This is a genomic window from Curtobacterium sp. YR515, from assembly GCF_900113095.1.
GTDB lineage: Bacteria > Actinomycetota > Actinomycetes > Actinomycetales > Microbacteriaceae > Curtobacterium.
In genome coordinates this window covers 62,277-175,261 of record NZ_FOOD01000003.1, presented here as the reverse complement: position 1 = coordinate 175,261, position 112,985 = coordinate 62,277, and the positions used below count along the sequence as shown (strand labels likewise).

The window sequence follows — 112,985 nt, the reverse complement described above, 5'->3', positions numbered from 1 at the left end:
CGGGATGCGGTCGCTCGACTCGGCGCAGAGCCGGGCGAGGGTGTCGCGGACCTCGGGGTTCTGGAAGCGCTCGATGAGGGTGGACTTGTAGTCCTCGAGGTCGATGCCGGGCACCGGGTGCAGGGTCGGCGTGCCCTCCTCGTCCATGTACCGGCGCAGGAAGGTCGCGATCGCCGGGTCCTGCGTGGCCTCGTGCGCGTAGCGGTACCCGGACAGGTACCCGAAGTAGCACAGGCCCTGGTGCGAGGCGTTCAACAGCCGCAACTTCATGAGCTCGTACGGCTCGACGTCGTCGACGATCTGGACGTCGGCCTGCTCGTACGGCGGGCGGCCCGCGGGGTGGTCGTCCTCGAGCACCCACTGGAAGAACGGTTCGGCGACGACCGGCCAGGCGTCCTCGATGCCGAGCTCGTCCCGGACCCAGGCGCGGTCCTCGTCGGCGGTGACCGGGGTGATCCGGTCGACCATCGAGTTCGGGAACGAGACGTGCTCGTCCATCCAGTCGGCGAACGCCGGGTCCTGCAGCCGGGCGTAGGCGGTGAACATCTCGCGGGCGACGTGCCCGTTCCCCTGGATGTTGTCGCAGGACATCACGGTGAAGGGCTCCAGCCCACGGTCCCGCCGGCGCCGCAGGGCCTCGACGACGAGTCCGAACACGGTGTGCGGCGGGCCGTCGCCGCGCAGGTCGGCCGCAACGCCCGGCTCGTCGGCGACGAACTCGCCGGTGACGTGGTCGAAGTTGTAGCCACCCTCGGTGATGGTCAGGCTGACGATCCGGGTGTCCGGGTGCGCCATCTTCTCGACGACGGCGTCGGGGTCGTCGACGGCGAGCAGGTAGTCGACGATGCTGCCGATCACGCGGGACTCGCGGGTGCCGTCGGGGTGCTTGAGGACGAGCGTGTACAGCCCGCCCTGCTCGGCCATCGCCGTGGCCATCCGACGGTCCTGCTCGAGCACGCCGACGCCGCAGATGCCGTACTCGCGGGCCTCGCCCTGCTGGAGCAGCCGGTCGATCACCATCGCCTGGTGCGCCCGGTGGAAGCCGCCGACGCCGAAGTGCACGATGCCGGCGGTGATCCCGTCGCGGTCGTAGGTCGGGACGGCGACACCGCTCGCGGCGATCTCGTCGAGGTGCTGCGGGGACAGACGGACGGGCATCGGGTACTCCTTCGTACGGCGGACGTGCTCACCCAGTCAACCACGTGCACATCTGTTCAGAACCACGGTTCCCGCCGGGGTACGTACCTGAAGATACTCTCCACGTCGTTGCACCGAGTGCATCGATGCACCTAGTGTCGTGGCCGTGACCCTGTCGATCGACCGCCGTGCTGCCCTCAAGGCGAAGCACCGTGCGGCGATCCTGCAGGCCGCCCGCGACCTCGTCGAGGAGCGCGGGGGCCGCGGGTTCAGCGTCGAGGACCTCGCCTCACGGGCCGACATCGCCCGCCGGACCGTGTTCAACCACTTCGGGTCGCTCGACGAGGTCCTGCTGGCCGTCTGCGAGCAGGAGCTCTCGGTCATCATCGACCGCTTCCTCGCCGACATGGCGAAGACCCCGGTCGGCGACGGTAGCCGGTCGTCGATGTTCGACGAGCTCGAGTCCGCCGCCCGCGGTGCCGACCTGGCGCCCGCGATCGCCGGGATGTACCGGATCCTCGGCGACCCCGGCAAGGACGACCCGAAGGCCGCGGTGCTCACCCAGACCGCCTTCGCACGGGTCACCGAACGCCTCCGCGACGAGGTCGCCCGACGCCACCCGGCCGCCGACGCCCTCGACGCCGCACTCCTCGTCGAGTCCCTGATGAGCGGGATCGTCGTGATCGCCGAGCACTGGCTCACGACGACCGGACCCCGCCTCGACCAGGACGCGCTCGACGACTGGGACGCCCTGCTCGCACGACTCGTGCACAGCGTCCGCAGCGGCTACATGGCCGACGACTGACACTTCCCTCCCAGGGGTCCACCGGCGCACCCCGCTCCACAGCAGCTGACAACGAAAGGATCGGGGCAACCGCATGGCCGGTCTCCTCTACCGTCTCGGACGGTTCTCCGCACGACGCCACTGGCTCGTGATCATCGCGTGGGTGGTGATCATGGGCATCGCGGGTGTCACGTACTCGCTCTTCGCCGGCACCATCTCGTCGTCGATCACGATCCCGAACACCAAGACGAGCCAGGTGCAGGACGAGCTCGCCGACAAGTTCCCGTCCGCGAACGGCGGCACCGGCACGATCGTCTTCGAGACGACGAACGGCAAGGCCTTCAGCGACGCCCAGAAGTCCGACGTCGCCGACTTCCTGCAGAAGGTCGAGAAGCTCGACGGCGTCAAGGGCGCCACGAGCGGGTTCGACACCCAGCAGCAGCTCGACGACCAGCGGCAGAAGATCGTCGACGGCCGCGAGCAGATCACCGACGGCCGTGCGCAGATCGAGAGCGGTCAGGAGGAGCTCGACGCGCAGAAGTCGCAGTTGGCATCCGGCAAGGAGCAGATCGCCAGCGCGCAGGCCCAGCTGAACGCGCAGAAGACCCAGGCCGAGGCAGCGGGAGGTGCCGCGGCGGCGGCCGCCCAGGCCCAGCTCGCCCAGGCACAGGCACAGATCGACGCGCAGCAGCAGCAGATCACCTCGGGCGAGCAGCAGATCGAGGCCGCACAGCAGAAGATCGACGACACCACGAAGAAGCTCGACGACAGCGAACAGGAGCTCGAGCAGGGCTCCAAGCTCCTCGACCTGTCGAAGGACATCCGCTTCGTGTCGTCGAACGGCAGCGCCGTCATCGGCACCGTGCAGTTCACGAAGTCGACCTACGAGGTCCCGGCCGACACGAAGACCCAGATCGCGGACGACGCCGAGGCGGCCGACATCAGCGGCGTCGACGTGTACGTCTCGAACGACATCGCCCAGGGCGTCCCGTCGATCCTCGGCCCCGGTGAGATCGGCGGCGTGATCATCGCCGCGATCGTGCTGTTCCTCATGCTCCGCACGATCATCGGCGCCGCCGTCCCGCTCGTCTCCGCCGTGCTCGGCGTCGGCGTGGCGTCCCTCGCGGCCCTGTCGTTCTCGAGCCTCGTCGAGTTCATCTCGGTCACGCCGGTGCTGGGGGTGATGCTGGGCCTGGCGGTCGGCATCGACTACTCGCTCTTCATCCTCAACCGACACCGGACCCAGCTGAAGCAGGGCATGGGCGTGCACGAGTCCATCGGGCTCGCGAACGGCACCTCCGGCAACGCCGTGGTCTTCGCGGGCGCGACCGTCATCGTCGCGCTGCTCGCCCTGAACATCACGGGCATCCCGTTCCTCGGCCTGATGGGCACGGTCGGTGCCGTCGCCGTGTTCTTCGCGATCCTCATCGCGACGTCCTTCACCCCGGCGCTGCTGTCGCTCATCGGCATGCGGATCCTCCGGAAGAAGGAGCGCGCGAAGATCGGCAACACCGACTCGACCCGCGTCCCGAACAAGCCGATGTCGACCTGGCGCGCGGTCATCACGCTCGTCGCCGGCGTCGCGGTGCTCGGCACCATCGCCCTCCCCGCCACGCAGATGCGCCTCGGCCTGCCGACGGGTGCGTCCGAGTCCGTGGAGTCCAGCCAGTACAAGGCGTACAAGGCCCTCGACGACGAGTTCGGTGCCGGCCAGAACGGGCCGCTCCTCGTCGTCGCCACCCTGCCGGACTCGGTCAGCGAGGACGACGTCACCGCGACCGAGGTCACCATCGGTGAAGCGATCGCGAAGAACGACGACGTCAAGGCCGTCCTGCCGATCGGCGCCTCGAAGGACCGCGACATCATCGCGTTCCAGGTGAAGCCCGCCGGTGGCCCGGACAGCGTCTCGACCGAGACCCTCGTGAAGGACCTCCGCGAGCAGACCGTCTCCACCGACGACGGGAAGGTCACGCTCGGGGTCGCCGGCAACGCGTCCGCCAACATCGACGTGTCCGAGAAGCTCTCGAACGTGCTGCCGCTCTACCTCGTGGTGGTCGTCGGCCTGTCGCTGATCATCCTCATCATCGTGTTCCGGTCGTTCCTCGTGCCGATCACCGCGACGGCCGGCTTCATCCTGTCCGTCCTGGCGTCGTTCGGTGGCCTGACCGCGATCTACCAGTGGGGCTGGCTCGGCAGCGTCTTCGGGGTGCACGACCCCGCACCGATCCTGAGCTTCCTGCCCATCATCGAGATCGGCATCCTGTTCGGGCTCGCGATGGACTACCAGCTCTTCCTGGTGTCGGGCATGCGCGAGGCGTACGCCCACGGAGCCTCGGCGAAGGTCGCGGTCCAGCGGGGCCTGCACGCCGGTCGCGCAGTGGTCACGGCGGCCGCGATCATCATGATCTCGGTGTTCGCGGGCTTCATCTTCTCGGACTCCTCCACCATCAAGCCGATCGGCTTCGGCCTGGCGTTCGGTGTGCTGGTCGACGCGTTCGTCGTCCGGATGCTGCTCATCCCGGCCGCGATGCACCTGCTCGGCGAGAGCGCGTGGTGGTTCCCGAAGTGGCTCGACCGGATCGTGCCGGACGTCGACGTCGAGGGCGCCAAGCTCGAGCGCTCGCACCCGGCCGGTGGGCACGAGAGCACCCACACCGGCTCGCACGCGCTCCCCGTGGAGCCGGACGCGAACGCGCACGAGTCGGGGCACCCGCCGGCGCACCGCGCGTAGGCACGACGCGACCACCCAGGAGGCGCGGGTCGACCCACACGGGTCGGCCCGCGCCTCCAGTGCGTGCGTCTCGCACCGTGGATTCGACACTCCGCCAGTCGATCGACACGCGTGTTGTCGCATTGTGCCCGCGCATCCTCTGCGTGCGCATGTTCCGACACTCCGCCAGTCGATCGACTCGCGGGTTGTCGCAACCCCGCGCCCGCAACCACTCGACCGAGCACCGCGCGCGCAGACCCCGCCCGCTCGTTCGTACACGAACGGTAGAGTGGGCGGATGACCGAGACCGACGTCGACCCGCTCGCCCTCGACCGACAGCTCTGCTTCGCGCTCGCGGCGACGAGCCGGAGCGTCATCGGGCTCTACCGCGACCTGCTCGAACCCATGGGCCTGACGCACCCCCAGTACCTCGTCATGCTCGCCCTCTGGGAGCAGGACCCTCGCTCCGTCCGCGAGATCGCCCGCGAACTCCGGCTCGACTCGGCCACCCTCAGCCCGCTGCTCAAGCGCCTCGAGGCCTCCGGCTACGTCCGCCGCACCCGGAGCACCACGGACGAACGTCAGCTCGAGGTCTCCCTCACCGTGGCCGGGCGCTCCCTGCGCGAACAGGCCCGGGCGGTCCCGCTCGCCGTCGCCGACCGCCTCGGCTGGCCGCTGGCACGCCTCGAAGCACTGAAGGACGAACTCACCGAGCTGCTCGAACGCGTCGACACCGTGTGATCGGCCGTGTGCTGCGAAGCCGTTCGTGGCACAATGGTTCGTGTACGAACGAAAGGACGGACCGTGGGTCGCTTCGGACAGTGGTACGAACGGTGGAACAGCACGCTCATCGCCAAGATGGGCCCGTCGCAGATCGGCGCCGGCCACCCCGAGGGCATCGACGACCGCACGATCGACCGCGGCTGCCCGATCTGCGGCCAACCCCTCTCCCAGCACCAGGTGATCCGCCCCGAGGGGCAGGTGCGCTCCTCGACGCTCGTGTGCCCCCGAGCCTGACGATCCGCCCCGAGCGGGAATTGCACCCGGCAACCCGTCGTTCCACCCGGGCGTGAAGCTCTTCGAACCCGCCGACTTCGGCGCACTCCCCCTGTCGAACCGCATCGTGATGGCGCCCCTCACCCGCACGCGCGCCGGTGAGCACGGCATCCCGAACGATCTGCTCGTCGAGCACTACGCCCAGCGCGCCGGCCTCGGGCTCATCGTCACCGAGGGCACGTGGCCCGTACAGGAAGGCCGCTCGTACCCCGGGCAGCCCGGCATCGAGACCGACGAGCAGATCGCCGGGTGGCGCCGCGTCGCCGACGCCGTGCACGCCGAGGGCGGTCGCATCGTGATGCAGCTCATGCACGGTGGCCGGGTGTCCCACACCGCGATCTCCGGCACGCCGCGCATCGTCGCCCCGTCCGCGATCGCCGCGCCAGGGCAGACCCACCTCCCCGACGGCTCGAAGGCGGACATGCCCGTCCCCCACGCCCTGACCACCGACGAGGTGCGCGAGGCCGTCCAGGGCTTCGTCCGCGCCGCCCGCAACGCGATCGCCGCCGGACTCGACGGCGTCGAGGTGCACGGGGCGAACGGCTACCTCGTGCACGAGTTCATGTCGGCAGCGTCGAACACGCGCACCGACGAGTACGGCGGGTCGCCCGAGAACCGCGCCCGCTTCGCGATCGAGGTCACCACGGCCGTCGCCGAGGCCATCGGCGCCGACCGCACCGGCATCCGCCTCTCCCCCGAGCACGGCATCCAGGGTGTCCTCGAGAGCGACCCGGCGGACGTCCACGCGGTCTACACCGCCGTCGCCGAGGGCCTCGCGCCGCTCGGCCTCGCCTTCGTCGACATCCTGCACGCCGAGCCGACCGGCGACCTCGTGCAGCACATCCGCCGGACCGCGGGCGCCCCGTTCATCGCCAACTCCGGCTTCAGCGCGCTGACCACCCGTGACGAGGCCATCGCCCTCGTCACGCAGGGCCACGCGGACGCCGTGGGCGTCGGTCGCGCGGCGATCGCGAACCCGGACCTCGCGTACCGCTGGGAGCAGGACACCGAGCTGAACGAGCCGCGCCCGGAGCTGTTCTACGGCAACGGCGCCGAGGGCTACACCGACTACCCGACGCTGGCCGAGGTGCGCGCGCAGGTCGCGTAGTCGACGCGACCGGGTCACGGACGGGAGGCGCGGTGCCAGCTGGCACCGCGCCTCCCGTCCGTCTGCCCACCCGGTAGGGTCGGGAGGTCACGAACCGGGGGGAACCGTGCAGGCACTGCGCACACCGATCGACACCACCGCCCTCACCGAGCCGGTCCGACGCCGCGACGCGCGACGGACCTGGAAGGCCCTCGTCGCCGAGCACCCCGAGGCGCGCGACCTGGTCGGACTCGTCCGACGGATCGTCCTCGGCGCCGGAGCACTCTGCCTGCCGATCGGCCTGCTCGCGTTCACCCTCGTCATCACCGCCACCATCGCCGAGGGCGGCGAGGACGTGGCGACCGCCGTGCTCGTGCAGAGCGTGATCGGCGCCTTCCTCGGCCTGGCCGGGGTCCTCTGCACCTGGGCGTGGATCCGGGTGCGGCGCCGACGCCCGCGGAAGCGGGTCCACCACCGCCTCGCCCGGTTCGCGGCGGCCAACGGCATGACCTACAGCCCGGGGCCGACCGGGACCCGTCGTGACGCCCCGCTCCGTCGACGCGGCGCGCTGAACTGCTATCGGGTGCTCCGGACCCCCGGGCCCCGAGGCCTGGAGTTCGCGAACCACGAGCTCGTCCGGTCGATCATGACGAACACCTCGCCGGCGTTCGGCGGGTACTGCGCGATGCGTCTGCCGGTGGCGTTGCCGAACATCCTGCTGCGGTCCGAGGAGGGCCCTCGACGCCCGCTGCACACCTCGTCGGTCGTTCGTGGCTCGCAGGTGCTGTCCTTGGAGGGCGACTTCGACCGGTACTTCCGTCTGTACTGCCCCGCCGGGTACGAACGCGACGCGCTGTACCTGTTCACGCCGGACGTGATGGCGCGGCTCGTCGACCACGTGCGGGGGCTCGACGTCGAGATCGTGGACGACTGGATGTACCTGATCAGCGCCCGTGACCTGATCACGGACCGGCCCGAGCGGTGGGAGGCCCTCGCGGCGGCGGTCGACGCCCTCGACGACCGGGTCGAGCGCTGGGCGCGGTGGCGGGACGAGCGCTCGGAGGCAGCGGTCTCCGCCGATGACGGCCCGGTCGTGCGGGTGCGGGAGGTCGCGAAGCCCGGACGGCGGCTCCGGACGACCTGGGGTGCCGGGACGGTGCTCATCGTCGGGACGGTGACGCTCGGGTTCGTCGCGCTGATCGTGGCGATCAACCTGCCCTGACCGGGCTGCTCGGCGTCTGCGGCGTTCCTGTGCGAACGCTCCGGTACGGTGGTCCCGTGAACAACGGGTGGCGCGACGGTCTCTTGGTCGTGTGGATCATCTCCCTGCTGGCGGCGATCGGGCTCTGGGTCTCGGCGATCGTCATCTTCGGCAAGGGACCGGACTCGGTCGAGCTCGTGCCGCTCGCGGCGTCGCTCGCCGGCGCTGCTGCCGTGGTGAGCTTCTGGTGGTTCGTGTCGCTGCTCCTGTGGCTCGCGGTGAGCGCGGTGGTGCGGGAGCACGAGAAGGACCGGCAGCAGGCGGCGCGCCTGCGCTGACGCGGCTCCGGCCCGGGCCAGGCCAGGCCAGGCCAGGCCAGGAACGACGAAGGCCCCGTCGCAGTGCGACGGGGCCTTCGATCGGTTCGGTGGTGCAGTGCGCTCGAAGGGACTCGAACCCCCAACCTTCTGATCCGTAGTCAGATGCTCTATCCATTGAGCTACGAGCGCGTGGCCTTGCGGCCGTGGAAGACTCTACAACAGCTGCGGCCCCGAACGCCAATCGAGGCCGCCCCGAGCCCGCCCTCGGCGTGTCGGCCCTCAGAGCGCGGCGAGCTCCTCGTCGAAGACCTCGGCGAGGAACACCTCGAGTGCCCGCCACGACCGACGGTCGGCGCGCTCCTGGTACTGCGCACCGTGGTCCGGTGCGTCCGTCCCGGGCACTGCGAAGGCGTGCATCGCGCCCGCGTAGGTCACGACCTGCCAGTCGACCGCCGGCGCCGCTCGCATCTCGTCCTGCCACGCGTGGACCTTCTCGTCCGGCACGACCGGGTCCGCGGCGCCGGTCAGGACGAGCAGCTTCGCCCGGACGTCGGCCGCGTCGGAGGGGTCGTGCGTGAGCAGCCCACCGTGGAACGAGACCGCGCCGACGAGGTCGGCCCCGGTGCGCGCGAGTTCGAGCGCGGCGGATCCGCCGAAGCAGTAGCCCATCACGACGACCCGGGCGGGGTCGACGTCGGGGTCCTCGAGCAGGCGGTCGAGGCCGGCGCGGACCCGGGCCCGCATGAGCGCGAGGTCCTGGTAGAACGACCCGGCGACCTGGGCGGCGGTGTCGTCGCCCGGTCGGACGCCCTCGCCGTAGACGTCGGCGCCGAAGCCCACGTACCCGAGGCGGGCGAGCATCGTGACGCGCGCCTCGACGTGCTCGTTGACACCGTGCCAGTCGTGGACGACGAGCACGGCCGGGCGACGACCGGCGATCGCCGCGTCCTTCGCCAGCACGCCGAGCAGCGGGGTGCCCTCGTGGTCGTAGCGGACGGGATCGACGCGCACGTCGGCTCCGGCGGGTTCGGGAACGGTCTGCAGGACGTCGTCGATCGTGGTCACGCGTCGGAACCTACGCCGCGCGGTCCGTCAGCAGTCGATGTTGTCCCAGGAACCGGGTCCCTCGGAACCTGCCGGGTACTCGTCGAGCGGGGCCTTCCCGCTGCGCCAGGCCTGCAGGAACGGCTCGACGACCTTCCAGCCCTGCACGGCACTGTCCCCGCGGACGGACAGGGTGGCGTCGCCCTCGAGCACCCCGGCGAGCACCTCGCCGTAGGCACTGAGGCGTCCGGGGTTGAACGTGACGTCCAGGCTCGTGTGGTCGATCGTGTACGGGTCGCCGGCGCCGTTGACGTTGAGCTCGAGCTGCATCTCGTCCGGTGCGATCCAGATCCGGAGCCGATCGGGCAGTTCCGCACCGTGCAGGCCGACCGGCACGTGCGGCGAGTCCTTGAAGGTGATCACGATCTCGCGGCGCTGCTCGGCGAGGGCCTTGCCGGACCGCAGCGTGAAGGGCACCCCGGCCCAGCGCCAGTTCGCGATCTCGAGGGTGAGCTGCGCGAGCGTCTCGGTCCCGAGGGACGGGTCCACGCCCTCCTCGTCGGCGTACGACGGCAGCGAGCGGTCGCCGATCGTGCCCGCGGTGTACCGGGCGCGCTTGCCCGCCGCGACGACGTCGCCACCCCACGGCCGGACGGCACGGAGCACGAGCTCCTTCTGGGTGCGCAGGTCGTCCGCGTCGATCGACGCCGGCGCCTCCATCGCGACCACGGCCATCACCTGGAGCAGGTGGCTCTGGATCATGTCGACGAGCGCGCCCGCCTTGTCGTAGTAGCGCGCACGGCCCTCGAGTCCGAGCGTCTCGTCGTAGACGATGTCGACGCGGGCGACGTGCGCGGACGACAGCAACGGCTCGATGATGCGGTTCGCGAAGCGGAGGCCGAGCAGGTTCAGCACGGTGGACCGGCCGAGGAAGTGGTCGACCCGGTGGATGCGCTCCTCGGGGAGGAACGAGTGCAGCACGTCGTTGAGGTGCTCGGCACTCTCGGCGTCGGTGCCGAACGGCTTCTCCAGCGCCAGGCGCGTCCCGGACGGCAGGTCCAGGTCCTTGAGCACCTCGCAGCTCTTCTCGGTGACGGCGGGCGGCAGGGCGAAGTAGATCGCGGGGTCGTACCGGCAGTCGCCGAGCAGGGTCCGGAGGTCGTCGGCGTCGGTGACGTCGGCCTTGCGGTAGCTCGAGGCGTCGATGACACCGAGGAGCCGCTCGCTGAGGCGCTCACCGCCGTCGGCAGCCCCCTCGTCCTCCTCGTTCTTCGACGCCTGCGCGTTCTCGAAGGACTCGCGGACCTGCGCCTTCCAGTCGGCGTCCGAGATGTCCTCCACGCCGGCTCCGACGAGCTGGACGTCCCAGTCGTCCTTCACCTCGAGGAGGGTGGCCAGGCCCGGCAGCAGGAGCCGCTTGGACAGGTCGCCGCTGGCACCGAGGATGAGCAGGGAGGTCTGGAGGCTCGACATGCCCCAGAACGTACTCATGCGTTCCGGCGTGTGGCCGGGAGACGTCGGTACGGTGGGGTCCAGTCCGGCGCGAGGGAGCACCATGAGCAGTGGGTACGGAGGGCGACGCCTGCGCGTCGCCGTGGTCGGGACCGGCATGATCGCCGGTGTGCACGCGCGGGCCGCCCGCGCGGCTGGCGCCGAGGTCCTCGGGGTGCTCGGCCGGAGTCCGTCCCGTTCCGAGCAGGTCGCCGCCCAGCTCGACCTCCCCCGCGGGTACGCCTCGCTCGACGAGGTGATCGCGGACGCCCCCGACGTCGTGCACGTCTGCACGCCGAACGACCAGCACCACCCGCAGGCCCTCGCGGTCATCCGCGCCGGGATCAACGTCGTGTGCGAGAAGCCGCTCGCCATCGACGCCACCGAGGCCGACGAGCTGGTCGAGGCCGCACGGCTGGCCGGCGTCGTGGCCACCGTGCCGTTCGTGTACCGGTACCACCCGATCATCCGGGAGATCCGCGGACGCATCGCCGACGGCGACCTGGGGCGCGTGCTCGCCGTCCACGGCCACTACCTGCAGGACTGGATGCTCGACGAGGACGCCTCGTCGTGGCGGGTCGACGCGGGCTCTGGGGGCCTCTCGCGGGCGTTCGCCGACATCGGCTCGCACTGGTGCGACCTGGTCGAGTTCGTCACGGGCGAGCGCTTCGCCTCGGTCTCGGCCGCGACCGACATCGTCTACCCGACGCGTCCGGCGGCGTCCGGCCCGTCGTTCTCCGGCTCCCCCGACCCCGACCCGGTGGCCGACGCCTCGCAGCGCGCCGAGGTCACCACCGAGGACACCGCGGTCGCGACCTTCCGGACCGGCACCGGTCGCATCGGCAACGTGGTCATCTCGCAGGTGGCCTCCGGGCGGAAGAACCGGCTGTGGTTCGAGGTCGACGGCACCCGCGGATCTGCCGCCTTCGACCAGGAGCAGCCCGAGTCGGCGTGGTTCGGGAACGAACGCGGCGCGCAGATCGTCGTCCGCGACCCGTCGCTCGGCGTGCCGGACCAGCGGCGCCTGGCCGTGGTGCCGTCGGGGCACCCCCAGGGCTACCTCGACGCGTTCGCCGCGTTCGTCGCCGACACCTACGACGCGGTCCGGAGCGGACCCGACCCGGACGGGTGGCCCGAGGGACTCCCGACCTTCGCGGACGGCGCCCGGTCGGCCCACATCATCGACGCCGTGGTCGGGAGCGCAGCCGACGGCACGTGGGGGGAGATCCGGTGAAGCTCGGGATGCTGACGGCCTGCCTGCCCGGGTGGTCGCTCGACCGCATCGCCGCGTTCGCCCAGCAGCAGGGGTACGAGCGCCTCGAGGTCGGCGTCTGGCCCGGCACCGGCGGGCGTGACTTCGAGGCCGCGCACCTGCCCGTGGCCACCTTCACGGACGACGACGCCCAGGCCACGCGGGAGCTGCTGGACCGCACCGGGCTCGAGATCTCGGCCTTCGCCTACTACGAGAACAACCTGCACCAGGACCTCGACCGCCGGGCCGAGGTCAAGGAGCACCTGTTCCACGCGATCGACGCCGCCCAGGTGCTCGGGGTGCCGTACGTCGGCACGTTCATCGGCCGCGACAACAGCAAGTCGGTGCGCGAGAACATGCGCCTGGGTGACCAGGTGCTGCCGGAGCTCGTCGACCACGCCGGCGAACGCGGTGTGCGGTTGATCATCGAGAACTGCGTGATGGAGGGCTGGCACCCGGACGGGTACCCGGGCAACCTCGCCTACTCCCCCGAGCTCTGGGACTGGGTCACCGGGCTCGGCTTCGGCCTGAACTGGGACCCCTCGCACCTGACCTGGATCGGCATCGACCCGCTCGAGACGATCCTGCCGTTCGCCGAGCACATCGTGCACGCGCAGGCGAAGGACGTCGAGCTCTTCCCACGCAAGCGCGACGAGTACGGGTTCTTCGGCAAGGTCGACAAGGGCGACGACCCGTGGGACATGGGTTGGTGGCGCTTCCGGGTCCCGGGTCGCGGGGTGGTGGACTGGCCGCACGTGGTCGACCGGCTGTACGAGGCCGGCTTCGACGGCACCCTGAGCGTCGAGCACGAGGACCCGCTGTGGGGCGGGACCGACGAGAAGGTCCTCGAAGGGCTCCGGATCGCCCACCGCACGCTGCGGCCCCTCATCGCCGTCGACTGAGGCGTGCGTGCCCGTGTTGCGTGTGTGAACAACACGTGACGTGTTGCGGCACACCCTGGCGCGTCGGCTGTACGACTTCATAGGTTCTTGGGCGATGAACGCTCACACCTCCCCGCGCCGACGACGGCGCCTCGTCGGCGGCGCAGCACTCGCCACCGCCGGCGTGCTCGTCGCCCTGTCCGTCCCGTCCGCTGCGATCGCCGCCGACGGGGACACCACGATCGACCTCTACGACGTCAACGACTTCCACGGCCGCATCGCACAGTCGATCTCGCAGACCGACGGCAAGCCGACCCCGCGCGACGGCGACGCCGCCGGTGCCGCGACCCTGGCGGGTGCGCTCGAGCAGCTCCGCGGGCCGGACCCGACGACGTCCGCGTTCGTCAGCTCCGGCGACAACATCGGCGGATCGACGTTCGAGTCCTTCATCCAGGACGACCAGCCGACGATCGACGTCCTGAACCAGATGGACCTCGCCGTCAGTGCGATCGGGAACCACGAGCTCGACAAGGGCCAAGACGACCTGCGCGACCGCGTCATCGGACCCCAGGGTGACCGGAACGCGCAGTGGGACTACGTCTCGGCGAACATCCTCGACACCGCGACGGGTGAGCCCGCGTTCGACCCGTACGCGATCGAGGAGATCAGCGGCAAGCGCGTCGGGTTCATCGGCGCCACGGTCGACCTCGTCGGACAGGGCCTCGTGAGCCCGGCCGGCATCGAGGGCCTCGAGATGGGCGACATCACGACCGAGGTGAACAAGGTCGCAGCGGACCTCACCGACGGCGTCGAGGGCAACGGCGAGGCCGACGTCCTCGTCCTGCTCGTGCACGACGGTGCCGAGTCCGCTGCTGCGACGGACCTCGACGGCGACTCCGACTTCGCCCGTGCCGTCCGCGACGTGGACCCCCGTGTCTCGGCGATCCTCTCCGCGCACACCCACCAGACGTACGTGCACCAGGCGAAGGTCGGCGACGGTCCGGCCACCCGCCCGGTGATCCAGACCGGCTCGTACGGCTTCAACCTCGGACACGTGCAGCTCACCGTCGCGGCGGACGGCACCGTCACGTCGACCGTCGCGGAGAACATCCGGCTCGTCGACGGGACCTTCACGCCCGACGCCGACGTGCAGGCCACCGTCGACGACGCGGTTGCCGAGGCCGAGGTCCTCGGTGCGGTCGAGCTCGGCACGGTCGACCGCGACCTGGGCCGTGCGAAGCAGCGCAACGGTTCCGAGAACCGCGGCGGCGAGTCCACGCTGGGGAACTTCGTCGCCGAGGTGCAGCGCGCCGCGACGACCCGCCAGGGCTCGCAGATCGCGTTCATGAACCCCGGCGGGCTCCGGGCCGACATCGCGTCGGGCACGGTCACCTACAAGGAGGCCGCGGTCGTCCAGCCCTTCGCCAACACGCTCGTCGTCCTCGACCTGACCGGCGCGCAGATCCGGCAGGCGCTCGAACAGCAGTGGCAGCCCTCCGGGTCGAGCCGGCCGTTCCTCAAGCTCGGCGCCTCGGACGGCTTCGGGTACACCTACGACCCGGGTGCCCCGGCCGGCTCGCGCATCACCACGATGACCCTCGACGGAACGGCCATCGACGCGGACACGACCTACAAGGTCACCGTCAACTCGTTCCTCGCGGGCGGCGGCGACAACTTCGCCGCGTTCAAGCAGGCGGCGGCGAAGCAGGACAGCGGCAAGGTCGACCTCGAGGCGCAGGTCGAGTACTTCCGCGCGGACCCCACGGTGACGGTCGCCCACGACCAGCGCTCCACCGGCATCCGCACGACGGCGACCCCGGACGGCGGGTTCCAGCCCGGTGACCGGGTCACCATCGAGCTCTCCTCGCTGACGTTCAGCAACGAACCCGACCAGGGCGGCACGGTCACCGTCAGCGCCGGCGGGAAGGAACTCGACCGCGCGACGGTCGACACGACGATCGTCGACACGACGGACGAGCAGGGACAGGCGACGCTGTCGTTCCTCGTCCCCGGCGGGACCACGGACCCCGCGACCGCACGCGGCCGGGCAGCCGGCACGACGACCCTCGCGGCAGCCGTGGCCCCGGCCGCCACGACCGACGAGCCCCTCGTCGTCACGCTGCCGAACGGGCAGACGATCACGCTCGCGGTGACGATCCCCGTCGCCGCGGCCGTGGACCCGACCGACCCCGCTGACCCCACGGACCCGACCGACCCCGGCACGCCGGGTACCCCGGGCGCCGGCGGCGGTGACGACGGTGCGGTCGGTGTCGACACCGACGGTGACGGCGTCGTCGACGGCACGGTCCCGGCGAACGCCGGCGGAGCGCTCGCGTACACCGGTGCCGACATCGCGGCCCCGGCCGTCGCAGCCGGCCTCCTGCTCCTCGCGGGCCTCGTGGCGCTGGTGCTCGCGCGTCGGAAGCGCGCCGAGCGCGAGGCGACGGACCTGACGGACTGACGACTCGCCTCCAGGCAGGAGAACGGGCCGTCCCACCCAGGTGGGACGGCCCGTTCTCGTGGGTCCAGGAGGCGCGGTGCCGGTCCGCAGCGTCGGCGCCCGTCCGCGGGTGGCCCGCGACGCTTGTCCCATCACGGTACTTCCCTGCTGTACCGGCGATCGGCGGGGTACGCTCAGCCCTGTCGCATCGCGACGCGTCGCGCTGGGTCGCCTCTCATCCCGGACGGTGGTTCCGCCCGGGGGACTCCGCGACGCGGGTGCTCTCCGTCTCCAGGGAAACGACGGAGGGCACCCATCTCACTTCCTCAGCGGAAGAGCTGCTCGCCGATGTACGAGCCCTTGCGCGGCGCCGGCGGGACGGCGAACACGCCGCTCCCGATGTGCGAGACGTACTCGTTGAGCCGGTCGGAGGCGCCGAGCTTCCGCTGGAGCGTCGTGAAGTGGCCCGGGTCGTTCATGTACGCCGCGAAGAGCAGCCCCGCGTCGAGCTGACCGTACTGGTTGAGCCCGTCGGTGTAGTTGTACGGCCGCCGCAGGATCTTCACGCCGCCGTTCACCTCGTGGGCCGCGAGCGCGATGTGCGACGTCGGGTCGATCTTCGTCGTGCCGTCCGACGCCGTCGCGTGGAAGTCGGGCGTGGTGTGCTCCGAGCCGCCGGAGAGCGGTGCGCCCTCGATCTTCGTGCGGCCGAACACCCGCTGCTGGTCGCTGACGACGTCCGCGTCCCAGATCTCGATGTTCATCCGGATCTTCCGCACGACCTGGTACGTGCCGCCGCGCATCCAGCCGGCCCCGGACCCCGGTTCGTCGACCCAGACGAAGCGGTCGTAGTCCTCGTCGGTGGTGATGTTCCGGGTGCCGTCCTTGAACCCCATGAGGTTGCGGGGCGTGGACTGGTCGGGCCCGGCCGAGGCGCGACCGAAGCCGAGCACCGTCCACCGCACGGTCGCGGTGCCGCGGGCCATCCGGGCGAGGTCGCGGACCGCGTGGTACGCCACCTGCGGGTCGTCCGCACACGCTTGCAGGGACAGGTCTCCCCCGGTGAGGGCACGGTCGAGGTTGTCGCTCGGCAGCGTCGGGATCGCGGCGAGGTGCGCCGGCTTCTTCGACGCGAGGCCGAAGCGCTCGTCGAAGAGCCCCGGGCCGAGGCCGACGGTGACCGTCAGGGACGCGGGACCGAGGTCGAGCGCCTCCCCCGTGTCCGCACCGACGCCGTCGCCGTGGGCGGGTTCGACGCTGCCGACGGTCTTCCCGGCCTGCAGCTGCGCGATCGACGCCGACCAGCGGGCGAGGAGCACCTGCAGGTCGGTCCGGACCGTCGAGGACATGTCGAACGTCATGAACACGCAGTAGCGCTGCGGAGCGGTCTGCACCCCGCCCTGCGGCTGCCGGGCGGCGGTCGCGTAGAACGGGTGGCTCCGCGAGAGGTCGATCGACTCGTCGCCGTTCGTCGCCGCGGTGAACGGGTTCACCCCGGTCGCGGCCGTGGCACCGGCGACCCCGGCGGCGGCGCCGAGGCCGGCTCCGGCCGCAGCGACACCGGCGGTCACGCCGGCGCCGAGGAGCCCGCGGCGGGAGAGGGGCGCGGGGCCCGTCCCGTCGCGGGCCGGCTCGTCGTGCGGGGTCGTCACGCGGTGGCGACCTTCTCGGCGAGGCGGGACAGCGGGTCCTGCAGCGCCTGGACCTGCTGCGAGATCGTGTTCGCGTCCGAGGCCTTGGTCGCGGCGTCCCACGTGTCGAAGCCGCCGAGGTCGTCGGCGTTGCGGTAGCCGTCCATGAGCGTGTTCGTGCGGTCGAACTGCGTCGCGATCTGCTTCGTCAGCGTCGGGTCGAGCTTCGTCAGGCCCGGCTTGAGGTACGCGAAGGCCTGGCGGGCGCCCTCCACGTTCGCGGCGAGGTCGACGAGGTCGATGTGGCTGTACGCCTCCTCCTCGCCGGTGATCTTGTTCGACTGGACCTCCTCGAGCAGGCCGGCGGCACCGTTGGCGAGGTCCTCGGGCTTGTAGTCGAGGGTCGGCACGAGCTTCGCGAGCAGCTGCACGTTCTCGGTCAGGTCGGCGGCGGTCTGCTTGGTCGACGCGGTGATCGCCCCTGCCTCGAACAGGTCCTTCTCGACCGCGTGGAACCCGCTCCAGCCGACGGCCGGGTCGAGGTTCGAGGCGCGCATGTCGATGAGGTAGTCGAGGTTGCCGGCGTTGTCGGTCGCCTTGAAGCCCTTCTTCACGAAGCCGTCGACGTCGCTCTCGACGTGCTCGTAGAACGGACGGGCGTTCGCGTAGTCGGTCTTCGCGGCGGCGAGGTCACCCGCGTCGACGTCCTTCTGCAGCTGCTCGACCGCGGCGACCATGTCGGTGACCTGGCCGTCGACGTACTCGGCGTAGCCCTTCGTGCCCTCGTCGAGGAGGGTCGCGGCGCTGCTGTTCGCCGTCGAGGTCACCTTGCCGGTGACGGTGAAGTCGGTGAGCTCCTGGTCGGCGCCGGGGCAGTACACCTGGTACTTGCCGCCGGTGAGCGTGGCGGTGAACGTGACGGCGGCCAGCCCGGGCGCGAGGTTCTCCTTCTCGCCGAGGATGCGCTGGTCCTGCAGCAGCTCGACCTCGGTGATCGCGGTCGACGACTCGTTCTTCACCGTGAACGTGACCGGACCGGCGGGGACCTTCGTGGTCGACACGGCGCACTTGTCGGAGCCGTCGTTCGTCAGTGTGACCGAGACGCGGGAGACCTTGCCGGAGCTGCTCGCGGTGTCACCCGCCGACGTGGACGAGTCCGCGCAGCCGGTCAGGGCGAGGGCGGTGACGACGCCGAGGGCGCCGAGGGTGGTCAGGGGGCGGGCAGTCCTACCGAACGGCATACTCAGGGCTCCTCGTGGGGTCGTCCGCGGGTGGGCCGCGTGACGGGTCGGTTTCGGGGGTGGTGGTCGTGGGCTCCGGCCGCCGACGGCGGTCGCGGAGGGCGAGCAACGCCTGGGCAGCGGCGGCGATGCCCAGAGCGACCGGCAGCCAGGCCTTCCAGAGCAGCAGCTCGGCGGAGCGGGTGTCCGCGGCCGCCACCGCGGTGGCGGCCTGCTGGACGCGGGCGTCCGGCACGGACCAGACGGTGCGGTCCAGGGTCGTGGTCCGAGCGGACGGGAGGCCCCCACCGCTCAGCGTGAGCACGGTGCGTTCCGCGCGGCTCGCGTCCAGGACCCCACCCCGGACGGTCCAGAGGCTGACGGTGTCGCGGACGGCCCAGCGCGCCGAGAACGGCCCGGGGTTCGTGCTCGGTGAGATGCCGACGGGGACGCGGCCGAACAGGTCGACGAGGTCGTCGAGCGTCAGGCTCGACGGCCGCTGCGCGGCCGACCCGTCCTCGGTCCGCCGCCAGCGGTCGGCGGTCACGCCCGCGCGGGTGACGCTCCGGTGGGTCGACGCCGGGAAGGCGACCCGCGCCTCCTGGCCCGTGCCGCTGGTGCGCATGCTCGCGGCCGTCCCGTCGACGGACGCGGTGACGGAGCCGCCGCCGGTCACGGCGGCCGTGGACGGGAGGTCGACGCCCCCGGTCGGGACCGCGATCGCCAGGGTCGCAGCCGCGACGGCGAGGACACCGGCGATGCCGAGCCGCACGGCGGGGACCCGTTCGCGGGACGGGCGCCAGGCACGCGGCCACAGGGAGATCGCGAGGACGGGGACGACGTAGAGCACCCAACCGAGCACCTCGATGACCCGGGGGTCCGGCGGGATGCCGAGGACGCCGGTGACGAGGGCGCCCTGCACGGAGCCGTTCGGCGCGAGCCAGCTGAGGTCGACCGTGCGCTGCTGCCCGATCACGATCCACCCGGCCTCGTGCGCGCGGCGGAGCACGGTCAGCACGAGGCCGCCGGCGACGAACACGAGGAAGATCCCCGTGCCGGTGAAGAACTTCGACAGGTTCAGCCGGACGCCGCCGGTGTAGATGCCGTACCCGACGACCACGGCGCCCGCGATGCCGATGACCGCACCGAGCGCCGCGAGCCCGGTGTCCGACGACGCCTGGAACGTGGCGAGCAGGAAGACCGCGGTCTCGAAGCCCTCCTTGAGGACGGCGAGGAAGGCCATGCCGGCGAGGGCCCAGGCGGTGCCGCGGCCGAGGGCCTCGGTCGCGCTCGCCTCGAGCTCGGTCGTGAGCGTCCGCGCGTGGGTGCGCATCCAGACGATCATGCCCGTCACGAACACGACGGCGACGATGCCGATGATCGCCTCCATGCCCTCCTGCTGGGCCTGCGGGAGCGCCTGCTCGACGACCTGCAGGCCGAAGCCCACGGCGACGCTGAGCACCACGGCGACCCCGACGCCGAACCACATGGGGGCGAGGGGGACGCGGTTGCGACGGAGGAACGCGGCGATGATGCCGACGATGAGCGTCGCTTCGAGGCCTTCACGGAGGCCGATGACGAGGGTGGCGAGCATGGCAAAGGTGAGGCTAACCTAACCAGCACGCGACCCGCCACCTCCCGCCGGTGATGTTTGATGGTTCTCATGAACCTGCTGTCCGTCGATGGCCTGGCGTCGGTCACGAACGTGCTCGACCTGGCCGGGGTGTTCGCGTCGGCGCTGCTCGGCGGATCGCTCGCGCGGACGATGGACTTCGACCTCTTCGGGTTCCTCGTCGTCGGGTTCGTGTCCGGCCTCGGCGGCGGCATGCTGCGCGACACGCTGTTGCAGAACGGGCCGCCCGTCGCGCTCGTCGACCCGCTGTACGTGCCGGTCGCGATCGCCGGTGCGCTCATCGCCTTCTTCGTGTCGTTCTCCGAGCTGACCTGGGACCGGCTGTTCACCGTGCTCGACGCCGCGGTGATCGGCTTCTGGTCGGTGGTCGGGGTGCAGCGGACGTTCGACGCCGGGCTGGACTGGCCGGCCGCGATCATCATGGGCACGATCACGGCGGTCGGCGGTGGTGCGATGCGGGACCTGCTGCTCCGCCGGGTCCCCGCGGTGTTCGGCGGCAACGCGCTCTACGCCACGGTCGCCGTCGCCGCGTCCGCCGTGATGGTCGTCGCGTCGCACCTCGGGTCACCCTCGATCGGCATCGTCGCCGCGATCGTGCTCTCCCTCGGGCTGCGGTGGGGCGCGGTCCGGCGCGGCTGGGGGCTGCCGAACGGTCGTGAGTGGCAGCCGAAGTCCACGCTCGGATCCCTGCTCCAGCGCGGCCGGAAGCTCCGACCGGACGCGATCCGGTTGCTGCGACGGCCGGGGCGACGGTCCGGCGCGGGAAGCGTGCACCACGAGAACGAGTCGGGGCCCGCGGACGCGTCGGACAGCTGAATCCGCGAAGGGGCTGTCATCTGTCGGTGCTCGGTCGTACAATCAGTACCGCCGGGTATCGACCCGGCATCCATGGTCCGCTGGTGCACCGACGCGACCCGAACGCGCCGGTTCCGTACGGACCTGTGGTTGGGGGCTTCGCTGATGCCGCGCGGGATCAGACGCGCGGCGCGGCAGGTCTCCCGACGCACCCTGCCTCCAGCACAATGGTCGTGACCCACCACCACGCCAGCCCGACGAAGCCGGACCCGACGGATCACGGCGGGCCCGTCGAATCAGGAACCATGAGCGACGACGCCTCCGACCCCAGCCCCTCCGTCACCGGCTCGCCCACGCCCCGGACCCCGCGGGCCGAGGTGCGGGAACGACTCCTCACCGCCGGGGCCCAGGTCTTCGCCGAGCAGGGCGTGCACGAAGCTCGGCTCGACGAGGTCGCCGCCCGCGCCGGGTTCAGCAAGGGCGCCGTCTACTCGAACTTCTCGTCGAAGGAAGACCTCGTCGCGCAGGTCATGCAGCGCGCGACGAACCTGGTGCTCGGGTCGCTGCGAGAACTCGTCCGCGCCGACATCGCCGCGGTGGACATCGGCGACGTCGTCCGGGCAGCGTTCGGGCGGCACGACCAGAGCGGCCAGTTCGCCCTGCTGTCGGAGTTCCGCGGGTACGCCACGCGCCACCCCGAGTTCCTGCCCGAGTTCGTGCGGCAGCGGCGGGAGCTGCAGGACGGCGTGTTCGAGCTCGTGGAGCTGTGGTTCGGGGCGCACCCGGAGATCGATGCGGGGATGTCGCTCGAGGACTTCTCCCGGGTGCTCATCGGAGCGAACGTGGGGATCGTGTTCGACGCGGCGGCGCTGCCCGGGGTGAACCCGGGCGAGGTCGTCGCGGCCCTCGTCGAGGCGGTCATCCGCCGGCGCTGACGCGCTGCGGCGGGTGACGCAGTGTGCGAGGTTCCGCGCGCGGTGGGACCCTGCGGGCCCCGCACCAGGCGCGGAACCTCGCACGCTACGAGCGCGCGGCGCGCGGCGCGCGGCGCGCGGCGCTACGCCGGGCTGCGGCGCGCGCGCCGCCCCTCGTGCGACCACGCGGACGACGGCAGCAGGCTCGGCGGCACGAGGCGCGACCGGAGCACCCGCGCACCGGAGGCCGAGGCGTCCAGGGCGACCCGCGCCTCCTGGACCGCCGCGAGCAACGCCGCAGCGTCCACCGATGCTGCACCGCCCGCGGCGAACCGCTCCCGGTCGACCGCGTCGACGATCGTCTCGAGGTGCGGCAGCACCGTCGCCGGCACCGACGGCCGGAGCCGCCCGAGCACCGCACGTGCCGTCCGCGCTGCGGCGGCGGCGTCACCCGGCGGCGCGAGGCCCGGCGCGTAGCCGTGGTCGGCGACGTCGTCGAGCGCCTCACGCCAGGCGTTCACCGCTGGTGACCTGCCCGATCGCACCGCGCCGAGTCGTGTCCGACGGCGGAGTGCCCGGACGAGCGCCGGGGACACCAGCAGCGCCACGGCGATCACCAGACCCACCGCGAGCCCGAGCGGTCCGTTGCCCCCACCACCGGTCGACCCGGCGGCTCCCGGTACGGCGGACGCGCTCGGCGTCGGCGTCTCGGACGCGGCGGGAGCGGATTCGCCCGGGGCGGGCAGCGGTGTCTCCGGGGCGGCGGCCGAGGGGGTGGAGGTGGCCTCGGTCGAGGGCGTCGCGGCGGCGTCGGAGTCGGGCGTCGGCTCGAACGCGACCCAGCCGGCGCCCTTGATGTAGAGCTCCGGCCACGAGTGCAGCTGCCGGTTCGACACCGTGTACTCACCGTCGGCCTGCGTGGAGCCCGCCCGGTAGCCGACCGCGATGCGCGACGGGATGCCGAGCGTGCGGGCCATCACCGCCATCGCCGAGGAGAAGTGGACGCAGTAGCCCTCGCGGACCTGCAGGAACTTCGCGACGACGTCCATGCTGTCGCCGTCGTAGCCCTGCTCGACCGGCGCCGTCTCGGAGTACGTGAACAGGTCGCTGCGGAACCACTGCTCGAGCGCGCGGCCCTTCTCGTAGTCGGTGGCCGCGCCGCCCGCGACGCGCTGCGCCGTCCGCGCGATGCTGACCGGCAGCTTGTCGGGGAGTTCGCGGTCGGTCCGGAGCTGGTTCGCCGACGGCGTGGCGAACCCGCGGCCGTCGGCGCGTCCGAGCAGGCCTGAGCTCGCGATCGCGTCGAGGTACTCGCCGGACCACGTCGAGGCGCCGTACACCTCGTAGGTGGCACCGCGCGGGGTGGCCGGGCCGGTGGAACGCACCGTGCTCGACTCCCCCATCCAGCGCCACTGCGACAGGTCGAGGTTCGTCGAGCGGGACTCGATCGAGACCGCGCCGGCGGGGACGGGCAGGTAGTTGCTCGACAGCCCGGTGACCCGGATCGTGACGTCGCCGCGGCTGGAGAGCCGCGGGTTGATGCCGACCGCCCACTGCTGCTGGTCGGCGGTCTCGGACTTCGCGGCGTCGGTGGTGGTCGGCACCCAGTCGCCGGTGCCGAACTCGTCGAGGTTCGCGAGCTTCAGGTACTCCGGCCGACCGTCGGACGAGCGGTAGCGGAACACCTCGAGCTCGTTCGGCTGCCGGAGGTCCTGCCCGAGGTTGAGCAGCGTGCCGGGGCGCCCGGGCTGCACGGGCGACTGGATCGCCCCGGTGACGCCGGACAACCAGCTGGCGTTGAGCGGCACGATCGCGGGCAGTCCCACCGCGACGACGAGTCCGATCGCCCCGACGACGGCGGCGGGGAACGCCCGTTGGACCGGCCGCACCGAGAGCCAGAGCAGGACGAGGAAGGCGATGCCGGTGGCGATCACGAGCCCGGGTGCCGCGGGGGCTCCGGTGACGACGCCCGGCACGATGAGGATCACGAGCGCGGGGACGGCGGCGAGTGCGGCGGTCGGGGCGACGGCCGCGAGGAACAGCGAGACGCCGGCGACCCAGCCGATCGCGACCGTGACGATGAGCCGGATCGCGTCGGACTGCGGCAGCGGTGCGGGGTTCAGTCGGATCGCCGCGAGCGTCTCGCCGAGCGCGCCGTTCCGGTCGAGCCACCCGAGTGGCTGGACGTCGTTCACGACCGCAGCGGCGCACGAGCAGACCACGAGCGCCGCGACGAGTGCCACGAACCGCACCCCGGGCGCCCGACGACGGACCGCGAGCATCGTGCCGACGAGGACGGCGGCGACGAGGACGCCGGACACCCACCACGCGACGCCCTGCACGAGTGGACGCATGGCGAGGGCGGCGATGAGCACGGGCACCGGTGCGAGTGCGACGACCCACGGGCTCGGCGAGTCCGGTCGGTCGACCCGTCGGTCGGGTTCACGCCGCGCCTCGCCCCGGGGCGGGGCCGGACGGGTGGCGACGCCGCTCACCGGATGCTCCCGGGCGCGTGGGCACCGGCGACCGGGACCACCAGGGTCCGCCACCCGCCGCGATCGAGGATGCCGCGCACCACCGGGTCCGGCGGGACGATGGTCGCGAGGATCCCCCGGCTCGACCCGGTCGTCGCGGAGACGAGTTCGGCGGCCTGCTCGGCGGTGCAGTTGCCGGTGACGACGGCGGTCATGCCGTGCACGTCGCGGCCGCGGACGTCCGGGAGGACCTCGGTGACCTCGCGGGCGTCGGAGCGGACCCGGACGTCGGCCAGCCCCACGAGCACGTCGGTCAGTCCGCCGGCGTCCCCCGCGTGCCGGGTGCTGCCGGACGGTCCGTCGCTGACGAGCACGACGCGCGAGGTCCGTGCGGCCAGTGCCCGTGCGACGCTCGCGGCGACGACGACCGCGTGCTCGAACGCGGCGTCGCCGCCGAGGTCCGAGAGCTCGGCCAGGTCGTCGCGGCCGAGGCGCTGGTAGGACTCGCGTCGGACGTCGAGGGCGATGACGGCCTCCGGCGGCTGCGCCTGTGTGGTCTGACGGACGTGGAGTTCCCCGCGGCGGGCGCTCTGGGCCCAGTGCACACGGCGGATCGGGTCACCCGGGCGGTAGGGGCGGAGCTCGCTGTCGTCCGCCGACCCGCCCTGCCCCACCCGGCCTTCGTCGGCGGAGACGGCTCCGGCGAGCGCACCCGCGTCGAGCGACGCGAGCGGGGTCGATGCCGGGACGACGACGACCTCTTCCGCGGCGACCACCGGTCGGTCGATGCGGAGCAGGCCGAACGGGTCCTCGACGCGGATCGTCACCGGGCCGACCACGCTGCGCCCGCGGTGCATCGCCAGGGCCTCGACGTCGAGCACCGCCGGCGGGAGGTTCGGCCCGACGGCGGCGTAGGTCTCGGCGGTGGACATGCTGACGAGGGCGTCGTCGAGCTGTTCGCGCACGAGGAGCATCGACCGCGGGCCGATCGGCAGGCTCGTCCCGCCGAGGGTGATCCGCTCGCGGTACACCTCGCCGACCTGGACGATCGCCCGCGCCGTGCTCCGGCTGCCGCGCAGCGGTGCGGCGACGACGAACGCCATGACGATGCCGAGCACCACGAGCACGAGGAGCAGCAGCCCCGCGGACACCGCGACGCTCGTCGTCCCCACGAGCCCGCCGCCGATCAGCCCGATGCCGACCGCGATCACGGTCCAGCCGCGCACGGTCGGTCGGGGGAACGGCGTGCGACGCAACAGCGCGAGGCCACGCCGCCCGTACCGGAGCGCCCCGGAGCGCAGGGCGCCGGCACGCAGCGCGAGCGACGTCGGCGCCGGGGACCCGGACATCAGGAGCGGACGGGGGTCGCCGTGAACGGCACGGCCGTGTCGGACACGATGCGCACGACGATGTCGCGGACGGTGTCGTCGCCCGTGCCTCCGAGGCCGCGGGCGACCGGCACGAGCCGGTGCGCGAGGATGACCGGCGCCAGCGTGGCGACGTCGTCCGGCGTGACGAAGGGACGACCGAGCAGCGCGGCGTGGGCACGGGCGGCCGAGGCGAGGTGCAGCGTGGCCCGCGGGCTGGCACCGAGCACGATGTCGGGGTGGCTGCGGGTGGCCCGGACGATCGCGACGATGTACGCCTCGACGTCGGGCGCGACGTGGACCGTGCGCACCGACTGGATGAGGTCGCGGAGGGTGTCCACGTCGACGATCGGTCGGAGGTGCGCCAGCGGGTCGCCCCCACCGCGGTTGGTCAGCATCTGCCGTTCGGCGTCGGCGCTCGGGTATCCCATCGTCAGGCGGGCCATGAAGCGGTCACGCTGGGCCTCGGGCAGCGGGTACGTGCCCTCCATGTCGATCGGGTTCTGCGTCGCGACGATCATGAACGGGCTGTCCAGCTTGCGCGTCACGCCGTCCACGGTCACCTGCGCCTCGGCCATCGCCTCGAGCAGCGCCGACTGGGTCTTCGGGCTCGTGCGGTTGATCTCGTCGCCGATCACGACGTTCGCGAACACCGGCCCCGGCGAGAACCGGAACGTGCCGGAGGACTGGTCGAAGATGTTCACGCCGGTGACGTCCGACGGCAGCATGTCCGAGGTGAACTGGATGCGGTTCACGGACCCGCCGACCGATGCGCCGAGCGCCTTGGCCAGCACCGTCTTGCCGACGCCGGGGACGTCCTCGACGAGCAGGTGTCCCTCGGCCAGCATCACCGTCAGGGCGGTGCGGATGGCCTCGGTCTTGCCGTCGACGACGGTGGAGACGGCGGCGGTGATGTCGTCACCGACGTCCCGGATGCGCTCGATCGGGAAGGCGGGGTCGGTCGGTTCCGGCACGCAGGCCTCCTCGGCTCAGGACAGGTGTCGTGCATGCTACAACGGCCCGGTGACAGGGACCGGGGGATGCGTCACCGACCGGGCCGCCGGACACACGGCGACGGACTGGAGGCGCGGGTCGCGTGCGCCGATCAGCGCACGCGATCCGCGCCTCCAGTCCGGATCCCGCTGCGCGTCAGGCGCGAGCCGCCAGCGACGCGTCGGCGGCCAGCAGGACCTGCGCCGCCACGGCGACGCCCTCCTCGCGCCCGAGCTCGGTGTCCTCGTGCTCGATGTTCACCCACATGTCCGGGTCCACCTCGCGCAGGGCCTCGAGGAACGCCGACCAGTACGCCTCGTCGTGCCCCTTGCCGAGCGCGACGAAGTCCCACGCGGACGGCTTCGGCCACTCGTTCGCCCACTCGTCCCCGCCGAGGTTCGTGCGCGGCTCGTCCGGTGACAGCCGACGGAACGAGTTGTCGAGCACGCCGTTGATCGCGGCCTGCGGGTTGATCCGGACGTCCTTCGCGGCGGCGTGGAACACGAGCGGCCCGAGGTCGCAGACGACCGCCACCGGGTCCATCTGCTGCCAGAACAGGTGCGACGCGTCGAGCTCGACGCCCACGTTGGTCAGCCCGCCGCGCTCGACGAGCTCGCGGATCGTGGCCGGGTTGAAGACGACGTTCTGCGGGTGCAGCTCGAGCGCGACCTTGACCCCGTGCTCGCGGGCGAGGGCGTCGATCTCCTGCCAGAACGGCACCGCGACGCTCCACTGGTACTCGATCACGTCGAGCGCGGCGGAGTTCCAGGCGTTCACGATCCAGTTCGGCCGGGTGCCGCCGGGTTCCCCCGCGGGGAGACCCGACATCGTCACGACCCGGTCCTGGCCGAGACGGGCCGCGAGCCGGATGCTGCGGCGGACGTCCTCCGCGTGCTTCGGCCCGATCTCCGGGTCCGGGTGCAGCGGGTTGCCGTTGCAGTTCAGGCCGGCGATCGAGACGCCGGTCCCGTCGAACTGCGCGAGGAAGGCGTCGCGCGCCGCGTCGTCGTCGAGGATCTCGTCGACGTTCGGCACGTGCACCGGCGGCAGGAACCCGCCGGTGTTCAGCTCGATGCCGGTGAGGCCGTTGCCCGCGATGGCCTCGAGCGCCGCGGCGAGCGGGCGGTCGTGGAAGATCGCGTTGTAGAGACCGAGCTTCATGCGTGTGCTCCTCCGGTGACGGACGCTGCGGTGAGGTCGACGGTTGCTCCTCCGTCGGCGGCGGACCGGGCCACCGCGTCGAGGATCTCCATGTTGTGGACGCCGTCGTCGAACGTGGCGTTCGCCGGCAGCGGGTCGGCCGTGTTGCCCACGACCTCGTCGAGGAAGGCACGCGCCTGGTACTCGAACATCTGGTTCTGCCCCCAGCCGACACCGGGAGCGTCCATCGCCATGCCGCCGGCGACGTAGGGGTGGTCCGGGCCGAGGACGACCTGACGGTAGCCGCCGAGACGGGAGCCGTCGGACTGCAGCGCGAGTCCGATCTCGGATGCGCGCTCCTGGTCCCAGCGTGCGGCGCCGCGCTCGCAGAACACCTCGACGACGAGGCCGTTCGGGTGTGAGGTCGCGACCCGGGAGACCTCGAGCGAACCGACCACCGAGCCGTCGCCGAAGCGCGCGTTGAACGTGGCGTAGTCGTCGTTCTCGACGTCGGCGAACTCCCCGGTCAACGGCACGGCCTGGCCACGGAGGGCGAACCCGGCGGCGATCGGCCGCTTGGTGATCGCCGTGGTGAACATGCCGCCGTTGACGCTCTGCACCTCGCCGGCCAGGAACTCGGCGACGTACGCGAGGTGCGACCCGACGTCGGCGAGTGCACCGGTCCCCGGGGCCCCCGCGAAGCGCCACGAGAACGGGACGTCGGGCGAGGAGCCGTAGTCGGTCCAGTACCGCGCGGAGACGTGCAGGACGCGACCGAGGGTGCCGTCCTCGACGAGCTGCTTGATCGCCGCGAGGCCGGGAGCGCGTCGGTAGGTGAAACCGACGCGAGCGGTGAGACCACGACCGGCCGCGAGCGAGGCGGCGGACGCCATCGCGCGGGCATCGTCGAGCGAGTCCGAGAGCGGCTTCTCGCACAGCACGTGCTTGCCGGCCGCGAGGAGCCCCTCGACGATCTCGCGGTGCAGCGTGTTCGCGACGACGACGCTCACCACGTCGATGTCGTCGGCCTCGGCGATCGCTCGCCAGTCGGTGTCGTGCCGGTCGTACCCGAAGCGCGTCGCAGCCTCGGCCGCGAGCGGTTCGTAGACGTCGCCGACCGACACGAGCCGGATGGGCGGCAGCGTGTGACCGAACAGGGACGGTGCGTTCCGCCACGCGGCCATGTGGGCCTTGCCGGCCATGCCGGCGCCGATGACGGCGACGCCGATGCTGTCGCTCATGTTCTCTCCCTCGAGAAGTCGGTGATGGCTCTGGAACGTTCCAGAGAGCGTCGGTAGACTGTAGACGCACCCACCCATGTCCTGTCAAGGAGCCGCGTGTCCCGACCACCGACGATCATCGACGTCGCGACCCGTGCCGGTGTCTCGAAGTCGCTCGTCTCGATGGTGATGCGCGACGACCCCGGCGTCTCGGACACCCGCCGGGCGGCCGTCCTCGACGCGGCCGCCGAGCTCGGCTACCGCCCCAACCGTGCCGCTGCGATCCTCGCCGGCACGCGGACGCGCACGATCGGCGTCGTCGTCGACGACTTCCGGAACCCCTGGTACGTCCCGATGCTCGACGGCATCCGCGACGCGCTCGCCCCGCACGGCCTGCGCCTCACGCTCGCGGACACCCGCGCGAACGCCCACCTCGACTCCTCCCCGTTCGACGACCTCGTCTCGCTCCGTGTCGACGGTGTCGTGCTCGCCGCCGAGGGCTTCCCCGACCTCGTCGTCCCCGCGGACACCCCGGTCGTCATCGCCGGCGCACGCGCCGACGTCCCGGGAGGACTCGACGTCGTCGCCTCCGACGAAGCCGCCGGCGGACGTCTGGCCGCGGATCACTTGGTCGGCCTGGGTCACCGCCGCATCGCCCACGTCACCGGCTCGGGAGGCCCAGCTGCCGTCCGCCGCGAGGCCGCCGTCGCCCGGATGGTCGCCTCCGGCATCGAGCCACTGGTGTACGGCGAGGGACCGACCTCGGAGCAGACCGGCTACCGGGGCACCGTCCGCGCACTGGAGGACCACCCGGACCTGACCGCGGTGTTCGCGGCGAACGACGTCATGGCGATGGGCGCGATCGCCGCCGTGCACGAGGCCGGGCTCCGGGTACCGCAGGACGTGTCGGTCATGGGCAACGACGAGACCCCGCTCGCCGCGTCACCCCTGCTGCGCCTGACGACGGTGGACCCGCACAACGACGAGGTCGGGCGACTCGCGGCGGACCGGCTCGTCGAGCTGATCGGTGCAGCCGAGCGGCCGGAGCCGACCCGGGTCCTCGTGCCGCCGTCGCTCGTCGTCCGGTCGACGACCGCTCCCCCGCGCGCCCGCTGACCGGCGTCCGCCGGTCGCCCGCTGACCGGCGTCCGCCGGTCGGTGCCGATCCCGTCACGGCGCGAGCTGCACCCAGCGCCCCTCGGAGACGACCCGGACCGAGCCACCGTCGACCGCCACGGCGGTCTGCTCGTCGATGGCGTAGGCGGTCGGAACGCCGATCTCGGCCGCCCACCGCTCGGCGTTCTCGAGGGTGTTCTCCGGGAACGCGTCGAGGTGCGGGAAGATCGAGAAGTCGACGACCCCCAACGTCACGTCGTCGATCGCTGACGGCCACGCGACGAAGGACGCGCCGATGCGCGGCGTCATGACCATGCTGCCGGCGCTCACGCCCACCCACACCGTGTCGGGCAACGAGGGCAGCAGGTCCGCGAGCCCGGATGTCCGCATCCAGTGGGCGAGGTAGGTGGCGTCCCCGCCGTCGACCAGCAGGACGTCGGCTCCCGTGACCCACCGCCGCCACCGCTCGGGGTCGATCGTCGGCAGCGCCGTGAGCTCCAGCACGCCGATCGACGCCCAGCCGAGGCCGGTGAAGGCGCGGGAGTCGGGACCGCCGGCCACGAGGTCCCGGACCGAGGCCGGTCCGCACATCGGATGCCCCCACTGCGCCGTGGGGACGACGAGGGCGTTGGCCTCCTCGACCGGCTTGCCGAGCATCGACACGAGCGCGGCGTGGATCGTCGGGTTGGTGACGCCTCCCGAGGTCAGCAAGAGCTTCACGTCGCCTCCGATCCAGGCAGTTCCAGCGTGTTCAGGGACCACAGTGCCACGCCGTGCAGCCCGAGGTCCTCGGCGAGCGCGACCCGCGCCCGGTAGGAACGTGCGTCGGACCAGTGCAGCTCGCGGCCGTCGTCCAGCGTCGCCGACCACTCGCCGGTCCGGGCCGACCACCGGGCATCGTCGCCCGCGAGCTCCCGCGCCCGCGCCGGGCTCACCTGCGCGTCACCCGAGCCACTCCACACGTACCCGTACCCCGCGATGCCGAGGTCGATCCGGTCGGCCGGGACGCCCGAGCGTTCGGCCGCATCGACCACCCGCTCCGCCCACGGCAGGGACCCGATGGTGCCGGCACCGCTCCAGGGCCCGTGCTGGTCGTACGTCATCAGGACGAACCGGTCGACGTGGTCCGCGAGCGCGCCGAGGTCGTACCCGGTGTCGCGGTAGCCCCGCTCGTCCGTCGAGGCCATGACCGCCATCGACACCTCGGCGTCCGACCCGAGCCGCTCGTGCACGGCGACCTCGAGCGTCGCGGCGAACGCCACGAGCCCGGCACGGTCGCGGCTCCGGAGCGACTCGAGGTCGATCTGCACGCCGCGCATGTGCGCATCCGACGCGAGTTCCGCCAGGCGCTCGGCGACCCGCGAGCGGTTCCCGGCGTCCGACAACAGCGCGGTGCCGACCTCGGGTGAGAAGTCCCCGATCGACTCGGAGAAGTTGCTGACGAGCAGTTCGGGTGCGGCTCCACCGGTACGCGCCGTGCGGGCGAGTGCCGCCACGCCGTCGGGCAGGTCGTTCAGCCCGGCACCGTCGTCCGCCACCGTGACGCCGTCGATCCCGATCGTCGCCGCACGACGGGACGCGTCCGAGACCGTCGCCGCCGATCCGTCACCCGGCTCGACGTACGCCTCGACAGCGAGGTCGGCGTCGGCACCCTGCGTGGCGACGCAGCCACCGAGGGCCAGCGCGACCACGACCGCGAAACCGACCACGAGTCCTGTCCGCCGCACCACCCGCTCACCGTAGCGTGCGGGGCGGGGTCGAGCCGCGCCTCCTGGACCTCAGACGGTGGCACCCTCGAGCCGGTCGACCGCGACGGCGAGCTCCTCGAGCTCGGGGACCTCCCGCGCCTCGGCGAGCGCTTCCTCGAGCGCGGCAGCGTGCACGGGCGTGGCCTCGTCGAGCAGCCGTTGGCCCGCGTGCGTGAGCTCCGTGTAGAGCCCGCGGCGGTCGTCGGCGCAGAGTACGCGGGTGAGGAGGGCGCGCTCCTCGAGGCGGTTCACGAGCCGGGTCGTCGCACTCGGGCTGAGCGCTGCCGCCCGGGCGAGCTGCTGCATGCGCATGTGGAAGCCGTCCTGGCGGCGGAGGGCGTCGAGCACCGTGAACTCGACGACCGACAGGTCGACCGCGCGCAGCGCCCGCTCGAGCCGCGTCTCGATGAGGCCGTGCAGGGCCGCGAGCGTGCGCCAGCCGTGGGCGCGGACGGCGACGGAGGAGTCGTCGACGGACATGAGGGGCCTCCTGGTGTGCTTCCGGGCAGGATTGGTTGCTTGCGCGGATACCCCGCGTGTGCAACTATCGATATCCCGCGTCTGCAACAACCAGCGTACGCGGCCCAGCTGCACCGCACAACGGAAGGACATCCATGCCCGCGGGACTCATCGCCCTCGCACTCGGCGGATTCGGCATCGGCCTGACCGAGTTCGTCATCACCGGGCTCCTGCCCGAGGTCGCCGCCGACTTCGGCGTGACCGAGACCACCGCCGGGTGGCTCGTGACCGGGTACGCCCTCGCGGTCATCGTCGGCGCGCTCGGACTCACCGCCGCGACCACCAGGCTCCCCCGCAAGCCGGTGCTCATCGGGTTGCTCGTGCTGTTCGTGATCGGCAACACCCTGTCCGCCCTCGCGCCGGTGTACGGCGTGATGATGCTCGGCCGGGTGATCGCGGCCCTCTGCCACGGGGCGTTCTTCGGCATCGGCTCCGTGGTCGCGTCGAACATGGTCGCGAAGGAGAAGCGGGCGTCCGCGGTCGCCCTGATGTTCACCGGGCTCACGGCGTCGAACGTGCTCGGCGTCCCGTTCGGCACCTTCCTCGGCCAGGCGCTCGGCTGGCGCGCAACGTTCTGGACCATCGCGGCGATCGGTCTCGTCGCCCTCGTCGGGGTCGCCCTGCTCGTCCCCACCGTCCGCTCGGCCGACGCCGCGGTCCCCTCGCTCCGCCGAGAGCTCGGCGCCTTCCGCTCCGGCCAGGTGTGGCTCTCGCTCGGCATCACCGTGCTCGGCTACGGCGGGATGTTCGGCGCCTTCACCTACATCGCGTACACGCTGACCTCGGTGTCCGGGTTCTCGTCGGGCGCCGTGCCGTGGCTGCTCATCGTGTTCGGCATCGGTCTGTTCGTCGGCAACTTCGCGGGCGGCAAGCTCGCGTCCCGGTCGATCGACGGCACGCTCCTCGTGGTGCTCGTCGTCCTCACGGTGGTGCTCGCCGTGTTCGCGGCAGTGGCGGCCTCGCCCGTGCTCACCGTGATCGCGCTCGTGCTCATGGGGGCGTTCGGGTTCGCCACCGTGCCGGCGCTGCAGACGCGGGTGATGCAGTACGCGGACCACGCGCCGACCCTGGCGAGCGGGGCGAACATCGCGGCGTTCAACCTCGGGAACGCGCTCGGCGCCTGGATCGGTGGGCTCACGATCGCGGCGGGGCTCGGGTACACCTCGCCGATCTGGGCGGGGGCCGGGATCACGGCGGCGGCCGTGGTGCTGACGTCCGTCGCGGCGGGCGCGGCGCGGCGCGCGCGCTCGCGCGGTGCGGTGCCGACGGGCAGCGTCGCGACGGTCTGACGCGCGGGGCGCGGGGCGCGGGGCGCGCGGCGCCCCGCGAGGTTTCGTGAGCAGAAATGGTCGGGTCACGTGCGCAGACCCGACCACTTCTGCTCACGAGGTGCGCGGCAGTCACGGCGCCTACGCGCGGACGGGAGGCGCGGTGCGGGCTGGCACCGTGCCTCCCGTCCGGCGGTGGTCGCGCCGCGCACTCGATGCGCCCGGTGCTCCCGGTGTTCCTCGGGAACGACGAAACCCCGGTCCTGGAGGACCGGGGTTTCGTGTGCCGCGGAGACGGAGGGATTTGAACCCTCGGTCCCCTCAAAGGGGACTCCACCTTAGCAGGGTGGTGCACTCGGCCGGACTATGCGACGTCTCCAAGCACTCTCGCGAGCGCTCCCACCACCATACAGGAGGTCGAGCACTGTCTCGACACCGACCCTGCGTCGGGCGCTCGGCAGGGTCCCCCGAAGTGGGGACAGTCGGGGGTTGTCCACCCGTACCCCGGTCAATAGCATCGTCGAGGCGCGGCCATCACATTCCGGGGTCTCACCCCGTCGCCGCGACACAGCACCGATGTCGCTCCTGGGCGGCGAGCCCGACGCGCGCCCGATCGCGCGAGGCTCAGACCGAGGAGTGACCAGGGGGCGCGGCCCACCACCGCGCCCCCGCTCTCGGTGGTTCGGGTGCGCTGGCGCTTCTTCGCGCTGGGCGACATCTCACGGGCCGGGGAGCGCGTGGAGTGTCGGTGGGCGCGAAACCTCGGGGACGGGGGTCAGGAGCCGAAGGCCTTCGAGCAGGTCTGCTCGTCGGCGGACTGCCCCTGCAAGCCGTCGAGGGTCTCGGCCGGAGCCGTCGCCGCGGGGCTGCTCGCGGGCGCGGAGGCTCCACCGGCGCTCGCACCATCCGTACCAAGACCCGCACCATCCGTACCGAGGTCCGCACCCGAACCGGCAGCCGCGCCCGCGCCGCTCGCACCGGCACCCGTCCCCGTGCCCGATCCCGCGCCGGCAGCCGCGCCCGCGCCGCTCGCACCCGTGCCCGATCCCGCGCCGGCAGCCGAGCCGCCGGCAGCCGAAGCCGACCCCGCGCCCGCGGCCGTGCCCGCAGAGGCTCCCGCGGCCGACGAACCCGCAGCGGATCCCGCGGCCGACGTCCCCGCGGCGGACCCCGCGCCCGCCGCGCGCTCCGCCCCGATCCCGGTGCTGTCCGCGCCGAGCGAGAACGACTGGTCCGCCCGGATCTTCGCGAACAACTGCGCCGCGAGCTCCGCCGACGGCTGCACCTTCCCCGAGTACACCCCCGCGCCCCCGGTCGTCCCCGGGTACTGCACGAAGTTGACCTGCGCGAGCGGGAGGTCCTGGAGCGCCCGCCCCATCTCCACCATCGTGCCGGCGTCGTTGAGGCTCTGCGACAGCTGCATGTTCGAGGCCGCTGCCCGGGCCAGCTTGTACAGGGTGGGCGGCGAGGTGAGGGTGTCGTTCGACTTCACCGTGCGCAGCAGCGAGGACAGGAAGGCCTGCTGGCTGGAGATCCGCCCGAGGTCCGAGCCGTCGCCCACACCGTGCCGGGAGCGGAGGAACGCCAGCGCTTGGTCACCCTGCAGCGTCGAGGTGCCCTGCGGCAGGTCGAGCCCCGTGTAGCGGTCGTGGATCGGCTGCGCGACGCACACCGGCACGCCGCCGATCGCGTTCGACATCTCGATGACGCCCTGGAACGACACCGCCGCCGAGTACTGCACGTCGAGGCCGGTCAGTCCCTGCACGGTCTGCACGACACAGTTCAGCCCGCCCTCGCCCCACGCGCTGTTGATCGGCTGCGCAGCCATGGCGGGTGTCGTCCCGGAGCCGTCTTGCTTGCGGCACGCGGGGATCGGCGTGACGAGGTCGCGCGGGATGCTCACCGCGGTGGCGTTGGTGTGGTCGGCCGAGACGTGCAGCAGGATGTTGACGTCGTTCAACGTGGCATCGCGTTCGCCGTACGCCGTGCCCTGCTCGGGGTCGTTGTCCGTGCCGACGACCAGCATGTTGAAGCCGCCCTGGTACGAACTCAGCGCTGCCGGTCCCTTCGCCGGCTGCGCTGGCTGCCCCTGGATCGCAACGCCGTCGCCGAAGTCGTCGGTGACCTGCTTGGCGGCGATCGCGGCGACCGACGCCGTGCTCACGAGGGCGACCGCGGCCACGCCGGAAAGCACCTTCATCGCGGTGCCGACGGGGTTGCGGTGCCGGAGACGTCCGTGCCGTGCGATCCCGGTCGCTCGGTTCAGCCGGTGGGATCGGTCGCGGACGTCGTTCACGGGCACTCCTGTCGTGTGCGGACACGGTGCGTGCTCGAGCGGACGAGCACGCGGGCAGTGCCCTCCCTGTCGGGCACCGAGGGGTCCCGCGCTGGCCCGGTCGGTCCCGGTGCCGCGGGGACGGCAACCGGACCACCCTGCCATGCGCCCGCCTGTCGATTCAGTGCGAGCGGCCCCGGAATCCGCAGTGAGTGCTCAGGCGGCCGCCCGGAACCGTTCGGGCAGGCCGATCAGGGCATCGGCGAGCTCGACCAGCGCCACCGCGCACTCGTCGAGCGCGTCCCGCTCGGCCGCGGTGGTCGCGCGTTCGGCGATCTTCCGGCGTTCCCGACGAGCGACCACGGCGTCGATCCCGTTCGCCAGCGCCACGTCGTCCGTGAAGAACGCGTCGAGCACGGCACGCTGCGACAGGAGCCAGTCGGCGCTGACGGCCGCACCGCTCCGGCGGAGCCACCACGAACCGAGCTCGACGAAGACCCCGCCCTCGGTCACGCACTCGCGGAGCCAGGCGACGTCGAAGCGATCCGCGCACCGCACCGCGCCCGCCGAGGGCTCGGTGATCATCGTCCGCGCGATCCGGATCCGTTCGATCATGTGGTCGACGGTCCAGTGCGCGACGACCACCCCGACGTACCGCTGCACCGAGACGAGCCGCAGGTTCTCGAGCGGCACGAGCGCTTCGCGCACCGGCGTCCGGGACACCCGCATGTCCGCCGCGATCGTGTCGAGCCGGATCCGCTGGCCACGGCGGTAGACCCCGCGCAGCACGTTGTCGAGCAGCCGCGCGAAGACCGCGTCCCGCAGCAGACTGCGTCGGATGCCGTGCGGGTCGTCGTCGTCGCGACCCGGCCGGTGCTGTGCTCGCTCCATGCCGCCAGGATCACGCACGGCCCACGCCGCCGGCTTCGCGAGTGGTCGGCCCGTGGACCGTGCAGGACACTGTCGTGCTGTGGAGGACTGCCATGCGAGGACGATGACAGACCCCGGAGCGCGGCGCTAAACACTCCGCATACGGAATACTACTTCCGCGCCGCGTCCGCCTCCTTGGTCAGGACCGACAGGGGTTGTGTGACGTCCTCGAGCCCCTTCCGGGCCGCGTCGACGCCGAAGATCAGCGCCACGACACCGCCCGCGATCATCACCGCGGACCCGAGCAGGTACCCCCAGAACAGCGGCTCGCGGGAGGACCCGTCGCCGATGAGCGCACCGTAGATGAGCGGCGCGACGGCACCGAAGATCTGCGCCAGCGCGAAGAAGTACGAGATCGCCTGCGACCGGAGCTCGAGCGGGAAGATCTCGCTCACGGTCAGGTATGCGCTGGACGCACCCGCCGAGGCGAAGAAGAACGAGATGCACCAGAAGACGACCTGCACCGGCGCGCTGATCGCGTCCGCCTGGAACAGGAACGCCGAGGTGGCGAGCACGAGCCCGGACACCAGGTACGTCGAGAAGATCATCTGCCGACGACCCCAGGTGTCGAAGAACCGACCGAGGATGATCGGTCCGAGCAGGTTGCCGATCGCGAACGGGAAGAAGTACACGCTCGTCTCGGCGGTCTTCAGGCCGAAGAAGTTCGTGAGCACCAGGGCGTAGGTGAAGAAGATCGCGTTGTAGAGGAACGCCTGCGTGATCATCATCGTCGCGCCGACCAGGGTGCGGGTCGGGTACTGCCGGAACAGCACCTTCACGATCGTCCGGAACTTCACGTTGTCCATCGGCGTGACGGTCATGGCCTTGGACTCGTCGACCTCCGGCAGCCGGTGTCCGGTGGACTTCTCGACCGACTCCTCGATCTGCGTGACCGTCGCCTCGGCTTCCTCTTCGCGTCCGTGCGTCATGAGCCACCGCGGACTCTCCGGGATGTGCCGCCGCAGGAAGATGATCGCGATGCCGAGCACCGGGCCGAGGAAGAAGCCGATGCGCCAGCCGATGTTCTCGGCGAAGTTGGCCGTGTCGAGCAGGTAGATGTTCGCGAACGCGCCGAGTGCCGCGCCGCCCCAGTAGGTGCCGTTGATCGCGATGTCGACGTGCCCGCGGTACTTCGCGGGGATGAGCTCGTCGATCGCCGAGTTGATCGCGGCGTACTCGCCGCCGATGCCGAGCCCGGCGACGAACCGGAAGGCTGCGAGGAACCAGAAGTCCTGCGCGAGCCCCGCGATGCCGGAGCCGATCAGGTAGATGGCCAGGGTGAGGATGAAGAGCTTCCGACGACCCAGCCGGTCGGACATCCGACCGAAGACGATCGCGCCGACGACCTGCCCGACGAGGTAGATGGTGCCGAGCGAGGTCACCTGCTGCGTCGACAGGTCCAGGTCGGCCTGGAACCCGGCGTTCGACACGATCTGGATCTCGAGGCCGTCGAGGACCCACGAGACACCGAGTCCCACCACGACACTCCAGTGGAACCGTGTCCACGGCAGTCTGTCCATCCTGGCGGGGACCAGGCTCTTGATCGCCCCGTTCGTCGTGCTGCTCACGAGAGGGGAACGTACGCCCAGATCGACGAGATGGTTCAGATCCGGAAACGAACGGGTTCCGGGCTCGGAGCCGGATCCCCCTAATCGAATCCGGCTCCGATGCCGGAACACCAATCATTGCAATTGCTATGAAAACTCACAAGCAGGTGGCCTGGAGGCGCGGTGCCAGCCCGCACCGCGCCTCCAGGCCCGAACGGCGTAACGTCGAAGAGGTGACCCGACCCGACATCCGAACGGTCGGCGAGCTCCGCACCTCTGGCCACCTCCAGAAGACGGTCCGCGCCGAGATCCGCGACAACCTGCTCAGCGCCCTCCGCGAGGGCCGCGACCCCTGGCCCGGCCTCCACGGCTTCGCCACCACCGTCGTCCCGCAGCTCGAACGCGCCCTGATCGCCGGGCACGACGTCGTCCTGCTCGGCGAACGCGGACAGGGCAAGACCCGACTCCTCCGCACCCTGCAGGGCCTGCTCGACGAGTGGACGCCCGTCATCACCGGCTCCGAACTCGGCGAGCACCCCTACGAACCGATCACGACGGCGAGCATCCGCCGGGCCGCGGACCTCGGCGACGCCCTGCCCATCAGCTGGCGGCACCGCGACGACCGCTACGTCGAGAAGCTCGCGACGCCGGACACGAGCGTCGCGGACCTCATCGGCGACGTCGACCCGATGAAGGTCGCCGAGGGCCGCAGCCTGGGCGACCCCGAGACGATCCACTTCGGTCTCGTCCCCCGGGGTCACCGCGGCATCGTCGCCATCAACGAGCTCCCCGACCTCGCCGAGCGCATCCAGGTCGCGATGCTCAACGTGATGGAGGAGCGCGACGTCCAGATCCGCGGCTACGTCCTGCGACTGCCGCTCGACGTGCTCGTGGTCGCCAGCGCGAACCCCGAGGACTACACGAACCGCGGTCGGATCATCACCCCGTTGAAGGACCGCTTCGGCGCCGAGATCCGCACCCACTACCCGATCGAGCTCGAGGACGAGATCGCCGTGATCCGCCAGGAGGCGCGGCTCACCGCCGACGTGCCGGACGCGCTGGTCGAGATCCTCGCCCGGTTCACGCGTGCCCTGCGCGGATCGAGTGCGGTCGACCAGCGCAGCGGCGTCAGCGCCCGCTTCGCGATCGCCGGCGCGGAGACGATCTCCGCCGCCGCGGTGCACCGCGCTGCGCGGCAGGGCGAGGAGCACGCGGTCGCGCGGCCGATCGACCTCGAGACCGCGATCGACGTCCTCGGCGGGAAGATCGAGTTCGAGAACGGCGAGGAGGACCGCGCCGACGAGGTGCTCGAGCACCTGCTCCGGACCGCGACCGCCGAGACCGTCCGGGCGCGCTTCCGCGGGCTCGACTTCGCGGTCCTCGTCGAGGCGCTCGACGGGGGCACGATGGTGACCACGGGTGAGCAGGTCAGCGCCCGGGCATTCCTCGAGGGCCTGCCGTCGATCGGCGAGTCCGACCTGTACGACCAGATCTGCGAACGGCTCGGAGCGACCGACGACGGCGAGCGTGCCGGCGCCATCGAACTCGCGCTCGAGGGGCTCTTCCTCGCCCGGCGGATCAGCAAGGAGTCCGGCGGGGGCGAAGCCGTCTATGGCTAGGGCGAACCGACGCCTGGCGCGGGACGCGCGCTACGGGAAGTACGAGGACGGCCCGGACCCGCTCGCTCCCCCGGTCGACCTGGCCGAGGCGCTCGACGCCATCGGCGAGGACGTCATGGGCGGCACCTCGCCCGAGCGCGCCATCCGGGAGTACCTGCGCCGCGGCGGTCAGGACCAGCGCGGCCTCGACGACCTGGCCCGCCGCGTGGCCGAGCGACGTCGCGAGCTGACGGCGAAGAACAACCTCGACGGCACCCTGCAGCAGGTCAAGCAGCTGCTCGACGAGGCCGTGCTCGCGGAACGCGGACAACTCGCCCGCGACACCGAGATCGACGACGGCGACCGAGCCCTCGCCGAGATGCAGCTCGACAGCCTGTCGCCGTCGCCCGCCACCGCGGTGCAGGAACTGAGCGGCTACGACTGGACGAGCCCGTCCGCGCGCCAGAAGTACGAGGAGATCAAGGACCTGCTCGGCCGCGAGGTGCTCGACCAGCGCTTCGCGGGCATGAAGCAGGCGCTCGAGGGCGCCACCGACCAGGACCGCGAGGACGTCGCCGCGATGATGCGCGACCTCAACACCCTGCTCGAGGACCACCGTGCGGGCACGGACACGCAGGAGCAGTTCGACGCGTTCATGGCCGAGCACGGGCAGTACTTCCCGTCGGACCCGCAGAACGTCGAGGAACTGCTCGACGACCTCGCTGCCCGGGCGGCCGCGGCACAGCGCATGCGCAACTCGATGACCCAGGAGCAGCGCGACGAGCTCGACGCCCTCGCCCAGCAGGCGTTCGGCTCCCCCGACCTGATGGGACAGCTCGCCCAGCTCGACGACACCCTCCGCTCGCTCCGGCCGGGCGAGGACTGGGGCGGCTCCGAGCGGATGGAGGGCGAGCAGGGCCTCGGCCTCGGCGACGGGACCGGGGTGTTCCAGGACATCGCCGACCTCGATGCCCTGGCCGACCAGATCGCGCAGGCCGGACCGGGCTCCGACCTCGACGACCTCGACCTCGACGCCCTCGGCCGCCAGCTCGGGAACGACGCCGTCGTCGACGCGAGGACCCTGCAGCAGCTCGAGAAGGCCCTGCGCAACTCCGGTGCGATGCGCCGCGGTGCCGACGGGCAGCTCCGGCTCACCCCGAAGGCGATGCGGCAGCTCGGGAAGAGCCTGCTCCGGGACGTCGCCGAGCGCATGTCCGGCCGCCAGGGAGCCCGAGACCTCCGCCGCTCCGGTGCGTCCGGCGAACCCTCCGGTGCGACCCGGCAGTGGCAGTACGGCGACACCGAGCCGTGGGACGTCACCCGGTCGATCACGAACGCGCTCACCCGCACGGCTGCCTCGGGACGGATGGGCCCCGGCGTCCGCCTGGAGATCGACGACGTCGAGGTGCAGGAGACCGAGGCACGGACGCAGGCCTGTGTCGCCCTGCTCGTCGACACCTCGTTCTCGATGGCGATGGAGGACCGGTGGGTGCCGATGAAGCGCACCGCGCTGGCACTCCACACCCTCGTTTCCACACGGTTCCGCGGCGACGACCTGCAGCTCATCGCCTTCGGCCGCGAAGCCGAGGTGATGGAGATCGAGCAACTCGTCGGCCTCGACGCGATGTGGGACAAGGGCACCAACCTCCACCACGCCCTGCTGCTCGCGAACCGGCACTTCCGGAAGCACCCGACCGCCCAGCCCGTGCTGCTCATCGTCACCGACGGCGAGCCCACCTCCCACCTCGAACCGAACGGCCAGGTGTGGTTCGGGTACCCGCCGGACCCGATCACGATCGCGCTGTCCGTCCGGGAGCTCGAGAACGCCGGACGGCTCGGCGCGCAGACGACGTTCTTCCGGCTCGGCGACGACCCGGGGCTGGCGCGCTTCATCGACGCGATGGCGAAGCGGGTGGACGGCAAGGTCGTCGCGCCCGAGAACGACGACCTCGGCGTCGCGGTGGTCGGGTCGTACCTGGGATCGCGCCGCGGTGGAGCGCTCTTCCGGGACGACTGGACAATCTGACGGCAGGGTCTGTTCCTCGGGCGATCTCGGTCGTATGCTGACGCCACAGCTGCCCCAGACCCCGGCCGCGATCACCGCTCCACCTGACCGACCTCGTCGGTGAACCGACCTCGTCGGTGAACCGACCACGTCGGTGAACCGATGCTGTCGGTACACCGACAGCATCGGTGAGGTGGTGATGACCGACCGATGGCACCTGATCCGTCCTCGGCCGGTCGACCCCCGTGGGGTCCCGGAGGGCAACGGCGCGCTCCGTCCGACCGCCACGGGTCACCGCGCCCCGGCAGGCGGGACGCGGTACGGGTCGGTGGGTTCCGCACCCGACGGAACCCGCCGACCCGATCTCTGCATCGACGGCCGAGCGGTTCGCTAGAAGAGCGGCCAGGGCACGGCGGGCCCGTGTCCCGGTGGCGGCGGGAACAGCCCGACCGCCCGCAGCGCCGCGCACCGGGCGCGCAGGGTGTCGACCTCCGCCACCGTGAGGTGCTCGTCGAGTGCGGCACCGAGATCGCCGTGCAGCGCGTCGGTCACCCGGTCGATGCCCTCGAGCTCGTCCGCGTCGAGCGGTTCGCCGATCCACCCCCACAGCACCGAGCGCAGCTTGTGCTCGACGTGGAAGGTCAGCCCGTGGTCGACGCCGAAGCGGTGACCGTCCGGCATCGCGAGGACGTGCCCGCCCTTGCGGTCGGCGTTGTTCACCACGACGTCGAACACCGCCATCCGCCGCAGTGCGGTCGTGTCCTCGTGCACGAGGGTCACCGGACGGTCCGCTTCGTCGATCGCCTCGAGCACCGGCCGCCAGCGGGGTGCTCCGTCGACGGACAGCTCGGCCTCGGCGTCCTCGGTGGGGACGAGGTCGACCGCGTCCTGCTCGGGATCGACGTCCTGCCACCGCTGGACCATGCCGCGGCCGAACGGCCCCTCGCCCATCCACGTCGGGGGGACGACGTCCCAGCCGAACGCCTCGGACACGAGGTACGCCGCGACCTCTCGATCGGCGAGGGTGCCGTCCGGGAAGTCCCAGAGCGGTCGCTCCCCCTCGATCGGCTTGTAGACGACCGCCTCGCCGTCGAGGTCGGCGAGGAAGGTGGCGTTCGAGGCTTCCCGGATGCGTGCCCGGATGGACAGCGACCCGTCGCTCATGCGGCCCCTGGGGGACGGCCGGCGGCCACGATCTCCCGCGTGCGCTCGACGAACGCGCGAGCGGTGCCGACCGGGATCTTCACCTGGAACAGCTCGGCGGGCTCGGGGATCTCGACCACGGCCTCGATCTCCTCGCCGTCCTCGGTCGTCTCGGCGACGATCTCGAGCTCGTCGTCGATGGGGTACGCCTCGATCACCACCTGGGCGGTGGCGGGGTCGAACCCGAGGCTCAGGGCGCCGGCACGGAACTCGGCCTCGACCGGCTGGTCGAGCGGTTCACCGTCACGGAGTTCTGCGGGCGCGGACGGCGGGACGCTGAACCGGTTGTCCTCGACGGTCGCGACCTCGTCCAGGAGCTCGTCGATCTTGTCCGCGAGGACGGCTGACTGCTCCTTCTCGAGCGCGACGCTCGTGACACGGCGGCCGTCACGCGCCTGGATGTAGAAGGACCGCTCGCCCGGACGGCCGACGGTCCCGACGACGAGACGGTCCGGCCAGTCGAAGCCGTGCACGATGGTGGGCATACCCCGCATTGTAGGAGCGCCGGGCGACAGTCGTTCAGGCTCCGGCAGGAGCCGGCCCGGTGGCGGGGTCGTCGTGGCCGGCGCCGCCCCCGACCGCGGCGTCCGCGCTCGGCGCCGGTGCGGCCGCGAGCCACGTCAGGTCGCCCGACTCGGTGTTCGACGCGACGACCTCGGGACGGTGCTCGCCGTAGCGCACGATGGACACCGACGCCGGTCCGACCGCGATGCGCTGGAACAGGTCGAGGTGCATGCCGAGGGCGTCGGCGAGCACGGACTTGATCACGTCGCCGTGGCTCACCGCGACCCAGACGGCGCCCGGACCGTGGGCGGCCTCGACCTCGGCGTCGATCCGGCGGACGGCGGCGACGGCGCGCGACTGCATCCCCTGCATGGACTCCCCGCCGGGGAACACGACGGCGCTCGGGTTCGCCTGGACCGTCCGCCAGAGCGGCTCCTTCGCGAGGTCCGCGAGCTTCCGGCCCTGCCAGTCGCCGTAGTCGCACTCCGTGATCGCCCGCTCGATGCGGGTCTCCGGCTCACCGGCCTGGCGTCCGAGCAGCGCGCGGGCGGTCTGCCGACACCGTTCGAGCGGGCTGGACACGACCGCGGCGAGCGGGACCGCGGCGAGTCGTCCGGCCGTCCGTGCGGCCTGTTCGCGACCGACGGCGTCGAGCGCCACCCCTGCCGTCCGTCCGGCGAGGACGCCGGTCGCGTTCGCGGTGGTGCGTCCGTGCCGGACGAGGAGGACGGTCGCCATGTGCCCGATCCTAGGCCGCGATGCGCCCGTCGCCCGTCGCCGCGTCGGACACCACCCGTCCGTCGACGACGGTCACGAGCGAGTCGAGCGCGCCCCGGTGCACGAGGTCGTGCGTCACGAGCATCGTCGCGGTGCCGCGCTCGTGGGTCAGCTGCGCGATGAGCGACATGATCGCCGCGCCGCGCTCCTGGTCGAGGGCGCTCGTGGGTTCGTCGACGAGCAGGACCTCCGGCTCGTGCACGAGTGCGCGGGCGATCGCGATCCGCTGCCGTTGCCCACCGGACAGCTGGGCCGGTCGCTTGTCGGCGTGCCCGGACAGCCCGACCGCGTCGATCAGGTCGTCGGCCCGATCGCGGACCGCCGCACCCCGCCGCCCGGCCCGCGGGCCCCCGAGGTGCGCCATGACGAGGAGCTGCTCGCGGGCGGTCAACGCTGGCAGCAGGTTCGACTGCTGGAACACGATGCCGATGCGTTCCCGTCGGAGCGCGGTGGCCTCGTCCCGCGACAGCGCGGCGGCGTCGACCGCGTCGCCCCGCGCACCGGTGATGACGACGCGGCCGGAGTCCGGCCGGATGAGCGTCGCCGCGACGGCCAGGATCGAGGACTTGCCGGAGCCGGAGGGGCCGGTGATCCCGGTGACCTCGCCGGTGCGGGCCGTCAGCGAGACGTGGTCGACCGCGGTGACAAGGCGGTCGCCGTCGGGGAAGGTGAGGGTGACGTCGTCGAGGGTGATCATCGGTTGCTCCCGAGTGCGGTGAGGGGGTCGGCGGCGGTGACGGTGCGGAGGGCGACCGCGGCTCCGGCGAGCCCGAGGGCCGCCATCGCGATCGCCGGGACCAGCGTGGTGAGCGGGCTGAGCAGGAACGGCAGCGCACCGCCGGCGAGCGCCCCGAGTCCCACGACCGCGGCGGTCCCGACGCCGATGCCGACGACGAGCACGACGAGCGCCTGGCCGAGGGCGTCCCGGACGAGCGACCGGGTGCTCGCACCGAGTGCCTTCAGGACGGCGACGTCGCCCGCGCGCTGCATGGTCCACACCGTGAAGAAGGCGCCGACGACGAGGGCGGAGACGCCGAACAGCATCGCGATCATCAGGGCGAGCGAACCGACCTCCGACCGGAACGTCTCGAGGGCGGCGAGCGAGCCGAGGTGCGACGAGGCCGACGTGTGGGTCGCGGTGGCGACGGCGTCCCAGTCGGGCGACCCGCTCACCGCGAGGACGGTGGGGTCGCCGTCGCCCCCGAGCCGCCGATCGGCCGCGGACCAGGCGTCCGGGGTCATCGCGAGGACCGGCGTGTGGCTGTACCAGGCGTCGCCGCCGACGGAGGCGACCCGGTAGGTGGTGCCCGTGATCGTCACGTGGTCGCCGACGTCGACCCCGAGGTCGGCGGCCGCGCCGGCGGAAAGGCCGACCTGGTCGTCCCGCGTCGGCGCGAGCGAGGCGACCGAGCCACGCGCGTCGGCCGAGCCGCCGTGGTCGGCGGCCAGCCCGAACAGGGCGACCCCGACCGCCGACCCGTCGTCGCGACCCGACGTCGCCCGCCCCTGGACGATCCCGACCGGGACCACCTCGTCGACGCCGACCGCCGTCTGCCAGCCGACCCGCGCCTCCTGGCCGATGGTCGACTCGCCGAAGGACGGCTGCCCGTCGGACGGTTGCTGCAGGACCAGTCGGTCACCCGGCAGGTCGAGCACGGCAGAGACGTTCTGGGCGGCGAGTCCGCCGGTGAGGCCCGCGAGGAACCCCACGAGCAGGGTGATGAGCGCGACGACGGAGCCGATGAGCACGAAGCGTCCGCGAGCGAACCGGAGGTCGCGCCAGGCGACGAACACGATGGTCCCTTCCCGGGTCACGGACCCTCCGCGACCACGCCTCCAGCCTCGCCGCGCCGGTCCCAGCGGACATCGTCGACCGGACTGGTCCCCCGATCGAACTTTCGGTTGATCCGGTCCCGCACCCGGCTCCGTACGCTGGGACCGTCATGGCGCACAGCACGCTCACCCCGGTCTTCGTCGGTCTCCGGACCGGCCTGCACGTGCTGTCCGCCGCGCTCCTGGCCCTCGTCGTCATCCGTGTGCTGGTCAGCGACGGCCCGCGGCCATGGGTGCCCCTCGGGCTGAGCGTCGTCTTCGCCGGCGTCTACCTGCTCGGAGCCGTCGCCGCCCGCACCGCCGCGCGCCGTCGTGCAATGGCCGGCGGGGTCTGGCTCGTCGCGCTGAGCCTCGTCTGGATCGCCCTGCTGGTGCTCGTGCCCGAGGCCGCGTACCTCGTCTTCCCGCTGTTCTTCCTGTACCTGCACGTCCTCCCCCGCGTGGTCGGTCCGGTCGCCGTGGTGGTCGCCACCCTCGTCGCGGTCGTCGCGCTCGGGCTGCACGGCGGGTTCACGGTCGGCGGGGTCGTCGGCCCGCTCGTCGGCGCCGGCGTGGCGTTGCTCATCGGACTCGGGTACCGCGCCCTCGCGCGCGAGGCCACGGAGCGCGAGGCGCTCGTCGCCGAACTCATCGCGACCCGTGACCGCCTGGCCGCGACCGAGCGTGAACAGGGCGTCCTCGCCGAGCGGGCTCGCCTCGCCCGCGAGATCCACGACACCGTCGCGCAGGGCCTGTCGAGCATCCAGATGCTCCTGCACGCCGCGGAACGCGCGGACGGCGACCGCCCCGGGCTGGAGCACATCCGGCTCGCACGTGACACCGCGGCGGACGGACTCGCCGACACCCGGCGGTTCATCCGTGAGCTCACGCCGCCGTCGCTCGACCAGGGGCTCCCGGCGGCGCTCGGGCGGCTCGCCGAGCAGCAGTGGTCCGGCGACGGCCTGACCGTGACCGTCGACGTGCCCGACGTGGTGCTCCCGATGGACGTCCAGACGGCGCTCCTGCGCATCGCCCAGGGCGCGGTCGCGAACGTGGTGCAGCACGCGCACGCCACGCACGTCGCGCTGTCGCTCGCGGTCGACGGCCAGGAGGCGCGACTGACGGTCTCGGACGACGGCGTCGGTTTCGACCCGGTCACCGCCCTGTCGCGGGCGGTCGCGTCCGACTCGTTCGGCCTGCGCGCGGCCCGGGACCGCGTCGGCCAGTTCGGCGGACGGCTGGAGATCGACTCGGCGCCCGGACGCGGCACCACCCTCGTCGCCGTCCTGGAGGTGCCGTGATCCGGATCCTGATCGCCGACGACCACCCGGTCGTGCGTGCCGGCCTGCGCGCGCTGCTCGACGCGGAGGACGACCTCGAGGTCGTCGGCGAGGCGGCGACACCGGGGACCGCGGTCGAGCTCGCCGCCGATCTCTCGCCGGAACTCGTCCTGATGGACCTGCAGTTCGGCCAGGACACCTCCGGTGCCGAAGCCACCCGGCGGATCCGTGCGCTCGACGCCGCGCCGTACGTCCTCGTGCTCACGAACTACGACTCCGACGGCGACATCCTCGGCGCCGTGGAGGCCGGCGCGAGCGGGTACCTGCTCAAGGACGCGCCGCCGCACGACCTGATCGCGGCCGTCCGGGCGGCGGCGTCCGGCCAGAGCGCGCTCGCGCCCGCGATCGCCGGCCGGCTGATGGCCCGGATGCGGACCCCGCAGGTGTCGCTCTCGGCGCGGGAGATCGAGGTCCTCGAGCTCGTCGCCGCCGGCGCTGCGAACGGCGAGGTCGCGGCGCGGCTCCACATCAGCGAGGCGACGGTCAAGTCGCACCTCGTGCACGTGTTCTCGAAGCTCGGGGTCGCCTCGCGGACGGCTGCGGTGTCCACGGCGCGCTCGCTCGGCATGCTGCGCTGACCTCGCACCGGCGGTCTGCGCCGTTCCCTTGACTCGACCACGGTGGGACGTTCTGATGGACCCATGATCGAGCGCCACCGCGCGGCACTCTTCGCCACGTCGACGATGACCGGGTTCGGGATCGCCTCGTGGATCACGCGCACGCCCGCGATCCGCGACGCGCTCGGGGCCTCGATCGAGGCGATGGGCATCGTCATCCTCGGGCTCTCGATCGGCTCGATGATCGGGATCCTCGGCGCCGGTGTGCTCGTCCGGCGCCTCGGGACCCGGCCGCTCATCGTCCTCGGCGGGGTCCTGCCCGTCGTCGGCATGCTCCTCGTCGCCCTGTCCGCCCCCGCGCAGCTCGCCGCCGGGGTGTGGGGCGGGCTGTTCCTCATCGGCTTCGGGTCCGGCGTCGCCGAGATCGGCCTGAACGTCGAGGCGGCCGCGGTCGAACGGCGGATCGGTCGGCCGGTCGTCCCGCTGCTCCACGCCTGCTTCAGTCTCGGCACGGTCCTCGGCGGGGTGGCGGGCATCGCGGTGACCGCTGCCCGGACGCCGGTCCTCGCGCACCTGCTCGGCGCCACCGTCGTCATGGCCGCACTCGCCGCGTTCGCCGCCGTGAACCTCCGTCCGGTCCCCCGCGTTGCGCCCGAGGCGTCGTCCGCGGCCGCACCGGCTCCGCAGCTCCGGGCCGTGCTCACGGTGCAGGTGCTGCTCATCGCCGTGATCACCCTGGCGATGGCGTTCGCCGAGGGTGCCGCGAGCGACTGGCTCCCGCTGCTCATGACGACCGACCACGGCGCCCCCGAGGCCGTCGGGTCCCTCGTCTTCACCGGCTTCGCCCTCGCGATGTTCGTCGGGCGGACGGCCGGCACGCCCCTCGTCGCCCGGTTCGGTCGCGCCCCGGTCGTCCGGGTGTGCGCGGCGGTCGGCACCGTCGGCGTGCTGCTCGTCGTGGTGTCGCCGAGCCCCGTGCTGACCGCGGCCGCCGCCGGCGTGTGGGGTCTCGGCATCGCCCTCGGCTTCCCGCTCGCGATCTCGGCCGCCGGCGACCACCCGACCGATGGCGACCGACGGGTGTCCGTCGTCGCGACCGCGGGCTACATCGCGTTCCTGGCCGGTCCTCCGGCACTCGGGTTCCTCGGCGAGCACCTCGGCCTGCAGGCGGCGATGCTCGTCCCCGCCGCACTCCTCGTCGTGGCGCTGCTCGCCGCCCCGGCGACCCGGAACCGCACCACGCTCGACGTGCGGGAGCCGCCGGTCGGCGCACCGGCTCCGACCGCGGACTGACGGGACTACGTCTAGCGGACACCATTTCGTGTCGACGGCGGCCCGCGCCAAGATGGAGCCGTGCTCGTCTCCATCGTCTACATGAGCCGGGCGGCCACCCCCTTCGACGACGCCGCCCTGACCGAACTCCTGCGTGGGTCGCGGCTCCGGAACGAGGCGCTGGGGGTCTCCGGCATCCTGTTGGCGAAGGACGGCCGCTTCATGCAGCTGCTCGAGGGCCCGGCGTGGAGCGTGGACGACCGGTTCGCCGCGATCGCGCGCGACCCCCGCCACGGCGAGGTGAAGTCGCTCGTGCGCGAGGACATCGAACGCCGTCGGTTCGACGGCTGGTCGATGGCCTACCGGTCGCTCGACGACTCCGAGATCGCCGCCGAGGAGGGCTTCAGCCCGTTCCTCACCGACGGCGTCGACTTCCCGCGATCCTTCGACCGCACGAGCGCGGCCTGGCTGCTGAAGTGGTTCCGCGACCGCGAGCTCCACGACCGCTGACCCGCAGCAGCCCGGCCCCCGTGCCGTCCCGCGTCAGTGCGCTCGTCGGCGCCGGACACGGGTGACCGCGGCCGCACTGCCCGCAGCGGCGAGCACGACCAGCCCGAGCGCACCGACGCCCAGGCCGAACACCCCGAGGATCCCGGCGCCGATGTTCGCGCCGCCACCGTCGTCGACCGTGACGAACAGGGACCAGAGCGTCACCGCGACGGCGACGAACCCGACCGCGAGCAGCACGGTCGCGACGACGTGCAGCGCGACGACGCTCGCGGACCACCCCACCCGCTCGACCCCGGACGTCGCGAGCGCCGGGTCGCCGTGAGGAGAAGTGTCGTGCTCGCTGGTGTCCACGGCGTCAGTCTGCCGTGCCGAACGCGTCCGCCACGACCCCCAGCAAGCGGGGCCGGTGCCGAGGGTCCGCGACGGCGGTGAGCACCATCCGCCACATCGTCGCGACCGCGGGGAAGAGGTCCTGCCGGCCGGTCCGCACCGCCGAGACGAGCTGGACCCCGGTGAACATCGGGACGACGGTCGCGCCGAGCTGCTCGGGGGTGAGGTCCGTCCGGAGTTCGCCGCTCGCGATCGCGAGGCGGAACAGGTCGCTGATCCCACCGATCCACTGGTCGTAGAAGGCGGCGGTCGCGGCACCGAACTCGCCGCGTTCGAGCGAGAGCCGGATGCCGGCGCTCACGACGGGGTCGGTCAGCAGCATGCCGGCGATGCCCCGGGAGGCCCGGACGAGCGCCTCGGCGGGCGACGCGTCGTGGTGGCTCACGACGTCGAACGTCCGCACGTTCTGCTCGTCGATGACCCCGAGCGCGAGGGACAGCTTGGTGGGGAAGTGGAAGTGCAGAGCGCCCTGCGAGACGCCCGCCTCGCGGGCGACGGCCGCGATCGTCGTGGCGGCGAAGCCGACACGCTCGAACTGACGGGCGGCGGCCTCCAGGATCAGTGCGCGTCGTTCCACGCTTCCAGTGTCACGGACTGGAGGCGCGGTGCGGGCCCGCACCGCGCCTCCAGTCCGAGGGGGGGTCACCGTCGGACCGCTCGCTCACCCGTGCAGCGAGTCGGTTCGTTCCTGCCGCTCCTCCGGACGTAGCCAGACCTTCACGACCGGGCCGGAATCGGGATCGGTGCCGGTCGGCACCACCACCTCGAGCGCCGTGGCGGTCTGCGTCCACTGCGGCTCGCCGTCGGCGCCGAGCACCTCGACGCTGCGGATCGGCCGTCCGAGCAGGTTCGTCCCGCTGCCGAACGAGCGGATGCGCGCGACACCGTCCGCCGGGTCGGCGAGCAGGACCGCGTAGACGTACTCGCCGGTGACGTCGTGGCGGGTGGTGAACCGGACGTCCTCGGACGTGTAGGCCGGAGCGGCGCCGTCGACGAACGACCCCGCCTGCACGTGGGTCGGACCCTCGCCGAAGACGCGCCAGGGACGGGTGCCGTAGATCGCCTCGCCGTTGGCGGTCAACCACCGGCCGATGCCCTCCAGCAGCCGCTGCTCGGGCTCGGCGATCGTGCCGTCCGGCTTCGGGCCGACGTTGAGCAGGAGGACGCCGTTCTTCGCGACGACGTCGACGAGCTCGGCGACGAGGTCGCGCGCGGTCTTGTAGTCGTGCCCCTCGATCCAGCACCAGGCGGACTTGGACACCGAGGTGTCGTTCTGCCAGACGACCGGCGGGATGTCCCCCATCGCACCGCGCTCGATGTCGTAGACCGCGGAGCCGTCCGCGAACGCCTGCCACTTGTAGTTGATGACGACCTCGCGCCCCCACTCGGCGGCACGGTTGTAGTAGTACGCGGCGAGGGTGCGCAGCCACGGCTCGAACGCTGGCTGCTCGATCCACCAGTCGAACCAGAGCACCTGCGGCCGGTACTTGTCGATGACCTCGACGGTCCGGAGCAGCCAGTCCTCGAGGTGTCGCTCGTTCGGCGCGGTCTCCTCGCGCTGGGCCGGGCCGTAGAAGTCGATGAACCGCGGGTCGAGCACGTCCGAGTCGAACCGGGCGCCCCCGTTCATGAAGAACCAGTGCTCGGCCCGGTGCGAGGAAGCGCCGCGGACCATGAACGCGTCGTCGACCGCCTGGAGCAGGTCGCCGAACACGTCGCGCTCGGGCCCCATCCGCGCCGCGCTCCACCGGGAGCGGTCGGTGTCGTACATCGCGAAGCCGTCGTGGTGCTCGGCGACGGGGACGACGAACTGCGCCCCCGCGCGACGGAACAGGGTCGCCCAGTCCTGCGGGTCGAAGTGCTCCATCGTGAACGACGGGATGAAGTCCTTGTAGCCGAACTCCGACTGCGGTCCGTAGGTGGCCACGTGGTGCTCGAACTCGGGGGTGCCCGCGCGGTACATGTCCCGCGAGTACCACTCGTTCCGGAAGGCCGGCACCGAGTAGACGCCCCAGTGCAGGAAGACCCCGAACTTGGCGTCCTCGTACCAGCGCGGCGGCGTGTACCCGCGGAGCGACTCCCAGGTCGCCTCGTACGGGCCGGCAGCGACGACCGCGGCGACGGCGGCGAGCGCCACCGAGGTGTCGCTGACGTCGACCGGCTCCGGCAGCGCCGCCGGGTCGATCCGTGGCAGGTCGTGGGGTTCGGGCATGACTCCTCCTCGAGTCGAGCGAAACGTTTCGTCCTGGAGACGGTTCTACGGTAGCGTGCATTGCACCCGCATGGGTGAAACGTTGAGTGATGCGCGACGACGCGCAGGAAGCAGGCCACCGTGGACGTCCCGACGAGCCGACCCCTGCGGACCGGCGCACGCATCCCGACGATCGGGCTCGGCACGTTCGGCTCCGACCGGTACGGCCCGGACGAGGTGGCGGCGGCGGTCCGCGGCGGCCTCGACGCCGGCTACCGGTTGGTCGACTGCGCCTCGGTCTACGGCAACGAGCCCGAGGTCGGCGCAGCGATCGCGGCGAGCGGTGTCCCGCGCGAGGACCTCTTCGTGATGTCGAAGGTCTGGAACGACGCGCACGACCCGGCCGATGCGGTCGCGTCGGTCGAGCGATCGCTCCGGGACCTGCGGGTCGACCACCTCGACGCGGTGTTCGTGCACTGGCCGTTCCCGAACCACCACGCGCCGCACGCCTCGGTCGAGGACCGCGACCGGTCGGCCCGCCCCTACGACCACGCCGCGTACCTCGCGCTCTGGCGGTCGCTCGAGGGGCTCGTCGACGCTGGACTGGTCCGGCACCTCGGCACGTCGAACACGACGGTCCCGAAGCTGCGGCTGCTGCTCCGCGACGCCCGGGTCCTCCCGGCGCTCAACGAGATGGAGCTGCACCCGACGTTCCAGCAACCGGAGCTGTTCGACTTCTGCCGCGCGAACGACATCCAGCCCGTGGGCTACTCGCCGCTCGGGTCACCGTCCCGCCCGGAGCGCGACCGCGAGGACGACGACCCCGTGGACGTCGACCACCCCGTCGTCCGGCGGATCGCCGAGGCGCACGGCGTGCACCCCGCCGTGGTCTGCCTCAAGTGGGCGGTCGCACGGGGGCAGGTCCCGATCCCGTTCTCGGTGAAGCCCGAGCAGTACCGCGCCAACCTCGACGGCGCGCTGACGGACCCGCTCACCGACGAGGAACTCCGGGCGATGCAGGACGTCGACCGCGGCGTCCGGCTCATCAAGGGGCAGGTGTTCCTGTGGTCGGGCGCCGCAAGCTGGCACGACCTGTGGGACGAGGACGGCACGATCCCCGGGGGCGTCGGGTGACGGCGACCTACAAGGACCTGCAGCGGGCGACGGGGCTCTCGCTCGCGACGATCTCGAAGTTCTACAACGGCGGCACCGTCCGTGACGAGAACGCACAGGCGATCGAACGGGCCGCGGCGACGCTCGGGTTCCGTCCCAACGGGTTCGCCCGGAGCCTGCGCTCCCGGCGGTCCGGCACGATCGGCGTCCTGCTGCCCGCGCTCGACAACGACTTCCACCTCACCGTGATCGCCGGGGTCGAGAGCGCACTCCGGGCGCACGGGACGAGCGTCATCGTCTCGTCGAGCCCGGACGCCGCCGCGGGCGCGGTCGACCTGCTCCTCAGCCGGATGGTGGACGGCATCATCGCGGTGCCGTCGGACCACGACGTCGAGGCCCTGGCGCGTGCGGCCGAGCGGGTGCCGGTCGTGCAGATCGACTGGCGTGCGGACGCCCTCGCCACCGACGGCGTCTTCCTCGACAACCGCGGCGCCGGCGCCCTCGCCGCCCGCCACCTGCTCGACCACGGACACCGCCGGGTCGGGGTCGTCGCGGGTGACCCCGCGGTCTCCACCATGCGGGAGCGCACCGCGGGCTTCCGTGCGGTGGTCGAACGGGAGGGCGGTGTCCTCGGACCGGACTCGGTCGTCGAGGGGCCGCTCACCGTGCAGCACGGGCAGGCGGCGATGCAACGACTCCTCGTGCAGCCGGACCGACCGACCGCGGTCTTCTGCGCGAACTACGAACTCACCCTCGGGGCCGTCATCGCGCTGAACGAGTCCGGGCTGACCCTCGGCCGGGAGCTCTCCGTGCTCGGGTTCGACGGCCTCGAACTCGCCCAGGCCACCGTCCCGAAGCTCACCGTCATCGTGCAGCCCACGCACGAGCTCGCCGTCCGCGCCGCCGACCTGATCCACGCGCGCCTGACGGACCCCGACGCCGACGCGGCTCCCGTCGACGTCGTCGTCGCACCCCGTCTGGTCGCCGGTGGATCGGTCGCCCGACTCGTCACCACCACGGAGGCATGATGCTGCGCTACACCCTCACCCACCAGCCGACGCTGAGCGCGCTCGCGTCGCTCGGGCACGGCTCCAAGGTGCTGGTCGCCGACGGGAACTACCCGTTCGCGACGGCGATGCGTCCCGGCGCCGCGCTCGTGCACCTCAACTTCCGCCCCGGACTGCTCGACGTCGACGAGGTCCTGACGACCCTGCTCGACGCAGTCCCGGTCGAGGCGGCGACGGTCATGGAGGCTCCGGCGGACACCGTCGTCGCGGCGCACGAGGGCTACCGGCGCATCCTCGGGCCGGACGTGCCGCTCGGTGCGCTCGACCGGTTCACGTTCTACGACGCGGTCCGGGCGCCCGAGACCGGGTTGGTCATCGCGACCGGCGACCAGCGGTCGCACGCGAACCTGCTGCTCGAGATCGGGTTCCAGCGCGCGTCGGAGCGGTAGGGCGCACGGGCGCGGGCGGCGGGGCGCGCGGGCGGGCGGGCGGGCGCGGTCGGGCGCGGGCGTGAGTGCGCGCGCTGACGACGACTGCGCGCGTTCCACCACGCGCAGTCGTCGTCAGGGTGCGCACGTCCGCGCGTCGGCGTGCGCGTCCCCACGTGCGGACCGGAGGCGCGGTGCGGGCCCGACCCGCGCGTCGGCGTCCCCACGGGCGGACTGGAGGCGCGGTGCGGGCCCGACCCGCGCCTCCAGTCCCCAACGGTCGGACCGGAGGCGCGGTGCGGGCCCGACCCGCGCCTCCAGTCGGTCGACCGACGGCGGCTCAGGTGAGGGCGAGGAGGTTGTTGACCTGCTCGTTCACGCCCGTCAGCGTGCTGATCGGCTTGCCGTTCGCGTAGATGTCGTCGAACGCCGGTTGCACGAGTGCCTGCACGTCGGCGGGGTTCCGGGTCACGGGGAACAGGAACGTCGTGCCGTCCTCGACCTGCTCGGTGAAGGCCGTCACGTCGAGGCCCCGCTTCGCGTACGCCGCCACCGCTGCGTCGGTCCCCGATCGGCGTGCCGGGAAGACGATGCCCGCCCGGCCGACGATCTCCTGGGCGGCAGCGCTGCCGAGGAACGCGACCCACTTCGCCGCTGCCTCCGGGTTCCGCGCCTGCTTCGTGATCGAGTCGCCGAGACCGTTGAACATCGACGCGCGGTGCCCGATCGGCCCGGTCGGCGTCGGCGCGATCCCGACGTCGATGCCCGGGAGGTTCGCGTACGTCCCGATCATCCACGAGCCGTTGAACGAGAGCGCGACCTTCTTCGAGCCGAGCTGGACGTCCGGTCCGGTCGTCGTGGAGAAGACCCCGTACTTCGGCATGTAGCCCTTCTCGGCGAGCCCGAAGTACCACGAGATCGTCTTCTGGAACCCGGCGTCGTCGTAGCGGAACCGGTTCCCCCAGGGGTTCTTGTTCGTGTAGAACCAGTCGATCGACCCGGTGAACGGCGACCACTGGGTCTGCCCGAACCCGTCGCCCCCGCTGCCGTTGGCGCTCATCCCGTAGACGGCGACGTCCGTCTTGTCGAAACCCGGCTCGTCACCGCGGCGCCCCTTGCCGTCGATCGTGAGGTGCGCGACGGCGCGCTCGAAGGTGCCGCCGTCATCGGGGTTCCAGGACAGGGCGGCCAGGTCGTCGGCGGTGTACCCGGCCTTCGCGATGACCTTCTGGTCGTAGAACATCGCGACCGTGTCCCAGTCCTTCGGCGAGCCGTACCGGTGGCCGTCCCGCCCCTTCCAGAGCTGGGCGAGCCCGGACTGGTAGTCGTCGTCACGGATCCCCGACGTCGCCTCGAGCTCGTCGAGCTTGTACAGCACGTCGAGGTCGGCGAACTGCGGGAACTTCGACAGGTGGTCCGTGAACACGTCCGGCGCGGTGCCGGCGATGAACCCGGCGGTGAGCTTCGTCCAGTAGTCGGCCCACCCGAGCTGGGTGATCCTGATCGTGATGCCGGGGTTCTCGCGTTCGAAGGCCTTGGCGACGGCCTGGTACGCCGGCAGCTGGTTCGAGTCCCAGAGCCAGTAGGACACCGTGCCGGTCGCACCGCTCCGCGGGTTCGGGGTGCCCGTGGTGGAGCAGGCGGCGAGCGCACCGAGCGCCAGGGCGGACGCTCCGCCGGCGAAGAGAGCGCGGCGGGTGATGGAGTTCGTCATGTGCGGATCCCTACTTGATGCCGGAGAAGCCGATGGAGTTGACGATCCGCTTGGCGAAGACGCCGAAGAGCACGATCATCGGGAGCGCCGCCACGAGCGTCGCGGCCATGAGCCCGGCCCAGTCGGTGCCGGACTGCGGCGACTGCGACTTGAAGACCCCGAGCGCCACCGTGAGCACGCGGGAGCTGTCGGTGTACGAGACCATCAGCGGCCAGAAGTAGTCGTTCCACGCCGTGATGTACGTCAGGACGGCGAGCGTCGCGATCGGTGCGGAGGCCATCGGGAGGATGAGCCGGAAGAAGACCCGGACCTTGCCGGCGCCGTCGATGAGTGCCGCCTCCTCGACCTCGCGGGAGATCCCGAGGAAGAACTGCCGGAGGAAGAACACCGCGAACGGCGTCATGAGCATCGACGGCAGGGCGATCCCGAACAGGGTGTCGACCAGGCCGAGCGACTTGATCAGCGTGAAGTTCGGCAGGAGCGTGAAGATCGTCGGCACCATCAGCCCGGCGAGGAAGACCGCGAAGACGCGGTCGCGCCCGGGCCACCGCAACCGCGCGAACGCGTAGGCCGCCCCGGCCGAGAAGAACACCTGGCCGACGGTGATCATCGTCGCGGTGAGCACCGAGTTCAGCAGGTACTGCCAGAAGTTGATGGCAGCGCCGGACCCGCCCTGGGCGAGCGCCTCCTTCGTGGACTGCAGGCCGAACACGCGCTCGAAGCCACCGAGGCTGAAGCCCGTGGGGAGGAGCGAGGTGGGGTCGGCCGAGATCGCGCCGTTCGAGGACAGGGCGGTGCGGAGGATCCAGTAGAACGGGAACAGGGTCACGACGATGACGGCGATCATCGCGATCCAGGCGATGACCCGTCCGACGGAGGGCTTCCGACGAGGCGGTCGGGGGCCGCCGCGGGTGGTGATCGCGCGGGTGGTCTGCGGTTCGACCACCGGGGGCAGGGTGCTGGTCATCTTCGACTCGCTTCCGTGTTCTCTGGCCGTCAGTCCAGGTCGCTCTCGCCGGAACGCGAGAGTCGGTACTGGATGATCGTGATGATGCTGAGGACGATGAGGAGGGCCACCGAGACGGCGGACGCGTAGCCGAACTGGAACCGGCCGAACGCCAGGTTGTAGATGTAGTTCTGCACGACGTTCGTGGCGTTCGCGGGTCCGCCCTGGGTGGCGATGGCGACGGTGTCGAACACCTGGAACGACCCGATGATCGTGATGATGAGCACGAGCGAGAGGATCGGTCGGAGCAGCGGCACGGTGATGCGCCAGAACATCTTCCACTCGCTGGCGCCGTCGATGCGGCCGGCTTCGTACACCTGCTCCGGCAGCGCCTGCAGGCCCGCGAAGATGAGCAGTGCCGTGTAGCCGACGTTCCGCCAGACGTTGATGAACGCGATGGTCGGGATGCCCCAGAAGTCGCTCTGCAGGAACGGGATGCGGCCCACACCGATCGCCGACAGGATCTCGTTGCCGATGCCGAGCTGCGTGTCGAGGATCCACAGCCAGATGAGCGCCGCGACGACGTTCGACACGAGGTACGGCGCGAGGACGATGCCCCGGACGAAGGTCGACTTGGTGAGGCGGTGCATCATCACGGCGATGAACAGCGCGAGGATCGTCTGGAACCCGATGTTGAGCAGGACGTACTCGACCGTCACCGCCATCGAGTGCCAGAAGATCGAGTCCTGCACCAGGCGCTCGTAGTTCTGCAGGCCGGTGAACACCGGCGGTGTGAGCAGGTTGAACGACGTGAAGCTGAGGTAGATGCCCCGGACGGTGGGCCACGCGAGGAACACGGCGAAGCCGACCAATGCCGGGGCGATGAAGATCAGCGCCAGCCAGAGGTCGTTCCTGGGCCGGCGTCGCGGGGAGGTGGTGCCGGCACGGGCGAGGTCGGTCGCCCGACTCCTCCGTCTCGTGCTGGCCGTCGTCAAGGGTGACGACACAGGGCTCTCGGTGGCCATCGCGACTCCTTCGTCTGCGGTGGACTGACGGCAGCAGTCCGTGAGCCGGGAATCTACACGTGGGGACAGCGGGTGGCAAGAGGCTTTTTCTTGGTTTGAATCAGGGGTTGTCACGTGTAGACATCGGTGTCAGGATGTCCCTCGATCGCATCGGAGCGACCTGCCCGGCGACGCATCCCCCACCTGGAAAGGTCACTGATGATCTCTGTCGGAATGGTCGGCGCGGGCCAGTTCGCCCCCCAGTTCGCCAAGCTGTTCAAGCTGCACCCGGACGTCGACCGCGTCTTCGTCACCGACCTCGTCGACGACCGGGCATCCGAGCTCGTCGAGTCGCAGCACCTCGACGGCACGTTCCCGGACTTCGAGGCCGTGCTCGCCTCGGACGTCGACGCCGTCGCGATCTTCACGCAGCGCTGGACGCACGGGCCGCTCGTCGTCAAGGCCCTCCGCGCGGGCAAGCACGTCTACTCGGCCGTGCCGATGGCGATCTCCGTCGAGGAGATCCAGGCCATCATCGAGGCCGTCCGCGAGACCGGGCTCACCTACATGATGGGCGAGACGAGCTACTACAACCCCGCGACGGTGTTCGCCCGCTCGAAGGTCGCCGAGGGTGCCTTCGGCCGCGTCTTCTACGCCGAGGGCGACTACGTGCACGACATGGACCTCGGCTTCTACGCCGCGTACCAGTTCAGCGGCGGCGAGGACTGGAAGCGCACCGCCAGCTACCCGCCCATGCTCTACCCGACGCACTCGGTCGGCGGGGTCCTCGGTGCGATCCCGGGGCACGCGGTCAGCGTCAGCTGCATCGGCGTCAAGGACGACCGCGGCGACGGGGTCTTCAACAAGGACGTCAGCCAGTTCGACAACGACTTCTCGAACGCCACCGCCCTGTTCGAGCTCGACAACGGCGGGGTCATGCGGATCAACGAGATGCGCCGCGTCGGCTACCCGTCGCACATCCGCGAGTCCCGCTTCCGCTACTTCGGCACCGAGGCGAGCTTCGAGCAGCTCGCCAAGGTCAGCGTCTGGCAGGACAAGGAGGACTCGCACGACATCAGCGACCAGATCGACACCCAGGCGACGATGGAGCTCGACGACCCCCGACTCGCCGGGGTCGACCCCTCGCTCCGCGACGCGTTCGTCTCCGGCTACGCGGCCGCGCACGACACGTCGCGCCTGCCGGCCGAGTACGCCGGCGTGCCGACCGGGCACGAGGGCAGCCACCAGTTCCTCGCCGACGACTTCGTCCGCGCCGTCGTCGACCGGACCCTGCCGCCGGTGAACGCCTGGACCGCCGCCCGGTTCACGCTGCCCGGCATCATCGCCCACCAGTCCGCACTGCAGGGCGGCGTCCGCCTCGAGGTGCCGGACTTCGGCGACGCCCCGGAGACGGTCGAGGCGGTGGGCTCGTCTAGTATCGCCAGCGACTAGCAAGTGGTGTTCGGGTGTCGGTCCGCACGGGCCGGCACCCGAACGCGACTTCCGACCCGACGAAGGTGGCACCCGTGACCGTCCCGACGACCCCGAGGGCGGTCACCCGCGCCGACGTCGCCCGGTACGCCGGCGTGAGCACCTCCGTCGTGAGCTACGTCGTGCACGACGGACCCCGTCCGGTCGCAGCGGCCACCGCGGCACGTGTCCGCGAGGCGATCCGCGTCCTCGGCTACCGCCCGAACGCGAGCGCCCAGGCCCTCCGCACCGGGTCCTCGAAGATGCTCGGACTCATCGTCCCCGAGCTCGACAACCCGTTCTGGTCCGAGCTCGGCGTCGCGGTCACACACGCCGCCGCCGCGCGCGGGTACGACGTCCTGCTCGCCAACAGCGACGGCGACGCCGCGCAGGAACGGGAGCGCCTCCGCAGCCTCTCCGCCCGGCAGGTCGACGGCATCATCGTCACGAGCATCATGACGCGGCCGGACCTGTCCACCGTGACGGACCCCGGCATCCCGATGGTCCTGCTCAACACCTTCTTCGAGGTCCCCGACTACGCGAGCATCGGCGTCGACGCCCTCCGTGGCGCGTACGACGGCACGCAGCACCTCGTCGAGCACGGGTACCGCTCGATCGGCCTGGTCATGGGGCACGCCGGCTCGATGGAGCTCCGCGAGCAGGGCTGGATGCGAGCACTCCGCGACGCCGGTCTGCCCGACGGCCCGATCGTCCGCTGCGACTTCACCCGACGGGGTGGCTACGAGGCCGGTCTCCGCATGTTCGGCGAGGGCTCCGGCCCCCGTGCGGTCTTCGTCAGCTCCGACATGCAGGCGGTCGGGCTGTTGCGCGCCCTCTTCGAGCTCGGACTGTCCGCGCCCGACGACGTCGCGATCGTCTCCTTCGACGGCGCAGTCGAGGCCGATTACACGAACCCGCAGCTCACCACGGTCCGGCAGCCGATCGAGACGATGGCGACCGCCGCCGTCGACCGGGTGCTCGGCCTCGACGCGGATAACCAGTGGCACCGGGACCTCGTCCCCGCCGAGTTGGTGCTCGGCGCCAGTTGCGGGTGCGGCGTGCGTCGCTGACGCACCCGCCTGTGGTCCGGGAGGCGCGGTGCGGGGCCGACCCGCGCCTCCCGTCCGACGCTGGTCACGCCAGCCCGCCTGCTCGCACCGTCAGCCCTCCATGACCGCCTCGAGCGCGTCGAGCGCGACGCGGCGGTGCCCGCTGCGCGTCACGGCGACCGCCTCGACCGACTCGCCGGTGGTGGCCTCGACGAAGCGGAGGTCGGACGTGCGCTCGGACGGCCGGTGCCGGTCCGCCCACCCGCCGAGAGCGAGCAGCACGAGCGAGAGGTCGCGGCCGGCCTCGGTGAGGACGTACTCGTCACGGACCCGTCCACCGTCCGGCTTGTAGGCGTGGCGTTCGAGCACGCCGCCCTCGACGAGGGAGCCGAGGCGCGCCGTGAGGACCTCTCGCGGGACCCCGAGGCTCTGCTGGAACTGGCTGAAGCGGGTCGACCCCGCGAGGGCGTCGCGGACGATCATGAGCGTCCACTTCTCGCCGAGGACGTCGAGGGACCGCGCGATGGGGCAGCGCTCGTCGCCGCCGAGGATGCCGAGCATGTGTTCATCCTACCTGGGTTCGGAATACAGACACACCGTGCTAGGTTCATTTTCCGTACTCAACATCTTCGACAGGAGCACACCATGACCACCCTCACCGACACGACCGTCCTCGTCACCGGAGCGAACGGCGGCCTCGGCGCCGCGTTCGTCCAGCAGGCCCTCGACCGCGGCGCCGCCAAGGTCTACGCCACGGCTCGAACCCCGCGCACCTGGGACGACGAGCGCATCGTGCCGCTCGCCCTCGACGTCACCGACCAGGCGAGCGTCGACGCCGCCGCCCGCGCAGCAGCCGATGCCACGGTCGTCGTGAACAACGCCGGCATCGGTGGCTCCGCGCCGCTCCTCGAGACCTCGGTCGACGAGGTCGAGCACGTCTTCGCCACGAACGTCTTCGGTGCGCTCCGTGTCGCCAAGGCCTTCGCGCCGTCGCTGGCCGGGGGCGCGCTCATCGACGTGCACTCGGTGCTCAGCTGGATCGCGCTGGCCGGGGGCTACTCCGCCTCGAAGGCCGCGTTCTGGTCGATCACGAACTCCCTGCGCCTCGAGCTCGCACCCCAGGGGACCCAGGTCCTCGGAGCGCACCTCGGTTACACGGACACCGGCATGACGGCCGACCTCGACGTCGAGAAGGCCGACCCGGCGGACATCGTGGCGGCGATCTACGACGCCCTCGAGGCCGGCGAGCACGAGGTCCTGGCCGACCAGGTCAGCCGCGACGTCCGCGCCGGACTGAGCGCCCCGCTCACCGCGCTCTACCCGGCGCTGGCGTCGGCCTGACGCCTCCGCTGTCGATGGCCTCGGCGGTGCTCGCGACCCGGCCCGCTGTTCCGCGCGACGGCGAGGCATCGGGACGCGCGGCGGCGAGGCGTCGGGGCACGCCGCGGCGCGCTGAGGCGTCGGGACGCGGCGGGACGACAGGTTCCGCGGGGCGCGTGACCGTTCCGGTTCGCGAATCCCGTGATCCGCGAACCGGAACGGTCACGACGGCGGGACGACACGCGCACGACCGCCGCGAGTCGGCCGATCGCAGCCGGTCGGGTCACACCCGCGCGTCGGGGGTCAGCCGTGGGCACCTCGGCCGGTGATGCCCGCGGTGGCATCGGCGATCGACGCGCGCTCGGAGTCGGTGAGACCCGCCGCGCGCAACACCCGGTCGAGCACCGCGGTCTTGCGCACGAGGTAGTCGTCGATGTCCAGCGCCTCGGCGGCAGCCCGACGCTTCACGGTGGCGTACTCCTCGCGGAGTGCGACGTCCGCGCGCAGGACCTCACGCACGCCGAGGTGGTTGCGGAGCGCGAGCGATCCCTCGACCACGACGTAGGTGTTGCTCGGGGCGAAGCGCTCGGGCGTGCGGAACGCCTGCCGCCCCGGGATGCCGAGGTCGCCGCGCGGCACGAAGCCGATCGCAGCGAGGGCCTCGACGGCCGCGGGCACGTCCGCCGCCCCGACGACCACGTCGACGTCGATGACGGGCTTCGCCGCGAGGCCGGGCACCGCCGTGCTCCCGACGTGCTCGATGCGGCGCGGGACGCCGGCGGCGAGGAGCGCCGCGCCGTACGCCGTCCGCAGCACCGCGAAGCGCCGCGGCCACTCCGCCCGGTACTCGACGACCTCGACCACACCGCCCCCTGGATCTCCTCGCGCACGGTGCACGGTACGCGTCCCGGTGTCCCGACGGTCGGCGGCCCGTGCGATCATCGATCAGTGCAACTCCCTCCCCCGATCGCGGTCGTCATCGCCGCCATGAGCGAAGAGGTGTCCGCGTTCGCCGGGCTCCTCGGCGGTGTCCCGATCCTCGACGGTCCGGTCGGCGGCCACGACGAACACCACCTGCTCGACGTCGGCGGCGCCACGGTCGCCGTGCGCCGCAGCGGCATCGGGTTCACGAACGCCACGGCAGCGGTCGCCCACGCCTTCCACGACTTCGGCTCCGGCATCCCGGTGATCAGCGTCGGCACGGCCGGTGGGCTGATGCACGGCGTCGAGATCGGCGACGTCGTCGTCGGGGACCGCTACGTCAACCTCAACGCCGACGCGACGGCGTTCGGGTACGCGCTCGGCCAGGTCCCGGGTATGCCCACCGGGTACGAGCCCGACGACCGGCTCGTGGAGCAGGCACTCGCCTCGGACGCCGGGTACCGCCTCCGCTCGGCCACGATCGGCTCGAGCGAGATCTTCGTCACCGAGGGTCGAGCGCGTCTGCTCAGGACGGCCTTCCCCGCGGTCGCGGCGGTCGACATGGAGTCGGCGGCGATCGCGCAGTTCGCGCACGTCCACGCCATGCCGTTCGTCTCCGTCCGGTGCATCAGCGACCTGTGTGCGCCGGACGGCGACGAGTTCAAGGAGCACCTCGACGATGCGGCCGCGCGTGCCGCCCGGGTGGTGCACGACGTGGTGACGGGGCTCGTCAGCTGAGCCGGGGACTCACCGGTCGGTCGGAGCGAGGAGCTGGAACATGACGTGGTCGCGCCACGCCCCGGCGATCCTGAGGTACTCGGGCGCCAAGCCGTAGCGCGTGAACCCCGCTGCCTGCAGTGCACGCTGCGAGCCCACGTTCTCGGGCAGGGTCTCCGCCTGGACGCGGTGGAGCCGCAGCACGTCGAACGCGTGGGCCGCAGCCGCCCGGACCGCTCGGGAGGCATGCCCCTGCCGGACCCGGTCGGCGCGGATCCAGTACCCCATCGCACACGACTGCAACGCGCCACGGGTGATGCCGCTCAGCGTGATCCGGCCGAGCAGTTCGCCGTCGACCGACTCGATCACGAACGGGACGGACGTGCCGGCACGCTCGGCCGCGAGGGCCTGGACGATGACGTCGTGCTGCCCCGCCTCGGTGAAGTAGGCGGGCGAACGGGTCGGTTCCCACGGCCGCAGGTGGTCGGCGCTCGCACTCACGACGGCCGCGAGCGTCGCAGCGTCGTCGACGCGGATCAGGCGCAGGCGTGTGTCCATGGCGGAGGGTGTGGGATTCGAACCCACGAGACATCTCTGCCCACCTGTTTTCAAGACAGGCTCCATCGGCCGCTCGGACAACCCTCCAGCGACGCGACCACGTGGCGAGACGTGATCGCGTCCCGGCAAGTCTACCGGGCTAGCGCGGCAGGGAGTCGAGCGCAGCCGCCAGGCCGTCGTCGGTCACGCCGCCCGTGAGCTCGTTGCCCGCGTCCACGACGTCCTCGGGTGCCTGCCCCATGACGACGCCGCGCCCCGAGGTCGAGGCCCACCGGAGCATGTCGATGTCGTTCCGACCGTCCCCCGCGGCGAACACGCGGGACCGCGGGATGTCGAGCCACTCACGGACCCGTTCCATCGCGGTCGCTTTCGTCACGCCCTCGGGTGCGATGTCGAGCCACGACGTCCAGCCCACCGAGTACGAGACCTTGTGCAGCCCCATCCGCTCGACGATCTGCAAGAAGTCCTCGGTGTCGTGGCCGGGCGAGATGACGACGACACGGGTCGCCTCGACGCCGAGCAGCCGTTCGAACGGGACGTGCTCGCCAGCGACGGTCATCGTGTCGTCGGGGAAGTTGCCGGAGAGCAGGAAGTGGCCGGTCTGGTCCTCGACGCCGAACGCGGCGTTCTCGAGGGCGCCGTGGATCGTCCGGAGGACCTCGCTCGGGTCGAACTGCTCGACGTGCACCCGCTCGTAGGAACCGTCGGGCCGGCGCCCAAGGGTCAGCGCGCCGTTCGCGCAGACGAGGTACTTCGGCTGGATGCCGAGCGTGTCGAGCAGCGGGACGGTCATGCCCTCGCTGCGACCGGTGCTGAGCATGACTTCGTGCCCGGCTGCCTCGGCATCGCGGAGCGCGGCGATCACGGTGTCGGTGACGACACCGTCCTCGCGCATGGTGGTGCCGTCGATGTCGAGCGCCACCAACCAGCGCTTCGTCCGGGCCGGCGCACCCGCACCGGCCGAACCGTCGACGAACCGACCCTGCGTGCTCATCGGGGTTCGATCACCTCGACGCCGCCCAGGTAGGGACGGAGGACCTCGGGCACGACGACCGAGCCGTCGGCCTGCTGGTGCGTCTCGAGGATCGCGACGATCCACCGGGTGGTCGCGAGGGTGCCGTTCAGGGTCGCCACCGGCGCGGTCTTCCCGCTCTCGGTGCGGTACCGGATGTCGAGGCGCCGCGCCTGGAACGTCGTGCAGTTCGACGTCGACGTGAGCTCGCGGAAGGTGCCCTGCGTCGGGACCCACGCCTCGATGTCGTACTTGCGCGCCGCACTCGTGCCGAGGTCGCCACCCGCCACGTCGATCACGCGGTAGTGCAGCCCGAGGTCCTGCAGCATCTGCTCCTGGTACCCGACGAGCTTGGCGTGCTCGGCCTCGGCCTGGTCCGGGTGGACGTAGGCGAACATCTCGAGCTTGTTGAACTGGTGCACGCGCAGGATGCCGCGGTTGTCCTTGCCCGCCGACCCCGCCTCGCGCCGGTAGCAGGTCGACCAGCCGGCGTACCGCAGGCCGTCGCCACCGTCGAAGGAGAGGATCTCGTCGGCGTGGAACCCGGCGAGGGCGACCTCGCTCGTGCCGGTCAGGTAGAGGTCGTCCGCCTCGAGCCGGTAGACCTCGGCCGCGTGCTCGCCGAGGAATCCCGTGCCGGCCATGGTCTCGGGGCGCACGAGCGTCGGGGTGATGAGCGGCTCGAAGCCGGCGGCGATCGCACGGTCGAGGCCGAGCGACATCAGGGCGATCTCGAGCCGGGCACCGAGGCCGCGCAGGAAGTAGAACCGCGAGCCGGAGACCTTCACGCCGCGCGGGATGTCGATGATGCCGAGGTGCTCGCCGAGGTCGGCGTGGTCCTTGGGCTCGAAGTCGAACTCCGGCTTCGTGCCGACGGTGCGGAGCGTGACGAAGTCGTCCTCGCCGCCCTTCGGCACGTCGGGCAGGACGACGTTCGGGATGCTCCGGACGACCGCGTTGAAGGACTCCTCGGCCGCGGTGACGGTCGCCTGCGATTCCTTCACCTTCGCGGCGAGCGCCTGGGCCTGCTGCACGAGCGCGGCCTTCTCGTCCTTCGGGGCCTTCGCGACGGTCTTGCCGAAGGCGTTCTGCTCGGCCCGGAGGGACTCGAACGAGGTGATCGCGCTCCGCCGTGCCGCGTCCGCGGCGACGGCCTCGTCGACGACGGCGACGGAGGCGCCGCGCGCCTCCTGCGAGGCCTTGATGACGTCCGGGTTGTCACGCAGCAGCTGGGGATCGATCACCGGATCATCCTAGCCAGCGCCGGTTGCGGACCGGGTGCGAGACGGACTGGAGGCGCGGTGCGGGCCCGACCCGCGCCTCCAGGCTTCGATCGGTACCGTTGGTGCATGTCGACCCCTTCGGAGACCGCGCCCGCGGACCAGGACGCCCTCCAGACCGAACAGCGGACGGCCGCGGTGGTCTACAACCCGGTCAAGGTCCACCTGCCGACCCTCAAGCGCACCGTCGAGAAGCACCAGCAGGAGGCCGGCTGGGCCGAGACCCTCTGGTTCGAGACGACGGAGGAGGACCCGGGCGGCGGCATGGCCCGCGCCGCACTCGAAGCCGGAGCCGACGTCGTCGCCGCCGCGGGTGGGGACGGCACCGTCCGCGCCGTGGCCGAGGTGGTGCACGGATCCGACGCCTCGCTGGCGCTGCTGCCGAGCGGCACGGGCAACCTGCTCGCGCGGAACATGAAGTTGCCGCTGGACGACCTCGGCGGGATGGCCAAGGCGATCTTCACCGGGCACGACCGTTCGATCGACTTCGGACTGCTCGGTGTCGAGCGTCCCGACGGCTCCCGCGACCGGTTCGGCTTCGTCGTGATGGCCGGCCTCGGGCTCGACGCCCGCATGCTCGCGAACACGCGCCCCGAGCTGAAGAAGCGCGTCGGGTGGCTCGCCTACCTCGACTCGCTGTTCCGCTCCGTCCGGGACACCGACGGCTTCGAGTTCAAGTACCGGCTCGACGAGTCGGCACGCAACGGCTCGGTCCGGGCGCACTCGGTCATCGTCGGCAACTGCGGCATGCTCCAGGCCAACGCGATGCTCCTGCCCGATGCCGAGATCGACGACGGGGTGTTCGACATCGTCGTGATGCGGCCTCGCGGGTTCTTCGGCTGGGTGCGCATCGCGGCCCGGGTGTTCTGGGAGAACGGGATCCTGCGGTGGTTCCGCCGGTCGGCCCTGTCCGACACAGTGATCGGCCGCCGGATCACCACGGCCGCGAAGCAGGAGCGCCCACTGCGGTACCTGCGCGGCGAGGAGTTCACGCTGCGCCTGGCGAAGCCGGACGAGTTCGAGATCGACGGCGACCCGGTGGGCGAGATCGTGGCGTTCCGCGCGAAGATCGACCCGGGCTCGCTGGACGTGCGGATCCCCGCGGTCGAGCCGGCGACGGGCCGCGGCCGCCGGCGGTAGCGCGGGCCGCGCGCGCTGCGCGCGGCCGCGCGCGCTCCGCACAACGAAAGTCCATCGGAACCACGCGACGACGCGGTTCGGAGGGACTTTGGTTGTGCGGGAGCAGATCGCGCCGGTGCACGAGGGGGCGCGCGCAGCGCGCAGCGCAGCGCGCAGCGCAGCGCGCAGCGCCGCGCGCAGCGCGCAGCGCAGCGCGCAGCGCAGCGCGCAGCGCAGCGCGCAGCGCGCAGCGCAGCGCGCAGCGCGCAGCGCGCAGCGCGCAGCGCGCAGCGCTCAGCGCGCAGCGCTCAGCGCGCCTCGGGCTCGCCCGACACGATCGCGCGCAGCCAGTCGCGCGCCTCGACGAACGCGACGTCCGAGTAGCGCGCGGGCACCTCGGGCCGGACCCCGTCGGCCCGCGGGTACGACCCGAGGAACGTCACGCGCGGGCTGAACCGCCGCAGGCCGAGCAGTGCGTCCGCCACGCGCTCGTCCCGCACGTGCCCGTCGAGGTCGATGACGAACCGGTACCGCCCGAGCTCGTCGCCGATCGGCCGCGAGGACAGCAACCCCATGTTGATGCCCCGCGTCGCGAACTGCTCGAGCATGTCGACCAGGGCGCCGGGGTGGTCGGCGGGCAGTTCGACGATGACGCTGGTCTTGTCGGCGCCGGTCGGCTCGGGCAGCGCCAGGGTCTTCGACACGAGCACGAACCGGGTGACCGCCGAGGCGTTGTCCCCGATGGACGAGGCCAGGACCTCGAGCGCGTAGTGGTCGGTGATCCCCGGGGGTGCGACGGCGGCGTCGGCGGTGGGGTGCTCGTCGAGCAGGGCTGCCGCGGCGGCCACGTTCGAGGACGCCGGGATGTGCCCGTGGCCGCGGACGTTCGCCTCGAGCCAGTTGTGGGTCTGGGCGTAGGCCACGGGGTGGGCGTTCACGGTGCGGACGTCGGCGAGCGCGGTGCCGGGGCGGGCGACGAGCACGAAGTCGACGGGGACGAGGTACTCCCCCACGATGCGCACACCGGGGATCCGGGCGAGGGCGTCCTGCGTCGCGCTGACCCCGCCGTCGACGCTGTTCTCGATGGCGATGACGGCACCGATCGACCGGCCGCTGACGACGTCGTCGAGGGCCTCGCCGACGTTGTTCACGCTCCGCCAGGGCTTGCCGGCCGCGGCGTCCACGAGCTTGAGCGCAGCCTCGGTGAAGGTCCCTGCGGGTCCGAGGTAGGAGTACGTGTCGGACGGCGCGGCGGACTCGGTCATGCGGCGAGCCTATTGCAACGCCCACGGCCCGCAGGCGTGCGTGACGGCGGCGTCAGTCGGTCGCCGTGCCGGTCAGCCGGGCCTCGCAGATGGCGGGCTCGTCGTCGTCGCGCGGGTAGGTCAGGGCGGCGAACCGCCCCTCGGGGTCGAGCCGGCTGAGGAGCGCCGCGGCGATGCCGTCGAGCTGCCCGACCTGCTCGTCGCTCAGCGCGTCGATCACCACGCGACGGGCGGTCCGGACGTGGTCGGGGGCCGCGTCGACGATGGTCGCGTAGCCGGCGTCGGTCAGCCGGACGTCGGTCGCGCGCCGGTCGTCGGTCGAGGGACAGCGCGCCACGAGGCCGCGCTTCTCGAGCCGGGACACCACGTGGGACAGCCGCGGCAGCGAGGCGTTCGTCGCCGAGGCGAGCGCCGACATCCGGAGCGTCCGGGAGTCGGTCTCGGAGAGCATCGCGATGACCATGTAGTCGAAGTGCGTCAGGTCGGCGTCGCGCTGGAGCTGCTGGTCGAGCGCGGCCGGCAGGAGTTCCATGACCGCGACGAGCTTCATCCACGCGCGCAGCTGGTCGCGGGTGAGCCACGGGGTGTCGTCGGTCATGCGTCGAGTCTACCGAAAGGTTGTCGGTTCAACCAGTACTCGCGCGAACGCGTGCCGGACGACGTGCGGCGACCACGAGCACCACCACGACGACGAGCAGCAGGACCCCTTCGACGAGGAGCAGCCGTGCGCCGTAGTCGAACGGCAGCACCGTCGGGTTCTTCTGCCCGTGCGCCTTCGCCGCGATCTCCGGCAGGACCACGAGCGCGAGGACGCTCCCGAGCACGACGACCGCCTGCACGACGACGAGGGCCCAGGCCCGCAGCGTCCGCCCGGTCCGGCGGAGCAGGAGCCCCACTCCGACGACGAACGGCGACAGGATCGCGTCGTGCAGGATCACGGCCCCGAGGAGCCAGGTCGCCAGCCCCCAGATCCGGTTCGGTCGGACCGTCGTCACGAGGACGTACGCCCCGAACGCGATGACGAGCACCCCGACCACGACGAGCACGATGCGTGCGGCCCTCATGCGATCACCTCGATCTTCTCGATCCACTTGGTCTGCAGCACACCGGGTCGTCCGGGAGCGATGATCCGCGCCGGGAACCCGTGGTCGAGGTCGAGCGTCGCGCCGTTCAGCTCGAGCGCGACGAGCGTCGTCGGGTCCTCGGCGTACTCGGGCCCCATGTCCATGATGCGGTAGCCGCCGTGCCGCTCGAGGCTCGTCACCCGCACGTGCGACCCCGGCGCGGCCTGCACGGCGCCGAGCAGGTCGCGCATCCGCACGCCCTTCCAGGTCGCCATCTGGCTCCAGCCCTCGACGCACGAGATCGGGAGCTCGGCCTCGGCGGTGCCGAGCGCCACCAGCTCGGCTCGCGAGAAGGTGCGGACCACGTCGTGCCCGACGACGGTCAGGGACCAGTCGGCGGCGGTGGCGGTGGCGAGCACACCGGCGGCACGAGCCGTGCGGTTGACCGGCAGGTCGTTCGGCCCGCGGTGCCGCTGTCGGGCGCCGAACACGTTGAACGGCTCGGCGAGCGTGCTCGACTGTCCGGCGGTCAACGCCACGACACCGACCGTCGCGGCGGTCACGCCGGCGAAGAACCCGCGTCGGGCGATCCGCTCACGTCGACCGTCGGTCGCGTCCGGCGTGGCCCTGGAGGCGCGGCTCGCCTCCGCCGCACCGTCCTGCGGCACGCCGAGACTCGGCTCTGCGGACGCCGCTCGGGTCGCGGACGCCGAGTCCGGTCCGCCGGGACGAGTCTCGGCAGCGTCGGCCGGGACGGCCGGCTCGGCCGGCTCGGCCGGGACGCCGTCGACCCAGCGGAGCACGCGGCCGGTGATGCCGCGGGGGTAGGACGCGACCGCCTGCGGTGCCGGAGCCGACGTGGCGGGGTCGACCCGTGCCTCCTGGGACGGCGAGAGCAGCTCGCTCCCCGCGGCCGGGTCGACCACGAACCGGCCGTGCTCGTCGTACGAGTCCCGCTTCCGCCAGTACCGGGTGATCAGCCGGAGCTTCACGCCGATGTGCAGCACGAGCGACCCGATGAGCACGTACGCGAGCGCGTTGTGGACCTGCTTGAACGGGAACGGCCACGGGTACCACTGGTACGTGTTGAGCAGGCCCGTCGTCACCTGCACGATCGCCGACGCCACGAACACCGCGATGGACAGCCGCTCGAGCAGGTGCAGCGGCCCACGCACCGGCGGGGTCTGCACGAGTGCCGGCATGACCGTGTTGAGCTTCGCGAGCAGCAGCGGGATGATCGCGATCCCCGCGGTGATGTGCACGCCCTGCGTGAACTGGTAGAGCTGCGCGGGACGGGTCGGGAACCGCATCCACGGCAGCGGCTGCTGCAGGAAGTAGCTGTAGACGCCCGTCGCGAAGCAGACCAGGAACGCCACCCCGAGCAACCGCCCCAGGACGACCGCCGTCCGCGCGTTCCGGTTCGGCGACGCCATCGCGGATCGTGCATCCAGGAGCAGCCCGCGGACCATGGATAGCCTCGTCGCACCATGAGTGAACGACTTCGCCCCGGCCGACTCCTGCCGACCGTGCCGACCGTGCTGGCCGTGGTCGGCGTGCTCGCTCTGTCGGGCGTCATCGCCTTCGGCGTCACGCATCTGGGGTTCCTCCGGTCCGGTCATCGTTCCCCATTCGTTGCGTGGACCCTGATCGCTTGGACGGTGTTCGCGCTCGCGGTGCTCGCGCTGCGGTTCGTCCCGGCGAAGTGGATGACGTGGCTCGTGGTCGGCGGTGGCCTGGTGGTCGGGCTCGCCGCCGTCGCCGGGCCGCCGAACACCAGCACCGACTCTGCTCGCTACGCCTGGGACGGCATCGTGCAGCACGCCGGGATCTCGCCGTACGCGCACACGCCGCAGTCGACCGCGTTGTCCGGTCTGCGCCCCGACTGGCTCTTCCCCGACAAGGTCGACGGCACGTGCAAGCCGCTCGAACCCCGGTTCCGCGGGCTCGGCGACGGCGCGGACGGGCACTGCGTCGCGATCAACCGCCCGGACGTCGTGACGATCTACCCGCCGATGGCCCAGCTCTGGTTCGCGGCGGTGCGGGCGTTCGTGCCGGCCACCGCGCAGTACATGCCGTTCCAGGTCGCGGGGCTGCTCCTGTCGCTCGGCGTCACCGTGGGCCTGGTCGTCGTGCTCCGCAAGCTCGGACGACCGACGTGGTGGGCCGCACTGTGGGCGTGGTCCCCGCTCGTCGCGTCCGAGGCCGTCACCAACTCGCACGTCGACGCCCTCGGCGCGGCCCTGGCCACCGCCGGTGCCGTGCTCGTCGCCTTCGGCCGCCCGATCTGGGGCGGGATCGCCCTCGGCGCCGCGACCGCGACGAAGCTCATCCCCGCGCTCGTGTACCCGCCACTGCTCGGTCGGTGGCGGAACTGGTGGGCGATCCCGGTCGGCATCGCGGTGTTCGGGCTGCTCTACGTGCCGTACGTGCTGGCGACGGGCCTCGACGTCCTCGGCTACCTGCCCGGGTACCTGTCGGAAGAGGGCTACGAGGACGGCTCCCGGTTCGCCCTGGTCTCGCTCGTCTTCCACGGCGACGCGGCGACGCTCGTGGTCGGGCTGCTCGTCCTGCTGGCGGCGTTCGTGGCGTGGCGGCTGTCCGATCCCGCGCGGCCGTGGTCCGGCGAGGTCCTCGTCATCGGCGTGACGTTCCTCGCGGTGAGCCCGCGCTACCCCTGGTACGCGCTGCTCCTCATCCCCTTCGTGGTGCTCTCCGGGCGCTGGGAGTGGCTGTCGATCGGGCTCGCCATCGCCCTGCGCGGCGTCTGGCCGTCGGCGGACGCGTACCGCTGGTGGCTCGCCGCCGCGGTCGCCGTGGTCATCGTCGTCACGCTGGTGCGCACCCGGCGGTCCGACTGGGAGCGCTGGGGGCGCCGGCTCGCCTTCCGGGAACGAGCGCTCGCGATGTCATCAGGTGAAGGACCCGCCGACCCCGTACGCTGACGCTCATGGCACCCGCGACCATGCTCGGCTCGACCGGCGGCCTGCTCGACCGGTTCGGGCGGCGCGCGGTCGACCTGCGCGTGTCGCTCACCGAGCGCTGCAACCTCCGCTGCACCTACTGCATGCCGGCGGCCGGGCTGCCGTTCGCCCCCGACGACGCGCTCATGACCGCGGCCGAGATCGAGCGGCTCGTCCGGCTCGCGACCGACCGCTTCGGCGTGCGCAAGGTCCGCTTCACCGGCGGTGAGCCGATGCTCCGCCACGACCTCGTCGACGTGATCGCCCGGTGCGCCGCGCTCCCCGACGCACCGGAGCTGTCGCTCACCACGAACGCGATCGGGCTCGCCCACCGCGCAGCCGCCCTGTACGACGCCGGCCTCCGACGCGTGAACGTGTCGCTCGACACCGTCGACCCGGACGTCTTCACCACCGTCACCCGGCGCCCGTTCCTCGAGAAGGTCATCGCCGGGCTCGAGGCCGCCCGGGCAGCGGGGCTCGCGATCAAGGTCAACGCGGTGCTGCTGCGCGGCGTGAACGACCTCCTGGCGCCGGACCTCATGCGGTGGTGCCTCGACCGCGGCTACGAGCTCCGGTTCATCGAACAGATGCCGCTCGATCCCGACCACGCCTGGGACCGCACGTCGATGGTGACCGCGGCCGAGACCCGGGCGATGCTGTCCGAGTCCTTCGCCCTGGTGCCGGACGAGGCGCCCCGCAACGGCGCCCCGGCGGAGCGCTTCCGGGTGCTCGCACGGACGGCCGACGGCGGCGTCGGTGCGGAGCTCGGCACGATCGGCATCATCGCGAGCATCACCGAGTCGTTCTGCGCCGACTGCACCCGCACCCGTCTGACGGCCGACGGCAACGTCCGCAGCTGCCTCTTCTCGGACGACGAGACCGACGTGCTCGGCCCGATGCGCAAGGGTGCCTCCGACGACGAGGTCGCCGAGCTCTGGCGCCTGGCGATGTGGGCGAAGCCCCGCGACCACGGCGACGACAGCGACGAGCTGGTGCACCCCACCCGGGGCATGAGCGCGATCGGCGGATGACGGTGACGACGATCCGGTTCTTCGCCGCGGCCCGGGCAGCGGTGGGCGTGGACGACGTCGCGGTGCAGGCAGCGACGCTCGACGAGGCCCTGCGGTCGGTGACGGCGGACGACCCCGATCGGTGGCGGGCGCTGCAGGAGCGCTGCTCGTACCTCGTCGACGGGGTGACCACGCGCGATCGGGCGACCGGGCTCGACGGTGTGGCGGTCGTCGACGTCATGCCGCCCTTCGCCGGCGGCTGAGTCCGGCTCAGTCCGGCGTGGGTCCGTCCGGCCGGTAGACCGTCAGTTCGTCCGCCGGGACCGCGATCCGCACGGCGTCCCCCGGCGCGAGCCCCAGCGCCGCAGCCACCGCGACCGTGACGTCCGCCACGAGGTCGCCGGCCCGCACCCGGACGAGCCCGTCCCGCGGTTCGAGTCCGGTCACCCGGCGCTCCGGCCCGGCACCGTCGCGCGTCACGACGGCGGCCGTCGGGTGGTAGACGGCGAGGGCGGACGAGCCAGGAGGCGCGGTGCCGGTCGACGACGCGAGCGCACCCCCGTCGTCGAGGGCGATCCCACCCCGGGTGGCGGTGCCGCGCAGGAGCGTCAGGCCCGAGAAGGACGCCGCGAACGCGCTGGTCGGACGCCCGAGGACGACGGCGGTCGGCCCCTGCTCGGCGACCCGGCCGCCCTCGAGCACGACGATGCGGTCCGCGAGGGTGACGGCCTCGAGCGGGTCGTGCGTGACGAGGACCGTCGGTCGACCGGTCCGGGCGGTCCCGAGGGCGGAGCGGACCTCGGTCCGGGCGTCGACGTCGAGCGCCGAGGTGGGCTCGTCGAGCAGCAGGAGCGCCGGCTCGGTGGCGAGGGCCCGGGCGATCGCCACGCGCTGGGCCTGCCCTCCCGAGAGCGTCCCCGGTGCGCGGTCCGCCAGACCGGCCACGCCGACGGCGGCGAGGGCCGCGTCGGAGCGGAGCCGCGCCTCCTGGCCCCCGGAACCGTCCGCGCGCGGTCCGTAGCCGACGTTGCGGGCGACCGACAGGTGGGGGAAGAGGTCCGCGCGCTGGGCGACGAGCCCGACCCCGCGGCGGTGCGCTCGGACGCCCGTGAGGTCGCGGTCGCCGAGCAGGACCGATCCGGACCGGATGCGCAGCAGTCCGGCGAGGGCCTCGACGACCGTGGACTTGCCCGCGCCGTTCGGCCCGACCAGCGCGACGCACTCGTCCGGTGCGACGTCGAGGTGGACGTCGACGCCACGGTCGGGGACGACGACGTGGGCGCGGAGGCCGCTGTGCGCCGGACGCTCGCGGCTCATGCGAGTGCCGTCCGGGTGCGGAGCGCGGAGGCACCGATGACCACCAGCGCGACGACGACCAGCACGAGCGCCAGCGCGACCGCGGTGTCCGGGTCGATCTCGCGCTGCAGGTAGATCTCGAGGGGCAGCGTCCGGGTGACGCCCTGCAGGCTGCCGGCGAACGTGAGGGTCGCGCCGAACTCCCCGAGGGCACGGGCGAAGCAGAGGACGAGGCCGGCCAGGATGCCCGGGAGCACCCGCGGTGTCGTCACCGTCAGGAACGTCCGGGTCGGGGACGCACCGAGCGTCGCGGCGACCCGCTCGAACCGGTCGCCCCCGACGCGCAGCGCACCCTCGATCGAGGACACCAGGAACGGCATCGCGACGAAGGTCTGCGCGATCACGACCGCGGCCGTGGTGAAGGCGATCCGGAGACCGTGGTCGTCGAGCCACGCCCCGACGACGCCGAGCCGACCGAACGCCGCGAGCAGGGCCAGCCCCCCGACGACCGGCGGCAGCACGAGCGGCAGCAGGACCAGGGCGCGTGCGGCCCCGATCCACCGCGACGTGGACCGGGCGAACAGGACGGCGAGCGGGTAGCCGAGCACGAAGGCGATGCCCGTCGCAGCGGCGGCGGTCCCGAGGCTCAGTCCGAGGGCGGTGAGCGACGCGGGCGACGTGACGAGTGCGCCGAACGACCCCCAGTCGACGCGGCCGACCATCGCCAGGACCGGGACCACCACGAACAGGCCGCCGAGGACCGCCGGGACCGGCAGCCACCACGGCACCGGGGTGCGGACGGACGGGCTCGCCCGGGGTGTTCGGTCAGTGTGGTCGGGCACGGCTCAGGGGGCTCCGAAGCCGGCGTCGGCGAGCACCTTCTGGCCGGCGTCGGAACGCACGTACGCCGTGAACGCCGCCGCGAGGTCGGGGTTCGACGCGTCCTTCAGGACACCGATCGGGTAGGTGTTCACGGCCTTCGACGCCGCGTCGAACCGGACGCCGTCGACCTTGCCGCCGGCACCCTCGACGTCGGTCACGTAGACGAGTCCCGCGTCCGCCTGGCCGGACTCGACCTTGCCGAGGACGTCGGTCACCGACTGCTCCTCGCTGACCGGCTGCAGGTCGACACCGGTGGCCTGCTCGACCTTCGCGGTCGCGGCACCGCACGGCACCGGGGTGGCGCAGGTGACGAGCTGCACGTCCGAGGCGGTCAGGTCGTCGAGGTCCTTGATCCCCTTCGGGTTGCCGGGAGCCACGGCGATCTCGAGGACGTTCGTGGCGAAGTCCCGCGGCGAACCGGCGGCGATGTCGGTCTGCACGAGCTTGTCCATGTTCGCCTCGTCGGCGGACGCGAAGACGTCGGCGGGGGCGCCGTTCTGGATCTGCGTGACGAGGTCGCTCGAGCCGGCGAACGAGAAGGTGATCGTGGTCCCCGGGTGGGCGGCCTCGTACTGCTCGCCGAGGGTCGTGAACGTCTTCTGGAGCGACGCCGCGGCGAAGACGGTGATCTTCCCGGTCGGGGCCGCGGCCGTGCTGCTCGCGCTGGTGCTCGGGGCGGTCGTGTCCGTCGTGCCAGCCGTGCCAGCCGTGCCGGCCGTGCCAGCCGTGCCGGCCGTGCCAGCCGTGTCGGCCGTGCTGCAGCCGGTGAGGCCGACGGCGAGGCCGACGGCGACGAGGGCGGTCGCGGCGATCAAGAAGGCGGCGTCCCGCACATGCGTCGTCATTGCTCGATCGTATCCGCATCTGCGGTCGCTGTGGGCCGGATCGTCGGCAGGCCCTCCCGGTCCCAGGCCTGGATCCCACCGTCGAGGACCGTCGCGTCACGACCTGCGGCACGGGCTGCGCGTGCCCAGGCGGTCGCTCGGACGCCGCTGGCGCACACCACGACGACGGGTCGGTCGTCGTCTGCGGCGAGGTCGTCCGGCGGGATGCTGCCGGCGACGATCCCGGTGGCGCGTTCCGCCGGGGTGCGGACGTCGACGAGGACGGGTCCGCCGCTGCCGCCGGCGGTCCGGTCGAGTCGGGCGGCGAGTGCCGCCGGGGCGATCCGGGGCGGGGCCTCGTCCACCGAGGGGGCCGGACGCCGGGAGCCCGGGCCGCGTCGCAGCGTGCTCTCGGTCCAGCGCCACCGTCGCGCATCGACCGTGAGCACCCGGCCGGTCAACGGCTCCCCGATGCCGGCGACGAGCGCGGTCACCTGGGCCGCCATCACCGAGCCGACGGCGCCGCACAGCGCGGGCAGCACGCCGTCGAGCGCGCAGGACCCCTCGTCCGGCAGGGCGTCCGGGTGCAGGTCGTGGAAGTCGATCGGCTCCGGCCCGGCGTCGTGGAACACGGACACCTGCCCGTCGGTGCCGAGGACCGTGCCCCACACGAACGGCACCCCGGCCGTGGAGCAGGCGTCCGAGATCGCTCGGGTGACCTCGACGCTGTCCGCGGCGTCGACGACCACGTCGTGGCCCGCGACGTGGTCGGCGTGGAACGGCTCGGCGAGTGCGACGACCTCGAGCTCCGGGTCGACGCCACGCACCCGCTCGGCCGCGCACTCGGCCTTGGGTCGGCCGACGTCCGCCGCGGCGAAGAGCGTCTGCCGTGCCAGGTTGGACGTGTCGACGACGTCGTGGTCGACGATGGTGACGCGGCGGAGCCCCGACCCGGCCAGGTACGTGAGCACGGGCGCGCCGAGGCCACCGGCACCGACGACGAGGACACTCGCCTCGGACAGTGCCCGGACGGCCCGGTCCCCCGCGCCCTGGAGCGCCGCGGTGCGGGACAGCAACCGACGGCGGTCGTCGCTCGTGTGCCGGTCGTCGGTCATGCGTCCGTCGGTTCCGCCGGCACCTCGACCGACACCATCGTCGCCTTGACCGATGCGACGGCGACCGTCCCGACCTCGAGCCCGAGGTCGCGGACGGCCTCGGCGCTCATGAGCGACACGATCCGGTGCGGGCCGCTCTGCAGCTCCACCTGCGCCATCACGCCGTCGACCACGAGGTCGGTGACGATCCCGACGAACCGGTTGCGCGCCGAGCTCTTGGTCCCCGACGGGTCGTCGAGCTGCCCGCCGGTGCCGCGGATGTGCGCCGCGAGTTCCCGCCCGTCCACGACGGTCCGTCCGGAGGGGTCGGTCCCCCGCGTGAAGGTCCCGGCGTCGACCATCCGCCGGACGGTGTCGTCGCTGACGCCGAGGTACCGCGCGGCGTCGCGGATGCGGAGCTTCGTCATGGTCCTCCGCACGATACCGGTATGTGGAACTCTCAGTCTGGGGTGCGGGGACGCCGGGCACCTGCCCAGCCGCCGCGGATACCGTCCTCACCGTGACTGCACCACGGACCGGCACCATCAGCATCCCCCGAACGTCGGGGATCGCGCCGGTCCGTGCCCGCTCCCGCTCCTGGTTCCGCGGCCTCGTGTCGAGCATCGGCACCGCCGTCGTCCGCACGCCCGAGCTGACGGTCGGCGCGTTCGGCGTGATCGTCTGCGCCGCCTTCGCCTGGGTCCCGTCGCTCTGGTACGACGAGGCCGCGACGGTCACGAGCGCCCAGCGGACCTGGCCGCAGCTCTGGGCCGAGCTGCACAGCGTCGACGCCGTGCACGGGCTCTACTACTCGCTGATGCACGTCTGGTTCTGGCTCGTCGGGTACACACCGTTCACGCTGCGGTTCCCGAGCGCCCTGGCCATCGGCGTGGCGGCGGGGCTCCTCGTCGCGCTCGGGCGCCGGCTCGGCGGACTCCGCCTGGGCATCACCGCCGGGCTCGTGTTCCTCGCGCTGCCCCGCGTGCAGTGGGCCGGGTCCGAAGGTCGGCCGTACGCCACGATCACGACCCTGGCCGTCTGCCTCACCCTCGTCGGTCTGACCGCGGTCCGCCGCACCCGGACAGGTCGCAGCCTGCACTGGTGGGCGGCCTACGGAGCACTCGCACTCGTCTCGGTGACCTTCAACGTCTACCTCTCGCTCGCAGTCGTCGCGCACGCCGTGACCCTGCTGTGGACGCTGGTCGCCCGCCGCGCGGCCGTCCGTCGCGCCACGGTGTCCCGTCGCGGCCACGACCTGGGTCCGGCGCTCGTGACGCGCGGGGTCCTGGTCCGCTGGGCCGTCGCAGCCGCCTTCGCCGCCGTGGCCGTCTCGCCGCTCGTCGTCGAGGTCGCCTCGCAGTCGAAGCAGGTCGCGTGGATCGCCGGCATCGGCGAACGCACGGGCGTGCAGGTGTTCGCCACGGCCTGGTTCGGCGGCGTCGACGTGTACGCCGCGGGCGCGTGGGCGCTCATGCTCGTCGGCACGGTGTTCGCCCTCGTCGAGGCGCACCGGCGCTCCGCCACGGTCCGGTCGCTCGTCCGGGCGCAGGCGGTCCGCGTCGCCGTGCCGCTCGTCGTCATCCCGACGGCCGCGCTCGTCCTCGCCACGGCGATGGGGAAGCACCTGTACTCCCCGAAGTACGCCACGCTCAGTCTGCCGTTCGTCGCACTGCTCATCGCCCTCGCCCTGACGCTGGTCCGGCCGAAGGCACTGCTCGCCGCCGCCGTGGCCGCCGTCCTCGTGCTGTCGGTGCCGACGGCCGTGGCCGTGAAGGAGCCGCTCGCGAAGCAGGACTCGACCTGGGCCCGTGCCGCCTCGATCATCGCCGCCGAGCGGAGCACCAACCGCGCCGACGCCGACGAGGGTGTCGTGTTCGGCAGCGTCTACGGGCACCCCGGCACCACCGCCGACGTCATCCGCGTCTCCTACCCGTCGGCGTTCGCCGGCATGACTGACCTCGGCGTGCGCAAGGTCGGAGCCGAGTCCGGCGTCCTGTGGAACCAGACCGGGGACCTCGAGACGACGATCCCGAGCCGCCTGGGCGACATCGACACGGTCTGGTTCGTCGGCGGGACGGTGAAGGCGCGCAACATCGAGCCCGAGACGGCCGCGGTGCTCGCGGAGCACGGTTTCACCGCCAAGGAGCACTGGAAGACCGGCACGGTCGTCATCACGGAGTACGTCCGGAACTGACCGGCCGACGGGGCTCGCTGTCAGTGCAGGACGCGGGCGCCGTGCACCGGTCCGGCCGCACGCACCGCGACCATGCCGGCGGCGCTGAGCTCGACCTGCACCTCGAGCGCGGCATCGCGGTCGGCGACGAGGAACGCCACCGTCGGCCCACTGCCCGACACCAGTCCGGCGAGGGCACCGGCCTTCTCCCCGATCTCGAGCGTCGTCGCGAGCGCGGGCTGGAGGCGCATCGCCGGGGCCTGCAGGTCGTTGTGCAGGCAGTCCGCGAGCAGGTCGGGATCGCCGGCGCGGAGGGCCTGCAGCACGTTCGCCTCGACCACGGGCGTGGTGGGTGCCGGCGCGATGTCCGCACGGTACCGCTCACGGTGTTCGTCGAGGGCCCGGTACACGGCGGGCGTCGAGAGGCCGGCGTCGCTCAGGGCGAGCACCCAGTGGAACTCGCCCTTGGCCAGCGCCGGGCTCAGCTCGTCGCCGCGCCCGGTCCCGACCGCGGTCCCGCCGGCGAAGGCGAAGGGCACGTCGGCGCCGAGCTGCGCGGCGAGGCGCAGCAGTTCCTCGCGCCCGAGCGCGGTCCCCCACAGCGTGTCGACGGCGAGCAGGGTCGCTGCGGCGTCGGCCGATCCACCGCCCATCCCACCGGCGACCGGGACCTGCTTGTCGATGGTGAGCCGGACACCCCCGCGGTACCCGGCGGCGTCGGCCACGAGTCGCGCAGCCCGGATCGCGAGGTTCGACTCGTCGACCGGGACCGACCGGGTGTCGATCGGCCCGGTGAAGGTCACCGAGAAGTCGTCCGCCGGCTCGGCCGAGACGTCCTCGTACAACGAGACCGCCTGGTACGCCGTCGCCACGTCGTGGTACCCGTCGTCCTGCAGGGCCCCCACCGACAGGTAGACGTTGATCTTCCCGGGGGCGCGCGTCCGCACACGGGTCGGTGCGGCCAGCGTGGTCATGCCCCCAACCTATCCCGACGCAGCCGCGAAGCCGCGCGCGAGGTCCGCGAGGATGTCGTCCACGTGCTCGAGTCCGATGGACAGCCGGATGAGCCCGTCCCCGACCCCCGCGGCCGCCCGCTCCGCCGAGGTCATCTGCACGTGGGTCGTCGACGCCGGGTGCACGACGAGCGAGCGCACGTCACCGATGTTCGACACGTGGTCGAACAGCTCGAGCGCCGCGACGAACCGCCGCCCGGCGTCGACCCCGCCGTCGAGGTCGAACGCGAGCACCGCCGACGGACCCGCCGGCACGTACCGCTGGGCGAGTTCGTGCCACGGCGACGACGGCAGCCCGGCGTAGTGCACGCCGAGCACCTGGTCGTGCGCGTCGAGCCACGTCGCCACCGCGGCCGCGTTCGACACGTGCCGGTCCATCCGGAGCGACAGGGTCTGGATGCCCTGCAGCACGAGGAAGGCGTTGAAGGGTGCGATCGCCGGCCCGAGGTCGGCGGAGAGCTTCGAGCGGGTGCGCTGGATGAAGGCGCGCCGCCCGAACTTCTCCGCGAAGTTCGTGTTCGCGAACCCGGACTGCTCGGTCGTGGCGAGCTGCGGGTACCGCTCGGCGTGCGCCGCCCAGTCGAAGTTCCCGCTGTCGACGATGAGCCCGGCGATGGCGCTGCCGTGCCCCGCGAGGTACTTCGTCGCCGAGTGCACGACGATGTCCGCACCGTGCTCGATCGGCCGGACGAGGTAGGGCGTGGCGATGGTGTTGTCGACGATGAGCGGCACGCCGTGCTCGTGCGCGACACCGGCCACCCCCGCGAAGTCGAGGACGTCGCCGCGCGGGTTCGGGATCGACTCGCCGAAGAACGCCTTCGTCTCCGGACGGACCGCCGCCGCCCACTCGTCGAGGTCCGTCGGGTCCTGCACGAACGTGAACGCGATGCCGAGGTCGCCCAGGGTGGAGGCGAAGAGCGTGTAGGTCGCGCCGTAGAGCGACGCACTCGACACGATGTGGTCTCCGGCGCGGGCCAGGCCGAGGACGGCGAGCGAGGTCGCGGCCTGCCCGGACGCGAGCGCGAGGGCGCCGACACCGCCCTCGAGGTCGGCGATGCGACGCTCGAGCGCGGCAGCCGACGGGTTGTTCACCCGCGAGTACGTGTGACCGGGCGCGTTGAGCATGAACCGGTCGGCCGCGTCCTCGCCCGACGGGTACACGAACGCGGCGCTCTGCGCGATCGGCGGCACGTTGGCACCGAACCCGGGGTCCGCCCGGAAGCCGGCACGGATCTGCCGGGTCTCGAAGGCCCAGCCGGCCTCGGTGCCGTCGGAGGCGTCGCCCATCAGACGACCGCCCCGGACGGCGCGGCCACGGACGGCCGGACGAGCGGGATGACCTGCTCGCCGAACCGGTCCATCTCCTCGAGCTGCGGCGAGAACTGCAGCAGCAGCGTGTCCACCCCGGCGTCCTCGAACTCGCGGATCCGCGCGGCCACCTGCTCCGGCGTCCCCACGAACCCGGGGCGGAGCCCACGGTTCGACACCGAGTAGTCCTCGAGCGACGGCACGTGCTCGAGCTGCGACTTCGAGATGAAGTCCTGGTACGACTCGTACGCGTGCCCGTGCTGCACGTCGGTGATCCGGGCGAGCTCGGCCTGCGCCTCTTCCTCGGTCTCGCGGACGATGACGTAGGCGGCCATGCCGAACGCCTCGAACGGCGGCAGCCCGGCGTCGACACGGCGTTCCTTCATCTCGGCGATCTTCGTCCGGAGCTCCTCGACGGTGCCGCCGTGGGTCACGTAGGCGTCGGCGTACCCGGTGATCGCCGCCTTGCCGGCCTCGCTCTCGCCGCCGGCGTAGATGCGCGGGGTGACCCGGGGCTTCGGCTCGAGGTGGCTGTTCTCGATGTCGTAGTACTCGCCGTGGAAGGAGTACGGCGTCTCCCGCCAGAGCCCCTTCATGATCTCGACGAACTCCGCCGTGCGCTTGTACCGGTCGTCGTGCTCCGAGAAGATGCCGCCGTACTGCTTGGCCTCTTCCGCCCACCACGCGCTCACCACGTTGAACGTGAACCGGCCGCACGAGATGTCGTCGATCGTCGCCGCCTGCTTCGCCGTCACCGCGGGCAGGTGGTACCCGGGTCGCATCGCCGCCATGATCTCGAGGCGCTCGGTCGTCGCCGCGATGGCCGCGGCGAGCGACCAGGCCTCCAGCGAGGGCGCGGCCGTGCCCTTGATGTCGTTGAGGTTGAGCTCCGGCACGAGCGTCAGGTCGAAGCCGATCCGCTCGGCGCGCTGCGCCAGCCGCTTCACGTAGTCGAAGGTGACCGGCATGTTCTCGTTGTCGACGTTGCGCAGCCAGCCGCCGAAGAGCGGGGTCCAGTATCCGAATCGCACGGGGTGAGTTCCTTGGGGAGGTGGGGAGTGACGTACTGGAGGCGCGGGGCGGGCCCGCACCGCGCCTCCAGTCCGGTGGATCTTGCGTTCTCAGGCCGTGAGCTGCGCCGCGTACTGCGTCTCCAGCAGGCCCCCGAGGTACCGTGCGATGGAGCGCGGGCCGGAGGCCGGCGCGGTCTCCTCGACGGCGGGGTTGTAGTTCGTGTTCGTGTTGATGTCGTAGACGACCGTGCGACCGTCCGTCGTCTCCATGAACTCGACGCCCGCGATCTGGATCCGCTGCTCGGCCAGGAACGTGCGGAGCTGCTGGACGAGCGGGTGCTCGGCGGTGACCTCCGTGCGGACGCTGAACGCCGGGGGTGCCCCGGCGACCTCGGTGCCGGGGACGTCGCAGACGGCACCGGCGATGACCTGCGGGACCTCGCACGCGTCGGCCGGGCACAGCTCGAAGCTGCCGGCGCTCGTGTCGACGCGGACGGCGTAGACGAACTCGCCGCCGACGAACTCGACGCGTGTGATGAACGGCTCGCGAGCGGTGAGGTACTCCTGCAGCAGGGTGATGCCGTCGACGGGCTCCTCGAACTCCGGGCTGTCGACGTAGGCGTCGAACTCGGCGAGCGAGTCGAACCGGCGGACGCCGAGGCCCTTGCCGCCCTGGTTGTGCTTCGTGATGAACGGCACGTCCTGGCCGCCGGTGAAGTCGTGGGCCGCCTGCTTCAGGGTCGTGCGCCCGAAGACGGCCGTGGTGCGGGGCACGTCGAACCCGGCGTTCCGGAGCAGTCCGTGCTGGGCGACCTTCGAGACCTCGAGCTCGAGGACGTGGCTGCCGCCGACGACCTGTCGACCGGCCCGCTCGAGCCAGCCGAGGACCGCGCGGGTGTACTCCTTCGAGTGCTCGTGCCCGCGCGTGTGGGAGCTCGCCGACATCCGCGACCAGTAGACGCCCGGTTCGGGGTCGGCTGCGAGGTCGATCTGTCCCTCGGTGAGGAGGATCTCCTCGACGGGGACCCCCTCGGCCTCGAAGGCAGCGGCGAGCGGCGGGAACCACTCGGGGTTCTCGTGGATGACGTACACGCGGGGAGTGCTCACCTCGCCACCCTAGGCACGGCCTGCCGGGAGTCGCCAGGTGTGTGACGCGGGTTTACTCCGTCAGCGGGCGAAGGTCTGCTGGCCGACGACGCCGAGGAGCTCGAGCTTCTGCGCGTCCTCGCTGCCCGTCGGTGCCGTGAAGAGCAGCAGCGCCTGCGTCTGGCTCGTCGTGTGGAGCACCTGGCAGTCCACGGTGATGCGGCCGAGCTCGGGGTGGACGAACGTCTTGTGGTCCTCCCACCGGCTCGCCACCTCGTGCAGGGACCACAGCGCTCGGAAGTCCGCGCTGTCCGCCTCGAGGTCGGCGATGAGCTCCGCCGCCCGGGTGTCCGTCGGTCCCGCGGCGCCGACCGCTGCACGGAGTGCGGCGACCTGTGCCCGGGCGAGCCGCTCGTGCTCCTCCGGCGCGTACTTCGCCCGTTCGTAGCCCGTCATGAACCAGCGCCACGGCTGGTACCGCTCGTTGCCCGGCAACCCCGTGGTCGTGCCGAGGAGCGCGGCCCCGAGCCGGTTCTCGACGAGGGTCTCCCCCAGGTCGTTCACCACGATCGCCGGGGTGTCCTCGAGGCGGTCGAGCACCCGGAGGATCGCGGGGTCGACGTGGTCGGAACGGTGGACCCGAGCGGGCGCGTTGTGCCCGGCGAGGCGGAACAGGTGGTCGCGCTCGTCGAGGCTGCAGCGGAGCGCCCGGGCGATCGCCGCCACCATCTGCTCGGACGGCTGCGGTCCGCGCTGCTGCTCGAGGCGCGTGTAGTAGTCGGCGGACATCCCCGCCAGCGCGGCGACCTCCTCGCGCCGGAGGCCCGGCGTGCGGCGGCGCTGCCCGGATCCGAGTCCGACGTCCTCGGGGCGCAGCAGTTCGCGGCGGCGGCGGAGGAAGTCGGCGAGCCCGGGGCGGTCCATGCCTTCATCGTGCACCGGGTCCGGCGACCGTGCCAGGGATCGGCGGTCCCCCGATGACGGCGCTCTGGTTCGGGCGGTCGGGCAGGTGGATCGTGGTCGTCATGGACATCACGAACTCCACCGTCTTCATCCCCGGCGCGACCTCGGGCATCGGCCTCGGGCTGGCCCAGCGCCTGCAGGCAGCGGGCAGCACCGTCGTCATCGGCGGCCGACGTCGCGCCCTGCTCGACTCACTGCACGACGAGTACGGCTTCGGCACCGTCGAGCTCGACGTCACCGACCCAGCGTCGATCACCGCCGCGGCCGCCTCCGTCATCGATGCCTACCCGTCGCTCGACGCCCTCGTCACGATGTCGGGCATCATGCGCGCCGAGGACCTGCGATCGTCGGAGCACCTGGCCGACGCCGTCGCCACCGTCGAGACGAACCTGCTCGGCACCATCCGCCTCATCGACGCGTTCCTGCCGCACCTGCTCGGTCGTCCGGCGTCGACGATCGTCACCGTGTCGTCGGGGCTGGCGTACACACCGCTCGCCGCGACCCCGACCTACAGCGCCACGAAGGCCGCGGTGCACTCGTACACGCAGTCGCTCCGCCAGCAGCTGACCGGGTCCCCCGTCTCGGTGCTCGAGCTCGTGCCGCCGGCGGTCGCCACGGATCTGATGGGCGAGGGCGTCGACTTCGGCGGGATGCCGCTGGCCTCGTTCCTCGACGAGGTGGTGTCGCTGCTGCAGGCCGGCGCCGCGCCGGAGATCCTGGTGCAGAACGTGCTGCCGCTGCGGTGGTCGGAGCGGGACGGGACGCAGCAGCAGCTCATCGAGGCGCTGGCGTCGCGGGGGCACTGACGACCGGCTCGCCGTCCGTCTCGCTCAGTCGGTGGCGCCGTCCGCCTCGCCGCGGGCTCCGCGCCGTCGGATCACGCCGTCGAGGATCCGGTTGACGAGTCGCCAGGCCGGCCACGCGAGGGCCCCGACCAGCGCCGTGTCGACCGGGCGGCCGAGCGCGCGGATCACGACGTACGCGCCCGTCATCGCCAGGCCGGTCGACAGGGCGGCGTTGAGGCGGCGGGGCGTCCAGCCCTGGTCGTGGTGGTCGCTGTCGTCGTCGCCGTCGCCGTCATCGTCGGGGATGCGGTCGAACGTGATCCCCCACGCGACGAACAGCCCGCCCAGCACGACGGCCACCCACGCGGCGTCGTCGGACGGATCCCGGAGGAGCGCGAGCACGGCGAAGACCACGATGGCGCACCCCGCGACCACTGCCGTGAGCAGGAGGACGAGTGCGGAACGGGAACGCGGTGCAGACACCCGTCGAAGCCTAGGGCCATCCGGTCGATCCGCGCGTGCCCCGTTCGGGACCCCGGTTCAGAGTGCCGCGAGCAGGTCCTGGAGCTCCGCCTTGGCGTCGGGCATGCGTTCCGGTCCGGTGAGCCGTTCCCGCTGCACGGCGATCCGGACCGTGCCCGCCCGGGAGCCGTCCTCGGTGGTGAGCAGCACCGACTCGCGATCGGGGAACGTCCACCGCGCCGACGGCCGCTTCCCGCCCCGGCGTTCCGAGGTCGGGGCGAACCCGAACGCCGCCGTGCAGACCGGCACGACCCCGTCGAGCACCGTCTCGCGCTCCCCGGGCACCTGGCGCGACGCCGACACCGCGAACGAGCCGTCCGATCGTTGCCCGGGGATCCGGAGGCCCCTCGCCTGCTCGTACCCGATCGTGACGCCCTGCGCCCACCACGGCTCGACGCCCTGTTCGACGATCCAGGCGGCGATGGCGGCGTGCCCGATCGTCCGTCCGTCGATCTCGTCGATGCGGGCGTACCAGTCGTCCGGCGTGCGACCGGTCGCCGCGAGCACGTTGTCGGCGGCCATCCCCTGCGCGTGCGATCGCACCGTCCCGTCGGTCATGCCGCCATCGTAGGGGCGGTGCGATCGCATCACGCTCGTGATCTCGTCAGCTCGCGGATCCGGACCGCAGTCGCCGCGCAGCATCGACGCCATCAGGCGAGATGAGGAGCGGGAGTTCCTCACGCGGAACGGTGCCGAACGCGACGTCGCACGTGACGAAGGCGCTGACATCGGCGGCGATCGCGGTCGCGACCTGAACCGCTCCCCGGGTGGTGAGCCCCCACGTCGACATCAGGAGCGGGAGATCGGACGCGACCTCGTCCACGCCCACCCAGTGCATCGAGATCGACCCGAGCATGCCCTGCCAAGCCGCTATGTACGAGGCCGCGGCGTCCTGGCCGATGTCGAACGCCGCGTCGAACACGTCGAGCTCGAGGAGCGTGGTGTACAGGATCTTGGTGTCCATCAGGTCGAGGCGGTCGAGGAACGCGACGGCCTCGACGTGACCCGGCTCGGAGGGGTTCAGGGCGCGCAGCATGAAACTGCTGTCGAGGAGTACCTGGTCCGGACGCGCGGTGCAGGTGGAGTAGGAGAGCACTCCGCGGTCACCGAACGCCGTCGGGCTGAGCGGCTCGAACACCGGCTCAGACCGCGGTGCGTCGGAAGTGTTCGACCGGTGCGGGCCTGACCTCACCCTGGAACGAGTTCAGCGCGCGATGCAGCCGAGCTCGACGTTCTTCCCGCGTCCCTTCGCGCGGCGGCGTTCGTGTGAGGATCGATGCCATCTCCGCCGCGGTGAACACGCGGACTCCGTGACGCACCTCTGCCGGAGCGGTGTCGGTGGCTGGCGGTCGGTACTGGACGCTCATGGTGTCTCCTTCGGTTCGTGGGACGACCGTAGGCGGGCACAGAGCCGGTCTGAAAACATGTTGGATTTCCATGACTTCGGGGCAAGTGCTCGCGCGCGACACCGCTTCCCACGAGGATGGACCGTGATGAACGACCGCCTCGCCACCGTCCAGCGCATCGTCGCCGAAGCCGGCATCGACGCGACCGCCCGGGAACTCCCCGACTCGACCCACAGCGCCGCGCAGGCGGCTGCCGCGCTCGGCACCGAACCGGGAGCGATCGCGAGCAGCCTGCTGTTCCTGGCCGACGGGGAACCCCTGCTCGCGATGACGTCCGGCCGGCACCGGGTCGACACCGACCTGCTCGCCGCCCAGATCGACGCGACCGAGCTCACCATGGCCACCGCGAAGCAGGTCCGCGAGATCACCGGGCAGCCGATCGGCGGCGTCTCCCCCGTCGGGCACCCGGCCCCGATCCGCACGGTGGTGGACGAGGCGCTCCGCGAGTACGACACGGTCTGGTCGGCGGCGGGGACCGCGAACAGCGTGCTCCCCCTGACCTTCGAGCAGTTGCTGTCACTGACCGGTGGGACGGTCGTCCGGGTCAACGACCACTGATGGCGGCGCGGACGCGGGTCGAGCTGGGGCGACGAGAGGACCTCGGCGCCGACTGCGCGAACTGCTTCGGCCTGTGCTGCGTCGCCCTGGCGTTCGCGAAGTCCGCGGACTTCCCGTTCGACAAGGACGCCGGCGACCCGTGCACGAACCTCGACGACGCGGACGGCTGCCGGATCCACCCGCACCTGCGTGAGCGGGGCTTCTCCGGCTGCACGGTGTTCGACTGCTCGGGGGCCGGGCAGAAGGTCTCCCGGCACACCTTCGCGGGTCGCTCGTGGCGCGACGACCCCGAGACGCGGCGGTCCATGTTCGCCACGTTCCCGATCGTCCGACGACTCCACGACCTCCTGCGGTACCTCGACGAGGCGATCACCCTCGTGCGAGCGACACACGACGAGACCTCCTGGGTCGCGGCCTTCGAGCGCGTCCGTCTGCTGAGCGACGGGACGCCGGAGGACCTCACCACCCTCGACGTCGACGCGGAGTACGACCGTGCCCGTCCGCTCCTGCTCGAGGCGAGTGCGATCGCACGTCGGCAGGGTCCGGTCGGTGTCCACGGCCAGCGGGTCGGTCCGGGGACGGACCTCGTCGGCGCGGACCTGCGCGGGGCCGACCTGCGCGGGGCGACGCTGCGGGGGTCGCTCGCCATCGCGGCGGACCTCCGGGGCGCCCGGTTGGACCGTTGCGACCTGCTCGGCGTGGACCTCCGCGACGCGGACCTGCGCGGCACCGATCTCCGTGGCGCGGTGTTCCTCACGCAGATGCAGGTCAACGCGGCGCGGGGCGACGCGGCCACGGTCCTACCGGAGGGGTTCCAGCGCCCCGGGCACTGGAGCACGACGGCGGACGCGGCCGCCGGGGTCACTCCGCCGCGGCGAGGACCGTCCGGCCGAGGCGCACGAAGTCTTCGGCGCTGAGCATCTCGCCCCGAGCCGTCGGGTCGACCCCACCGGCCGTGAGGAGTTCCGACGCCCGGGCACTGCTGCCGAGGACGCCGGAGAGGCTCTGGCGGAGCATCTTCCGCCGCTGCTGGAACGCCCCGTCGACGAGCGCGAAGACCTGCGCCCGCAGTGCTTCGTCCCCGGGCGGGTCGTGCCGGTCGAACCCGACGAGCACGCTGTCGACGTTCGGCACCGGCCAGAACACCTGCCGGCTGACCTGTCCGGCGATCGACCACGACCCGTACCAGGCGGCCTTCACGCTCGGCGCCCCGTAGACCTTGCTGCCGGGGCCCGCGGCGATGCGGTAGCCGACCTCGGCCTGCACCATGACGAGCGCCCGCTCGATCGACGGGAAGGTCGCCAGCAGGTGGAGCAGCACCGGGACGGAGACGTTGTAGGGCAGGTTCGCGACGACGTGCGTGGGCGCCTCGGGCAGGTCCGTCGCGGCGACGGTGAGGGCGTCCTGGTGGATGACCTCGAGCCGGGCCGCCGGTTGCATCGTGGCGACCGTGTTCGGCAGCTGGGCGGCGAGCCGGCCGTCGATCTCCACCGCGGTGACGGACGCGCCCGTCTCGGTCAACCCGAGCGTCAGCGAGCCGAGACCGGGACCGATCTCGAGCACCTTCGAGTCGGCGGTGACCCGACCCGACGCCACGATGCGACGGACGGTGTTCGCGTCGTGCACGAAGTTCTGGCCGAGCTTCTTCGTCGGCGTGACGTCGAGCTGGGCCGCGAGGTCCCGGATCTCCGCCGGGCCGAGGAGCGATGCCACTACTGCTCCACCGTCACGGGCTCGGCGTCCCACGCGCCGTAGACGAGCTCGGTGTTCGAGGCGATCTGCGCCGCGAGCATCGAGGCGTCGGTCCCGAGGGTCTCGGCCATCGACCGGAGGGTGAGCGGGATGAGGTACGGCGCGTTCGGGCGGCCGCGGAACGGCGTCGGCGTGAGGTACGGGGCGTCGGTCTCGACCATGATCAGGTGACGGGGCGCGACCTCGAGCGCGGCACGCAGGGGGGCCGCGTTCTTGAACGTCACGGTGCCGGCGAACGACATGTACCAGCCGCGCTCCGCGCAGAGCCGGGCGAGGTCGGGACCGCCGGAGAAGCAGTGGAACACGGTCTTCTCGGGAGCGCCGACACGGTCGAGGACCTCGACCACGGCGTCGTGCGCGTCGCGGTCGTGGATCGTCAGCGCGAGGTCGTGCGCCTTGGCGATGCGGATGTGCTCCTCGAACGAACGGACCTGGGCGTCGCGGCCGTCCTCGCCGGTGCGGAAGAAGTCGAGACCGGTCTCACCGATCGCCCGGACCCGGGGCAGTGCCGCGAGCCGCTCGATGCCGGCGAGGTGCTCGTCGAGCAGACCCTGTTCCTGCAGCGACGGCGCCTCGTTCGGGTGCAGCGCCACCGCGGCGAGGACCCGGGGTTCCCGTGCGGCGATGGCCGCCGACCACTCCGAGGTGGCCAGGTCGGTGCCGACCTGCACGACACCGCGGACGCCGACGCTCGACGCGCGGTCGAGGTGTTCCCGGTAGTCCAGCGCACCGTCGCCGCCGTCGGCGATCTCCATGTGGGTGTGGTTGTCGTAGACCGGGACGACGAGCGCCTCGGGCAGGGGCGGGTAGGTCAGGTCCCGCTTGGACCCATCGCCGTCACCACGGGCGCGGAGGTGGGCGTCGGTCACGCTGCGCCCTGCTCCGACTGCTCGATGCGCGGGAACAACCCGGACTCGAGCGGGACCACGGTCGAGGCACCCTGCCACTCCCAGGCACGGTCCACCCGCTGCTCGGCGATCGATCCGCCGGCACCGATCGAGGCCCAGAGCTTCTCGGTCGCCTTCGGCATGACCGGCGAGAGCAGGACGGCGACGGTACCGAGCCCACGGAGCGCGGTGGCCAGGACGGTGCCGAGCCGCTCGCGCTGCGCGTCGTCCTTCGCCAGCGCCCACGGCTGCTGCTCGGTGATGTACCCGTTCAGCGCGTCGACGAGCTCCCACACCGCGGCGATGGCCTCGTGCGGGGCGAACGCGGCGATGGCGGCGTCGGCGCGCTCGGTGACGGAGACCGCGAGCGCGTCGATCGCTTCGTCGGACGAGGTCAGCGACCCACGCTCGGGCACCGCACCGTCGAAGTACTTCTGCAGCATCGCGACGAGTCGGGAGGCGAGGTTGCCGAAGCCGTTCGCGAGCTCGGCCTGGTAGCGGGCGGAGATGTCCTCCCAGCTGAAGTTGCCGTCCTGCCCGAAGGTGATGGCGCGGAGGAAGTAGTAGCGGAAGGCGTCGGACCCGAACGTGTCGGTGATCTCCGACGGCGCGATGCCGGTCAGCTTCGACTTCGACATCTTCTCGCCGCCCACGAGCAGCCAGCCGTGGCCGAACACCCGCTCGGGGACGGGCAGCCCGGCGGCCATGAGCATCGCCGGCCAGATCACCGCGTGGAACCGGGCGATGTCCTTGCCGACGATGTGCACGCTCGGCCAGAGGCGCTGGAAGGCCTCGTCGTCGTCGGTGCCGTACCCGAGCGCCGTGACGTAGTTGAGCAGGGCGTCGAACCACACGTAGAGGACGTGGTCGTGGTCCCACGGGATCTGGATGCCCCAGTCGAAGCTCGACCGCGAGATCGACAGGTCGCGCAGACCCTGCTTGACGAACGAGATGATCTCGTTGCGGACGCTCTCCGGCTGGATGAACAGCGGGTTCGACTCGTACAGGTCGAGCAGGCGCTGCTCGAAGTCGGACATGCGGAAGAAGTAGTTGCGCTCGGACAGCACCTCGACCGGGATCGAGTGGATCGCGCAGACCTGCTGCCCCTCGTACGCGCCGGTGCCGGGGACGAGGTCACTCGGCTGCTTGTACTCCTCGCAGCCCACGCAGTAGAAGCCCTCGAACTCGCCCGCGTAGATGTAGCCGTCGTCGTACAGCTTCTGCAGGAACGCCGTCACGCCGCGCTCGTGACGCTCGTCCGTGGTGCGGATGAAGTCGTCGTTCGCCACGTCGACGGTGTCGAGGAGCGGCTTCCACGCCTCCGTCACGAGCCGGTCGGCCCATTCCTTGGGCGTGACGTCGTTGGCCGAGGCCGTCCGCAGGATCTTCTGCCCGTGCTCGTCGGTGCCGGTGAGCAGCCACGTGTCGTCGCCGCGCTGCCGGTGCCAGCGCGCGAGGACGTCCGCAGCCACCTCGGTGTAGGCGTGCCCGATGTGGGGCACGTCGTTCACGTAGAAGATCGGCGTGGTGATGCTGAACGAGGACCCGTCGGACATGCGGACTATCCTACGGGCGGGCGGGAGCCGCATGACGCGCCCCGCGCGCCACCTGTGGAGAACCGGACGGGAGGCGCGGTGCGCGTCCGGAGCCGCGCCTCCAGTCCGGTGACGCTCGCGTCTACCGCGCCGCCAGCGCGCCCTCGTAGAGGTCGCGCTTCGACAGCCCCGTCGCGTCCGCGACGGCCGCGGCCGCCTCCTTCATGCGCGACCCGGCGGCCACCCGCTCCAGCACGAGCCGGACGCCGTCCTCGATCGTCGTGTCGTCGAGCGCTCCGGTCGACCCCTCGACGACGACGCAGATCTCACCGCGCACCCCGTCGGCTGCCCACGCCGCGAGCTCCGCGAGGGACCCGCGTCGGACCTCCTCGTGCAGCTTCGTCAGCTCGCGGCAGACGACCGCGCGCCGGTCGTCCCCGAAGCCCGCGGCCATGTCCGCGAGCGTGTCGCCCAACCGGTGCGGCGACTCGAAGAACACCATCGTCCGCTGCTCCCCGGCGAGCGACGCGAAGAGCCGCCGACGTTCCCCGCCCTTCCGTGTCGGGAACCCCTCGAAGCTGAAGCGGTCCGTCGGCAACCCCGACACGGCGAGCGCCATGAGCACCGCCGAGGGGCCCGGCAACGCGGTGACCGTGACCCCGGCGGCCGCAGCGGCCTCGACGAGGGGGAAGCCCGGGTCGCTGATGGCGGGCATGCCGGCGTCGGTGAGGACGACGACGTCCTCGTCCCGCGCGAGCTCGACGACCTCGGCTGCCTTCGCCCGTTCGTTGTGCTCGTGCAGTGCGATGAGGCGCGGGCGGTTCTCGATGCCGAGCGCCCGCATGAGGTGGATCGCGGTGCGGGTGTCCTCGGCGGCGACCACACTCGCGTTCGAGAGGGTCTCGACCAACCTCCGGGAGGCGTCTCCGAGGTTGCCGATGGGCGTTGCTGCGAGCACGATCACGGGACCATTGTGGTCGCCTGTGCGCGGCTGCGGGGACATGGCGCCGATCCGTAGGATGCTCTCCGATGACCAGCGAGCTGACCGACGACCGCACCGCCGTCCCCGACGGGCCGGTCGGCTCCCGTCTCGACGACTGGTGGGGGCGCACGCTCTCCACCGCCAAGCGCGTCGCCGTCTGGCGCTGGGCCGGGCCCCTGGCCGTCACGCTGCTGGCCGCGGTGCTGCGGCTCGTCGCCCTCGGACACCCGCACTCGCTCGTGTTCGACGAGACCTACTACGTCAAGGACGGCTGGTCGATCGTGCACCTCGGGTACGAGGGCACCTGGCCGGGCAACCCCGCCGACAGCTCCCTGCCGACGACGGACCAGCGGTTCGCGTCCGGTGAGACCTCGCTGTTCACCAGCGCTGCGGAGTTCATCGCGCACCCGCCGCTCGGCAAGTACCTCATCGGCCTCGGGATGCTCCTGTTCGGCGCGGACAACTCGTTCGGCTGGCGGTTCGCCGTGGCGGTGCTCGGCATCGCGACCGTGTTCCTCACGGCGGTCATCGCCCGGTCGCTCTTCCGCTCGACGCTGGTCGGCACCCTCGCCGGCTTCCTGCTCGCGATCGACGGGCAGGCGATCGTGCTGTCCCGTGTGAGCCTGCTCGACGGGATCCTGACGTTCTTCGTGGTGCTCGGCTTCGGCGCGCTGCTGCTCGACCGTCGCTGGACGTCCAAGCGGCTCGACGCCTGGGTCGCCCGGCGCACGGCAGCCGGCCGCGACACGCTCTGGGGACCGGTGCTCTGGTGGCGTCCGTGGCTGATCGCGATGGGGGTGGCCCTCGGACTCGCGACCGCGACGAAGTGGTCCGGCATGTACTTCCTCGCGTTCTTCGCGGTGTACTCCGTGCTGACCGACATGATGCTGCGGAAGCGGGCCGGCATCGAGTTCTGGTCCTCGAGCGCCTGGCTGCAGCAGGGGCCGGCGTCGTTCCTGCTCACGGTGCCGATCGCCGCGGTCACCTACGTCGCGTCGTGGACCGGGTGGTTCGTGTCGAAGGACGGCTGGGACCGCGACTGGATCGCCACGGGCGGGCAGCGCTGGACCGGCGTGCTGTCGTGGGTGCCGGACAGCCTGCAGAACTGGTGGCACTACCAGTCCGAGATCTACGGCTTCAACATCGGCCTGCACACCCCGCACTCGTACCAGGCGAACCCGCTGCTCTGGCTGCTCATGCAGCGGCCCACGTCGATGTACTACGTCGGCACGAACGCCGGCCAGGACGGCTGCACGGCGACCCGCTGCGGGGAGGCCATCACCGGCATCGCGAACCCCTTCATCTGGTACGCGGCGGTCATCGCGACCGTGGCGCTGCTGGTGCTCTGGATCCTGCGTCGCCGGTGGGAGTACGCCTTCGTCCTGATGGGCGTCGCGGCGGGGTACCTGCCGTGGCTGCTCTACGTGAACCGGACGGTGTTCCAGTTCTACACGGTCTCGTTCGAGCCCTTCATGGTGATGGCGCTCGCCGCGGCGATCGGGTTGGTGCTCGGGTCACGGGACGATCCCCGGCCACGCCGGACCCGAGCGGTCGTGTGGGTCGGCGTGTACCTCGGGGTCGTGGTGCTCGCGTCGGCGTACTGGTTCCCGATGTGGACCGGCATGCAGATGCCGTGGGACTTCGTCCGGTCGCACTACTGGGTGCCGAGCTGGTTGTAGCGCGTGCGCGGCGTCAGGACTGCGCGTGCAGCGCTCGCTCGATCGATTCACGGTCGAGCGGGTCGCCGAGCATGGGCGCTTCCCGTTCGCCCGGGAGCACGCCCTCGATGAGCACCTCGGCGTAGCGCCGCCAAGCGTTCGGGTCGTGCGCGCGGGTGGTGTCCGCGACGGCGCCGACCATCGAGGTGAGCATCGGCAGGTCGCGGTAGTCGAACCCGACCCGCACGACGCCTGCGTCCCGCGCACGGCGGATGATCTCGGAGACCTGGGTCTCGAGTCGATCGCGTTCCTGCACGATCGACGGACGCGACTTGCCGGCACGCACGATGGCGTCGGCGAGGGCCCGGTCGCGTGCACGGAACTCGAACACGCCCATCAGGTACACCCGCAGGGACTCGCGCGGATCGGACTCGTCCGCCGCACGTGCTGCCGCGTCGTTCATCGCCTCGAACTTGGTGGCGAGCAGCGCCTCGATCAGGGAGTCCTTGTCGGCGAAGCGGCGGTAGACCGTCCCGACGCCGACCCCGGCCTCGTGCGCGATGTCGTTCAGCGTGACCGACAACCCGCGTTCTGCGAAGCACTTGCGTGCCGTCTGCAGGATCAGCTCGCGGTTGCGTGCTGCGTCGGCGCGGAGGGGGCGCTCGAGGTCGGTGGTGCTCACGGTCTCGACGCTAGTTGAACTTTCTGGGAATAAGCGGATGCGGACCTTCCGTTTCGGTCTACACTGATCACAAGCGGATGCATCGCATCCGCTTCACCCCTCCCTCTCCCGGAGCGCCCGACGGCGCGTGCTCCACCATCCCTCCACCTTCTCGAAGGAGGCTGCCGTGACGGCAGAACAGACCGTGCCGACCCCCACGGGGACCGCACCCACGACTTCCGGCTCCACGCCCGACAAGAGCAACCACCGTTGGATCGCCCTGGCGGTCATCGCCCTCGCGCAGCTGATGGTCGTGCTCGACGCGACGATCGTCAACATCGCACTGCCCTCGGCCCAGGCCGACCTCGACTTCGGCACCGACCAGCGCCAGTGGATCGTCACGGCGTACTCGCTCGCGTTCGGGTCGCTGCTGCTCCTCGGCGGGCGGCTCGGCGACCTCTTCGGCCGGAAGAACACCTTCATCATCGGGCTCGTCGGCTTCGCCGTGGCGTCCGTGCTCGGCGGCCTGGCGGACTCGTTCGGCCTGCTCGTCGCCGCTCGTGCACTGCAGGGCGTGTTCGGCGCGCTGCTCGCCCCCTCCGCGCTGGGCATGCTGACGACGACCTTCCGCGACCCGAAGGAACGCGGCCGCGCGTTCGGCATCTTCGGGTCGATCGCCGGCTCGGGTGCCGCGATCGGCCTGCTCCTCGGCGGCGTGCTCACCGAGTACGCGTCGTGGCGCTGGTGCCTCTACGTGAACGTCGTGTTCGCGGTGCTCGGCGTGATCGGCGCCCTGGTGTTCATGGCGAAGCCGCCGAAGGTCGAACGCCCGCGCATCGACGTCGCCGGCGTCCTCACGATCACTGCCGGCCTGGTCGGCGTCGTCTACGGCTTCTCGAACGCCGAGACCAACGGCTGGGACTCCCCGGTCACGATCGTCATGCTCGCCGCGGGCGTGGTGCTCATCGCGGCGTTCGTCTTCATCGAGACCCGCGTCGCGCACCCGCTGCTGCCGCTCCGGGTCGTGCTCGACCGTGACCGCGGTGGCTCGTTCATCGCGATCGGCCTGGTGGCGATCGGCATGTTCGGTATCTTCCTGTTCCTGACCTACTACCTCGAGCAGACCCTCGGGTTCAGCTCGCTGCAGACGGGTCTGGCGTTCCTGCCGATGCCCCTCTCGATCATGATCTCGGCGACGCAGATCGGCGGTCGCCTGCTCCCCCGCGTCGGGCCGAAGGTGCTCATCTTCGCCGGTGGTCTCGTCGCGTCGATCGGTCTGCTGCTGCTCCTCCGCACGGACCTCGTCAGCTCCTACGCGGGCACCGTCCTGCCGGCGCTCATCGTGATCGGCCTCGGCATGGGCACGATCTTCTCGTCCGCGATGAACACCGCGACGACCGGGGTCGCCCGTGCCGACGCTGGCGTCGCCTCGGCGACGGTGAACACGATGCAGCAGATCGGCGGCTCGATCGGCACCGCGCTCCTGTCGACGATCTTCGCGGACGTCGTGGCGAACAGCCTCTCCGGGCTCTCCGCGGCGCCGACGAAACTCCAGCAGGCGCAGGCCGTGCTCGACGGGTACCACGTGGCGTTCGGCATCTCGGCGGGCGTGCTCGTCCTGGTCGCCCTGGCCGGTGGGATCCTCATCAACCGCCAGTCGGTGCGGCTCGCGAAGCTCGAGCACGCCAGCGCGGCGACGACGGGCAGCATCCCGACCGCGGCGCACTGACCCGTCCCGCTCGACACGAACGGCCCGTCCCGGTTCTCCGGGGCGGGCCGTTCATGTGCGCGGGCTCGCCCTGGGTTGCACGCGGTCTTCGACAACCCGCGGGTGGATCGACTCGCGGAACGTCGCACTCCGCGCGGGACCCCCTCGCGCCCCGACCCGATCCGCGCCAGGATCGAGGGGTGACCGAACACCAGGAAGACCACGCCGCCGTCGTCTCCGTCAGCCGCGACACCGACCACCGGTTCAGCAAGCCGGTCGTGGACGAGGTCGTGCTCGTCGCCGGCTGGGGCATCGAGGGCGACGCACACGCCGGCACCACGGTCCAGCACCGGTCCCGGGTCGCGCGGGACCCCTCGCAGCCGAACCTGCGGCAGGTCCACCTGCTGCACACCGAACTCTTCGACGAGGTCGCCGAGGCCGGGTACGAGGTCGCTCCGGGCCAGATGGGCGAGAACGTCACCACCCGCGGTGTCGACCTGCTCAGGTTGCCGACCGACACGCTCCTGCACCTCGGCGACGACGCGTGCGTCCGCGTGACCGGCCTGCGGAACCCCTGCCAGCAGATCAACGACTTCGAGCCCGGGCTCCTGCGCGCCGTGCTCGGTCGCGCCGAGGACGGCTCGGTCGAACGCAAGGGCGGCGTGATGGCCGTCGTCGTCACCGGCGGGGTCGTCCACCCCGGAGACCGCATCCGCGTCGAGGTCCCCGCCGGCACGCCGGAACCGCTCCGTCCGGTCTGACGATCCGCCGCAGGACGCGGCCCGGTTGCGTCGTGTGTCGGTTTCCCTCGCACACGTCAGGGGTGCCGATTACCCTTTCCGGCATGGCCCCCGTCCTGACCTCGCCGCTCGTGTCGACGCAGTGGCTCGCAGACCACCTCGGTGCTGACGAGCTCGTCGTGCTCGACGCGTCCGTGCACACCGCGGGGACCGGTCTCGAGACGACGTGGCAGACGGCGCGGGACTCCTACGAGCAGCGCGGACACGTCCCGGGCGCCCGGTACGCCGACCTCGTCGAGGCGTTCTCCACGCCCGACGCCGACGTCCCGTTCACCCGACCTGGCGCGGAGCGGTTCGAGTCCGCGGCCGGCGACCTCGGCGTGACGAACACCTCGACGGTCGTGGTCTACGACGACAGCGTCGGCGAGTGGTCGGCGCGGCTCTGGTGGATCTTCCGCTCATTCGGCTTCGACTCCGTCGCTGTGCTCGACGGGGGCTTCACGAAGTGGCGGGACGAGGGTCGCCCGGTGCGCGTCGGCGCGCTCCGATCGGCGCCGAAGCCAGCGTCGACCCCGGCGTCGCACGTGGGCGACGCGACAGCGACCACGACCTTCCTCGCGGGCGAGGAGCGTCCGCTCTGGGCCGACCACGAACGAGTTTCCCGTGCCGTCTCGGGCGAGCAGCCCGCGTCGCTGGTGTTGGCCGCGCCTGAGTCCGCCCTCGGCGCCGAACACCCGCCGATCGTCCCCGGCAGCACCCCGATCACCGTGGACACGCTCGTGGACCCCACGACGAACGCGTACCTGCGCCGTCCCGCCCTCGAGCAGGCCTTCGCATCGGTACTCGACGCCGACGAGATCGTGACCTACTGCGGTGTCGGCAGTGCCGCGTGCGTCGACGCCCTCGCGCTGACGGTGCTCGGCCACGAGAAGGTCCGGGTCTACGACGGGTCCCTGCTCGACTGGTGGCGGCGCGAGCCCGAGGCACTGGCCTCCTAGCCCGACGCCGGTGACACCGGCGGCCGACACCGGTGACACCGGCAGCCGACACCGGCGGCCGACCCCGGCGCCACCGGCGGCCGACGCCGGCGGCCGTCTCGGGTGGCCCGACACCCGCGCCGACTACCGTTGACCCATGAGCACCAGACGCGCGGTCGTCCTCGGCGGTACCGGCGGGATCGGTTCGGCCGTCGCGCGTGCGCTCCTCGACGCCTCCGGACGCGGCGGCGACGACTGGCAGGTGGACGTGGTCGCCCGGCGCGGTGGCCCCGTCGCCGACGAACTCACCGCGGCGGGAGCGACGTTCACCCCGGGCGACCGTCGCGACACCGCCGTCCTCCGCGACCTCCTCCGCCCCGGCGCCGACCTGCTGGTGGACACGGTCGGCCTCACCCGCGACGACGCCCGGCAGCTCCTGCCCTTCCTCGACGACGTCGGCTCGACCGTGTTCGTGTCGTCGAAGGCCGTGTACGCCGACGAGCAGGGTCGGCACGCGAACTCGCTGGACAAGCCCGTGTTCGGCGGCGCGGTGACCGAGCTGCAGCCGACCGTCGCGGCGGGTGACGGCGACCCCACCGGTCGTGACGGCTACGGCGCCGCCAAGGTCGCCGCCGAACAGGTGCTGCTCGACCACGGCGCCCCGGTCACCGTGGTCCGGCCATCGAAGGTGTACGGCGTCGGCATCGGTCGGCCCCGCGAGTGGTTCGTCGTCCGGCGGGCGCTGGACGGTCGGGAGCGCATCCTCCTCGCCGACCACGGCCGCAGCGTCGACCACACCACGGCCGCCAGCGGCATCGGTTCCCTCGTCCACCTCGTCGCCGACGCACCGGCCCGCCGCATCCTCAACGTCGCCGACGACACCGCGCCGAGCGTGCTCGAGATCGTCCGCACCATCGCCGGTCACCTCGACCACCCGTTCGACGAGGTCCTGCTCGACGCCGACGCCCCCGCGTTCGTGGGCACCACCCCGTGGACCACGCCGACGCCGTTCGTCCTCGACACCACCGCCGCACGCTCCCTCGGGTGGGAGCCGCCCGTGTTCGCGACCGCGGTCCGGCCGGAGCTCGACTGGCTCGTCGAGACGGCGCACGCGGTCCCGGCCGGCAGCGACGTGCCGTGGGCCGACGACCCGTTCTGGGACCGGCTGTTCGACTACGGCCCCGAGGACGCCGCCCTCGCCCTCCTGTCGCTCAACGGGGACTGACGCCGTGCGCCGCTCCGAGGTCCTCTTCATCGGGGGCAGGTCCGGCGTGGGCAAGTCGACCGCGGCAGAGGCACTCCACGACCTGCTCGTCGCCGCCGACGTCCGGCACGCCGTCATCGAGGGCGACTTCCTCGACCTCGCCCACCCCGCGCCGCACGTCGAGCACCCGGAGGCCCGCCTCGCCGAACGGAACCTCGCCGCGATGTGGGCCCGGTACCGCGAACTCGGTCACCACCGGCTCGTGTACACGAACACCGTGTCGGTGCTGGAGCGGGACGCGTTGGCCGAGGCGATGGGCGACGATCCCGTCGTGACCGCCGTGCTGCTCCGCGCCGGCGACACGACGACCGCCGACCGGCTGCGCCGTCGTTCCGGTGGGCACCTCCCCGAGGCGCAGCTGGCGCACAGCACGCGGACGGCCAGGAGGCTCGACTCGGCTGTCCGAGGCGACGTCACCCGGGTGGACACCGACTCTCGGTCGCCGGCCGACGTGGCCGCGCAGCTCGCGTCGCTCGTGGGCTGGGTCGGTCTGCGGCTGCCTGTGGACACCGCGGATCCGTCCACAGATCGCGACTGAGGGCAGCGCACCCAGGACGGTCGAGGCAGGCTGGACGCATGACCGACAACCGCCTCGGCTCCGCCGTCAGCCCGTACCTCCGCCAGCACGCCGACAACCCGGTGGACTGGCGTGAGTGGGGTCCGGAAGCCTTCGCCGAGGCCCGCGAGCGCGACGTCCCCGTGCTCGTGTCGGTCGGCTACGCCACGTGCCACTGGTGCCACGTCATGGCACGCGAGAGCTTCTCCGACCCGGGCATCGGCGAGCTGCTCCGCCAGGACTTCGTCGCGGTGAAGGTCGACCGCGAAGAACGGCCGGACGTGGACGCCAGCCTGATGGCCTCGGCGAGTGCCTTCACGCAGCAGCTCGGCTGGCCCCTGACGACGTTCCTCACACCGGACGGGCACGTGTTCTTCGCGGGGACGTACTTCCCGCCGTCGCCCGTCGGGCAGGTGCCGGCGTTCCGGCAGATCCTGGCGGCGGTGCTCGACGCGTGGACCGAGCGCCGGCACGAGGTGGACGCGAACGCGAGTGCGATCGCGGCGGCGATCCGGCAGGGGGCCGAGGCGGACCGGACCGCCCGCGGTGGCGCGGACGGTGGCGGGGACGAGCCGCGCCTCCCGAGCGTCGACGACGTCCGAGCCGTCGTCGACCAACTGGCACAAGCCGAGGACACCACCTACGGCGGTTTCGGCGGTGCCCCCAAGTTCCCGAGCGCGCCGCTGCTCGAGTTCCTGTCGGACGTCGCCGCCGACGGCGACGCTCGGGCGTCCGCACTGCTCGAACGTTCCCTGCACGCGATCCGCGCGAGCGAGCTGACCGACGCCGACGGCGGGGTCTTCCGGTACGCGACCAAGCGCGACTGGTCGGTGCCGCACTACGAGCGGATGCTCTACGACAACGCGGGACTGCTCGCGGTGGCCGGGGCGGAGCAGGCCCGGGGGATCGCCGACTTCCTGCGGGACACGCTCCGGCGTGCGGACGGCGGGTTCGTCGCGGCACAGGACAGCGAGTCCACCATCGACGGCCGGCGGGTCGAGGGCGAGTGGTACCGACTCCCGCTCGACGAGCGTGGGCGGCTCGATCCTCCGCCGCTCGACGACCAGGTGCTCACCGGGTGGAACGGCCTGGCGATCCGGGGGCTCGCCATCGCCGGGGCCCGCCACGGGGACGCCGAGATGATCGAGCTCGCACGGGGTGCGGCCGACGCGATCGTCGCCGGACACCTCACGGACGGACACGTGTCGGTGCGGTCGAGCACTCCGCGCGGCGCGTCGACGGCGGCGCCCACCATCGAGGACGTGGGACTCCTCGCCGAAGGACTCCTCGAACTCGCCCTCGTCACCGGGGAGCTCCCCTACGCCGACGTCGCGCGCACGCTGGTCGACGACGGCCTGGCCGGGCGGTTCGACACCGACCCGGTGCTCGCGGCAGCCGGCACCGCCACGGGCGAGCAGCCGCAGACCGCCATGCGCTCCGGCACGGTCGCACTCGCCGCGGCCGCCGCGACGCTCGCCGCACTGACCGGCGACGAGTCGTACCGGGCGGCGGCGGTGTCGCTCGTGGCCGACCGGGCCGTCACCGGGACGGAGCGGCCGCTCGGGCACGCCGATGCCCTCGGGGTCGCGCTCGCGCTGCAGCGGCCCTCGCGCGAGGTCGTCGTGGTCGCGTCGGACCCGGACGACCCGATCCGTGCGGCGGCCCGCGGCGCTCGGCGTCCGGGGACCGTCGTCGCCACGGTGACGCCGACGCAGGCGGCCGACTGGTCGGCCGCGGGCTTCACGCTCTTCGAGTCCCGCGGCCGGCTCGACCCCGCCGGGTACGTCTGCCACGACCGCGTGTGCGCCCTGCCCGCGCGGTCGGTCGACGAGCTGACGGCACAGCTCAGCGCGTGACCAGCTCGCGGCCCGACCGGCGGCGACACCCGGAATCGGCGGAGTCAGGGGCGCTCAGAGCCGGCCACGGGCGATGCGCCCGGTCCGAGCGAGGTTCCCACGGACCTCGGTCGCGACGACAGCGAGCATCGCGACCGTGCTGGCGACACCCCACACAACGGCGGACAGGCGGAACGACCAGTCATCGGACGCCCACGGGCCGGCCGCGACCGACGACCAGCTGAACGCAGCGGCGATGAAGAGCACGGCGGCGAGCGCCGTACGAGCGATGCTCTTCCCGCTGAGCTGTCCGGTGAAGACCGACGAAGGGCCGAGCGGCGCCGACATCGACGACGACGTGACGAACGCCTCGACGATGGCGTGCCGTGCACGGAGGACTCCGATCCCCACACAGAGCGCCGCTCCCAGCAGCAGCGAGGCAGTGATCGCCACTGCGACGACATCCGGACCGCTCCGAGCGCCCCCGAGCACCGCGAGTGCGACCGAGACCGTCCCACCCCAGAACCGTCGGCCGGTGCTCAGTTCCGCGTCGAGCGTCCGGACCGCGGCCAGTGCATCCCAGGGCCGCTCCCGAGCGGTTGCCGCTCCTCGCACCGCACCACGCGCGCTCGGGCGGATCCACACGTGCACCGGCCGGTTCCTCTCCTCGGCGATCGAGTCCGCACGACAGGCTAGCGACCCACCGACCCCCGGCGCGGTATCCTGGAGGGCTCATGTCTGCCACCCCCGTCATCACGTACCCGCCCGAACTGCCGGTGTCGCAGCGGCGGGACGACATCGCTGCCGCCATCCGCGACAACCAGGTCGTGATCGTCGCCGGTGCCACGGGTTCGGGCAAGACCACCCAGCTGCCGAAGATCTGCCTCGAGCTCGGACGTGAGCACATCGGGCACACCCAGCCCCGGCGGATCGCTGCCCGGACCATCGCCGAGCGCGTGTCCGAGGAGCTCGGGGGCGAGCTCGGCGGCCTCGTCGGGTACCAGGTCCGCTTCACCGACAAGGTGTCCTCCGACACTCGGGTCAAGCTGATGACCGACGGCATCCTGCTCAACGAGATCCACTTCGACCGCGACCTCAAGCGGTACGACACGATCATCATCGACGAGGCGCACGAGCGGTCCCTCACCATCGACTTCCTGCTCGGCTACCTCAAGCGGCTGCTCCCCCGTCGGCCGGACCTCAAGCTCATCATCACGAGTGCGACGATCGACCCCGAGTCGTTCTCGCAGCACTTCGGCGGGGCACCGATCATCGAGGTGTCCGGCCGCACCTACCCGGTCGAGATCCGGTACCGCCCGCTCGTCGCGGAGGACGCCGACGACGCCGACCGCGACGACGAAGGCGACGAGGACGATCCGCGGACGGACGACCACGGCGGCCGCACGGCCGACGACCGCGACACGATGCAGGGGATCACCGACGCGCTCGACGAACTCGCGCAGGAGGACCCGGGCGACGTCCTCGTGTTCCTCTCCGGCGAGAACGAGATCCGCGACGCGCAGGACGCCATCGAGGGCAAGCGCTACCCCGGTACCGAGGTCCTCCCGCTCTACGGTCGTCTGTCCGCCGCCGACCAGCACCGGGTCTTCGAGCGGCGCACCACACCGGGCATCCGACGCCGAGTGGTCCTCGCGACCAACGTGGCGGAGACGAGTCTGACGGTCCCCGGCATCAAGTACGTGATCGACGTCGGCACCGCCCGCATCTCGCGCTACTCGCCGCGGGCCAAGGTGCAGCGGCTGCCGATCGAGGCGATCTCGCAGGCGAGCGCGAACCAGCGCTCCGGTCGCGCGGGCCGCACGAGCGCCGGCATCGCGATCCGGCTCTACTCCGAGGACGACTTCGAACGCCGTCCGGAGTTCACCGACCCCGAGATCCTGCGGACGAACCTCGCGGCGGTGATCCTGCAGATGATCTCGCTGGGATTCGGCGACATCGAGGCGTTCCCGTTCCTGCAGCCGCCGGACTCCCGGGGTGTGAAGGACGGCCTCGACCTGCTCCGCGAGCTCCGAGCCGTCGACGCCGCGGGCACGATCACGAAGACCGGCAAGCAGCTCACCCGGTTGCCCATCGACCCCAGGCTCGGACGCATGGTGCTCGAGGCCGGTCGGCAGGGCGTCGGGCGCGAGGTCATCGCCGTCGTCAGCGCCCTGAGCATCCAGGACCCGCGCGAGCGCCCCCTCGAGAAGCGCGCACACGCCGACCAGTTGCACGCCCGGTTCGCCGATCCGACGAGCGACTTCCTCACCCTGCTCAACCTCTGGAACCACATCGAGGACAAGCAGGACGAGCTCTCGTCCAGTGCGTTCCGCCGCCTGTGCAAGGCCGAGTTCCTGAACTACCTCCGCATCCGCGAGTGGCAGGACCTGTACCGGCAGCTCTCCCGCGCGGCGAAGCAGGTCGACGTCCGCATCGGGCAGGCGCGCTCCGACGACGGCGACGCGGTGCACCGTTCCCTGCTGGCCGGACTCCTCAGCCAGATCGGTCTGCGCGACCGTGAGAAGCGCGACTACCTCGGCTCGCGGAACACCCGGTTCGTGGTGTTCCCCGGCAGTGTCCTCGCCAAGAAGCAGCCGGACGCGGTGATGGCCGCCGAACTCGTCGAGACGAGTCGGCTCTTCGCCCGGACGGTCGGTCGGATCGACCCGGCGTGGGTCGAGCCGCTCGCCGGGGACCTCCTGAAGCGGACGTACGGCGAACCCCACTGGGAGAAGAAGCAGGGTGCGGCGGTCGCCTACGAACGGGTCACCCTGTTCGGTGTCCCGATCGTCCAGCGCCGCCGCGTGCAGTACAAGCGCGTCGACCCGGAGCACTCGCGTGAGCTCTTCATCCGGCACGCACTCGTCGAGGGCGAGTGGGACGCGCAGCAGGCGTTCGACCGCGACAACCGCCGGCTGCGGCGCGAACTCGAACAGCTCGAGGAGCGCACGCGTCGCCGCGACATCCTCTTCGACGACGAGCGGGTCTTCGAGTTCTACGACGCCCGCATCCCGGCCGACATCGCGACCACGCGCGACTTCGAGGGCTGGTGGCGGCAGACGAGACGCGAGCAGCCGGACCTGCTCACGATGCGCCGGTCGGACCTGCTGGACGAAGACGCGGCCGAGGCCGCACAGGACCAGCAGGAGTACCCGACCCAGTGGCGGAGCGGCGACCAGCGCCTCGCGATCAAGTACCGGTTCGAACCCGGCGCGCAGGACGACGGCGTGAGCGTGCAGGTGCCGCTCGCGCTGCTCCCCCGCATGCGCGAAGAGGGCTTCGACTGGCAGGTGCGCGGCCTCCGCAAGGAGCTCGTCACGGCGCTCATCAAGTCCCTGCCGAAGCAGATCCGGAAGAACGTCGTCCCCGCTGCCGACTGGGCCGAGAAGATCGTCGCCGAGCTCCCCGACGACGCCCCGACCGAGCCGACCGAGTCGTTCCGCGCCACCCTCGCCAAGGCGATCCAGCGCATGACCTACGTGCCGGTGTCGGAGGCGGACTTCGACCTCTCGCGGGTACCGGCTCACCTCCTGCCGACGTGGGCGGTCGTCGACGAACGCGGCCGTCGGGTCGAGGCTGGCAAGGACCTCTCGGCCCTGCAGACGAAGCTCAAGGACCGGACGCAGCAGAGCGTCGCCTCGGCGACGACGCGCGCCGCAGGGCGTCCAGGAGGCGCGGCTCGCGTCGCGTCCGCCGCCTCCGGTGGCGCTGTGGAGCGGTCAGGGCTCACCGCCTGGCCGTCCGACGACCTGCCGCAGGTGCTCGACACGAAGCAGTCGGGTGGCGTGATCCGCGCGTACCCGTCCCTCGTGGAGGAGGGCGACGGCCCGAAGGCGACGGTCGGCGTCCAGCTGCTCGCGACGCCGTCCGACCGGGCCGTGCGGATGCCCGCGGGTGTCCGGCGGCTGGTCATGCACGCGGTGCCCTCGCCGGTCTCGTACATCCAGTCCCACCTGACCGCGCAGGAGAAGCTCGCGCTCGCCGCCAGCCCGTACCCCTCCACCGCGGCGCTCTTCGACGACGTCCTCGCGGCGGTCGTGGACGCCGGGATCCGCCGGGACCACCCCGACGGGCTGGTGTTCACGAAGACCGACTTCGAGTCCGTGCGCGACACCGTGTCCGCGACCGTCGTCGACACGATGTTCACCGCCGTGTCCGAGGTGGCCGCGGTCCTCGCCGCGCACCGGGCCGCGGAACGGTCGCTCAAGCAGGCGAACTCGATGTCGCTCCTGCCGGCGCTCACGGACATGCGGCAGCAGATGGAGCGGCTCGTGTTCCCGGGGTTCGTCTCGGTCGCCGGACTCGATCGTCTCCGGCGCATCCGGGTGTACCTGCAGGGCGTCGACGCACGCGTGCAGAAGCTCCTGCAGAACCCCGGCCGGGACGCCACGTGGATGCGCGAGGTCACCGTCGCGACCGACCGGTACGTCGACGCGGGCGGCACCTTCCCGCCGTCCGTCGGAGCGCACCCCGAACTCGTGCACGCCCGCTGGATGCTCGAGGAGTTCCGGCTCAGTCTGTTCGCGCAGGAGCTCGGCACCGCCGAGACGGTCTCGCTGCAGCGCATCACGAAGGCGCTGGCCGCCGCCCGGTGATCCCGCTAGCCTCGGGGCATGGTGGGGACGACGGCGGGGCCGGAACGGGTGCAGGCGCGGTACGGCAGGGCGATCGAGCGCAGGGACGGGCGGGACTTCCCGTACTACGACGGTGATCCGCTGCCGTTGTCGATCCTGCAGTGGGTGGCGGTGATCGCCGCGTGTGCCGTCGGGTTCCTCGTCCTGAGCTTCACCCCCGCGGCGGACAACGTCCAGTCGCTGGTCCCCCGGTTCCTCTTCGCCGCGATCCCCCTCGCGGTGTTCATCGCCTTCACCCGGCGGCACTGGTCGCGGATCTTCCAGCGGACCACGGCGCGGGACGTCCTCACGATGGTGGGGTTCGCGGTGGCGAACCTCATCGTGACCTTCGCGGTGGGCATCGTCGTCAAGTACGTGTTCGGCGCGAACTCGAACGGTGCGACGGACGGCATCCACGGCGCGGCCGAGGTGACGGCCTTCTACGTCGGCACGGCGATCCAGCTGTTCGGCGAGGAGCTCTTCTCGATCCTGCCGTTCCTCGCCGTGCTGTCGTTCTGCGCGCGCGGCGGGATGTCACGGAAGGGCGCGATCCTCGTGGCGTGGCTCGTGACGGCGGTCTGGTTCGGCGCCGCGCACCTGCCCACGTACGGCTGGAACCCCGTCCAGGCGTTCCTCGTCATCGGTGTCGCACGGCTCGTCCTGACGCTGGCGTACATCCGCACGAAGAACATCGCCGTCAGCACCGGCGCGCACATCATCAACGACTGGGTCCTCTTCACCTTCGCGATCGTCACGGCGGGAGCACTCCTGTGATCGGCACACTCGACGTCATCGTCCTCGACTGCGCGGACCCTCGCGCGCTCGCCCGCTTCTACGCCGAACTGCTCGGCGGCGAGATCGTCGGCTTCGACGAGGACTGGACCGAGGTCGCGCTCCCCTTCACGGACCACCGGCCGATCCTGGCCTTCCAGCAGGTGGCGGAGTACCGCGCCCCCGAGTGGCCCGGCCAGGACGTCCCGCAGCAGAGCCACCTCGACGTGAAGGTCGACGACCTGGACGCCGGCGAGACCGCGGTCCTGGCCATCGGGGCGACGGCGACGGGCTCGGGGACGGACACGTTCCGCGTGTACCTCGACCCGGCCGGGCACCCGTTCTGCCTCATCCGTCCGAACGACTGACGGCTCGTGACGGGCATCCGAGCGGTCCTGTTCGACCTGGACGGCGTCATCCGGCACTTCCACCCGGAGCACGTCGCGGCCATCGAGCGCGCGCACGACCTGTCCCCGGGAACGATCGAGGCGGTGGCGTTCGCCGCACCCCTGATCGACGAGGTGACGACCGGCCGGATCACCCGGGCCGAATGGGTCCGGGCCGTCGGCGAGCGCATCGGCGACCATGACGCCGCCGAGGTCTGGGGCCGACAGCCGTTCACCCCGGACGCCGAGGTGCTGGCGCTCGCGGACGAGCTCCGCGCCGCCGGGTACACGACGGCGGTGCTCACGAACGGCACGGACGGCATCCCGGCCGAGGTGGCCTCGTTCGGCCTGCACGACCGGGTCGACGCCGTGTTCAGCTCGCACGAGATCGGGTTCGCGAAGCCCGACGTCCGGGCCTTCCGGCACGTGCTCGACGTGCTCGACCTCGACGGACCCGAGGTGTTCTTCACGGATGACTCGGAGCGGAAGCTGGCCGGGGCGGAGGAGCTCGGCATGCGGGTCCACCACTTCACCGGGGCCGACGGACTCCGGGCTGCCCTGCGCTCGAGCGGCATCGACCTCACCGACGCCGGTGGATCCACCTACCGGGCCCGCATCGACCTGCTCGCGGAGGCGGTCGACGGGTTCGAGGCGGTGCTCCGGTCGGGCGACCACCGCGCCGTGGTGCCGTCCTGCCCGGGGTGGACGCTGACGGACCTCGCCGGGCACCTGACGGACGTCCACCGCTGGGCCCTCGGCCAGCTCACCGGAACCGACCCGGAAGCGCCGGAGCCCGCCGACCTCGCCGACCGGTTCCGCGCCGGCGCGGACCGCCTCGTGGCCGCGCTCCGCGCGCGCCCCGCGGACGCCGCGTGCAGCGCGATCTACCCACCCGACACGGCCGGCACGTGGGCACGACGGCAGCTGCACGAGACGACGATCCACCTGTGGGACGCGCAGCAGGCGGTCGGGGGCGAGCCGCGCCTCCAGGCCGACACGGCGGCCGACGGCGTGCGCGAGGCGGTCGGCGACCTGTACCCGCGCCAGGTGCGCCTCGGCCGCGTCGACCCGTTGTCGCAGACCGTCGTGTTCCGGTTCCCGGACGCCGACGGCGAGGCGGAGCTCGTCGGGACGGCGGGTGCCGGGCCGGCGGTCCGGGTGACGGGGCGGGCGGAGGACCTGCTGCTCGTCCTCTGGGGCAGGCGTCCACTCGACACGGTCGCCGTGACGATCGACGGGGACCGTTCGGCACTCGACCAGGCGCTCGCGACGAAGCTGGTCCCATGACCGAGCTCCGCCCCGTCGACCTCGACCGCTGGCCCCGACGCGAACACTTCGAGCACTACCGCGACCGGGTGCCCTGCACGTGGGAGATGACCGTCGAGCTCGACGTCACGGACTTCGCCGAGACCGTGCGCGCCACGGACCGCCGCACGTACGCGTCGCAGATCTGGGCGATCGCCTCGGTGGTGAACCGGCACGCCGAGTTCCGGATGCAGCTGCTCGACGACGGGTCGCCCGCCGTCTGGGACGTGGTGCACCCGATGTTCACCGTGTTCCACCCCGACACCGAGACGTTCTCGGTGCTGACCGTGCCGTACGACGACGATCCGGCACGCTTCCACGAGGCCGCGGTCGCCACGATGGAGCGCTACCGGCACGACCACCGGATGTTCCCGCAGGAGGACCGCCCGCGGAACGTGTTCGACATCTCGACCCTGCCCGGGGCGTCCTTCACCGGGTTCGCCCTGCACGTGCGGGACGGCTGGGACCACCTGCTGCCGATCTTCACCATCGGCCGGTACCGGTTCGTCGAGGGACGCACCCTGATGCCGCTCGCGCTCCAGGTGAACCACGCGGTCACGGACGGCTTCCACGGGTCCCGGTTCGTCGACGAGCTCCAGACGGTGCTCGCCGAGGCGGGGTGGCTCCGCCGCTGAACACCCTGGTGCCCGCCGCCGCGGTCAGGTCCGGAGTTCGGTCCGCCGCGGCTTCAACCGCTCGGGGGCGTCGGTCGCCGGCGTCCACTCGCAGGTGAACGTCCCGCGGTAGCCGAACAGGAACCCGAAGACGCGGTTGTGCACCTCGAGGTCGACGTGGAACGCCTGGTCGTCGTCCGACCACCACTCGTGCAGGGTCGCGCGACCGCTGAACAGCATCGGGAAACGGAACGCGATCGGCCCCTCGTAGAACCGCTGCGCGTCCGAGGTCAGGACGAGGCCACCGCGGTCGTCGACGGTCAGGTCGAGGTCCACCGCGAGGTGCTGGTGGGAACCGAGGTAGTCGAGCACCCGGCCGTCGACGAGCACCATCGTGGCGTCGAACCGAGCCGTCCGCCCCGGCTTGGTCGTGTAGGTCCGGACGAACGTCACCGTCTCGCGGCCGTACCGGTCGCGGTAGGGGTAGTTCTCGATCGTGAACGGCACGTCCGTCCCGACGTCCGGGACGAGGATGTTCCGCAGTCGCCCGATCTGCAGGAACGGCACGGTCCACCACGGTCCCCGGCGGATCGACGTCATGACGCCGCGGCCGGTGCACGCCTCGGCGGCGTCGAGACCGACGCCGAACCTGCGGCGCATCTGCGGGTGCAGCCGCTGGAAGTCGGCGCCGAGCGCCTCCTCGAACACCGAGCTCATCGGTCGCCTCCCGGGTCGGGCAGCGCTGCCAGGGTGGCGGGCGCGTCGTGCAGCTGGTCGCCTCGCCGGGTGCCACCGACGGGCGCGCGGCGGGTCCTGGAGGCGCGGGGCCGGTCCCGCCGCCACGGCTGCAGCACCGAGGTGAGCGGCCAGGCCTCCGGCTCGGCCCCGCCTTCCAGCCAGATCCGGAGCCGGTCGAAGCTCCACGCGGTCGCCCAGCCGAGGAGCGGCCGGACCACCAGGTCGAGCGGGCCCCAGCCGGAGTCGTAGTCGTAGCCGGTGACGAACCGGGTGCGCCCGTCGTCGGTCGGGACGTACCGCCAGTAGCCGCGGCCGGCCCGGATCGGCGACAACCGGTCGTCGGTCGCGAACCGCAGTGCCGACGTGCGGGTGCCGTCCGCACGACGTCGCTCGCCGATGCTCACGCCGGTGCCGTGCACGTCGTGCATCGGGGAGCGCCGGACGTACGTGAAGCGGGCGGCACCGTCGGCGTCCGCCGGCTCGGGGACGATCTCGGAGAAGCGGACGTCCCACCGGACGTGCTGCTCGGGGTCCTGCGTCGCCGCCCACACCCGGTCGACGTCGGCGTCGATGACCGTCTCGACGTAGATGGCGCGCTTCCCCACAGGGCTGAGCGTAGGGCACGGAGCGCGCCGGGTTCGGGCAATCCGCACGACCGTTGACCGTTCCGGTTCGCGATCCCCGGGTTCCGCGAACCGGAACGGTCACGACCGGAGCCGGATGCGAACGTCCGCGAGCCAGCGGGGTCCGGTGGGGGGGGGGGGGGGGGGG

The 112,985-nt window shown here is 72.0% G+C and carries 106 protein-coding genes and 3 tRNA genes (1 of these 109 only partly in view); 47 read left to right on the top strand and 62 right to left on the bottom strand.

Going from position 1 to position 112,985, the window contains the following annotated elements; translation table 11 throughout:
- A protein-coding gene (locus BM028_RS08980; protein WP_071296010.1) for a mannitol dehydrogenase family protein crosses the window boundary here: on the bottom strand, positions 1-1,158 show its 5' portion. Its footprint begins 324 nt before the window's first position; 1,158 of the gene's 1,482 nt are visible here — the first part of the coding sequence; its start codon is at positions 1,156-1,158; its stop codon lies off the left edge, out of view.
- A 145-nt stretch (positions 1,159-1,303) separates the two neighbouring features.
- On the opposite strand from BM028_RS08980, the gene BM028_RS08975 reads away from it, so the two are divergent.
- The 7 genes from BM028_RS08975 to BM028_RS08945 all read left to right on the top strand — a co-directional run bounded on the left by BM028_RS08975 (position 1,304) and on the right by BM028_RS08945 (position 8,313).
- Positions 1,304-1,942, top strand: coding sequence for a TetR/AcrR family transcriptional regulator (locus BM028_RS08975; RefSeq protein ID WP_139219791.1), 639 nt, complete (start codon positions 1,304-1,306; stop codon positions 1,940-1,942).
- A 73-nt stretch (positions 1,943-2,015) separates the two neighbouring features.
- Entirely contained in the window at positions 2,016-4,652 is a 2,637-nt protein-coding gene (locus tag BM028_RS08970; RefSeq protein ID WP_092386071.1) for an MMPL family transporter, read from the top strand.
- A 276-nt stretch (positions 4,653-4,928) separates the two neighbouring features.
- Positions 4,929-5,372, top strand: coding sequence for a MarR family winged helix-turn-helix transcriptional regulator (locus BM028_RS08965; RefSeq protein ID WP_092386069.1), 444 nt, complete (start codon positions 4,929-4,931; stop codon positions 5,370-5,372).
- A gap of 63 nt (positions 5,373-5,435) precedes the next feature.
- Positions 5,436-5,648 (top strand): hypothetical protein, encoded by a 213-nt coding sequence (locus BM028_RS08960; RefSeq protein ID WP_175473687.1) that lies wholly within the window; start codon positions 5,436-5,438, stop codon positions 5,646-5,648.
- Positions 5,649-5,700: 52 nt separating this feature from the next.
- On the top strand, positions 5,701-6,795 hold the full coding sequence (locus BM028_RS08955; protein WP_092386067.1) for an alkene reductase: 1,095 nt from the start codon (positions 5,701-5,703) through the stop codon (positions 6,793-6,795).
- Positions 6,796-6,901: 106 nt separating this feature from the next.
- Entirely contained in the window at positions 6,902-7,996 is a 1,095-nt protein-coding gene (locus tag BM028_RS08950) for a hypothetical protein (protein WP_092386065.1), read from the top strand.
- Positions 7,997-8,052: 56 nt separating this feature from the next.
- A complete protein-coding gene (locus tag BM028_RS08945; protein WP_092386063.1) occupies positions 8,053-8,313 on the top strand; it encodes a hypothetical protein in 261 nt (86 codons plus the stop codon).
- A 98-nt stretch (positions 8,314-8,411) separates the two neighbouring features.
- Here BM028_RS08945 and BM028_RS08940 read toward each other — a convergent pair.
- The 3 genes from BM028_RS08940 to BM028_RS08930 form a co-directional block, all read right to left on the bottom strand.
- A tRNA-Arg gene (locus BM028_RS08940) sits at positions 8,412-8,484 on the bottom strand.
- 90 nt (positions 8,485-8,574) lie between these two features.
- Positions 8,575-9,360, bottom strand: a complete 786-nt coding sequence (locus BM028_RS08935) for a dienelactone hydrolase family protein (protein WP_092386061.1) — start codon at positions 9,358-9,360, stop codon at positions 8,575-8,577.
- A gap of 27 nt (positions 9,361-9,387) precedes the next feature.
- The gene (locus BM028_RS08930) at positions 9,388-10,812 is read right to left on the bottom strand and encodes a glucose-6-phosphate dehydrogenase (protein ID WP_092386059.1); all 1,425 of its coding nucleotides are present in this window, start codon (positions 10,810-10,812) and stop codon (positions 9,388-9,390) included.
- A gap of 82 nt (positions 10,813-10,894) precedes the next feature.
- On the opposite strand from BM028_RS08930, the gene BM028_RS08925 reads away from it, so the two are divergent.
- The 3 genes from BM028_RS08925 (at position 10,895) to BM028_RS08915 (ending at position 15,424) form a co-directional block, all read left to right on the top strand.
- Positions 10,895-12,064 (top strand): Gfo/Idh/MocA family protein, encoded by a 1,170-nt coding sequence (locus BM028_RS08925; RefSeq protein WP_092386057.1) that lies wholly within the window; start codon positions 10,895-10,897, stop codon positions 12,062-12,064.
- Positions 12,061-12,984 (top strand): sugar phosphate isomerase/epimerase family protein, encoded by a 924-nt coding sequence (locus BM028_RS08920; protein WP_092386055.1) that lies wholly within the window; start codon positions 12,061-12,063, stop codon positions 12,982-12,984. The genes BM028_RS08925 and BM028_RS08920 overlap by 4 nt, the downstream gene beginning before the upstream one ends.
- Before the next feature lie 94 nt (positions 12,985-13,078).
- Positions 13,079-15,424: a bifunctional metallophosphatase/5'-nucleotidase gene (locus BM028_RS08915; protein WP_092386053.1), complete on the top strand. Its 2,346-nt coding sequence runs from the start codon at positions 13,079-13,081 to the stop codon at positions 15,422-15,424.
- Between the two features lie 305 nt (positions 15,425-15,729).
- Here the strand turns inward: BM028_RS08915 and efeB are convergent, their stop codons facing one another.
- The 3 genes from efeB to efeU are packed head-to-tail and all read right to left on the bottom strand — an operon-like array spanning position 15,730 to position 19,848.
- Complete coding sequence (gene efeB / locus BM028_RS08910; protein WP_092386051.1) at positions 15,730-17,055, bottom strand: iron uptake transporter deferrochelatase/peroxidase subunit; 1,326 nt, start codon at positions 17,053-17,055, stop codon at positions 15,730-15,732.
- Positions 17,052-18,275, bottom strand: a complete 1,224-nt coding sequence (efeO, locus tag BM028_RS08905) for an iron uptake system protein EfeO (RefSeq protein ID WP_092386049.1) — start codon at positions 18,273-18,275, stop codon at positions 17,052-17,054. Before efeO ends, efeB begins: the two co-directional genes overlap by 4 nt.
- Complete coding sequence (gene efeU, locus BM028_RS08900) at positions 18,262-19,848, bottom strand: iron uptake transporter permease EfeU (RefSeq protein ID WP_092386047.1); 1,587 nt, start codon at positions 19,846-19,848, stop codon at positions 18,262-18,264. Before efeU ends, efeO begins: the two co-directional genes overlap by 14 nt.
- A gap of 69 nt (positions 19,849-19,917) precedes the next feature.
- Here efeU and BM028_RS08895 point away from each other — a divergent pair, with 69 nt between their 5' ends.
- Together BM028_RS08895 and BM028_RS18685 are read left to right on the top strand one after the other, a co-directional pair.
- Complete coding sequence (locus tag BM028_RS08895) at positions 19,918-20,703, top strand: trimeric intracellular cation channel family protein (protein WP_092386045.1); 786 nt, start codon at positions 19,918-19,920, stop codon at positions 20,701-20,703.
- A 284-nt stretch (positions 20,704-20,987) separates the two neighbouring features.
- Complete coding sequence (locus BM028_RS18685; protein ID WP_070418152.1) at positions 20,988-21,617, top strand: TetR/AcrR family transcriptional regulator; 630 nt, start codon at positions 20,988-20,990, stop codon at positions 21,615-21,617.
- Positions 21,618-21,739: 122 nt separating this feature from the next.
- On the opposite strand, the gene BM028_RS08885 is transcribed toward BM028_RS18685, so the two are convergent.
- The 5 genes from BM028_RS08885 to BM028_RS08865 form a co-directional block, all read right to left on the bottom strand.
- Complete coding sequence (locus BM028_RS08885; protein ID WP_092386042.1) at positions 21,740-24,091, bottom strand: transglutaminase TgpA family protein; 2,352 nt, start codon at positions 24,089-24,091, stop codon at positions 21,740-21,742.
- Complete coding sequence (locus BM028_RS08880; RefSeq protein ID WP_071302792.1) at positions 24,088-25,419, bottom strand: DUF58 domain-containing protein; 1,332 nt, start codon at positions 25,417-25,419, stop codon at positions 24,088-24,090. Before BM028_RS08880 ends, BM028_RS08885 begins: the two co-directional genes overlap by 4 nt.
- A complete protein-coding gene (locus tag BM028_RS08875; protein WP_083295231.1) occupies positions 25,419-26,411 on the bottom strand; it encodes an AAA family ATPase in 993 nt (330 codons plus the stop codon). Before BM028_RS08875 ends, BM028_RS08880 begins: the two co-directional genes overlap by 1 nt.
- Before the next feature lie 175 nt (positions 26,412-26,586).
- Positions 26,587-27,591, bottom strand: a complete 1,005-nt coding sequence (locus BM028_RS08870; RefSeq protein WP_092386040.1) for a sugar phosphate isomerase/epimerase family protein — start codon at positions 27,589-27,591, stop codon at positions 26,587-26,589.
- On the bottom strand, positions 27,588-28,811 hold the full coding sequence (locus BM028_RS08865) for a Gfo/Idh/MocA family protein (protein ID WP_092386038.1): 1,224 nt from the start codon (positions 28,809-28,811) through the stop codon (positions 27,588-27,590). The genes BM028_RS08870 and BM028_RS08865 overlap by 4 nt, the downstream gene beginning before the upstream one ends.
- 96 nt (positions 28,812-28,907) lie before the next feature.
- Between BM028_RS08865 and BM028_RS08860 the strand changes: the two genes are divergently transcribed.
- Entirely contained in the window at positions 28,908-29,906 is a 999-nt protein-coding gene (locus tag BM028_RS08860) for a LacI family DNA-binding transcriptional regulator (protein ID WP_092386036.1), read from the top strand.
- Between the two features lie 54 nt (positions 29,907-29,960).
- Here the strand turns inward: BM028_RS08860 and BM028_RS08855 are convergent, their stop codons facing one another.
- From BM028_RS08855 to BM028_RS08845, 3 genes are read right to left on the bottom strand one after another with little or no spacing between them, the layout of a single operon-like run.
- Positions 29,961-30,626 carry a Type 1 glutamine amidotransferase-like domain-containing protein gene (locus tag BM028_RS08855; protein WP_092386034.1) on the bottom strand — a complete coding sequence of 222 codons (666 nt, stop codon included), beginning with the start codon at positions 30,624-30,626 and terminating at the stop codon, positions 29,961-29,963.
- Entirely contained in the window at positions 30,623-31,636 is a 1,014-nt protein-coding gene (locus BM028_RS08850; RefSeq protein ID WP_092386032.1) for a glycosyl hydrolase family 18 protein, read from the bottom strand. The genes BM028_RS08855 and BM028_RS08850 overlap by 4 nt, the downstream gene beginning before the upstream one ends.
- A gap of 48 nt (positions 31,637-31,684) precedes the next feature.
- Positions 31,685-32,134 carry a MarR family winged helix-turn-helix transcriptional regulator gene (locus BM028_RS08845; protein ID WP_070418145.1) on the bottom strand — a complete coding sequence of 150 codons (450 nt, stop codon included), beginning with the start codon at positions 32,132-32,134 and terminating at the stop codon, positions 31,685-31,687.
- Between the two features lie 134 nt (positions 32,135-32,268).
- Between BM028_RS08845 and BM028_RS08840 the strand changes: the two genes are divergently transcribed.
- Positions 32,269-33,462, top strand: a complete 1,194-nt coding sequence (locus BM028_RS08840) for an MFS transporter (protein ID WP_092386030.1) — start codon at positions 32,269-32,271, stop codon at positions 33,460-33,462.
- Between the two features lie 268 nt (positions 33,463-33,730).
- Here the strand turns inward: BM028_RS08840 and BM028_RS08835 are convergent.
- From BM028_RS08835 to BM028_RS08820, 4 genes are all read right to left on the bottom strand, one after another.
- Positions 33,731-33,820 (bottom strand) — tRNA-Ser (locus tag BM028_RS08835).
- Positions 33,821-34,216: 396 nt separating this feature from the next.
- Entirely contained in the window at positions 34,217-35,737 is a 1,521-nt protein-coding gene (locus BM028_RS08830; RefSeq protein WP_254789500.1) for an LCP family protein, read from the bottom strand.
- 195 nt (positions 35,738-35,932) lie between these two features.
- Positions 35,933-36,607 carry a GntR family transcriptional regulator gene (locus BM028_RS08825; RefSeq protein ID WP_071296032.1) on the bottom strand — a complete coding sequence of 225 codons (675 nt, stop codon included), beginning with the start codon at positions 36,605-36,607 and terminating at the stop codon, positions 35,933-35,935.
- A gap of 149 nt (positions 36,608-36,756) precedes the next feature.
- A complete protein-coding gene (locus BM028_RS08820) occupies positions 36,757-38,214 on the bottom strand; it encodes an MFS transporter (protein WP_368073384.1) in 1,458 nt (485 codons plus the stop codon).
- Positions 38,215-38,426: 212 nt separating this feature from the next.
- On the opposite strand from BM028_RS08820, the gene BM028_RS08815 reads away from it, so the two are divergent.
- Together BM028_RS08815 and BM028_RS08810 are read left to right on the top strand one after the other, a co-directional pair.
- Positions 38,427-39,812 carry a MoxR family ATPase gene (locus BM028_RS08815; protein WP_070418142.1) on the top strand — a complete coding sequence of 462 codons (1,386 nt, stop codon included), beginning with the start codon at positions 38,427-38,429 and terminating at the stop codon, positions 39,810-39,812.
- Complete coding sequence (locus BM028_RS08810) at positions 39,805-41,817, top strand: vWA domain-containing protein (protein WP_092386028.1); 2,013 nt, start codon at positions 39,805-39,807, stop codon at positions 41,815-41,817. Before BM028_RS08815 ends, BM028_RS08810 begins: the two co-directional genes overlap by 8 nt.
- A 369-nt stretch (positions 41,818-42,186) precedes the next feature.
- Here the strand turns inward: BM028_RS08810 and BM028_RS08805 are convergent, their stop codons facing one another.
- From BM028_RS08805 to BM028_RS08785, 5 genes are read right to left on the bottom strand one after another with little or no spacing between them, the layout of a single operon-like run.
- Complete coding sequence (locus BM028_RS08805; RefSeq protein ID WP_092386027.1) at positions 42,187-42,960, bottom strand: SCO1664 family protein; 774 nt, start codon at positions 42,958-42,960, stop codon at positions 42,187-42,189.
- Positions 42,957-43,484: a DUF3090 domain-containing protein gene (locus BM028_RS08800; protein WP_070418140.1), complete on the bottom strand. Its 528-nt coding sequence runs from the start codon at positions 43,482-43,484 to the stop codon at positions 42,957-42,959. The genes BM028_RS08805 and BM028_RS08800 overlap by 4 nt, the downstream gene beginning before the upstream one ends.
- Before the next feature lie 34 nt (positions 43,485-43,518).
- A complete protein-coding gene (locus BM028_RS08795; RefSeq protein ID WP_071296033.1) occupies positions 43,519-44,241 on the bottom strand; it encodes a histidine phosphatase family protein in 723 nt (240 codons plus the stop codon).
- A gap of 10 nt (positions 44,242-44,251) precedes the next feature.
- A complete protein-coding gene (locus BM028_RS08790) occupies positions 44,252-44,977 on the bottom strand; it encodes an ABC transporter ATP-binding protein (RefSeq protein ID WP_092386025.1) in 726 nt (241 codons plus the stop codon).
- A complete protein-coding gene (locus BM028_RS08785) occupies positions 44,974-46,074 on the bottom strand; it encodes an FtsX-like permease family protein (RefSeq protein WP_092386595.1) in 1,101 nt (366 codons plus the stop codon). Before BM028_RS08785 ends, BM028_RS08790 begins: the two co-directional genes overlap by 4 nt.
- 149 nt (positions 46,075-46,223) lie before the next feature.
- On the opposite strand from BM028_RS08785, the gene BM028_RS08780 reads away from it, so the two are divergent.
- The 4 genes from BM028_RS08780 to BM028_RS08765 all read left to right on the top strand — a co-directional run bounded on the left by BM028_RS08780 (position 46,224) and on the right by BM028_RS08765 (position 49,771).
- On the top strand, positions 46,224-47,393 hold the full coding sequence (locus BM028_RS08780) for a sensor histidine kinase (RefSeq protein WP_092386023.1): 1,170 nt from the start codon (positions 46,224-46,226) through the stop codon (positions 47,391-47,393).
- Positions 47,390-48,010 (top strand): response regulator, encoded by a 621-nt coding sequence (locus BM028_RS08775; protein ID WP_070418136.1) that lies wholly within the window; start codon positions 47,390-47,392, stop codon positions 48,008-48,010. Before BM028_RS08780 ends, BM028_RS08775 begins: the two co-directional genes overlap by 4 nt.
- A 63-nt stretch (positions 48,011-48,073) precedes the next feature.
- Entirely contained in the window at positions 48,074-49,282 is a 1,209-nt protein-coding gene (locus BM028_RS08770; RefSeq protein WP_092386021.1) for an MFS transporter, read from the top strand.
- Positions 49,283-49,342: 60 nt separating this feature from the next.
- A complete protein-coding gene (locus BM028_RS08765; protein ID WP_092386019.1) occupies positions 49,343-49,771 on the top strand; it encodes a BLUF domain-containing protein in 429 nt (142 codons plus the stop codon).
- A gap of 33 nt (positions 49,772-49,804) precedes the next feature.
- Here the strand turns inward: BM028_RS08765 and BM028_RS08760 are convergent, their stop codons facing one another.
- The 3 genes from BM028_RS08760 to BM028_RS08750 form a co-directional block, all read right to left on the bottom strand.
- Entirely contained in the window at positions 49,805-50,122 is a 318-nt protein-coding gene (locus tag BM028_RS08760; protein ID WP_092386017.1) for a hypothetical protein, read from the bottom strand.
- Positions 50,123-50,126: 4 nt separating this feature from the next.
- The gene (locus tag BM028_RS08755) at positions 50,127-50,738 is read right to left on the bottom strand and encodes a ScbR family autoregulator-binding transcription factor (RefSeq protein ID WP_175496035.1); all 612 of its coding nucleotides are present in this window, start codon (positions 50,736-50,738) and stop codon (positions 50,127-50,129) included.
- An 84-nt stretch (positions 50,739-50,822) separates the two neighbouring features.
- The gene (locus BM028_RS08750; RefSeq protein WP_092386013.1) at positions 50,823-52,373 is read right to left on the bottom strand and encodes an alpha-L-fucosidase; all 1,551 of its coding nucleotides are present in this window, start codon (positions 52,371-52,373) and stop codon (positions 50,823-50,825) included.
- Positions 52,374-52,493: 120 nt separating this feature from the next.
- Between BM028_RS08750 and BM028_RS08745 the strand changes: the two genes are divergently transcribed.
- From BM028_RS08745 to BM028_RS08735, 3 genes are read left to right on the top strand one after another with little or no spacing between them, the layout of a single operon-like run.
- A complete protein-coding gene (locus BM028_RS08745; RefSeq protein ID WP_217647239.1) occupies positions 52,494-53,486 on the top strand; it encodes an aldo/keto reductase in 993 nt (330 codons plus the stop codon).
- A complete protein-coding gene (locus BM028_RS08740) occupies positions 53,483-54,493 on the top strand; it encodes a LacI family DNA-binding transcriptional regulator (protein ID WP_092386011.1) in 1,011 nt (336 codons plus the stop codon). Before BM028_RS08745 ends, BM028_RS08740 begins: the two co-directional genes overlap by 4 nt.
- Positions 54,490-54,921, top strand: coding sequence for an RbsD/FucU family protein (locus tag BM028_RS08735; protein ID WP_254789498.1), 432 nt, complete (start codon positions 54,490-54,492; stop codon positions 54,919-54,921). Before BM028_RS08740 ends, BM028_RS08735 begins: the two co-directional genes overlap by 4 nt.
- A 319-nt stretch (positions 54,922-55,240) precedes the next feature.
- On the opposite strand, the gene BM028_RS08730 is transcribed toward BM028_RS08735, so the two are convergent.
- Genes BM028_RS08730 through BM028_RS08720 form a run of 3 tightly spaced genes read right to left on the bottom strand, consistent with a single transcriptional unit; the run spans position 55,241 to position 58,585 of the window.
- The gene (locus tag BM028_RS08730) at positions 55,241-56,614 is read right to left on the bottom strand and encodes an ABC transporter substrate-binding protein (RefSeq protein WP_071296045.1); all 1,374 of its coding nucleotides are present in this window, start codon (positions 56,612-56,614) and stop codon (positions 55,241-55,243) included.
- A gap of 10 nt (positions 56,615-56,624) precedes the next feature.
- The gene (locus BM028_RS08725; protein ID WP_083295227.1) at positions 56,625-57,581 is read right to left on the bottom strand and encodes a carbohydrate ABC transporter permease; all 957 of its coding nucleotides are present in this window, start codon (positions 57,579-57,581) and stop codon (positions 56,625-56,627) included.
- Positions 57,582-57,610: 29 nt separating this feature from the next.
- Entirely contained in the window at positions 57,611-58,585 is a 975-nt protein-coding gene (locus BM028_RS08720; protein WP_092386007.1) for a carbohydrate ABC transporter permease, read from the bottom strand.
- Between the two features lie 198 nt (positions 58,586-58,783).
- Between BM028_RS08720 and BM028_RS08715 the strand changes: the two genes are divergently transcribed.
- Positions 58,784-60,016, top strand: coding sequence for a Gfo/Idh/MocA family protein (locus tag BM028_RS08715; RefSeq protein ID WP_441294442.1), 1,233 nt, complete (start codon positions 58,784-58,786; stop codon positions 60,014-60,016).
- 74 nt (positions 60,017-60,090) lie between these two features.
- The gene (locus BM028_RS08710) at positions 60,091-61,104 is read left to right on the top strand and encodes a LacI family DNA-binding transcriptional regulator (RefSeq protein WP_229087208.1); all 1,014 of its coding nucleotides are present in this window, start codon (positions 60,091-60,093) and stop codon (positions 61,102-61,104) included.
- A 90-nt stretch (positions 61,105-61,194) separates the two neighbouring features.
- Here BM028_RS08710 and BM028_RS08705 read toward each other — a convergent pair whose 3' ends face one another.
- Positions 61,195-61,644 carry a winged helix-turn-helix transcriptional regulator gene (locus BM028_RS08705; protein ID WP_092386005.1) on the bottom strand — a complete coding sequence of 150 codons (450 nt, stop codon included), beginning with the start codon at positions 61,642-61,644 and terminating at the stop codon, positions 61,195-61,197.
- An 84-nt stretch (positions 61,645-61,728) separates the two neighbouring features.
- Here BM028_RS08705 and BM028_RS08700 point away from each other — a divergent pair, with 84 nt between their 5' ends.
- On the top strand, positions 61,729-62,424 hold the full coding sequence (locus tag BM028_RS08700; RefSeq protein ID WP_092386003.1) for an SDR family oxidoreductase: 696 nt from the start codon (positions 61,729-61,731) through the stop codon (positions 62,422-62,424).
- A 282-nt stretch (positions 62,425-62,706) separates the two neighbouring features.
- On the opposite strand, the gene BM028_RS08695 is transcribed toward BM028_RS08700, so the two are convergent.
- Positions 62,707-63,267 carry a GrpB family protein gene (locus BM028_RS08695; protein ID WP_092386001.1) on the bottom strand — a complete coding sequence of 187 codons (561 nt, stop codon included), beginning with the start codon at positions 63,265-63,267 and terminating at the stop codon, positions 62,707-62,709.
- 84 nt (positions 63,268-63,351) lie between these two features.
- On the opposite strand from BM028_RS08695, the gene mtnN reads away from it, so the two are divergent.
- Positions 63,352-64,062, top strand: coding sequence for a 5'-methylthioadenosine/S-adenosylhomocysteine nucleosidase (gene mtnN, locus BM028_RS08690; protein WP_092385999.1), 711 nt, complete (start codon positions 63,352-63,354; stop codon positions 64,060-64,062).
- A 9-nt stretch (positions 64,063-64,071) separates the two neighbouring features.
- On the opposite strand, the gene BM028_RS08685 is transcribed toward mtnN, so the two are convergent.
- The 4 genes from BM028_RS08685 to serS form a co-directional block, all read right to left on the bottom strand.
- Positions 64,072-64,599: a GNAT family N-acetyltransferase gene (locus BM028_RS08685; protein WP_092385997.1), complete on the bottom strand. Its 528-nt coding sequence runs from the start codon at positions 64,597-64,599 to the stop codon at positions 64,072-64,074.
- Positions 64,599-64,686: transfer RNA gene (locus BM028_RS08680), tRNA-Ser, on the bottom strand. Before BM028_RS08680 ends, BM028_RS08685 begins: the two co-directional genes overlap by 1 nt.
- A gap of 52 nt (positions 64,687-64,738) precedes the next feature.
- Positions 64,739-65,593, bottom strand: coding sequence for an HAD family hydrolase (locus tag BM028_RS08675; RefSeq protein ID WP_175496033.1), 855 nt, complete (start codon positions 65,591-65,593; stop codon positions 64,739-64,741).
- Entirely contained in the window at positions 65,590-66,855 is a 1,266-nt protein-coding gene (gene serS / locus BM028_RS08670) for a serine--tRNA ligase (protein ID WP_092385995.1), read from the bottom strand. The genes BM028_RS08675 and serS overlap by 4 nt, the downstream gene beginning before the upstream one ends.
- Positions 66,856-66,960: 105 nt before the next feature.
- Between serS and BM028_RS08665 the strand changes: the two genes are divergently transcribed.
- Entirely contained in the window at positions 66,961-68,031 is a 1,071-nt protein-coding gene (locus BM028_RS08665; protein ID WP_083403430.1) for a diacylglycerol/lipid kinase family protein, read from the top strand.
- A gap of 287 nt (positions 68,032-68,318) precedes the next feature.
- Here the strand turns inward: BM028_RS08665 and pheA are convergent, their stop codons facing one another.
- The 4 genes from pheA to BM028_RS08645 are packed head-to-tail and all read right to left on the bottom strand — an operon-like array spanning position 68,319 to position 71,772.
- A complete protein-coding gene (gene pheA / locus BM028_RS08660) occupies positions 68,319-69,275 on the bottom strand; it encodes a prephenate dehydratase (RefSeq protein WP_071296051.1) in 957 nt (318 codons plus the stop codon).
- 52 nt (positions 69,276-69,327) lie between these two features.
- Complete coding sequence (locus tag BM028_RS08655) at positions 69,328-69,873, bottom strand: MarR family winged helix-turn-helix transcriptional regulator (RefSeq protein WP_070418120.1); 546 nt, start codon at positions 69,871-69,873, stop codon at positions 69,328-69,330.
- Between the two features lie 28 nt (positions 69,874-69,901).
- Entirely contained in the window at positions 69,902-70,339 is a 438-nt protein-coding gene (locus BM028_RS08650) for a hypothetical protein (RefSeq protein WP_092385993.1), read from the bottom strand.
- A complete protein-coding gene (locus tag BM028_RS08645) occupies positions 70,336-71,772 on the bottom strand; it encodes a molybdopterin-dependent oxidoreductase (protein WP_092385991.1) in 1,437 nt (478 codons plus the stop codon). Before BM028_RS08645 ends, BM028_RS08650 begins: the two co-directional genes overlap by 4 nt.
- A gap of 54 nt (positions 71,773-71,826) precedes the next feature.
- Here BM028_RS08645 and BM028_RS08640 point away from each other — a divergent pair, with 54 nt between their 5' ends.
- The 3 genes from BM028_RS08640 to BM028_RS08630 are packed head-to-tail and all read left to right on the top strand — an operon-like array spanning position 71,827 to position 74,572.
- The gene (locus BM028_RS08640) at positions 71,827-73,281 is read left to right on the top strand and encodes a glycosyltransferase family 87 protein (protein ID WP_092385989.1); all 1,455 of its coding nucleotides are present in this window, start codon (positions 71,827-71,829) and stop codon (positions 73,279-73,281) included.
- Between the two features lie 5 nt (positions 73,282-73,286).
- Entirely contained in the window at positions 73,287-74,330 is a 1,044-nt protein-coding gene (moaA, locus tag BM028_RS08635) for a GTP 3',8-cyclase MoaA (protein WP_092385987.1), read from the top strand.
- Positions 74,327-74,572 carry a MoaD/ThiS family protein gene (locus BM028_RS08630; RefSeq protein WP_070418116.1) on the top strand — a complete coding sequence of 82 codons (246 nt, stop codon included), beginning with the start codon at positions 74,327-74,329 and terminating at the stop codon, positions 74,570-74,572. The genes moaA and BM028_RS08630 overlap by 4 nt, the downstream gene beginning before the upstream one ends.
- A 7-nt stretch (positions 74,573-74,579) precedes the next feature.
- Here the strand turns inward: BM028_RS08630 and BM028_RS08625 are convergent, their stop codons facing one another.
- The 5 genes from BM028_RS08625 to BM028_RS08605 are packed head-to-tail and all read right to left on the bottom strand — an operon-like array spanning position 74,580 to position 78,833.
- Positions 74,580-75,626, bottom strand: a complete 1,047-nt coding sequence (locus BM028_RS08625) for an ABC transporter ATP-binding protein (RefSeq protein ID WP_092385985.1) — start codon at positions 75,624-75,626, stop codon at positions 74,580-74,582.
- Positions 75,623-76,447, bottom strand: coding sequence for an ABC transporter permease (locus tag BM028_RS08620; protein ID WP_070418114.1), 825 nt, complete (start codon positions 76,445-76,447; stop codon positions 75,623-75,625). Before BM028_RS08620 ends, BM028_RS08625 begins: the two co-directional genes overlap by 4 nt.
- A 3-nt stretch (positions 76,448-76,450) precedes the next feature.
- Entirely contained in the window at positions 76,451-77,332 is an 882-nt protein-coding gene (modA, locus tag BM028_RS08615; protein WP_092385983.1) for a molybdate ABC transporter substrate-binding protein, read from the bottom strand.
- On the bottom strand, positions 77,329-78,426 hold the full coding sequence (locus BM028_RS08610; RefSeq protein WP_092385981.1) for a ThiF family adenylyltransferase: 1,098 nt from the start codon (positions 78,424-78,426) through the stop codon (positions 77,329-77,331). The genes modA and BM028_RS08610 overlap by 4 nt, the downstream gene beginning before the upstream one ends.
- Positions 78,423-78,833: a TOBE domain-containing protein gene (locus BM028_RS08605; RefSeq protein WP_092385979.1), complete on the bottom strand. Its 411-nt coding sequence runs from the start codon at positions 78,831-78,833 to the stop codon at positions 78,423-78,425. Before BM028_RS08605 ends, BM028_RS08610 begins: the two co-directional genes overlap by 4 nt.
- Before the next feature lie 92 nt (positions 78,834-78,925).
- Here BM028_RS08605 and BM028_RS08600 point away from each other — a divergent pair, with 92 nt between their 5' ends.
- Positions 78,926-80,599 (top strand): glycosyltransferase family 39 protein, encoded by a 1,674-nt coding sequence (locus BM028_RS08600; protein ID WP_092385977.1) that lies wholly within the window; start codon positions 78,926-78,928, stop codon positions 80,597-80,599.
- Positions 80,600-80,619: 20 nt separating this feature from the next.
- On the opposite strand, the gene BM028_RS08595 is transcribed toward BM028_RS08600, so the two are convergent.
- The 5 genes from BM028_RS08595 to BM028_RS08575 all read right to left on the bottom strand — a co-directional run bounded on the left by BM028_RS08595 (position 80,620) and on the right by BM028_RS08575 (position 85,922).
- Positions 80,620-81,552 (bottom strand): 4-(cytidine 5'-diphospho)-2-C-methyl-D-erythritol kinase, encoded by a 933-nt coding sequence (locus BM028_RS08595; RefSeq protein WP_070418109.1) that lies wholly within the window; start codon positions 81,550-81,552, stop codon positions 80,620-80,622.
- A 9-nt stretch (positions 81,553-81,561) separates the two neighbouring features.
- Positions 81,562-82,878 (bottom strand): O-acetylhomoserine aminocarboxypropyltransferase/cysteine synthase family protein, encoded by a 1,317-nt coding sequence (locus BM028_RS08590; RefSeq protein ID WP_092385975.1) that lies wholly within the window; start codon positions 82,876-82,878, stop codon positions 81,562-81,564.
- Positions 82,878-83,930 carry an LLM class flavin-dependent oxidoreductase gene (locus tag BM028_RS08585; protein ID WP_092385971.1) on the bottom strand — a complete coding sequence of 351 codons (1,053 nt, stop codon included), beginning with the start codon at positions 83,928-83,930 and terminating at the stop codon, positions 82,878-82,880. The genes BM028_RS08590 and BM028_RS08585 overlap by 1 nt, the downstream gene beginning before the upstream one ends.
- A gap of 90 nt (positions 83,931-84,020) precedes the next feature.
- Positions 84,021-85,019 carry an ATP-grasp domain-containing protein gene (locus tag BM028_RS08580; protein ID WP_092385969.1) on the bottom strand — a complete coding sequence of 333 codons (999 nt, stop codon included), beginning with the start codon at positions 85,017-85,019 and terminating at the stop codon, positions 84,021-84,023.
- Between the two features lie 60 nt (positions 85,020-85,079).
- Positions 85,080-85,922, bottom strand: a complete 843-nt coding sequence (locus BM028_RS08575; protein ID WP_092385967.1) for a helix-turn-helix transcriptional regulator — start codon at positions 85,920-85,922, stop codon at positions 85,080-85,082.
- Between the two features lie 101 nt (positions 85,923-86,023).
- Between BM028_RS08575 and BM028_RS08570 the strand changes: the two genes are divergently transcribed.
- The gene (locus BM028_RS08570) at positions 86,024-86,767 is read left to right on the top strand and encodes an SDR family oxidoreductase (RefSeq protein ID WP_071302902.1); all 744 of its coding nucleotides are present in this window, start codon (positions 86,024-86,026) and stop codon (positions 86,765-86,767) included.
- A gap of 24 nt (positions 86,768-86,791) precedes the next feature.
- Here BM028_RS08570 and BM028_RS08565 read toward each other — a convergent pair whose 3' ends face one another.
- From BM028_RS08565 to BM028_RS18220, 4 genes are read right to left on the bottom strand one after another with little or no spacing between them, the layout of a single operon-like run.
- Complete coding sequence (locus BM028_RS08565; RefSeq protein WP_092385965.1) at positions 86,792-87,229, bottom strand: hypothetical protein; 438 nt, start codon at positions 87,227-87,229, stop codon at positions 86,792-86,794.
- 57 nt (positions 87,230-87,286) lie between these two features.
- Positions 87,287-87,826 carry a hypothetical protein gene (locus BM028_RS08560; RefSeq protein ID WP_139219789.1) on the bottom strand — a complete coding sequence of 180 codons (540 nt, stop codon included), beginning with the start codon at positions 87,824-87,826 and terminating at the stop codon, positions 87,287-87,289.
- Positions 87,827-87,872: 46 nt separating this feature from the next.
- Positions 87,873-88,406, bottom strand: a complete 534-nt coding sequence (locus BM028_RS08555; RefSeq protein WP_092385962.1) for a type II toxin-antitoxin system VapC family toxin — start codon at positions 88,404-88,406, stop codon at positions 87,873-87,875.
- A 4-nt stretch (positions 88,407-88,410) separates the two neighbouring features.
- Positions 88,411-88,635, bottom strand: coding sequence for a hypothetical protein (locus BM028_RS18220; RefSeq protein WP_139219788.1), 225 nt, complete (start codon positions 88,633-88,635; stop codon positions 88,411-88,413).
- 126 nt (positions 88,636-88,761) lie between these two features.
- Here BM028_RS18220 and BM028_RS08550 point away from each other — a divergent pair, with 126 nt between their 5' ends.
- Both BM028_RS08550 and BM028_RS08545 read left to right on the top strand, forming a co-directional pair.
- Positions 88,762-89,232 (top strand): YbaK/EbsC family protein, encoded by a 471-nt coding sequence (locus tag BM028_RS08550; RefSeq protein WP_071296066.1) that lies wholly within the window; start codon positions 88,762-88,764, stop codon positions 89,230-89,232.
- Complete coding sequence (locus tag BM028_RS08545) at positions 89,232-90,149, top strand: pentapeptide repeat-containing protein (RefSeq protein ID WP_092385960.1); 918 nt, start codon at positions 89,232-89,234, stop codon at positions 90,147-90,149. The genes BM028_RS08550 and BM028_RS08545 overlap by 1 nt, the downstream gene beginning before the upstream one ends.
- Here the strand turns inward: BM028_RS08545 and rsmA are convergent.
- The 4 genes from rsmA to rsmI all read right to left on the bottom strand — a co-directional run bounded on the left by rsmA (position 90,094) and on the right by rsmI (position 94,370).
- Positions 90,094-90,945, bottom strand: a complete 852-nt coding sequence (rsmA, locus tag BM028_RS08540; RefSeq protein WP_092385958.1) for a 16S rRNA (adenine(1518)-N(6)/adenine(1519)-N(6))-dimethyltransferase RsmA — start codon at positions 90,943-90,945, stop codon at positions 90,094-90,096. The two genes, BM028_RS08545 and rsmA, sit on opposite strands and share 56 nt — an antisense overlap.
- Positions 90,945-91,853, bottom strand: a complete 909-nt coding sequence (locus tag BM028_RS08535; protein WP_092385956.1) for a TatD family hydrolase — start codon at positions 91,851-91,853, stop codon at positions 90,945-90,947. Before BM028_RS08535 ends, rsmA begins: the two co-directional genes overlap by 1 nt.
- Entirely contained in the window at positions 91,850-93,427 is a 1,578-nt protein-coding gene (gene metG, locus BM028_RS08530; protein ID WP_092385954.1) for a methionine--tRNA ligase, read from the bottom strand. The genes BM028_RS08535 and metG overlap by 4 nt, the downstream gene beginning before the upstream one ends.
- 121 nt (positions 93,428-93,548) lie before the next feature.
- Positions 93,549-94,370: a 16S rRNA (cytidine(1402)-2'-O)-methyltransferase gene (rsmI, locus tag BM028_RS08525; protein WP_070418096.1), complete on the bottom strand. Its 822-nt coding sequence runs from the start codon at positions 94,368-94,370 to the stop codon at positions 93,549-93,551.
- 65 nt (positions 94,371-94,435) lie between these two features.
- Between rsmI and BM028_RS08520 the strand changes: the two genes are divergently transcribed.
- Positions 94,436-96,067, top strand: coding sequence for a dolichyl-phosphate-mannose--protein mannosyltransferase (locus tag BM028_RS08520; RefSeq protein ID WP_092385952.1), 1,632 nt, complete (start codon positions 94,436-94,438; stop codon positions 96,065-96,067).
- Between the two features lie 13 nt (positions 96,068-96,080).
- Here the strand turns inward: BM028_RS08520 and BM028_RS08515 are convergent, their stop codons facing one another.
- Positions 96,081-96,728, bottom strand: coding sequence for a TetR/AcrR family transcriptional regulator (locus BM028_RS08515; protein ID WP_071296070.1), 648 nt, complete (start codon positions 96,726-96,728; stop codon positions 96,081-96,083).
- Positions 96,729-96,894: 166 nt separating this feature from the next.
- On the opposite strand from BM028_RS08515, the gene BM028_RS08510 reads away from it, so the two are divergent.
- The 6 genes from BM028_RS08510 (at position 96,895) to BM028_RS08485 (ending at position 103,808) form a co-directional block, all read left to right on the top strand.
- On the top strand, positions 96,895-98,436 hold the full coding sequence (locus tag BM028_RS08510; protein WP_092385948.1) for an MFS transporter: 1,542 nt from the start codon (positions 96,895-96,897) through the stop codon (positions 98,434-98,436).
- Positions 98,437-98,615: 179 nt separating this feature from the next.
- Positions 98,616-99,176: an MOSC domain-containing protein gene (locus BM028_RS08505; protein WP_092385946.1), complete on the top strand. Its 561-nt coding sequence runs from the start codon at positions 98,616-98,618 to the stop codon at positions 99,174-99,176.
- Positions 99,177-99,259: 83 nt separating this feature from the next.
- Positions 99,260-100,153 (top strand): sulfurtransferase, encoded by an 894-nt coding sequence (locus tag BM028_RS08500; RefSeq protein WP_092385944.1) that lies wholly within the window; start codon positions 99,260-99,262, stop codon positions 100,151-100,153.
- Between the two features lie 136 nt (positions 100,154-100,289).
- Positions 100,290-101,357 (top strand): NAD-dependent epimerase/dehydratase family protein, encoded by a 1,068-nt coding sequence (locus BM028_RS08495; RefSeq protein ID WP_092385942.1) that lies wholly within the window; start codon positions 100,290-100,292, stop codon positions 101,355-101,357.
- Between the two features lie 4 nt (positions 101,358-101,361).
- Positions 101,362-101,934 carry a P-loop NTPase family protein gene (locus BM028_RS08490; RefSeq protein WP_092385940.1) on the top strand — a complete coding sequence of 191 codons (573 nt, stop codon included), beginning with the start codon at positions 101,362-101,364 and terminating at the stop codon, positions 101,932-101,934.
- Positions 101,935-101,972: 38 nt separating this feature from the next.
- Positions 101,973-103,808, top strand: coding sequence for a thioredoxin domain-containing protein (locus BM028_RS08485; RefSeq protein ID WP_092385938.1), 1,836 nt, complete (start codon positions 101,973-101,975; stop codon positions 103,806-103,808).
- 54 nt (positions 103,809-103,862) lie between these two features.
- On the opposite strand, the gene BM028_RS18215 is transcribed toward BM028_RS08485, so the two are convergent.
- Positions 103,863-104,198, bottom strand: coding sequence for a hypothetical protein (locus tag BM028_RS18215; protein WP_139219787.1), 336 nt, complete (start codon positions 104,196-104,198; stop codon positions 103,863-103,865).
- Positions 104,199-104,521: 323 nt separating this feature from the next.
- On the opposite strand from BM028_RS18215, the gene hrpA reads away from it, so the two are divergent.
- Genes hrpA through BM028_RS08455 form a run of 5 tightly spaced genes read left to right on the top strand, consistent with a single transcriptional unit; the run spans position 104,522 to position 111,497 of the window.
- On the top strand, positions 104,522-108,382 hold the full coding sequence (gene hrpA, locus BM028_RS08475; RefSeq protein WP_092385934.1) for an ATP-dependent RNA helicase HrpA: 3,861 nt from the start codon (positions 104,522-104,524) through the stop codon (positions 108,380-108,382).
- Positions 108,383-108,400: 18 nt separating this feature from the next.
- Positions 108,401-109,174, top strand: coding sequence for a CPBP family intramembrane glutamic endopeptidase (locus BM028_RS08470; RefSeq protein WP_092385932.1), 774 nt, complete (start codon positions 108,401-108,403; stop codon positions 109,172-109,174).
- On the top strand, positions 109,171-109,539 hold the full coding sequence (locus tag BM028_RS08465) for a VOC family protein (RefSeq protein ID WP_070418086.1): 369 nt from the start codon (positions 109,171-109,173) through the stop codon (positions 109,537-109,539). The genes BM028_RS08470 and BM028_RS08465 overlap by 4 nt, the downstream gene beginning before the upstream one ends.
- A gap of 6 nt (positions 109,540-109,545) precedes the next feature.
- Entirely contained in the window at positions 109,546-110,844 is a 1,299-nt protein-coding gene (locus tag BM028_RS08460) for an HAD-IA family hydrolase (protein WP_092385930.1), read from the top strand.
- Positions 110,841-111,497: a CatA-like O-acetyltransferase gene (locus BM028_RS08455; RefSeq protein ID WP_092385928.1), complete on the top strand. Its 657-nt coding sequence runs from the start codon at positions 110,841-110,843 to the stop codon at positions 111,495-111,497. Before BM028_RS08460 ends, BM028_RS08455 begins: the two co-directional genes overlap by 4 nt.
- 24 nt (positions 111,498-111,521) lie before the next feature.
- Here BM028_RS08455 and BM028_RS08450 read toward each other — a convergent pair whose 3' ends face one another.
- Complete coding sequence (locus BM028_RS08450) at positions 111,522-112,193, bottom strand: DUF4166 domain-containing protein (RefSeq protein WP_070418084.1); 672 nt, start codon at positions 112,191-112,193, stop codon at positions 111,522-111,524.
- Entirely contained in the window at positions 112,190-112,819 is a 630-nt protein-coding gene (locus BM028_RS08445) for an SRPBCC family protein (RefSeq protein ID WP_092385926.1), read from the bottom strand. Before BM028_RS08445 ends, BM028_RS08450 begins: the two co-directional genes overlap by 4 nt.
- Between the last annotated feature and the right edge of the window lie 166 nt (positions 112,820-112,985).

Coding starts and splice junctions, on each gene's coding strand:
- metG (WP_092385954.1), bottom strand. CDS start 93,427: ATGTCCGACGGGTCCTCGTTCAGCATCACCACGCCGATCTTCTACGTG.
- BM028_RS08595 (WP_070418109.1), bottom strand. CDS start 81,552: ATGACCACGCTGGCCGCACCGACCCGTGTGCGGACGCGCGCCCCCGGG.
- BM028_RS08800 (WP_070418140.1), bottom strand. CDS start 43,484: ATGCCCACCATCGTGCACGGCTTCGACTGGCCGGACCGTCTCGTCGTC.
- BM028_RS08825 (WP_071296032.1), bottom strand. CDS start 36,607: ATGGAGCGAGCACAGCACCGGCCGGGTCGCGACGACGACGACCCGCAC.
- BM028_RS08570 (WP_071302902.1), top strand. CDS start 86,024: ATGGACATCACGAACTCCACCGTCTTCATCCCCGGCGCGACCTCGGGC.
- BM028_RS08455 (WP_092385928.1), top strand. CDS start 110,841: ATGACCGAGCTCCGCCCCGTCGACCTCGACCGCTGGCCCCGACGCGAA.
- BM028_RS08450 (WP_070418084.1), bottom strand. CDS start 112,193: ATGAGCTCGGTGTTCGAGGAGGCGCTCGGCGCCGACTTCCAGCGGCTG.
- BM028_RS08715 (WP_441294442.1), top strand. CDS start 58,784: ATGATCTCTGTCGGAATGGTCGGCGCGGGCCAGTTCGCCCCCCAGTTC.
- BM028_RS08610 (WP_092385981.1), bottom strand. CDS start 78,426: ATGACCGACGACCGGCACACGAGCGACGACCGCCGTCGGTTGCTGTCC.
- BM028_RS08730 (WP_071296045.1), bottom strand. CDS start 56,614: ATGACGAACTCCATCACCCGCCGCGCTCTCTTCGCCGGCGGAGCGTCC.
- BM028_RS08495 (WP_092385942.1), top strand. CDS start 100,290: ATGAGCACCAGACGCGCGGTCGTCCTCGGCGGTACCGGCGGGATCGGT.
- BM028_RS08550 (WP_071296066.1), top strand. CDS start 88,762: ATGAACGACCGCCTCGCCACCGTCCAGCGCATCGTCGCCGAAGCCGGC.
- modA (WP_092385983.1), bottom strand. CDS start 77,332: ATGACGACGCATGTGCGGGACGCCGCCTTCTTGATCGCCGCGACCGCC.
- BM028_RS08470 (WP_092385932.1), top strand. CDS start 108,401: ATGGTGGGGACGACGGCGGGGCCGGAACGGGTGCAGGCGCGGTACGGC.
- BM028_RS18220 (WP_139219788.1), bottom strand. CDS start 88,635: ATGAGCGTCCAGTACCGACCGCCAGCCACCGACACCGCTCCGGCAGAG.
- pheA (WP_071296051.1), bottom strand. CDS start 69,275: ATGACCGAGTCCGCCGCGCCGTCCGACACGTACTCCTACCTCGGACCC.
- BM028_RS08930 (WP_092386059.1), bottom strand. CDS start 10,812: ATGTCGAGCCTCCAGACCTCCCTGCTCATCCTCGGTGCCAGCGGCGAC.
- BM028_RS08640 (WP_092385989.1), top strand. CDS start 71,827: ATGAGTGAACGACTTCGCCCCGGCCGACTCCTGCCGACCGTGCCGACC.
- BM028_RS08805 (WP_092386027.1), bottom strand. CDS start 42,960: ATGAGCGACGGGTCGCTGTCCATCCGGGCACGCATCCGGGAAGCCTCG.
- BM028_RS08665 (WP_083403430.1), top strand. CDS start 66,961: ATGTCGACCCCTTCGGAGACCGCGCCCGCGGACCAGGACGCCCTCCAG.
- moaA (WP_092385987.1), top strand. CDS start 73,287: ATGGCACCCGCGACCATGCTCGGCTCGACCGGCGGCCTGCTCGACCGG.
- BM028_RS08545 (WP_092385960.1), top strand. CDS start 89,232: ATGGCGGCGCGGACGCGGGTCGAGCTGGGGCGACGAGAGGACCTCGGC.
- BM028_RS08605 (WP_092385979.1), bottom strand. CDS start 78,833: ATGACGAAGCTCCGCATCCGCGACGCCGCGCGGTACCTCGGCGTCAGC.
- BM028_RS08720 (WP_092386007.1), bottom strand. CDS start 58,585: ATGGCCACCGAGAGCCCTGTGTCGTCACCCTTGACGACGGCCAGCACG.
- BM028_RS08700 (WP_092386003.1), top strand. CDS start 61,729: ATGACCACCCTCACCGACACGACCGTCCTCGTCACCGGAGCGAACGGC.
- BM028_RS08725 (WP_083295227.1), bottom strand. CDS start 57,581: ATGACCAGCACCCTGCCCCCGGTGGTCGAACCGCAGACCACCCGCGCG.
- BM028_RS08865 (WP_092386038.1), bottom strand. CDS start 28,811: ATGAGCGACAGCATCGGCGTCGCCGTCATCGGCGCCGGCATGGCCGGC.
- BM028_RS08750 (WP_092386013.1), bottom strand. CDS start 52,373: ATGCCCGAACCCCACGACCTGCCACGGATCGACCCGGCGGCGCTGCCG.
- BM028_RS08590 (WP_092385975.1), bottom strand. CDS start 82,878: ATGGGCGACGCCTCCGACGGCACCGAGGCCGGCTGGGCCTTCGAGACC.
- BM028_RS08970 (WP_092386071.1), top strand. CDS start 2,016: ATGGCCGGTCTCCTCTACCGTCTCGGACGGTTCTCCGCACGACGCCAC.
- BM028_RS08870 (WP_092386040.1), bottom strand. CDS start 27,591: ATGAAGCTCGGTCTCTACAACGCGATCTTCCACGACCGCCCGCTCGCC.
- BM028_RS18685 (WP_070418152.1), top strand. CDS start 20,988: ATGAGCGACGACGCCTCCGACCCCAGCCCCTCCGTCACCGGCTCGCCC.
- BM028_RS08625 (WP_092385985.1), bottom strand. CDS start 75,626: ATGAGCCGCGAGCGTCCGGCGCACAGCGGCCTCCGCGCCCACGTCGTC.
- BM028_RS08840 (WP_092386030.1), top strand. CDS start 32,269: ATGCCCGCGGGACTCATCGCCCTCGCACTCGGCGGATTCGGCATCGGC.
- efeO (WP_092386049.1), bottom strand. CDS start 18,275: ATGCCGTTCGGTAGGACTGCCCGCCCCCTGACCACCCTCGGCGCCCTC.
- BM028_RS08500 (WP_092385944.1), top strand. CDS start 99,260: ATGGCCCCCGTCCTGACCTCGCCGCTCGTGTCGACGCAGTGGCTCGCA.
- efeU (WP_092386047.1), bottom strand. CDS start 19,848: ATGCTCGCCACCCTCGTCATCGGCCTCCGTGAAGGCCTCGAAGCGACG.
- BM028_RS08880 (WP_071302792.1), bottom strand. CDS start 25,419: ATGTCCGGGTCCCCGGCGCCGACGTCGCTCGCGCTGCGTGCCGGCGCC.
- BM028_RS08650 (WP_092385993.1), bottom strand. CDS start 70,339: ATGAGGGCCGCACGCATCGTGCTCGTCGTGGTCGGGGTGCTCGTCATC.
- BM028_RS08705 (WP_092386005.1), bottom strand. CDS start 61,644: ATGCTCGGCATCCTCGGCGGCGACGAGCGCTGCCCCATCGCGCGGTCC.
- BM028_RS08845 (WP_070418145.1), bottom strand. CDS start 32,134: ATGTCCGTCGACGACTCCTCCGTCGCCGTCCGCGCCCACGGCTGGCGC.
- BM028_RS08965 (WP_092386069.1), top strand. CDS start 4,929: ATGACCGAGACCGACGTCGACCCGCTCGCCCTCGACCGACAGCTCTGC.
- BM028_RS08485 (WP_092385938.1), top strand. CDS start 101,973: ATGACCGACAACCGCCTCGGCTCCGCCGTCAGCCCGTACCTCCGCCAG.
- BM028_RS08575 (WP_092385967.1), bottom strand. CDS start 85,922: ATGGACCGCCCCGGGCTCGCCGACTTCCTCCGCCGCCGCCGCGAACTG.
- BM028_RS08560 (WP_139219789.1), bottom strand. CDS start 87,826: ATGACCGACGGGACGGTGCGATCGCACGCGCAGGGGATGGCCGCCGAC.
- BM028_RS08655 (WP_070418120.1), bottom strand. CDS start 69,873: ATGACCGACGACACCCCGTGGCTCACCCGCGACCAGCTGCGCGCGTGG.
- BM028_RS08810 (WP_092386028.1), top strand. CDS start 39,805: ATGGCTAGGGCGAACCGACGCCTGGCGCGGGACGCGCGCTACGGGAAG.
- BM028_RS08780 (WP_092386023.1), top strand. CDS start 46,224: ATGGCGCACAGCACGCTCACCCCGGTCTTCGTCGGTCTCCGGACCGGC.
- BM028_RS08770 (WP_092386021.1), top strand. CDS start 48,074: ATGATCGAGCGCCACCGCGCGGCACTCTTCGCCACGTCGACGATGACC.
- BM028_RS08925 (WP_092386057.1), top strand. CDS start 10,895: ATGAGCAGTGGGTACGGAGGGCGACGCCTGCGCGTCGCCGTGGTCGGG.
- BM028_RS08630 (WP_070418116.1), top strand. CDS start 74,327: ATGACGGTGACGACGATCCGGTTCTTCGCCGCGGCCCGGGCAGCGGTG.
- BM028_RS08915 (WP_092386053.1), top strand. CDS start 13,079: ATGAACGCTCACACCTCCCCGCGCCGACGACGGCGCCTCGTCGGCGGC.
- BM028_RS08735 (WP_254789498.1), top strand. CDS start 54,490: ATGATGCTGCGCTACACCCTCACCCACCAGCCGACGCTGAGCGCGCTC.
- BM028_RS08895 (WP_092386045.1), top strand. CDS start 19,918: ATGAACCTGCTGTCCGTCGATGGCCTGGCGTCGGTCACGAACGTGCTC.
- BM028_RS08675 (WP_175496033.1), bottom strand. CDS start 65,593: ATGAGCACGCAGGGTCGGTTCGTCGACGGTTCGGCCGGTGCGGGTGCG.
- BM028_RS08645 (WP_092385991.1), bottom strand. CDS start 71,772: ATGGCGTCGCCGAACCGGAACGCGCGGACGGCGGTCGTCCTGGGGCGG.
- BM028_RS08790 (WP_092386025.1), bottom strand. CDS start 44,977: ATGATCACCCTCGACGACGTCACCCTCACCTTCCCCGACGGCGACCGC.
- BM028_RS08685 (WP_092385997.1), bottom strand. CDS start 64,599: ATGGACACACGCCTGCGCCTGATCCGCGTCGACGACGCTGCGACGCTC.
- hrpA (WP_092385934.1), top strand. CDS start 104,522: ATGTCTGCCACCCCCGTCATCACGTACCCGCCCGAACTGCCGGTGTCG.
- BM028_RS08795 (WP_071296033.1), bottom strand. CDS start 44,241: ATGGCGACCGTCCTCCTCGTCCGGCACGGACGCACCACCGCGAACGCG.
- BM028_RS08520 (WP_092385952.1), top strand. CDS start 94,436: ATGACCAGCGAGCTGACCGACGACCGCACCGCCGTCCCCGACGGGCCG.